The following is an 81,993-nucleotide window of genomic DNA, read 5'->3' on the forward strand; positions in this document are numbered from 1 at the left end:
GAAGCGCAACCGGTATTTGTCGAAGACCCGGTATGTGGTCGAACAGAGCTTTGGTACGCTGCGCCGTAAATTCCGCTGCGCCCGGGCAGCCTATTTCGGGCTGATTAAAGTGAGTGCGCAAAGCCATCTGAAGGCGATGTGTTTAAACCTGTTGAAAGCGGCCAACAGTCTAAGTGTACCTGTTGCCGCCTAAAAGGCGGCCCGGATACCTGATAATCAGGCATCCGGGGAGGATTAAGGGGGTATTTGGGTAAAATTAGGAGTGATTTGGGGCGGAAACAGCCGAAAACCTGTGTTTGGGTTTCAGCTGTCGAAGGAAAGGCTTTTTTGCAAAGGTCTCCTCCTGTGTGAGTTATTTGCCGGCGAGTTCGGGCAGTTTTTCAGAAATCAGCTTGGGCGCGAATTCGCGGATTTCGTATTTGGCAAAGTCGGGGTAATAACAATCTTCTGCCAAAATGGTTTGCAAGGCTTCGCGGCTTTCGGTGTGGGCGAAAATCATGCCTTGGTGCGCGTCGGTGTCGGTAAACGGCGCAGTAAGCAGGAATGTGCCGTTGGCGAAGTGTTTTTTGAACCATTCGGCGTGTTTGGGGAACATGGTTTCATGTTGCTCGGCGGATAGGTCGGGGTTGACGGTGATGGTGATTAGATACATTTTGTTTCCTTAATTCAAATTCAAAAATCAGGCAGCCTGAAAAGGCTTTCCCCCACCCTAACTCTCCCCCGCAAGCAGGCGGAGGGAATTCATTTCAGACGGCCTTTTCGGCTCACGGTAGGTCGGGCATTGATGCCCGACATCTTGCAAGCGGGGATTTGTCGGGCATGAATGCCCGACCTACGCACTGCGTTCAAATGTTTGCGGCAGCCTGAAACGGGTTTTCAGGCTGCCTTTTGTTTTCCCCTTTACCAAGCCCATCAATCCGTTTTCAAAAAATCCAACAAAGCCTGCGCGGCACGGGTTTTGTGGCGGTTTTTCGGGTAGTAGAGCGCCATCGGTGGGTAGGTGATGCGGCAGTCGGCGAGGATTTCTTTCAGACTGCCTTCTGAAAGTTCGCGCGACACGGCGTATTGCGGCAGCCAGACGATGCCCAGCGCGTCGAGAGTGGCTTGTTTGGCCATCAGCGTGCTGTTGGCGGTGAACACGGCGGGCACGCGGATGCGCACGGTTTGCCCGTTTTGCACAAATTCCCATTCGTCCAAGCGGTAAGACGCATCAAACGAGGGCACGATGCAGCGGCATTGCGGCAAGTCTTGCGGGCTGTGCGGTGCGCCGTGTCGACTGAGAAATTCGGGCGCGGCAACGAGCACCATCGCGCGTTCGGCGGACACGGGCAGCACCACCATGTCTTGTGCGACATCGTTTATTGGGCGCACGCCGAAATCGAAGCCGTCGGATACGGTGTCGGCGCGGCGGTTGTCAATCAGGATTTCAATGGAAACGTCGGGATAGCGGCGCAGGAAATCGCGGATTTTCGGATAGATGAAATAATGGGCGGGGTTTTCGGCGGCGTTGATGCGCAGCTTGCCGGTGAGACGGTTTTGAAAGTCGCCCAGTGCGTCGGTTTCGCGGCTGATGCCGTCAAACAGCGGCGCGGTACGCTCGAAAAGCTGCTGTCCCGCTTCGGTGGGCGACATGGCGCGGGTGGTACGGTGCAGCAGCTTCACGCCCAGCCGCGCTTCCAATGCGCCGATGCGGTGGCTCAATGCGGAGGGCTGTACGTCCAGCGTTTTCGCCGCGCGGCTGAAGTTGCCTGCCTGCACCACTTGGATAAAGGCGTATAAATCGTTGAAATTGCGCTTGTCGTTCATGGCGTTGGGATTCGGGTTTGCGAAGGTGGATGGTAACACGCCGTCTGAATCGGGTTTCAGACGGCGTTTTTGCGTTTCAGGCTGCCTGCGCGGGAATGACGTCGTTGGGGGGAAGTTTTCAGGCTGCCTGAAATCAATCCAGCCCTTGCCACACTTGGCGCACGTTATCCGCAGCGGCCTTGCCCAGCGCGGTTTCGATGCTTTGCGCGATTTGGGCGATGTGCCTGTCTGTTGCGCCGAGGTTTTGCAACACGCGCAGATGCGAGCGCAGCTGTCCGTTTACGCTTTCGCCCAAGGCGGCGAGGCTGGCGAGGGTAACGAGTTCGCGTTCGACTGCGCCCAAGTTGTCGCGGCTAAACTGGTAGCCGAAGAGCTGCGCTTTGATGGCGTAATCGACGGCGGGGGCGAAGCGGAAAATCGGGCGGTCGGTGGGGGCTTGGCTCAATCGGGCGAGGGTTTGCGTGCCCAGTTGGTAATAATCCGCCGCGCCGATGTCGGTGGCGGGTGTGCCTTCGGGGTCGCGGATGCCTTGGTTTTTGCGCGTTTCAAGCTGTTTTTGCAGGGCGGCGATGCCGTTGAGCGTTTTGGGCGCGCCGATGTAGGCAAACTGGTGCGACACGGCTTCGGTGAGTTCGGATACGGTCAAACCGTCCGCCAAGCCTTGCGCGACGGCGGCGTTGAGTTTTGCCGTGTCGCCCGTGGTAACGGCGGCGGCGACGGGCAGCAGGGCGAGCTGTTTGGCGTTCAGGCTGCCTAAAATATGGGCGGCGGCGCGTTCGGTGCGCGGCAGATTGACTTTTTCAAACCAAGTAACCGCGTTGTCTTTGGCGGGGCTTAATGCGATATGCGCCATAGCGGTAAATTCGCCCGCGCCGTGCCAGTGTTTGACATTCGGCGCAATCCACACCACGTCGCCTTTTTGTATGGTCTGCACGGGTTTGCCCCATTCTTGGAAACGCCCGATGCCTTCGGTAACGATGAGATATTGCCCTTGGGCGTGGCTGTGCCAGTCGGTGAACACATTCGGCGGAAAGTTGACGGAGGCGGCGGCAACATCGCCGTTGGACGGCATAACGGGCAGTCGGGCGTAACTGCCTTGACCGGTGAAATGGGCGGGGTCGGTGGTTTGCACGGTTTGGACGGATTGGGGGATAACTTGGGTCATGGTTTGGGCTTGGACAAAGGGTGCGGCAAGGGCAAAGCAAAGCGCGGTGGTTTTTTGGAAAAATTTTTTCATTGGGAAGACTCTTGCTGCGATGCCGTCTGAAAGCGGATTCAGACGGCATTTTGCTGTTTTCAGGCTGCCTGAAAGCGGATTGGCGGGTTCTATTTATCCAAGCCTTTGCGTTTCAGCCAACCTGCCAAATGGTCGGCAACTTCGGCGTTGTTCAAATCCTGCATCGGGAAGTGAGTGTTGCCTTTGATGCCGGCTTCGGGCAAATGCACCACCGTTACATCGCCGCCGTGTTTGTTCACCACTTGCGCCCATTGGCGGGCAAGGGCGAGACGGATGCGCCATTGGTCTTCGCCTTGGGTTTTGGCGGGTTTGTCGGCAATGTTGTCGCCGAAGTAAATCACAATCGGCAGCTTGGTGAGCTTGGCAAAATCGGCTTGGCTTACTTTGGCGGGTGCGATGTCGCCGAATGCGCTGGTGATGACGGGCGGTACTTCGTTTTCAGGGAAGGGGAAGTTGCCCGGTTCGATGGCAACAATGGCTTTGATTTTGTCGGGCGATTTGATGCCGGCATACCAACCGACTATGCCGCCTTGCGAATGTGTGACCAACACGCCGTTGCCGATGCGCTCAAACAGGGCTTTCAGGCTGCCTGAAATCAAATCCGCGTCAAACGCGCCGATGTTGGGGGTCATTTGGCGGAAGAATTGGTCAAGCGATTGTTCATCGCGCGGAAACGCGACATTTTTAAAGAAAGTCGGATACTCGCCCATACGGAATTGTGCGAACCAGAATTGGTCGTCAGGTGTGGCGGGCACAGTGGCATCTACGGTGCTGCGCCCTGATTGTCCGCGACGCGGTTGGTCGATTAAATAAACGCCGTAGCCTTTGCGCAGAAACAGCGTGTCCCAGCCTTCGCGTCCGTCGGGTGTGGTTTGCCACGAACGCATAGATTGTCCTGCACCGTGCAGGAACACCAGCGGCAGGCGTTTGGCGTTTACGGGGATTTGGTAGTGCACGGTGGCGTGGTCGCCATGCAGGGTTTGTCCGCCGCTTTGAATGGAAGCGTTGAATACATCCATAAAGTTGTTGGACGTTTTGCCTTGCGTGATGGCAGGGCGCGGGTTGTATGTGCCTGCGCTGGTTTTTACCGTGCCGCCTACGGCGAACGTGCCTTGTTTTTCAATGGACAAAGGCGCAGAAAATGCAGAGGTGGCAACGGTGGTGGCGGCAATGGCGGAGCAGAGTTGTTTTAACGTCATTTTATTTTCCTTATGTTGTTTAGGTGAATTGAAGACTGAGGCAGCCTGAAAACGTTTATTTGAGCTTTTGCAGCCAGCGGCGGATTTGGCTGCGTGTCTGCTGCGCTTTTTCACCCTGCATCACAAACAAAATCCCGTCACGCTCTTTGCCGCCTTCGGTGGCATAGCCTTCAGCGACGCGGCAGTTGCGGCACAAACGGCGCAGTTCGTCAAAGCTGCTGCCGATGCCGTAGCCCGCATTGGTGTTGAAGGGGATAACGGTTTTGCCACCGAAATCGTGGGCGGCGAGCAGGCTTTTTACGGGTGGCGGCAGGCGCATACCCCAAGTGGGGAAGCCGATAAAAATGCGGTCGTACTGCGCAGGGCTGATACGGGTTTTCAGCGGCGGCAGGTAGCCGCGTTCGTTTTCGCGCTGTACTTGTTCGACGGTGGCGCGATAATCGGCGGGATATGGGGTTTGCAGTTCGATGGCAACCAAATCGCCGCCCGTTTCCGATTGAATGATTTTGGCGACGGCTTCGGTGTTGTGACTGCGGCTTAGATAAACAATCAAATCCTTTCCCTGCGCGGGCATGGCGGCGAGCAGGGAAAGGGCAAGCAGGATGGATTTCATAACGGCTTTCTCGTTGGGCATTTCAGACAGCGTTTCAGGCTGCCTATTTCAAATTCTGCTTAAAAAACGCCCCCAGTTTATCGGCAATCTGCTTCACATATTCGGGCTTCCAATAGGTCTCGATATGCGTTGCGCCTTTGATTTTAAACAGCTCTTTGTTTTGCGTGCCCGTGGCGTTTTTGAACACTTCTTCGGTCATATACAGGGAATCCGCCTTGTCGCCCGCAATCATCAACAGCGGCTGGTTAATCAAATCCACATTGGTGTTCACATCAAATTCCATCAAATCGGCAAGGCTGGCAACGGTGGAATTAGTTTGCGAATTGGGGTGGAAGTGGCTTTGCGCGTAATACTCGTAGCCCTGGCGGTACAAATCCACTTTGATGGCGGCCACCTGCTCGGGGGTCATGCCCGCGCCAAAGGGCGGCGTGTAGGCGACTTCGCCCGTAGCTGCTTCTTTTTGACGCGCTTCGGCGGCTGCCTGCAAACGCTGTTGGATGGTGTCTTTTTGCGAGCGCATATAGCCGTTGCGCCGCGCGTCGCCCGTGTTAAACATGCTGATGGTTGCCACGGCTTTGAAGCGTTTGTCGGTCTGCGCGGCTTTGATGGAATAACCGCCGCCGCCGCAAATGCCGAGCAAGCCCAAATCATCGGCATCGGCGCCTTGATATTGGCTGATAAAGTCGGCGGCGGCGCGGATGTCTTCAATGCGGTTTTGCGGTTTATCGGTGTAGCGCGGACTGCCGCCGCTTGCGCCTTGGTAAGCGGCGTCAAAAGCGATGGTGATGTAGCCCTGCTCGGCAAGTTTTTGCGCATACAAACCTGCGACCTGCTCTTTCACGCCGCCATTCGGATGGGCAACGACGATGGCGGGATATTTTTTCGCGGGGTCGTAATTGGCGGGCGTGTACACATTGGCGGCGACTTCAATGCCGGTGTGCTTTTGCGTGTATTTCACGGGGTGGATATTGACTTTGCCTTTCACGTTTTGCGTGATGGCGTGGTCGTAAGTCAGCGTGAAGGGATTGCTGCGGTAGTCTGCGGCCATGGTGTTTGCTCCGAATATAAAGTGTGCTGATAACAGCGGTGGATAAAAGGGTTTTCACGGATTTCACTGGGTTTGTCCTGCGTGTTGAATGGGAATGGGCGGATGATACGGGGTTTGTTGTTTGAGAAAAACGGGGGATTTCTGGTAACGGTTGTGAGAAAAATTCATCAAAGGCAGCCTGAAAACGCTTTTCCCAAACCGTGCTACAATGCTTGCACGTTGCTACAACCATCAGGAGACCATCATGCAAACCATCAGCAGCCGCGAATTTAACCAAAACGTTGCCAAAGCCAAAAACATGAGCGACACCGCGCCCGTGTGCATTACCGACCGCGGCGAACCGGCTTATGTGTTGATGAATTATGCGGCGTATCAGTCGCTGCAAGCGGGCAAACCGAGTTTGGCACAAAAATTGAGCGACCCCGAATCCGACTGGATTGAAGTGGAGTTCCCCCGCTGCCCCATCGTTCAGCGCGAGGTGGATTTCTGATGTATCTGCTGGATACCAATGTATTATCGGAAATCCGCAAAATCAGCCAGGGCAAAGCCCATCCCGCCGTGGCTGCGTGGGCGGAGCGCGTGGATTTTGACCGCTGCTACCTCAGCGTCATCACCCTGCTGGAAATCGAGCAGGGCATTTTGCGCGTGCGCCATCGCAGCGACGAAGCGCAGTTTGCGCGTTTGGAAAACTGGCTGGAAGGCACGGTACTGCCCACTTTCGACACGCGCATCCTGCCCGTTGACCGCCACACCGCCCGCGTCTGCGCCCGCCTGCACATCCCCGACCGCCGCCCCTACAACGACGCGCTGATTGCCGCCAGTGCCATCCGCCACGGTTTGACTTTGGTAACGCGCAACACGCGGGATTTTGCCGATTTGCAGGTGCCGCTGTTTAATCCGTTCGGCGAAATCTGATGCGTTTGTCTGCTGATGCCAAAGGCCGTCTGAAAAGCGGAAACCGGTTTTCAGACGGCCTTATGTTTGCATTTGGTTTTGGAAACGCACAAGGCAGCCTGAAAGTCTTGGGTAAGGTTCGCAAAGTTTGCCCAAACGACGTCATTACCGCACAGGCAGGAATCTTGCTTGGTATTGTGGCGATGCCTGAGCAAACAAGCCGATGTTTAAGCAGAAACAAGACTCCCGCCGACGCGGGGGTAGCACAGCGGACTTGCGTAAACTAATGACGGTGTTAGAAATTTTATGGTACAAGTGTTGGAGATTTGATGGACAGAGAACGCCGAACCGCCAGTTGCCAACACACCTTGTTCCGAGCCACACCGGCAACTATACGAACCGCCCGTGCGGCGGTGCGGCTGCCGGACGGGCGGGAACGGTGCGTTGACGTTTGGCGGGTTTTTCAGGCTGCCTGTGCGGTTTCGGCGGGGGATACCAAATCCAGATAGGTTTCGGCGCATTTGAAGCCGAAGCCGACGTAGGCGCGGTTGAGGGCTTCGTATTTGACGTCGGCTTCGGTGCGGCCGCCGCGGCTGAGGGCGGTGTTGAGATGGCCGAGGTGGGCGGCGGCGTGACCGATTTCGGCGAGGGCGAGGATGTAGGCGGTTTGGCCTTCGTCGAGGTCGCCGACTTCTTCGACCAGGTGGGACATAACGCGGAACCAGCGTTTGGTGCCCAGGTCGATGTCCAATTCGCCGGTGCCGAATTTGCGGTAGTCGGCCAGGGCGTTTTCGACTTGGAAGCGGGTGCGCGGGTGGATGGCGGGCTTGAGACTTTCGGCGTGGTCGATCACGCGGTTGTAGTAGTCGTAGAGTTCGTCGAGGGTGTAATCGGGGATGTCGTAAAGGCGGGTCATGTTTTGGGTTCCTTTTTTGGTAATGGGGCGAAGGCAGCCTGAAAATGTCGGCGGCGTTTCGCGGGACAAGCGGCTGCCGTTTCTCCCACTCTTGCGCTTGCTTGGGGGCGGATTGGGGAGGGGGTGGCATTTCGCAGAAATGCGGTGGCAGATATGGCTGCAATGCCAAGCGCCCCACCCCGACCCTCCCCCGCAAGCGGGAGAGGGTGCAGACGGCCGCCGGTGTTTTGCCTGTGGCAGATGCTGTTTTAAGCCGTCAGGCAGCCTGAAAGCCTTTTCAGGCTGCCTTTGGCTTTTTCAGGCTGTCTTTTCAGACGGCCTTGCGGATATGGGCGACGGCTTCGAGTTCGACCAGCAGATCGTCGCGGCAGACGTCGCCGATGGTGTAAACCACGGGTACGCCGGGGAGTTGGCGTTCGCACACGGCGCGCACGGTTTCGTAGTCGGCGGCGTGTTTGACGTAGGCGCGCACGGAGGCGAGTTCGCCCAGGGTGGCGCCGTAGCCGGGGAAGCCGGAGGCGGCGAAGTTGTCGGCGCTGATCAGGGTGGCGATGTTGAGCAGGGTTTCTTCGGTCTGCTTGGCGGTGTTGCCGATGTGTTGGGTTTCGGAGGCGGTGATGGAGGCGGTGCCGGAGATGTAAACGTCGGCGGTGTCGTCGTAGATAACGGCCATGGCGCGGGCGAATTTGGGGCTTTCGGGGCTGTAGTGGCGGGCGTAGTCGAAAGCGGGGGTTTGGCGCGGGTTTTCCAGCGGCAGGGTGTAAACGTCGCGGCGCTCGGTCAGGATGGCGGTGGTGCCCAGGGCGATGTCTTCGCCGCCCATGCCGATGCCGGTGGAGGCGGGGTAAACGTCGAAGGCGGGTTGGGTTTTCAGGCTGCTTTCAAGGAAACGGGTGTCGCCGAAGACGTCGGTGCGGGCGCGGTTGAGTTCTTTATAGCGCTGCTCATGGTCGGCGGCGCGGCTGTCGGGGGCGACGATGCTGCCCATGTAAAACCAGGTGCGGAACACTTGGTCGAGGCGGGCACCGCCTTGTTTGAGCAGGGCAAGGTTTTCTTCGAGCACGGCGCGGGTGTCGGCATAAGAATTTTCGCGCGGGGCGCGGCCGTTTTGGAAGGCGTCGGCGTGGGTGTGGACGAAGGTGATGCCGTTGTGGGACACGGTAGTCAGCTGCGGGCTGATGCGGCGCACTTGGGCATCGGCCACGGAAACGGCGGCGATCTCGGCGGTGAGCAGGCTGCCGTCGGCGGGGGCTTGGGCAACGTAGGCGGTCAGCGGCAGACTGTCGCCAAAGTTTTGTGCAAACAGCGCGGCCACTTCGTCTAGGCGTTCGGCGTCGCGCAGAAAGACGGTTTGGCGCACGATTTTGCGGCCGCTGCCTTTGAATTGGCGGCGGATTTGTTCGGCGATGTCTGCGGCCTGCGCGGCGTAAGTTTCGCCCCGTTGCGGCACGATTGCGGCGTAGGAATAAGGGGTGAAGCGCTCGGTTTCGTCGGCTTCAAAGTAGGTTTCCAGCGGTAAGGCGCTCATGATTTTCTCCTTGTGCGGCGGCAGTTTTCAGGCTGCCACGGCTTCGTCGTTAAAAGCAAAATTCGGTTTCAGGCTGCTGTCGGCCAGCGCCAGAAATTCATCGACGCCTTTGAAGGCAAAATTAACGTAGGCGGTTTGCAGCTTCACATATTCGGCATCGGCGCGGGTGCGGCCGCCGCGGCTGAGCGCCATGTTCACATGCCCCATATGCGAGGCGGCGTGCGCCACTTCGGCGGCGGCGAGAATGTAGGCAGACTGCGCGGGCGTCATGTCGCCCACTTCTTCGGCGAGCTTGGTGAGTTTTTTAAACCACAGCTTCGCGCCTTCGTCGGTGCCCAATTCGCCGGCAACGAAACGGCGCAGATGGCTGATGGCCTGGCGCACCGTCGGCAGCGCGCGTTTGTGGGCGAAGGCGGTATGCGCTTCGATAATGTCGATGCCTTGCGACAGGCGGCGGTAGAGTTCCGCAAGCGGCGTGCTGTCGGATACGGTGAACAGGATGTTTTTGCGGTGGGACATGGCACTTCTTCCTTTTGGTATTAAGCAGGCGGGCATCATAGCCGCTTAAAACCGCACCGACCAAGACCGTTTAATCATATTCTTTATGTTTTTAAAGCAATTAACTCTTATAACAAAAAAGCATAAAGCAGCCTGAAAGCCTAAAAACGGCGCACCGCAGGGCTTTGCGATACGCCGTTTTTGCTTTTCAGGCTGCTTTTTTTCTGTGCCGCAGCCGCTTATTTGATAACCGTGCCGATGCGGCTGGGTTCGCTGAAGTTGAGCCAGATAAAGAAGGCTTTGCCGACAATCAGGCTGTCGTCGATAAAGCCCCAGTAGCGGGAATCGGCGCTGTGGTCGCGGTTGTCGCCCATGGCGAAGTATTTGCCGGCGGGCACGGTGCAGGTGAAGCCGCTGTCGTCGGCTTCGTAAACGCAGTTTTGGTTTTGCTCGTCGACCTGGCCTTCGATGCCGTTTTGTGCGGCCAGGTTTTGGTAATAGCCCACGCCGTCCACTTTCACCGCGGCTTCGCCTTCTTTTTTCAGCACGTCGAAACGGCGGCCGGCAAAATCGGCGTGGTAGCGCTGGGTGTCGATTTGCTGCTGCGGATCGTTGTCGTCGGGGTAGGCGTAGCTGCCGTCGGGGGTATCGGTTTCAACAATATTGCCGTTTACCTTCAATACCTTGTCTTTATATTCGACGGTATCGCCGGGCAAACCGACGATGCGCTTGATAAAGTTGGTTTTCGGCTCGACGGGGTAGTTGAACACCACCACATCGCCGTGTTCGATTTTGCCGGTGGGAATCAGCACATTATTCAGAATCGGCATGCGCACGCCGTAGCTGAATTTGCTCACCAGCACAAAATCGCCCTTAACCAAGCCCGGGCGCATCGAGCTCGATGGGATGTTAAACGGCTCGGCAACAAAGGTGCGCAGCAGAAACACCACCAGGATAATCGGGAAAAAACCGCCCATATAGTCGCGAAAATGGTTGGCATCGGGCAGCGCGGCTTTTTCAGGCTGCCCTTTGCCGCGCACCAGCTTCGCCCACAGCCAGACGGCGCCGGTAAACACGGTAAAGGCCAACAGCACCGCGGTCAGGCTCCACTCCACCCACAGCGCGAGTATGCCGAACACGCCGATCATCATCAGCAGATAAGCCCATTGCAGGCCGTTGCCCCACTCGCCTTTTTCATTGCGCTCTTTGCTGCTGGCAAAGAACATCACGATGCCCGCTGCCAAGGCGGCTACGGCCAGATACACCAGTTTGCTTAATTCCATTGTTTTCCTTTAATGATGGGTTTTCAGGCTGCCTGAACGAAGTGCCGTTTGTAGGCGATGTGGTTGCGGATGTTTTCGGCGGCATCTTTTTCGTCCCAGATTTGCAATTCCCACGGGTAGCAATCATTGGGTTCAAAATAAACGCACAAGCCGATGCAGCCGTTTCTGTCGCGCAGATACCAGTTTTTCAGGCTGTATTGTGCTTTCCAGTCGTCCAGCCGCTGCATGATTTCGGCGACGCTCTCCGACGGCAGAATCACGCGCGCGCCGAAGATGTCGTTCAGGATGTTGTTGACGGGATATTGGTTTTCGCGTTCGGTGTAGCGGCGGATTTTGTCGGCGATGCTTTCGGCGGTTTTAACGCGGTAGAAAAAGTCTATGCCGCGCGTATCGGCGAACGCCAAGTAATCGTTAATCGCTTCGTGCAGGTTGAGACGGTAGGACAAAATATGCTCGGTCGGCACATGGGCGAGCGTGCGGCTGAGATTAAGCTTGGCGACTTTGCCGGTTTCAAAATAATCCTGCGAATATTGGGCGTGGATGCGGTTGATTTCGCGGATTAGGCGTTCGGTTTTTTGAAGATTGGTTTCTTGCATGATTTTGCCTTTCAGGCCGTCTAAAAACGTTTTATGCCTCAAAAGGCTGCTGCGTTAATCCGGCACGCCCGGATAGCTTTGTTTCCAGCACAATTCTTCTTTGGCGGAGCGCAGGCAAGTCCAGCCGTCGGGGCTGGTTTGCTTGGCGGGCAAATTGTTGAGCGTGTGCTTGGACGGTTTCCATTCGCCGTTTTCTTCGCCAGCGCGAGATGGCATTCGGGCTTCGTAATCAGCGCTTATTTCGCGCCCGTTTGCCAGCTTGAAACGGAAGCCGCCCGCTGCCGAAAGCCCCTGACCCGGGGTGAAAACATGTACGCTTTCGTATGATTCAAATGTGCACGCGCCCGTTTGCGGGACGTGTTTGCGTGTACTCAGGTTTTGGTAGCGGCATTCGCCTTCTGTCGGTGGTTCAACACGGCTGGCGTGTGCGGTGGTGGACAGCAGCAAAAGGATAAACAGCTTGCTTTTCATGCGGAAAACTCCTGTGAATATGGGAAACAGCGGGATATTTCAGGCAGCCTGAAAACGGGTTGGCGAGTTTCGGCGAAGCCAAAACTCACTTATCCCCAATCTCCAAAATCGCCAAAAACGCGCTCTGCGGAATCTCCACATTCCCCACCTGTTTCATGCGTTTTTTACCGGCTTTTTGTTTTTCCAGCAGTTTTTTCTTGCGGGTAATGTCGCCGCCGTAGCATTTGGCGAGTACGTTTTTGCGCAGGGCTTTGACGTTTTCGCGGGCGATAATTTGCCCGCCGATGGCAGCCTGAACGGCGATGTCAAACATTTGGCGCGGGATCAGTTCGCGCATTTTGCTGGCGAGTTCGCGCCCGCGCTGCACGGCGGTTTGGCGGTGGACAATCAGGCTGAGCGCGTCTACTTTGTCGCCGTTTACCATAATGTCCAGCTTCACCAAGTCGGCGGGCTGGAATTCTTTAAACTCGTAATCCAGCGAGGCATAGCCGCGCGAGGTGGATTTGAGTTTGTCAAAAAAGTCCATCACCACTTCGTTCATCGGCAAGTCATAAGTGAGCATCACCTGCCGCCCCATATACTGCATATTGCGCTGCACGCCGCGTTTTTGGTTGCACAGGGTCATCACGTTGCCGACATAATCCTGCGGCACGAGAATGGTGGCGGTGATAATCGGCTCCATAATGGTTTCTATCGTGCCGATGTCGGGCAGTTTGGACGGGTTTTCCACGTCTATTTTTTCGCCGTTTTTCAGGATCACTTCATACACCACGGTGGGCGCGGTGGTAATCAGATCCATATCAAACTCGCGCTCCAAGCGCTCTTGCACGATTTCCAAATGCAGCAAGCCGAGAAAGCCGCAGCGGAAACCGAAGCCGAGTGCCTGCGACACTTCGGGCTCAAATTTTAACGACGCATCATTGAGTTGCAGCTTTTCCAGCGCGTCGCGTAGGGCTTCGTAGTCGTGGCTTTCCACGGGGTACAGCCCTGCGAACACTTGGCTTTGCACTTCTTTGAAGCCCGGCAGCGGCTCGGCGGCGGGATTGGTGGCAAGGGTAACGGTGTCGCCCACTTTCGCCTGCCCCAGCTCTTTCACGCCGGTAATCAGAAAGCCCACTTCGCCCGCTTTGAGCTCTTGTTTCTGCACCGATTTTGGCGTGAACACGCCGAGCTGCTCCACCTGCGATTCGGCTTTGGTGGACATAAAGCGCACTTTGTCTTTCAGTTTCAGGCTGCCGTTTTTCACGCGGATGAGCATCACCACGCCGACATAGTTGTCGAACCACGAATCGATAATCACGGCTTGCAGCGGCGCGTTTTCATCGCCTTCGGGGGCGGGGATTTTGGCCACGATTTCTTCCAGCACGTCTTCCACGCCCAAACCGGATTTGGCGGAGCAGGTGACCGCGCCCACCGCATCGATGCCGATGATATCTTCGATTTCCTGCGCCACGCGGTCGGGGTCGGCGGCGGGCAGGTCGATTTTGTTCAGCACGGGCACGACTTCCACGCCCAAATCAATCGCCGTGTAGCAGTTGGCCACGGTTTGCGCTTCCACGCCCTGCGACGCGTCCACCACCAAGAGTGCGCCTTCGCAGGCGGACAGGCTGCGCGAGACTTCGTAGGAAAAGTCCACGTGTCCGGGGGTGTCAATCAGGTTCAGCAGATAGGTTTCGCCGTTTTTGGCTTTGTAGTTCAGCGCGGCGGTTTGCGCCTTAATCGTGATGCCGCGCTCTTTTTCGATATCCATGCTGTCCAGCACCTGGGTGCTCATTTCGCGCTGTTCCAAGCCGCCGCAGTATTGGATAAAGCGGTCGGCAAGGGTGGATTTTCCGTGGTCGATGTGGGCGATGATGGAGAAGTTGCGGATGTTTTTCATAGCGAAAATCGGTTTTCAGGCAGCCTGAAAAGACATAAAAACCGCGCATTTTAGCCCAAAAGCGCGCATCGGGTAGGGCGATTTCGCAGGCGGGCGAACAAAAGCGCGCCGCCGCCTAGGCGCGCCACTTGCGAAAGCCGGCGGCGCAGGCATAAAATGCGTTCCGACAAGAACCTGTACCCATACCGACTAACCCCGTTTCAGGCAGCCTGAAAACCCTTTCAGGCTGCCTGAAACGATGCTTGCTTAGGAACACCCACACCATGCGCAACACGCCCATCTACAACTTCTCCGCCGGCCCCGCCACCCTGCCCGAGTCGGTACTGCGCACCGCGCAAAGCGAGATGTTCGACTACAACGGCACCGGCTTTTCGGTGATGACCATGAGCCACCGCTCCGATGCCTTTATGAGCATTCTCTACCATGCCGAACAAGACCTGCGCCAGCTGCTGGCCATTCCCGACAACTACAAAGTGCTGTTTTTGCAGGGCGGCGCCAGCGCCCAGTTCAATATGTCGGTGATGAACCTGGCCAACGGCTTCAAGCGCGTCGATTCGGTGGTAACCGGCCAATGGAGCCGCATCGCCCACGAGCAGATGGGCAAACTTTCCGACGTCGAAATCCATCTGGCCGCGCACGGCGGCGAACGCTACCAGTTCAACAACCTGCCGCCGGTTTCTTCATGGGACATCTCGCCCGATTCGGCCTTCGTCCATTTTGTAATCAACGAAACCGTGCACGGTCTGCAATACCGCGAAGTGCCCAAACTGGCCGACAATATGCCGCCGCTGGTGTGCGATATGTCCAGCGAAATCCTTTCCCGCCGCATCAACGTCTCCGACTTCGGCATGATTTACGCCGGCGCGCAGAAAAACATCGGCCCCTCCGGCGCCACCATCGTCATCATCCGCGAAGATTTGCTCGAGCGCTGCTCCGACCGCGTGCCCGACGTATGGAACTACAAATCCCACGTCCAGCGCCAGGGCATGTACAACACCCCGTCCACCTACCCCATCTACATTTCCGGCCTGGTGTTCCGCTGGCTGCAGTCGCAAGGCGGCGTTGCCCAGATGGAAACCATCAACACCCTCAAAGCCAAAACCCTGTACGACGCCATCGACTCCAGCGGCGGCTTCTACATCAACAACGTCGATCCCGCCGCCCGCTCGAAAATGAACGTAATCTTCACCACCGGCAATAAGGAATTGGACGAACTGTTCGCCCAAGAATCCACCACCCGCGGCCTGCAGCTGCTGCGCGGCTACAAATCGATGGGCGGCATGCGCGCCAGCATCTACAACGCCATGCCGCTGCAAGGCGTCGAAGCCCTGATCAACTTTATGCGCGAGTTCCAGCGCCGCTACGGCTAAGCCATTTGGCAGCGCAGCGGGCGCAGTTTTGCCCATCCGGCTTTTCAGGCTGCCTGAAGCCGGCAAACCGCCCAAGCAGCCTGAAAAACGCAACAGCAAAGTCCAAACGCCCGCCAAAGTTTTCAGGCTGCCTTAAACCTTCAGGCAGCCTGAAAAACATCTCCCACCATCCGACCAAACAAGGAGAGTGCCCGTGAACATCCGCCCCGCCGCCCTGCTGCTGGCCGCCCTGCTTGCCCACAGCGCCTACGCCGCGCCCGCCGCCCAAAGCCGGCAGTCCGCCCTTGATGCCGCCACCGCCGCCTACCAGAAAGAAGATTACAAAACCGCCATGCGCCTGCTCAAACCGCTGGCCGAACGCGGCGACGCGCTGGCGCAGGTCAATGTCGCCACCCTCTACCAAGACGGCCTCGGCGTACCGGTCAATCCCGCCGAAGCCTTCAAGTGGTACCAAAAAGCCGCCCGTCAGGGCCACCCCGAAGCCCAGTTTATGCTCGGCTTTGACTACAGCGAAGGCATCGGCACCGCGCAAAACTACGAACAGGCCGTGTACTGGTACGCCAAAGCCGCTGCCCAAGGCCACGCCGAAGCACAAAACAACCTTGCCGCCCGCTACGCCACCGGCACCGGCGTCAAACAAAACATCGCCACCGCCAAATACTGGTACGCCAAAGCCGCCGCCCAGGGCAACGACAGCGCCCGCCGCACTCTTGCCGGCCTGGAAGAGCGCTTTCGCAGCGCATCCGAACCGGCCGCAGCGCCGGCACCGGCCAAACCGTAATCCGTGCGGCAAAGCAGCCTGCGCAGCGTAGCGAAGTTGCGAAACTAAAACCAAACGATGGACTTTCAGGCTGCTTTTCCCCTTACCTGCGATATCTAAGGCAACGGCTGTAGGGTGCGCCCCGCGCACCAACAACAACCGGGCAACACAAACGGCACGCGCTGCCAAACCGTTTCAGGCTGCCCCATTCAACAAACAGGCAGCCTGAAAAACCGTCTGCCAAACCGTTTTCCAACAGATTTAATGCCCGTATGCCATGCTTTGCGTAGGGTGCGCCCCGCGCACCGAAACCAAGAAACCGCCGCGCTGCCGAGATACCGTGCGGCAAAACGGCAGAACGATATACGGTGAATGGTGCGCGGTACGCACCCTAGCCGTCAAAAAAGCAGCCTGAAAACCATAAATTTGGTTTTCAGGCTGCTTTTTGCCTTGGCGGCAATATTTAACGGCAGGGGCTGCGGCTTAAACTGCCGTAGCGGCCGACGATGCCCTGCAGGGCGGCGGCATCTTCGTCGCTTACCGACATAAACAGCACATTCATGCGGGCGGAGCTTTGGCTGTTACCCTCGCCGCCGCCTTCGACCACTTGGCGGGTGGCGGCGTGCGGGAAGCGGCCGAGCAGGCCTTTGATGCGGTGGTAGTCGTCTTCCGGCAGGCTGACGCGGGCGGAGCAGGGGCGGTGCTGGCTGCCCTGGCGGACTTCGCCCTCGGCCTGTTTCTGAGCACGCGGCTGCTGGGTTTTGCCCTCGCGCGGCAGCATCACTACCGGACGGCGCGGCTGGTTGGGCAGAATGTAGTTTTTGTTCTGGCCGCCGCCGTAGGCGCCCTGGTTGTTGTTTGCCTGCTGCTGGCTGCCGCTGCTGCCGGTGTTGATGATGATCTGCGGCTGTTGCTGCTGCGGTTGCGGCGGCGCCACAGGCGTGGAAACCGCCTGCTGGGCGGCGGTGTGGCGCTTGAGCATTTTGCCGCCGAGCATGCCGGCAAAAACAATCAGATTAAGGGCCACCAGGGTGGCAAACAGCCATTTCATGCGTTTTCTATCCAGTTGAGCAGTCCGAAAATCACGAGATTATCTACAATTTTGACTTGCTTGTCTAAAGTAAATGCCGCCGGCAGCGCCGCGGCGACCTTGGCCGCGCCGCCGCCGGTAATCAAAACGTCCACCGCGCCGCTGCTGCGTGATGCCAGCCGCGCGTGCATCAGCATCAGCGCGCCGCATACCGCGTCGATCATGCCGGTGGCGATGGCGTTGGCGGTGGTGGTGGGAAAGGGGTAGTGCTGGCCGTCGAGGCGGCCGAGCCGGTCGGTTTTGCGGCAGAGCGCTTCTTTCATCAGGTAAAAGCCGGGCATGATGCTGCCGCCCAGATAGTGGTTGTCGGCGGTGAGCGCGTCGATGGTAACGGCGGTGCCGCAGCTGACGATGACGCAGGCGCGGTCGGTGAAACGGCGGCTGCCCAGCGCATTGAACCAGCGGTCGGGGCCGTGTTCTTCGGGGCGGCGGTAGTGGTTGGTGATGCCCAGCGCGCGCGGCATCGACGCCAGCCATTCCACCGGCAGGCCGACGGCGCGGGCGGCGGCATCGCGCTTGTCTTCGCCGCACACCGCCGAGCCGACGATTTTTTCAATGTCTGCGCCGCGCTCCTGCCATTCGCGCTCCAGCTGCGAAAGGTCGCGGTAGGGCGCGTGGCCGCTGTGGACGATGCGGCCGTTGCGCACCCACGCCCATTTGAGCCGGCTGTTGCCGCCGTCCAGCAGCAGGCATTGCTGCGGCTTGGCCGGCGCGGCAGCCTGAACAAGCTGCTCCGGCCGGCGCAGGCTGATTTCGCCGCTGTGCACCAGCATCTCGCCGCCCTGCTCCGGCGCCAGCCGCAGCGCGCCGTCGGCGGCGATGCCCAGTACCCTGCCCTGCGCCACCGTTTCGCCCTCGCGCAGCAGGCAGACTTCGCGGTCTTGGTCGCGGTGGACGGTCTCGTAGGCAGCCTGAAACGGCGCGAAACCCTCGGCGGCAAAACCTTCCAGCGCCGCGGCCAATTCGTCGAGCAGGCGGTCGGCCAGCGCGGCGGCGGTAATTTTTTTGCCCGCCAGCGCCTGCACCGAAGCGGCGTTTGCCACTTCCTTGGGCAGCACGAAATTGATGCCGATGCCGATAACGGCGTGGGTCAGGCCGTCGCGGCGCACGCTTTCGATCAGGATGCCGCCGAGTTTGTCGGTGCCGGACACCAAATCGTTCGGCCATTTGATGGCGGCGGGGCAGCCCAGCGACGCCAGCGCGCGCGCGCAGGCGAGTGCCGCCAACGGTGCCAGCGCGCCCAGTTCCGCCTGCGTGCGCGCAAAAGTCCAGCCGATGCTGAAAGTCAGGCATTCGCCCATGCGGCTCTGCCACGCCCTGCCCTGGCGGCCGCGGCCGCTGCGCTGGTGGTGGGCAGCGACGAAACGGTGGTGGATGTCGCCGCCGGCGCGCACCGCCGCCAGTAGTTCGTCGTTGGTCGAAGCGGTTTCTTCGAGCACGGCAGCCTGAAAACGCGGATGGCGGTAGTTTTCCGGCAGCAGCGCCAGCGGCCGCACCAGATGCCAGAAGCCGTCTCGCTGGCGCAGCAGCCCGCGCAGGTGCGCCGGCGCCTGCTGCCACAGCGCGTTGAGCGAAGCGGGCGCATGGCCGGCGGCGCGCGCCAGCTCGGTAACGTGGCGCGGTTCGCCGTCGGCCAGCGCGGCAAGCAGTTGGGACAAAGACATCGCAAACCTTTCAGGCAGCCTGAAAAAACGGCGGATTTTACCCCATCCGGCCGCCGGCGGCGAAAGGGCGGGGCGATACGCGGCAAAAAAGCAGCCTGAAAAGCGGTCTGCGCCGGCGCAAACGGTTTTCAGGCTGCTTTTTTCAGATGCCTTCGACGACAAACTCGCGGCCGGCGCGCTGCCATTGTTCGCATTCCTGCGCCAGCGCGGCGGCGGTGAGCGGGTTGTGGGCGAGCCAGCTTTGGGGGATTTTCAGGCTGCCGCTGCCGTCGCTGCCGCAGCGCAGCGCGGTGGATTCGGGCAATTCCAGCGGCAGGCGGGCGCGGCAGAACAGCACCGCCAGCCGCAGGGCGAGCACGGCGTTCCACAGCATGGCGTCGCCGCTGCCGATGCTGTCGGTCATTTTTTTCAGATCGCCGCGCTGGCCGAGCACCAGCGTGGACAGCAATTCCTGCTCGGAGCGCGAAAAGCCGGGCATGTCGGCCTGGGCGAGAATGTAGGCGCCGTGCTTGTGGTAGGCGGTGTGGGCGATGTCGGTGCCGATTTCGTGCAGCATCGCCGCCCAGCGCAGGTATTCGCTCCAGCGGGCGACTTCGGCGGTGGCGGCGCGCTGGGCCAGGCTGTGCAGAAACAGGCCGGCGATTTTCGCCACGCGGGCGGCCTGGTTTTTGCTGACATGGTAGCGTTCTTGGAAGCGCACGGCGGTTTCTTCGCGCAAATCCTGCTCGAGACCGCGGCCGATAAAGTCGTAAAACACGCCGTCGCGCAGGGCGGCTTCGGTGAACTTCATCGAACGGACTTCCAGCTCTTCAAACACCGCCATCATTACCGCCAGCCCGCCGGCAAACACTTCGACGCGCTCGCTTTTGAGCCCTTTGAGCCGGGCTTTTTTCACGCTGCCGGCGTCGATGATTTTTTCGGCGGTTTTGCGCATTGCTTCCAGCGTGATTTCTTCGCCCCAGCCCTGTTCGGCAATCACGTTGCAGATGGATTTGGCGCTGCCGGAAGTGCCCAAGGCCACATCCCAGCCGCTGCGGCGGTAGTTTTTGCTGATGCGCTGGATTTCGCTGCGGGCAGCATTGATGGCAGCCTGAAAGTTTTTGGCGGCGGCTTTGCCGTCGAAAAAGCGCAGCGAATAGGTTACGCAGCCCAAAGGCAGGCTTTCGGTCTGCTCGGGAGACAGGCCGCGGCCGATGATGAATTCGGTGGAACCGCCGCCGATATCGACCACCAGCATTTTGTTGCCGCCGGCCGGATAGGTGTGCACCACGCCGGCGTAAATCAGCCGAGCTTCTTCGCGGCCGGCGATGACTTCGATGGGAAAGCCCAGCGCGCGTTCGGCCTCGGGCAGAAAGTCGGCGATGTTTTTGGCAACGCGGAAGGTGTTGGTGGCCACCGCCCGTACCTGCTCAGGCTCGAAGCCGCGCAGGCGCTCGCCAAACTGCGCCAGACATTCCAGCGCCCGCTGCCGCGAGCTTTGGTCCAGGTTTTTCTGGCTGTCCAGGCCGGCGGCCAGCCGCACCATCTGTTTGATGTTTTCGATGATTTGCAGCTGGCCGTTGTGGTTTTGGCAGATCTGCAGGCGGAAGCTGTTGGAACCCAAATCGACAACGGCAAGCGTGGGAAGCGTATTCATATCGGTCGCGGCGGTAAAAAAGCGGGCATCTTAGGGCATCGCGCCGATTCCGACAATCCGCCTGCCCCAGCGGCGCTTTCAGGCTGCCTGCACGGCTGGCGGCCAAGGCACAGACGGCGGCGCTGCGGCGGCGGCCGTTTGCGCGTTACAATGCCGCCGTTTTTTCAGGCAGCCTGAAAAGCCGACCCCGCCCCAAAACAAGGAAACCCCGCCATGAACACCTGCCCGCTGTGCCGCGCCGAAAACGAAAACGTGCTGTGGCAAAACGAAAACCTGCGCATCATCGCCGCCGAAGAAAGCAATATTCCCGCCGTCTGCCGCGTTATCTGGCACGGCCACACCGCCGAAATGAGCGATCTGCCGCCGGATGCGCGCGTCGAGCTGATGGACGCCGTGTGGCGCACCGAAGCGGCGATGCGCGCGGTGCTCAACCCCGACAAAATCAATCTCGCCAGCCTGGGCAATATGGTGCCGCACCTGCACTGGCACGTTATCGCCCGCTTTCGCGACGACGCCTGCTTCCCCGCGCCGGTATGGGCGCCGCCGGTGCGCCGTCCGTCTTTCAGGCTGCCTGAAAACTGGATCGAAGCGGTCAAAACCCGTCTGGCGGCAGCCTGAAAAGCAGCCTGAAAAACGTATCGGCTATAATGCCGCCGTTTTCCGACTACTCGCACAAGGAGCCGCGATGACTTCCCACCTTTCCCGCCGCCGCCTGCTGCAGGCTTCGCTGGCCGCTGCCGGCAGCAGCCTGCTGGCCGCCTGCGGCAGCAGCAACCCGCCGCAAACGCCCGCCCAACCTGCCAAGAAGCCCGACATGAACACCCAGCCGCAACCGCAACCCGCCGCCCCCGTCCGCGCCGGCGACAACACCCTGCGCATCTTTGCCTGCTCCGGCTTTGCCGAAGACGCGGTGCGCGTCGAAACCGGCATCACCCGCCTGAGCGCCGCCGGCTTCCAAGTCGAAAACCGCCAGGCCGGCTACCGCCGCTTCCAGCGCTTTGCCGGCAGCGACGCCGAGCGCATCGCCGACTTCCAAGACATCGCCGCCGGCAAAGCCGCCGCCCCCAAAGTGCTGATGGGGCTGCGCGGCGGCTACGGCGCCGTGCGCCTGCTGCCACACATCGACTGGGGACGGCTCGGCGCCAAAATGCAGGAGCGCCAAACCCTGCTCTTCGGCTTCAGCGACGTTACCGCCATCCAAATGGCGCTCTTGGCGCAAACCGGCCACCCCAGCTTCGCCGGCCCGATGCTCTACAGCGAATTCGGCAAAGCCCAGCCCAGCACCTACACCATGGACAGCTTTATCCGCGCCACCACCGCGCCGCAGTACGACATCACCGTTTCCGCCTTCCAAAGCAGCCGCGTGCGCCCCGCCGAAGGCATGGTATGGGGCGGCAACCTCAGCGTGCTCGCCTCGCTGGCCGGCAGCGCCTATATGCCCAAAGTCAAAGGCGGCATTCTCTTTATTGAAGACGTGGCCGAGCAGCCCTACCGCATCGAGCGCATGCTGCACACCCTCTATCTGGCCGGCATCCTCCAGCAGCAGCAGGCGCTGGTATTGGGCGACTTCCGCATGGGCAACATCCGCGACAGCTACGATGCGGGCTACAACCTGACCAGCGTTGCCCAAAGCGTTTCCCGTGCCGCCGGCATTCCCGTGCTGATGAACTTCCCCTTCGGCCACATCACCAACAAAGCCACCTTCCCGCTCGGCGCCCGCGGCCGTTTGAGCGAAGCCGACAACGGCGGCTACCGCATCACCTTCAGCGGCTACCCCACCCTCAACCCCGCCGCGCTCAACCTGTCCGCCCTGTTGCCGCCGCCGCCCGAATTGGAAAACGGCATCTTCGGCAGCGCCCCCGCCGGCAACGGCAACGGCAGCACCACCGGCAGCGAAAGCGACGGCGAACAGTAAGCCCGCCCCGCCCAAGCAGCCTGAAAAAAGGCAGCCTGAAAACCCGATTAAGGTTTCCAGGCTGCCTTTGTTTTAGGCTTTCGGCTTTTCAGGCTGCTTTTCCAACCCGCATGCCGCGCGGTCAAAATCAGCTTTCAGGCTGCCCGCAGGACAAATCCTTTTCGTCCAGCACCTGCCGCACGCGCCAGCCGCGGCGCTCCAGGCTCTGCAGCAGGCCGTCGCGGCCGAACAGATGGGCGGTGCCGACGGCAACGGTATGGCTCTCCCGCGGCAGCAGGATGTCGAGCCGCTCCAGCCAGATGCGGTTGCGGCCGGCGAGCATTTCCTCGGCGCCGTGATGGCGCCAAAACGCCCGATCGGCACGGCTCAGGCGGCGGCTGGTGCGGTTGCTGCGGTCGGGATCGAGCAAGGGCAGCAGCTGCCGCACGCGGCCGCCGTAATAGGCATCGAGCACGGCGCGGATTTCGCGGCGGCCTTCCGCGGCTTCGTCCATCTGCGCGTCAAGCAGGCGGCCGACCTTGTCGGCAGGCAGGCGGTGCAGCAGTTTCAGCACGTCGGCCTCGCTCTCTAGCGCCAAAAACTCCTTGTCCAGCCGCCGCGCTTCGCCCGCCATCAGCACATCGATACCGTTTCCATAACCATAGCCCTCGGGCAGCAGCAGCAAGGAAAAGAAAAAGCCGGCCACCCCGGGCGCGGTTTTGCTTTCGGGCTGCAGTACGGAAGCGGCGGCGGCATGGCTGCCCGGCTGCACGAAACTGCGCACCCGCGCCATGCGTTTGGCGCCGAGCGTGGCAGACAGCGGCTCGTCCGCATGCAGCATCGAAGCGATCAGCTGCTGCTCGGCGGGATAGCGCCTGCGGTATGAAGGCGGCAGTATGCCGGTGTTTTCCACCACCAGCACCCGGCTGCGCGCCAAAGCAGCCTGAAACAACGGCGGCAGCTTGTTCCCGTCTTTGCCGACATGAACGGTGCCCGCCAGATAGCTGACCGGCGCGCCGTCGCGGGTGGCGCACCACAAAAAACTGCCGTCGCGCACGCTGTCGGCGGCAGCGGCAAACGGCAGCAGCAGGCAGGCAAAAAAACAGGTAAAGCGGGAAAAAACAGCAGACATACCGTCTCCTTATGGGGTGTTGATATTCGGATTTCGCCGCGAGTTTTGCATCAGAAAACGCCAGCCCGCGCCGCAAACGGCGGACAGCAAAACAGACCATCGGGCAGCCTGAAAGCGTAAATACCACGCCTGCTGCCGCGCCACAAGCGCCGCCGGCTCCGCCCAAGCCGGCCGAACAGGCGTATTATCGCGTTTTTTGTTTGGCAAACGGGGCGCACATGCATTCTTACCGCGGCGAATGGCTGCTGCTTTCGGTGTCGCTGATGGCGGCGGCCGGCTGGTTCGTATCGAAAAACGTGATTGCCGGCCTGCCGCCGGCGGCGTTTCTCGGCATCCGTTTCAGCGCGGCGGCCTTATTGTTCCTGCCCTTCGCCCTACCGGCGCTGCGGACGATGGACGCCGGCCAATGGCGGCGCGCCGGCGCGGTGGGGCTGGCGTTTTTTCTCAATATTTTTTTGTGGCTGATGGGCGTGGCGCACAGCCGCTATTTCGGCAGCGGCGCCTTTGTGTTCAGCCTGTCGATGCTGGCGGCGCCCCTGCTCTCATGGCTGCTGTTCCGCCACCGTCCGCCGCGGGTGTTTTGGCTGTCGCTGCTGCCGGCGGCGGCGGGGCTGTATCTGCTCACCGGCGGCAAAGGCGGCAGTTTCGATACCGGCAGCCTGTTTTTCGCCATATCGGCGCTGGCGGCAGCGCTCTTTTTCGTGCTCAACAACCAGTTTGCCAAGCATATTCCGGTGCTGGCGCTGACCACCGTGCAGATGGCAGCGGCAGGTATTTTGTGCGGCGCCTACTCGCTGGCGTTCGAGCATTGGCCGCCGCAGGTGGCAAGCGTGGTGTGGGCGTGGCTGGCACTGTGCATCGTGGTGCTGACCAATCTGCGCTTTCTGGTGCAAACCTACGCGCAAAAGCTGTGCCAAATCGGCAGCGCCGCGCTGATTATGGTACTGGAACCGGTGTGGACGCTGCTGCTGAGCGTGTGGCTGCTGAACGAAACCGTCGGCGCCGCCAAAGCCGCCGGCTGCACGCTGATTCTGGCGGCGCTGGTAATTTACCGGCTGCCGCTGCTGTGGCAGCAGCGGAAAACGGCTAAAGCCGGCAAGGCAGCCTGAAAGTCCAAAGTATCCAAACTGCCAATTTTGCCGCGAACCTCACTCCCTCCCCTGCGAGCGGGAGAGGGAATGCGGTGGCTGATGCGTTTTAGCAGCCGGCTTGGCTTGTCAAAACCAATATTTTCGGCATGTAAAGATTTATCGGGTCGCAACCTAAGTTACCTTTTTTCAGGCTGCCTGAAAGTCCCAAAGGCTACCTGAAAACCTTTCCGCCGCCTGTATTCGTACTTGGCAAACGCAAAAGCAGCCTGAAAGCGAAAAAGCAGCCTGAAAACCGTGCAAACGGTTTTCAGGCTGCTTTGGTTTGGCTTTTCAGGCTGCCTGAAGCATCAGGCCTTTTGCTGTTTGGCTTCTTTGGCCAGATACAGCCAGGTTTCGATTACGGTATCGGGGTTCAGCGAGATGGTTTCGATGCCTTCTTCCACCAGCCATTGGGCGAAATCGGGGTGGTCGGACGGACCCTGGCCGCAGATGCCGATGTATTTGTTGAGACGGCGGCAGGCGGAGATGGCCAGATGCAGCATCACTTTGACGGCGGGGTTGCGCTCGTCGAAGGTGGTGGCGATGGGGCCGCCACTGTCGCGGTCAACGCCCAGAGTGAGCTGGGTCATGTCGTTGGAGCCGATGGAGAAGCCGTCGAAGTATTTGAGGAACTGCTCGGCCAGCAGGGCGTTGCTCGGCACTTCGCACATCATAATCAGGCGCAGGCCGTTTTTGCCGCGCTCGAGGCCGTTTTCTTTCAGGGCCTTGACCACGGCTTCGGCTTCGGCCAGCGTGCGCACGAAGGGAATCATGATTTCGACGTTGCTCAGCCCCATTTCGTCGCGCACGCGTTTGAGCGCGCGGCATTCGAGGGCGAAGCATTCTTTGAACTCTTCGGACACGTAGCGGGCGGCGCCACGGAAGCCGAGCATGGGGTTTTCTTCGTGCGGCTCGTACACGCTGCCGCCGATCAGGCCGGCGTATTCGTTGGATTTGAAGTCGGACATGCGCACGATGACTTTGCGCGGATACACCGATGCGGCCAGGGTGGCGACGCCTTCGGTGATTTTGTCCACGTAAAAATCAACGGGGCTGGGATAACCGGCGATGCGCTCGGCGATTTCGTTTTTCAGGCTGCCTTCGAGGCGGTCGAAATCGAGCAGTGCTTTGGGGTGGATGCCGATTTGGCGGTTGATGATGAACTCCATGCGCGCCAGGCCGATGCCTTCGCTGGGCAGGCCGGCGAAGGTGAAGGCCAGCTCGGGATTGCCGACGTTCATCATAATTTTGACCGGCGCGGGCGGCATATTGTTGAGCGCCACGTCGTCCACCTGCACATCGAGCAGGCCGTCGTAAATCAGGCCGGTGTCGCCTTCGGCGCAGGATACGGTTACTTCCTGACCCTGGCTGAGCACTTCGGATGCGTTGCCGCAGCCAACCACGGCGGGAATGCCCAGCTCGCGGGCGATGATGGCGGCGTGGCAGGTGCGGCCGCCGCGGTTGGTTACGATGGCGGCGGCGCGTTTCATCACCGGTTCCCAATCGGGGTCGGTCATATCGGTAACCAGAATGTCGCCGGCCTGAACCTGGTCCATTTCGGCGGCGCTCTGAATCAGGCGCACTTTGCCCTGGCCGACCTTCTGGCCGATGGCGCGGCCTTCGGCCAGCACTTTGCGCTCGCCGGAAAGGGTGTAGCGGCGCAGGCTGTTGCCTTGGCCGTGCTCTTTTTCCTGCGATTTCACGGTTTCCGGGCGCGCCTGCAGGATGTAAAGTTTGCCGTCGATGCCGTCGCGACCCCATTCGATGTCCATCGGGCGGCCGTAGTGCTCTTCGATAATCAGCGCGTATTGCGCCAGCTCGGTGATTTCTTCGTTGGAAATCGAAAACTGGCGGCGATCGGCTTCGGGTACGTCGATGGTCTGCACCGATTTGCCGGCTTCGGCCTGGTCGGCAAACACCATCTTAATCAGCTTGGAACCCATGGTTTTGCGCAGCACGGCGGGTCGGCCGGCGCGCAGCGTGGGTTTGTGCACATAAAATTCGTCGGGATTGACCGCGCCCTGCACCACCATTTCGCCCAAACCGTAGGACGAAGTCACGAATACCACGTCTTCAAAACCGCTCTCGGTGTCGATGGTGAACATCACGCCCGAAGCGCCGCTGTCGGAGCGCACCATGCGCTGCACGCCGGCGGACAGGGCGACGACATCGTGCGCGAAGCCCTTGTGCACGCGGTAGGAAATGGCGCGATCGTTGTAAAGCGAAGCGAAAACGTGCTTCATCGCTTCTTTCACATTGTCCAGGCCGTTGATGTTTAGGAAGGTTTCCTGCTGGCCGGCAAACGAAGCGTCCGGCAGGTCTTCAGCAGTGGCCGACGAGCGCACCGCCACCGAAATATCGGCGCTGCCGGCATCGGCAACCATTTTGTCCCACGCCGCCGCGATTTCGGCATCCAGCTGCTCGGGGAAAGGCGTTTCCAGAATCCACTGGCGGATTTCCTTACCCACACGCGCCAATTCGGCCACATCTTCGATGTCCAAACCGGCCAGCGCGGCGGAAATGCGCTCGTTCAGGCCGTTGTGCGCCAAAAAGGCGCGGTAGGCTTCGGCGGTGGTGGCAAAGCCGCCGGGCACGCGCACGCCTTTTTCGGCAAGTTGGCTGATCATTTCGCCCAAAGAGGCGTTCTTGCCGCCCACGCGCTCGACATCGTGCATACGCAGGTTTTCAAACCAGATAACGTAGTTTTCGGCCATTTGGTGTGTCCTTCAGATTGGCTGTGTAAATGTAAAGACTGAGTAAAAAGCAAAAGCGCGGCTATTCTATCTTTTGTCGGCAGCCGTGTCATGTTTTTTTGCCGCAAAGCGCGCCGGCAGCGGCTTTCAGGCTGCCTTGGGCACCGGAAAAGCAGCCTGAAAGCAGTCGGGCGCAGGCAGCCTGAAATGTAAACGCGGCGGCGGATTCGGTTAGAATGCCGCCTTTCTTTTGATATTAGGAAGACCATGTATTTTATCGACCGCACCGCCGTGGTGCTCAAACCCACCGAAGCGTTTTTGGAATGGCTCAAGGCCGCCGACAGCGACCTGCCCGATCTCACCCTTTCCCAGCTGCGCGCCAACTGCAGCGTATTTCTGATTCCCGAGTTTGACGAACCCGAGCAGGCCGTCGCCTATTTCGACGAGCGCCACCGCGAGATTTTTGCCGCCGAGCTTTCGGGCTGGATGATCGACCAGGCGCAATGGCCGCAGGATATGGGTTTGGAAACTTTCTGGCGCTTTTTCGAACTGGAAGTGCACGACACCGTGCTTGATTTGGAAGACGCCGAACTGAATCCCAGCCCGCTGCTGGACAGCACGGAATAGCATAGGAAACGGCGGTGGACGCGTTTCAGGCTGCTTTTGTCCCGTCCAAACTGCGCCGCGGCCTGTCGCTGCTGCTGCATCTGGCCGCGGCCGCCTGCGCGCTGGCCTATTTCGGCGGCCTGCTGCGGGTAGCGCTGCTGATTTGGCTGGCCGCCGCCGCGTATTGGTCGTGGCGCGAAAGTCCGCGGCGGGTGCGCACGCTGACCGTCGATCCGCAAGGCCGCGCCGCCATCGATACCGGCGCCGGCAGCCAAAACGCCCGCCTGCTCGGCGGCAGCCTGATCAGCCGCCACGCCTGTTTTTTGCATTGGGACTGCGGCAACCGCCGCTTCTGGCAGTGCGTGCTGCCCGACAGCACCGATGCCGACAGCCTGCGCCGGCTGATGGTTTGGGCGCGCTTCGGGCAGCCTGAAAACGACAACCCGCCGCCAGACAGGCAACTGCCGCGCTGAATACCTTTCAGGCTGCCTGATGGTACTGCAAGTCAAACCAAAGGCAGCCTGAAAAAACGAACCGCCGTTTCAGGCTGCCTTTTGGCGGCAAACCCGCCCTACTCGTCCGCACCAACCACAAACACGATAAGCACACGGCTCAAAGCAGCCTGAAAAACACACACAGCGGCCGCCCGCATCTTTCAGGCTGCCTGCCGTCCGATAAGGGAACCCGATGCGTATCACTTTTTTCATCCTGATGCTGCTGCTGATGCAGCTTTTTACTTTCGGACTCGGCCGCTCGCTGCAGTGGCTGTTTGCCAACCATATCGGCCGCCGCGGCCGGCGCGCGCTGATGCTCGCCGCCTTTGCGGTAACCGACGGCCTGATTGCCGGCCTGCTGCTCGAATTGGGCAGCGGCCTTTTCCGCTGGATGGCGGTGTGGATGGTGGTGATGCTATTTGTGATGTATGCCGCGCTTGCCACCTTCCTGCTCTATCTCGCCCTGCGCCGCCTGCTGCCCGCGCAGCGGCTGGGGCGGGCGCTGCGGCTGTTTGCGCCGCTGTTTTTTCTCGCGCTGAGCGCCTATTCGGTTTACAACGCCTACACGCCGCAGGTGCGCCGCCTGAGCATCACCGTCAATAAACCGATGCCGCGGCCGCTGCGCATCGCCATGGCCTCCGATCTGCATCTGGGAATGCTGATGGGCGCGCGCCAGCTCGACAAACTGGCGGCGATCATCCGCGACGAGCGTGCCGACATCGTGCTGCTGCCCGGCGACATCATGGACGACGACACCCGCGTTTACGACGCCGAAAACATGCGCCCGCACCTGGCCGCCGTGCGCGCGCCGCTGGGCGTGTACGCCACCCTCGGCAACCACGACATGTACGGCCACGCCGACGAAATCCGCCGCGCCCTGCGCGAAGCCGGCATCCGCGAGCTGGACAACGAAGTCATCAATCTGAACGGCATCCTGCTCGCCGGCCGCACCGACGACGTCGATGCCAACCGCCCGAGCACCGCCGAACTGCTGCGCGGCCAAAACACCGCGCTGCCGGTAATCCTGCTCGACCACCGCCCCAGCCAGATTGAAGAACACGCCGCACTGCCGGTGGACATCCAGCTCTCCGGCCACGTCCACAACGGCCAAATCGCCCCCGCCAACCTAATCGTGCGCTTTCTCTACCGCCTGCACTACGGCTACGAAGCCATCGGCAACGGCCATTACATCGTCAGCTCCGGCTACGGCTTCTGGGGCGTCCCCTTCCGCCTCGGCTCGCAGGCCGAAGTGTGGATTATCGACGTCAACGGCCGGTAAACACGGCAAAAGCAGCCTGCGTAGCGTAGCGGAGTTGCGAAGCTAAAACCGTTTGCGCGGCTTTAGCTTCGCAACTCCGCTACGCTACGCAGGCTGCTTTGGTTTGTCCGTCCTTTTTCAGGCTGCCTTCCGCCCACCCGCCCGCGCAAAAAACACCGCCAGATAAACCAACAGCAGCACGCCATTAAGCGCCCCGTGGCGGTCTTCCGTATTTTTGGCGGCGGCAAAAGCGGCGGATACCGCAACCGGCCGGGCAGACTGAAACGCCAACGCGGAGGCTTGGTGCGAAGCGGGCAGAATAAACAGCAGGCTGTTGGCGGCGACCGCCAGCGAAACCGTCAGCAGCAGCAGATGTTTTTTCCTGATTTCGGCAAGGCAGAGCAGCAGGCTGCCGCCGACCAGCAGCGCGATGCCGGGCAGGGTGGCGGTGGCGACAATGTTGTCCACAAAATACCGCTGCCAGTAAAAGAACGCGCCATCCTGCACGCGTGTGCCCTGATTGAGCGCGGCAAAGGCCAGCGCGCTGCCGGCCAGCAGGTTGCCGCCGATAAAAAGCAGCACGCGGGCGGCTGTGTGGGTGTAGGGTTTCATATTCGGTCTCCGTTTACATCATGCGCTGCAAAATTTGTTCGCCCTTGCGCTGGTGGACAAGCGCCATGCCGACGTGTCCGACAATCAGCAACAGCAGGGCAAACGCCAACGCGCCGTGCGCCACGCCGAGCGGCGCTTGAAACTGCCTCGCCATGCCGCTGGCGGGGACGGCAAACATCAGCGCATACAGGGCAAGATGCCCCAGCTTCACTTTCAGGCTGCCTGCGGGACGGCGGCGCAGGTTGCGCAACGCCCAAACAAAGCGCACCGCCGCAAGCAACAGCAGCAGCACGCCAACCGCCTTATGCGGCGCAATCAGGAATTTCAGGCTGCCGTTGAGATGCCAAGCTAGGGTGTGTTGGCATTTAACTTTTGCAGCGGATTTTTCGTCAGAAAATGGCAGATGCAAGGCAAAAATGCGAGCCTATGCCGCCCATAGGCGAGTATTTTTAACGCGGCAGATGCCGTTTTCTGGCGCAAAAGCCGCCAAAATGTTGAATGTCAACACGCCCTGATGCGCTGGTAAACATAAACGCATAGCAGGCAGCCATGCCCCAATGCAAAAAGCGGGTGAACGGGGCGTAACGTTGCGGGGTGTCGGGTTTCATGGTTTCCTTTGTGTAATAACTTGGAAACCAGTTTACAAATATGGAAATCAGTTGTCAAATTATTTTGCTTGAAAACCGCAACTATTTGACAACCGTTTTCCGCATTTTTTAAACTCACCGCCGAAAAATCATTTGGGAAACACAGTATGGACAATCAGTTAAACAGCGAAGCCCTCAGCCGCATCACCACCGAAATTTTCTACACCAATGGTTTACTGCTCGCGTGGGGCGACCGTTTTGCCGCCGATTTGGGATTAACCTCGGCGCGCTGGCAAATGCTCGGCGCGCTGGCACACGCCGCCGAAGCGCAAACCTCGCCGCAGCTGGGCGAGCGCATGGGCATGAGCCGCCAAGGCGCGCAAAAGCAGCTCAATCTGCTGCTGGCCGACGGTTTGGTCGCCGCCGCCGACAACCCCGCGCACAAACGCTCGCCACTCTATTCGCTCACTGAACGCGGCGCAGCGGTGTTCGCCCAAGTGCGCCAACGCTGGATGGCGCAGGCGGCAGAATGGGCGCAGGATTTGAGCGCGGAAGAATTGGCGGCGGCGGAGAAGGTGTTGCTGGCGCTGGGGCAGCGGGTGAAGGCGGCGGGGTAGCAAACGGCGCAGCGCACAAGCAGTTTCAGGCTGCTTTCAGATACCGCTTCGCACAATGGCGGGGCGGCTGAAGATGTGGACAACCAGGAGAACGAATATGTGGTCGATGATAGTTGCCGCCTTTATCTACGGCTGTTTGGCGGGCGCGGTTTGGCGGGCAACGGCGAAAGTATGGCTGCTGCCCGTGCCGCTGACGCTGCTTTTGCTTTTTATCGACGATATCGGCGCCGGCTCGGAGCAGATGGCGTGGTTCCCGATTTGGATGGCGATGGCCGGTCTGCCGACGCTGCTTGCCGGCTACTTGGGCATCTTGGCCGGCAGGCTGCCGTTTTTGCTGCGTCGTGATGCGAAGAAACCGCCGCAGAAAGGGAAAGAAACGGAATAGCCCGAGCGGCGGAGTTTGGTCAAAACGGCGGCGGTTTTTCGCTGCAATCAAAATTTCAGGCTGCCTGTTTTCCCAGAAACAGGCAGCCTGAAAGCCCAAGCGCGTTGCGTTAGCGGTAGGAATCGGCGCCGGCGTTGGGCATCATGATCCACAGGATGATGTAAATCAAAATCCCGGGCACGGCAACGCTGGCGCAGGAAAGAACCACAAACATCACGCGCGTAAGCGTGGGCGACCAGCCCAGGTATTCGGCTATGCCGCCCATCACGCCCGCAATCATGCGGTAGCGGCGGGAGCGGTGGAGTTTGACCAATCGTGTCATATGCAGTCTCCGTTGGTAAAAGTTAAATGTCAGCACGCCCCAGGGCGTGGCCGTCTTCTTGGCAGTACAAAGCATCGCCGTGGCGGTGGTCTTGGGCGTCGGTTTGCAGGGTAATGTGGCCGATGCCTTTTTGCCGCGCCAGCGCTTCCACCGCGCGGCTGACTTCTTGGGCTTCGCGCACGGTCAGACTGCCGTCGAGCACCAGATGGGCGGAGAGCAGGTGGCGGCTGCTGGTGAGCGTCCAGATGTGCAAATCGTGTACGCCCAGCACCTGCGGCACGGCGAGGATTTCGGCAACCAGCGCGGCCTGGTCGATATGCGCCGGCGCGCCCTGCATCAGGATGTGCAGGGTTTGGCGCAGCACCACCGCGCCGCTGTTGGCCACCAGCAGGGCAATCAGCACGCTGACCACGGGGTCGGCCCAGCGCCAGCCGAACACCATCATCATCAGTGCGGCGGCAATCGCGCCCAGTGAGCCGAGCAGATCGCCCAATACGTGCAGGTAGGCGCTTTTCATATTGATGCTGCCGTGCACGTCGCCGTGGCGGTGCATATAGCGGGCGACGACGATGTTCACCGCCAGCCCGAGTGCGCTGACCACCAGCATGCCGGCGCCGGCCACTTCGGGCGGATCGTTCAGCCGCTCCACCGCTTCGATCACCACCAGCACGGCAATCGCCAGCAGCGTCAGGCCGTTGAACAGGGCAAACAGGATTTCGGCGCGTTTGTAGCCGAAGGTTTGGCGGCTGTCCACCGCCTTTTCGCCGAGCTTGAACGCCAGCAGCGACAGGCCGACCGACAGCGCGTCTGAGAGCATATGGCCGGCGTCGGAAAGCAGCGCCAGCGAGCCGGTGAGCAGGCCGCCGGCGATTTCCACCAGCATATAGCCGGCGATAATGAAAAACGACACGGCCAGGGCTTTTTTGTTGCCCGCGTGCGCGTGATGGGAATGGTCGTGGCCGGCACCCATAGCCTGCTCCTTGCGTTGTCCGATAGGCGGAATGTACCCGAAAACGCCCCGGCGCAACAGGCAGCCTGAAAGCCGGCAGTATCGGTTTTGCCGCCCGATTGCGCGCGGCACACAAAAAGCAGCCTGCGTAGCGTAGCGGAGTTGCGAAGCTAAAACCGCCCACCCAGCTTTCAGGCTGCTTTTATCTGCCTGCCGCTTATTTCAGGCTGACGGGCACGGCGGTGTGTTTGCTTTCTTTTTCGCCGTAATACTGAAAACCGATGCTGTGCTCGCGCTCGTTCCACTGCAGCCGGCGCGACGGCGTGGAATAGCGGCGCAGCGCCTCCTCAACCAGCGCCGGCCGCTCGGCGGCGGGGCGGCTGTGCAGAAACAGGGCAGCCTGAAAAGCGCGCTGCAGCATGGCGGTATCCTGCAGGCGGCGGGCGTAGTCGGAAAAATCGGGCAGCACATCGGGCAGCACATCGGCCATCAGGCAGCCTTGGACATTGTTCGCGCACGACCATACCGCCAGCGCATTTTTGTCGTCCGCCGGCTTCCAGTCTAAAGCACGGTCCTGCTGCAGCGCGCTTTGGGCAGCCGGAGTGCAGGGATAGACGTAGTGCGCGGCGATAAGGGCTTGGGTGTGTTCGGCGTTCAACAGCCGCCGCAGCAGGGGATTGGCCGATTGGCCGTCTTCAAACGGCATGCCGCTTTCGGCATCGGTATCCAAATAGTCCGCCGGATTTTGCTCCATCTTGCGCGCCAGATTGGCGATGAAACGAAATTCGTCGCGCATGGCGGTACAGATGCTTTGCTCCTGCGCCGACAGCGGCTCGAATGCGGCCGCGCATTCCTCAGGCAGCCGCTGCGCCTGCGCCGGCTGCTCGGCAATCATCGCCGCGGCCAGCTCGGTGTTTTTGCGGATCAGGGCGTTGCCGATCATCGGCGGCATCAGCGAAGGACGGCTTTTAAGCAGGGTGCGGCCGGTTTTGATATTGCGGCAGACACCGGCCAGCGCCGCCTGATGGCGGTCGTCCGCCCAATCGAGCGCGGCGGCGGTGGTTGCGGCCATCAGCAGATGGAAAGGCGGTAGCACAAATTTCGACAAATCATCGTTATCGTTCGGCCAGCCGCGCTGGGCGAACACTTCATAAGCGCCAAGTTGCGCCACATTGTCCAGCAGTGGCCGGTAACGCTGCGCGGCGGCGCGAAAACGCGGCAGATCGGCGCGCACCTCGGCCAGGCAGGCCGCACCGTTTTTGGCGGTACAGTTCAACTCGCCCGACTGCGGCTGCGGCAGCGCCTTGTCCGCCAGCTGCGGCACATCCTGCCGCGCCATAATCTGCCGCCCGTGGTCCCGCATGATTTGACGGCGCTCCTGATCGTCGGCGGTGCGGTAGCCCAGCAGCCACAGCGCGTCGATGCCGTTGCCCTCCTGCGGCTCGGGCTCAGCAGCCAGCAGCGCCACATCCGGCCGCGCGGCCGCAATGTCGCGCTTCATCAGCCATTGCGGCACCAGATACAGCGTAAACACCGCCAGCACGGCCAGCGCCAGCAGGGCAAGCAGGATTTTCTTCATGGGACGTCTTCTTTTACTAAGGCAGCCTGAAAACCGGATCAGCGGTTTTAGCTTCGCAACTCCGCTACGCTACGCAGGCTGCTTTTTGTGTAGGCGGTATCAGCGTTTGGTTTGGCCGGCGCGCCATTTCTGCCAGCCGTAGTAAACATAGCCCGACAGGCTGTAGCTCAGGAAAAAGCCAAACAGTACCAGCGCCGGCTCGATGGCCAGCAGCATCAGCGCCAGCACCAGGATAATCATGCCGAAAAAGGGGATTTTGCGGCGGACGTTGATTTCCTTAAAGCTCCAAAAACGGATCTGCGCCACCATCGACAGGCCGGCAAACAGGGTAATCAGCAGAGCGACGATGCCGATATTGCCCAGCCCGTCCATGCTGCGGTCGAGCCACACCAGACCGGCCACCAGCGCGGCGGCGGTGGGGCTGGGGATGCCGATAAACCATTTTTTATCGACTTTGCCGATCAGGGTGTTAAACAGCGCCAGCCGCAGCGCGGCGCAGGCGCAATAAACAAAAGCGACGCCGTAGCCGAGCTTGCCGAACTGGGCGAGCTGCCAGTTGTAAACAATCAGCGCGGGGGCGACGCCGAAGCTGACCATATCGGCCAGGCTGTCGAGCTGTTCGCCGAAGGCGCTCTGGCTGTTGGTCCAGCGGGCGACACGGCCGTCCATGCCGTCCAGCAGCATCGACACAAACACGGCGATGGCGGCCTGCTCGAAGCGGTCGTGCATGGATGCGGTGATGGCGTAAAACGCGGAAAACAGCGCGGCGATGGTGAAGGAATTGGGCAGCAGGTAGATGCTGTTTTGCCGCCACAGGCGGCGGGCTTCAACGGGGCGTTCGGAAAAATTGGGATCGGTCATGGCGTCGGCCTTTCTGTGCGGCGGATGCGGCGGCTGGGCAAACCTGCGATGCAGTTTTCAGGCTGCCTGAAACGCGGCGGCGCATCCGAAAAACAAAAAACGGCTTTTCAGGCTGCCTGAAAAGCCGTTTCGGATTTAAGCGGCCGTTTTCAGGCCGAGCACGTCCTGCATGTCGAACAGACCGTGCGGGTGCTGGGCAAGCCAGACGGCGGCGCGGACGGCGCCGGCGGCGAAAGTCATGCGGCTTGATGCTTTGTGGCTGATTTCCACGCGCTCGCCTTCGCCGGCAAACAAAACGGTGTGGTCGCCGACAATATCGCCGCCGCGCACGGTGGCAAAGCCGATGGTCTGCGCATCGCGCGCGCCGGTCTGGCCTTCGCGGCCGTACACCGCGCAGTCTTTCAGGCTGCGTCCGAGCGCGTGGGCGACGACTTCGCCCATGCGCAGGGCGGTGCCGCTGGGGGCATCGATTTTGTGGCGGTGGTGGGCTTCGATGATTTCGACGTCGTAGCCTTCGTTCAGCACGCGGGCAACGGTGTCAAGAATATGGAAGCTGAGATTGACGCCGACGCTGAAGTTGGCGGCAAACACAATGCCGGTTTTCTCTGCCGCCCGGGCGATGGCGGCCTTGCCGGCATCGTCAAAACCGGTGGTGCCGATGACGGCTTTGATGCCGTTTGCCGCGCAGTAGTCGAGCAGCGGCAGGGTGGCGTCGGGGCGGCTGAAGTCGATGAGCACGTCGCAGCCGGCCAAGGCGGTGGCGATGTCGTCGCTGATGCACACGCCGGTGTCGATGCCGCTGGCGTAGCCGGCATCCAGGCCGATTTCTTTGGTGCCGCTGCGGGTGAGCGCGCCGGAAAGTTCGGTGGCGGGGTTGGCGGCAACGGCTTCAACCAGCACCCGCCCCATGCGGCCGGCCACGCCGGCCAGCGCGATTTTCAGGCTGCTCATTGCGCTTTTCCTTCCTGTTTTTCCTGCAGCACGCGGCGGGCGTGCTCCAGCGCGTCGCCTTCCACGCGCGAAACGGTGCCGTTTTCAAAGAAAACGGTCAGCGTGCGCTGCTCTTTGATTTTGCCGCCGCGGCTCAGTTCGTAGGTGTAGTCCCAGCGGTCTTGGCGGAAAGACGGATTGAGCACCGGCGCGCCGATTTCCAGCTGTACCTGCTCGCGGCTCATGCCGGGTTTGACCGCCAGCACCGATTCGGGATTCAGCGGCACGCCCTGCACCACCGGCATTTTGTAATAGGGCAGTTTGTTGACCAGCGAAGGGGTACAGGCCGCCAGGCCACAGAGTGCGGACGCAACAGTCATCCATCGCAACAGGGGTTTCACGTTGTCTGCCTTTCTATAAGGATTAAAAACGGTTTTTCGCGCGTTTGCCTGCGGTTTTCGCCGCCGGCGGCGCAAAGAAAAGCGGGCAAGATACCACGCGCCGCGCCCGCAGATAAAGTGCCAATTAAAAACTTTTATTGTTTGGCTGTCGGCAGGCGCGAAAAGTTTGCTATTATACGCGCCATCTTTATCCGAGTGTATTGAGAAAGCGAAACCATGAACAACATCGCCCAATTGAAAGACAACGGTCTGAAAGTTACCGGCCCGCGCCTGAAAATCCTCGACCTGTTCGAAACCCACGCCGATCTGCACCTGAGTGCGGAAGACGTTTACCGCATCCTGCTGGAAAACGGCATCGAAATCGGCGTCGCCACCATCTACCGCGTGCTCACCCAGTTCGAGCAGGCCGGCATCCTGCTGCGCCACCACTTCGAAACCGGCAAAGCGGTGTACGAATTGAACAAGGGCGACCATCACGACCATATCGTCTGCGTCAAATGCGGCAACGTCAGCGAATTCCACAACCCCGAAATCGAAAAGCTGCAGGAGCAGATTGCTTCCGAACACGGTTTCCGCGTAGTCGACCACGCCCTTTATATGTACGGCGTCTGCGGCGACTGCCAGAAAAAGGAAAAACGCTAAACCCGCACCCACAGGCAGCCTGAAAGCCTTTCAGGCTGCCTTATCCTTGTCCGAAAACATCACAAAACGGAAGTACCATGAAAACCCTGATTCCCGCCCTGGCGCTGGCCGCCGCGCTCAGTGCCTGCGCCGCCCCCGCCGCCGATTCCGCCCACCCGCATAAGGCCGCCGCCATGTCTTCACAGCCCACCGCCACCTTTGCCAGCCGCTACGGCTTCGATCAGACCGTCGATGCCCTGACTTCCGCCATCCGCAGCAAAGGCATGACCGTTTTTGCCGTTATCGACCACCAAGACGCCGCCAAGCAGGCCGGCCTGCAGATGCAGCCGGCCAAAGTGATTATTTTCGGCTCGCCCAAAGCCGGCACCCCGCTGATGGTCAAAGACCCGCTGCTGGCGCTGCAGCTGCCGCTCAAAGTGCTGGTAACCGAGCAGGACGGCCGGGTAACCGTTGCCTACACCCCCGCCGCCGAGCTGGTCAAACACAGCGCCGTCAGCGAAGCCGAAGTGGCCGGCACGCTGGCCAAAGCCGAAATCCTGATTCGCGCTACTGTCGGACAGCAGCAGTAAGGTCTGTTCGTTTCAGGCTGCCTTTGAGTTTTCAGGCTGCTTTTACTTTCAGGCAGCCTGAAAAACCGTTATCCCCCCACCCTACCCGTTTAGGAAACCGCCATGACCCTAGCCTACTGGTGCGTACTGATTGCCGCCCTGCTGCCTTTGGGCTGCGCCGCTTACGCCAAAAAAACCGCCCGCTTCAACTTCGCCCGCGACAACGGCAGCCCGCGCGAATTTCTCGCCCGCCTTGAAGGCCGCGCCGCCCGCGCCCATGCCGCCCAGCAAAACGGCCACGAAGCCTTCGCCCCGTTTGCCGCCGCCGTGGTTATCGCCCACGCCACCGGCAATGCCGCTCAAGGCACCATCAACTGCCTAGCCGTGCTGTTTGTGCTGCTGCGGCTGGCCTTTATCTACTGCTATCTCAACGACCGCCCCAGCCTGCGCTCCGCCGCCTGGTCGGGCGCGATGCTCTGCACCGTATTGCTGTTTGTCGCCGCCGTTTGAGTTTCCCCCGTCAGGCAGCCTGAAAAACTTTCAGGCTGCTTTTGATTCGCCACTTTCGCCATGCACATTCCCTTTCTCGAACCCGGCAACCACCGCTTTCCCGACCCGCGCCCCGCGCTGGCGGAGAACGACGGCCTAGTCTGCGTCAGCGCCGATCTCGCGCCCGCACGCCTGCTGGCCGCCTATCCGCGCGGCATTTTCCCGTGGTTCAGCCAAGACAATCTGCACTACTGGTTTGCCACCGCCCCGCGCGCCGTTATCGAGCCGGACGCGCTGCACATCGGCCGCTCGCTGCACAAACACCTGCGCAATAAACCCTACCGCGTTACCGCCAACCGCTGCTTTGCCCAAGTGATTGCCGCCTGCGCCGCCGCGCCGCGCCCGGGGCAGGACGGTACTTGGATCGAACCCGAGTTTCAGGCTGCCTATACCGCGCTGCACCGCCTGGGGCACGCCCATTCCTTCGAATGCTGGTATCCCGCCGCCGACGGCACACCCGAGCTGGCCGGCGGCTGCTACGGCGTGCAGATCGGACGGGTGTTTTTCGGCGAATCGATGTTCGCCCGCCGCAGCGACGCTTCCAAAACCGCCTTTGTCCACGCCGCCGCCCACCTGCAGCGCTGCGGCATCGCCCTGATCGACTGCCAGCAAAACACTGGACACATGGCGCGCTTCGGCTCGCGGCTGCTGCCGTTTGACGACTTTCAGGCTGCCTTGGATACCCTGTGCGGCCAAGAGCTGCGGCAAGATATCGGCAGCGGCACGCTGGCGGAAAACCGGCTGGCGTAAGCTTTCTGCCTAAAAAAAAGCAGTTGCCGCCATTTTGACAACAACCGTACTATTTCATAAAGCCCTTCATTCGAGAATAGATATATAGGTTAATAACCTTTAAAAGCTGTTATTTGACTAAACCCGTAAGTGGAAATAACCAAAAAAGAGCCCCTATAGCCAATCCAAACAATAAGGATTCAACCCTAAACATATTTAAAATCCAAGGATGAAATTCTAAATTGGCATCATCTATGATTTCTCTATGATGAATTTTTTTACAATATCGTTTTACAATGGATGTTGAAAAAGAAACAATCAAAGCAAAAGATATTATAATATATTTATTAATATGAAATAATTTATCTATAACTAATTCATTTTTAAAATTTAAAAATATGGCGATTCCCATTATAAAAATATAAGCTATGGCGCTTAAAGCCATAATGGCGTTATTTTCCAAATAATTTATCTTTCTCATTACCTATCTCATTTAACTGAAGTTATTGTAAAAAATGTACTCATCATGCCCATTTGTTTGCCGTTTGGTTAATACCTGCGTTGCATACCAGTTTTTCTAAAGTTGGGAATTTCATTTTCCAACAAATCAATACGCCAACGCAAATAGACCTTAATCAAACTATCTAAAATGTTTACATAACAGACAGCCTGAAACTCCGTTTATTCGACTTTCAGGCTGCTTTTGCCGACAACGGCCAAGGCAGCCTGAAAACCGCCCGCCGCGTTTACAGGCTGCGCCGCTGTTTGGCGGCAGGCTGCACGGCCAGCGGCGGGTGGCAGCGGAAGATGCGCCAGTAAACAGGCAGGTAGAGCCAGAAGGCGGCGGCCAGCAGCAGCGCAGGCAGCCTGAAAACGGCCAGCGCGTAGTCTAGGCCGGCATATACGCCCAGGCTGCGGCTAAGGGCGGCAGCAAGAATCAGCGCCAGCGACAGGCGGCTGGTGGCGGGATAGTGCAGTTTCAGGCTGCTGTGGACGGCGCCGGCGATTGAAAACACCTGCATCAGCATCATCAGGTAGCCGCCGAGCATAATCAGGTGGAAGGGCAGCAGCGGGCTGCCGCGCCCGAGTATGCCGGCGGCGCCGAGCCAGACGTAGCCGGCGCCGGTGGCGAGCATGGTCAGGTAGTACCAGCGGATGTAGTAGCGGCGCAGCAGCACGAAGTAATGCCATTCGCGCAGGCGGCCGAGTACCGCCAGACCGGCCGCGAGCGCCAGCCAGGCGGAAACTTCGGGGCGGCGCAGCAAGAGTTCGGCAGTGGCATAGGCGTACACCAGCCATACCGACAGGTTGCGGTAAAACGGGTTGGGCATAAAGCTGCAGTCGCTGCGGCCGGCTTCTTCCAGCGCTTTTTGGCCGATGGCGCGGCCGATGCGGAAATTAATCAGCAAAATGCCGGCGGCAAACAAATGGGCAAGGGTTTTCAGCCACAGAGTCCCACCGCCGGCGGCATAGCCGGCATCGGCGGCATAGCCGGCATCGGCGGCGGCGATGGCGAGCATCAGCACGGTTACGCTGATTTGGCGGCTGTCGCGCGCGCGCCAGGCCAGATGGGCGGCAAACAGCGCCAGATACAGCCAAAACGGCAGCATCAGCCAGGCGGAAACCGCAATGGCAAACGGCGCGGCGGCCAGCGCGGCCAGCCACAGGGCGCAGGTGGCGTAAAAATGGCGCTGCAGCGGGCGGGCGTCGTGCGTCCATTCTGGCAGCGCGGTAAACAGAAAGCCGGCGAATGAAGCGCCGCCGATAATGTTGAGAAAGGCGTAGGCATGAAATTCAAGCGGCGTGGCAGCCAACGGCCACCAACCGGCGGCAGCGAGCGCCCACACCGCGCCGGCAAGGGGCACCAGCGCGGCGGCCAGCAGAAAATAGGGGCGGAAGGGATAGGCGGGAAAGGTGGCGAGTGCCTGGCGCAGGGGCGTGGCGGTTTTCAGGCTGCTTTTATTCATGGTAGGCGCGCCAGAAGGGTTGTTGCAGATAGTGGTTGGTGAAGTCTTCGCCGCGCTCGGCAAAGGGGGCGGCAAGTTCGACCACCCGCCGGCAATGGGCGGGCTTGTGGTCGAGCAGATAAATGCGCTGTGCCAGTTTCAGCGCTTCATAGCGGTCGTGCGACACCATAATGACCGCCATGCCGCTATCCACCAGCTCGTTCATCCAGCGGTACAGGCCGAGTTTGAGCTCGTAATCAAGCGCGGAAAAGGGTTCGTCCAGCAGCAAAAGGTCGGGCTCGCCGGCCAGCGCGCGGGCCAGCGCGGCACGCTGGCGCATGCCGCCGGAGAGCTCGTGCGGGTATTTGCGCCAGTCGGCTTCGGCCAGATGCAGGCGCTGCAAAATGGCGCGGACGCGCTCGCGCACGGCGCCGCTTTCAGGCTGCGGCGTAGTCAGCAGCACGTTTTCCCACAGCGTGCGCCACGGCAGCAGGCGCGGCTCTTGAAACAGATAGCTGATGCGGCGAAAGCCCTGCTCGATCAGGCCACTGTCAAAATCAATCAGGCCGGCAATAATCCGCAGCACGGTGGTTTTGCCGCAGCCTGAAGGGCCGTACAGGCATACCGCTTCGCCGGCTTGAATCGTGAGATCGAGATCGCGCACGATGTCGTCGCCCATCAGGCTGCAACGCAGTTTTTCCACCTTCAGCATGTCAATGCTCCCACGGCATCAGCAGGATGCGCAAAGGTTCGACCAGCAGATATTCGACGACAAAAATCACCGCCAGCACCACCAGCACATAGGCCAGCACTTCCTGGGTGTCGAGCATCGAGCGGGCGGCGGCGATGCGGGCGCCGATGCCGTTGTCAGTAGCAAGCAGTTCGGCCATCACCGCGATTTTCACTCCCATACCCACCGCCACGCCGACCGCGGGCAGCAGGTGGTTGGCCAGATGCGGCAGATACAGGTGGCGCACCCGCCCCGGCCACGGCACGCGGTAGGCTTCGAGCATTTCTTTCAGGCTGCCATCCACCGTCATCATGCCGCGCATGGCGGCGGCAAAGGTGAGCGGCAGCACGGTAATCACAATGGTAAACACCGCCCCCACCGTGCCCATTTCAAACCAAAACAGCGCCAGCACCACCCACACAATCGGCGGCATGCCCAGCAAAATGCTGATCAGCGGCCGGCAGAAAATCCCCAGCGTTTTAAACGAACCGGCCAGCAGCCCCAGCCCGATGCCCAGCGCCAGCGCCAGCGCAATGCCGCTGCCGGCGCGGTACAGCGTGGGCACAATCTCGGCGGCATCAAAATCCGACAGCAAATCCAGCGCTTTGGCAAACACCGGCAGCGGCGCCGGCAGCACCAAATCGCCCAAGCTGCCGGCAGCCAGCTGCCACAGCGCGCAAAACACCGCCACCGCGGCGGCGGAAGCAAATCCGCCCCACAGATAATGCAGGGTCTGGGCAAAACGGCCGCGCCGCAGCGGACCGCCGGAATCGGTAATCATCTCGGTAAAACAGTCGGCAAAACAAAAAAACGGCAAACAAAAACGCGGCAGCAGCGCCACCGGCGCCAGTATAAAGCAATGCGCCGCCCGCCAAAACGGCAGGCAGCCTGAAAAGCCGGAATGCGGTTTTCAGGCTGCCTTTGTTATCGGCCGCCGCGCAGGCGTTCAGACAAACAGGCTGTCCGCCGGCAGCTTGCCGCCGACAATCGCCGGATTGAGCTGGTAGAGCTCGCGGAAAAACAGCTTGATGCCGGCGGCGGCTTCTTTGGCCGGCGTTGCCGCCAGACGGGCATGCGGCAGACCCGCCGCCAGCGCCTGCTCGGGCAGGCCGAGATGCTTGGCGCCGATGGCCGCGGCCTGCGCCGCATTGGCCTTGCTCCAAGCCGCCGCCTGCAGCAGATCGGCCTGCAGCCGGCGCACCGCGTCGCCGTTTTGCTTCAGAAAAGCGCCGCTGACCATCAGCCCCGCCTGCGGAATGCCGCCGGAAACCTTCATCGTTTTTTCCCATTCCTGCTGCATATCCAGCGCACGCACCACGTTCTGCCCCATTTGGCGGCCGCGGATAATGCCCATGCTCACCATCGGCTCGGGCAGCAGCGCGAAGTCGGCGCGTTTTTGCATAAACATCATCATCGCTTCCGGCGGCGTGGCGGCGTATTGGACGCGGATGCGCGAAAAATCGATTTTCAGCCGCCGGCACAGCGCCTGCAGCACCAAATCCGGCATATCGTTTTTAAACGGCAGCGCCAGCGTTTTGCCCGCCAAATCGCCGATGCCCGACAGCGCACGGTCGCGCCCCAGCACATACAGCAGGCCGAAGCTCATAATATTGACCAGCTTCACATCCTGCCCGCGCGCCGCCAGATTGGCCGCCACATAGCTCGGCACCACGCTGGCCTGCATCGTGCCGTTGGCCAGGCCGGCACGCAGCGCATCAACATTGCGCCACACCTTCACATCAAACGGCCGGCTGTTTTTCAGCTCGCCCCGCTGCGCCGCCACACCCAGCAGCACAGTAGGCATCACCGGCGGGCCGTACACCGTAAACTTGGTTTTGCTGTCGGCCGCCAACAGCCCCGGACTGCACACCGCCGCAGCGGATGCGCCCATCAGTTGGAGAAAATGTCTGCGTTTCATGGAAAACTCCTGTTCTCGTCGGTGCAAAAAGCCGCCCTGCTGCTTTCAGGCTGCCTGCGCAACACGGCAGCAGCCTGAAAGCACCTGTGCCGGCGCCAATGGGAATATACCGCATTAGCGTCTGCGGCGCTAAGGGGCGGCGGGAATAGCGGGAAACAACGCCCGCTTTTACCGCCGCCGCACCGCGTTCTACAGCAGAATCCGTGCCGCCGATTTACGCTGCCCTTAGCGATCGCGCAAACTCCCGTCCACTTTGGTTCGCAGTGGATTGAGCAGATAGCATATTGATTAATAAGTGAAAATATTACCTTCTTGCAAAAAATAAATATACCGCTCTAATCAAACCGGCTAAAACCAAAGGAATGAACCAACTTCCCCCTATAAAATATAAAGAAAATTCAATTATGTTTCCTAAATTTATTTCCATATCATCTAAAGACATAAATATAGGAAAGGCAAGAATATTGGTTAATATATAAGCAAATACAAGCTTTCCGTTTATACGATTCCCGTTCAAAAAAACATGATCGCTAACAACAAATATCTTACTCCCCAAAGCCAAAAAATAAAAAACACCAAAAATAAAAACTAAAACATACAGAAAATGCTCAAACAAAGGGAAATAAGTTATATTTAACTTACCTAATATCATATAAAATATGATACAAAACAACACCTACAAAAAGAAAATTATTTTTACCATTTGAAATTATATGAAGCGCCGTTTAATAAGCTCTTCCCTATTTTGATGAACATAACAAGCTATAACACAAACAAACTCAGAAAACAAACTTCGCAGCTATACGTTTAGCTATACTGCAGCAATCCAAACGTCCTTTCCTACGTTTACCAGCCCTACACCTTCGGCAGCTACACCGACACTACCGCCTTTACCCTCCCCGCCAACAAGCTCAAAGGTATCGTCAAACCCGAAATCCTGCACGAGATGGAAGCCTACCGCGAGTGGAAAAACCGTATCTGCGGCTTTCAGACTGCCTTTTGCCGTCTGCTTGGATTAAAATCCCGGCTCCCGCAACCACTTTTTCCAAACGAAAGACCCCAGCCATGAACAAACACCTTCCCGCCCTGCTTGCCGCCGCCCTCGTCCTACCCGCCCTTGCCGCGCCGCCGCAGGTCAAAATCCAATCGTTCACCGCAAAATACTGCCCCAAACCCTCGCCCGACACCGGGTGCAGCGAATTCATCGTCTCCCACCCCGTCTTCCCCGATGCCGCGCAAAACGCCTTTATTGACAAACTGCTGCGCCCGATGTCCGCCGCCGACGGTCTCAAAACCCTCACCAAAGCCGCCGCCCTGCGCGAACTGAAAAAACGCGTCAATGAAAACCGCGACGACGAAGGCTACCCGCGCCACCAATACATCGTCGAAGCAGACCTCGAAGGCTACACCCCCAACTACTACGTTCTCTCCACTACCGACTACGAATTCTCCGGCGGCGCACACGGCGCGGGCGACGGCAGCGACTACGTCATCCCCCGCAGCGGCAAACCCGTCCCCCTCAAACTCGCCGACATCCTGCTGCCCGGCAAAAAAGCCGCCTTCGCCGCCCTGCACCGCCAAGGCATGCTCGACTATTACTTAAAAGAAGGCGGCAAAACCCGGCAGGAAATCGAAGCAGACTTCGACGACAAAAACAGTTCCCACCACCTCACCGACGAACATCTGGAAAACTGGACCTTCTACAAAAACGCCCTTTCCTACACCTACAACCACTACAGCTTCGGCAGCTACGTGGACACCCCCTCCTTCACCATCCCCGCCGACAAGCTCAGGGGCATCGTCAAACCCGAAATCCTGCGCGAAATAAAAGCCTACCGCGAGTGGAAAAACTGATTTTAGATTCGCAACTCCGCTTCGCTACGCAGGCTGCCTTCTACCCCGCCGCCTAAATGTTTTGCACAAACAAAAGCAGCCTGAAAGCCGTAAATCCGGTCTTCAGGCTGCTTTTTGCCAATGGCACCAACGGCAACATCAGGCTTTCAGGCTGCCGTAAGCCTTGCTTTGGGCAGCGCGGATTATTAAGAAACGTAAACCCCTTTCCTATCGGCATCACGGATTGGTTATTAGGGATGAACTGCCTTTCAGGCAGCCTGAAAGCTGGGTTTGGCCGCCCATCTTATTCAAACGGACATATCCTTTTGGCGGATAGCCAGCCACGCCCGCCGCGACTAGATTTTGCGTTTTTTAACCCAAGCATACAAAACTCCCATGAAACTCCGTCCCAATACCATTTTGCTCGGCCTACTGGCCGCTTCGTTTGTGTTACCCGTCTATGCCGATGACGACGCACAAAGCGACGGCGACGCCGCCTTCGAGCTTGGCCAGATTACTGTGCAGGGGCGCCGCAGCAATGTGGCGGCCGACGAGCGCACCATCAGCACCAAGCGCCGCCGCTCTTTCAGCGTTACGTCCGCCGCGCGCGTGAGCAGGTTGTCGCTTATGGCATGGGCGATTGCCGAGAGCGTGCGCATGGAGCAAGGCGCAACCAGCATCCCTGCGCTGTGAAACGAGCTGCTGGCAATGCTCGCCGCCAAATTGCCAATCGGATGCACCACATCCGCCAGCGCGTAAACCGCTTCTTTGCTGTATGCCGTTTCCGCGGCGCGGGTGAGTTCCGCCCCTTTGGAAACCACCAAATGCGTTTCAATCTGCGCCAGCGGTTGCAGCAATTGCAATGCCTTGTAGCCATACGCAAAGCCACTTGCGCCGCTGATGCCAATAATCAAACGTTGAACCATTTTGCTCACTCGTAAACTCAAAAAACGCGCGATTATAGCCGTTTCGCGCCCAAGGCAGCCTGAAAACCTTGCACAACGCCTTGTTTTCATGCAGTATCCGCCGCTTTCAAACCCAAGGAACGCAACTCATGGAATTGAGCGATTATTTTGTTAATCTCGTGTTAAGCAGCATCTTAATTGTGGGCGCTTATCAATTTTATTTTTTCACGCAACGCCATCCGCTGCGCAAGCCGATTGTTTGGCGCTCGCCCATTGATGAATCCATCCCGTTCAAACCGCAATGGTCTTGGGTGTACAGCTTTTTGTATTACCCCGCCATTTTGTATCTGAACCTGCTTGCCGAAGACAGCGCCCATTTCAACAAAATGGCGTTCAGCTTTTTGGTATTGCTGTTTATGCAGATGATTTTTTTCTGGCTGTTTCCCGTCTCCACGCCCGAGCATTGGCGCAGCATCAACACGGGCAAAACCTATTCCGAAAAATTTCTATTGTTTGTGCAAAAATTTGACCAATCCACCAACTGTTTTCCCAGCATGCACGTTTCCGTTGCCATGCTCACCACCTTGCACGCATGGAGCAGCTTGGGCGCGTGGGGCTTGCTGTTCCCCCTGTTTATCGCCCTATCGTGCATCTACACCAAGCAGCATTATCTGATAGACCTGCCCGCAGGCGCGCTGCTCGGTTGCTTGGCTTATGGGGTCTATGGCTGGGTGGCATAGCGCAAAAGGCAGCCTGAAATGGGGTTATTGTTTCAGGCTGTCTTTGGTTTATCTTGTTCAACTGTTTTAACCCCATTGCAGTTTGCGCTTTTCACTTCGCAACAGCCCGCAAACGCGTTTTCAGGCTGCCCCAAACATCCCAAGGCAGCCTGAAACACCGTTAAACAAACCCAACCAAAAGAGAACCCTATGCCCACCACGCTCAATCTCTATCTCATCCGCCACGGGCAAACCGAATACAACACCGCAGGCATCGTGCAAGGCTGGTGCGATTCCCCGCTCACCGCCGAAGGCAAAGCAGGCGCCGCGCAAACGGGCAACGCCATCGCCCAAGCCCAAATCCGCTTTACTGCCGCCTATTGCAGCACCAGCCCGCGCACCGCTGCCACCGCGCAAATCATCCTGCAACACACGCAGCAGCCGCACATCGCACCTGCGCCCTTGGACGATTTGCGCGAATACCACTTCGGCTCGTTTGAAGGACAGCCTTCCGCCCGCATCCACCAAACCATCGCGCAAGAACTCGGCTACGGCAACGTGGAAGACTGGCTTGCCGACTACCGCAGCGGCAAACACAGCAACAACAAACTGATGCACACGCTCCACCGCATAGACCCACGCGCCGAGCAAGAAAGCCAGTTTATCCAGCGCCTACATCGCGGCATTCAGCACATTATTGCCAACAGCCTTGCGCGTTCAGCCCAAGGCAGCCTGAAAACCGAAAGCAGCGGCGAAATCCCAACGCCCAACGTGTTAATCGTCTCCCACGGCATGGCGATTACCGCGCTGCTGCGCAGCATCAACCCGCAAGCCATCCCCTACCGCAGCGTGCCCAACGCCAGCGCAACGCTGCTGCGCTACAACCTAATCGGCGGCTTGCAGATTATCAGCGAAGCAGGCAAGGCGTTGCCGCTGCCCTAATCGCGTGCAAACAAAAAGGGCAGCGAGAATCTGCCCTTGTGTGATTGAGTTGAACAGCATTTTCAGGCTGCCTTTGGGTTAGGGAAACAAAGGCAGCCTGAAAACCAAAGGCTGCACCGAAGTTAAAATAAATGAAGCCAGCTTCGGCAAAACCATTTTCAGGCTGCCTACGGATAATCGCCCCGCATCTCGCGTTGTTGTCGCCGATGCGTCCACGCCGCATCCGCCGCCGCGCCTGCCGCATCCGAACCGGCCGGCCGCCGGCTGGTGTACAGCTTCGGCATGCCGCAAAACCCTCCCGCCTTCCGCCGCATCTACGCCGCCGGCCCGCCGGTCGAAGTGCTGCTGCACGCGCTGGCACCCGAGCGCATGCTCGGCTGGACGGCGCAAAAACCCGAAGCGGCGCTGGCGCTGCTGGGCGCATCCGAGCGCAAACTGCCGGTGCTCGGCGGCATCAACGGCCGCGGCCGGCCGGTGTCGCTGGAAGAGCTGCTCGCGGCCAAAGTCGATCTGGTGATCGATGCCGGCACCGTAAACGACGGCATGCTCAGCACCGGCGAACACACCGCCAAACAGTTGGGCGTACCCTATCTGCTGATTGACGGCCGCCTGGATCAGGCTGCTGAACAAGTCCGCCTGCTCGGCAAACTGCTTGATTCGCCGCACACCGACAAACTGGCCGCCCTGGCCGCACAGGTGCTCGATTTTGCCGCCCAACGCGCCGCCGAGCGCCGCAGCGCCCCGCCCACCGTGTATCTCGCCCGCGGCGAAGACGGATTGGAAACCGGCCGCAGCGGCTCCATACACACCGAAGTCATCAGCATGATCGGCGCCAAGAGCGTCGGCGACGATCTCGAAGGCAGCGGCGGGCTGGCCAAAGTGTCGCTCGAGCGTGTGTTGCAATGGCAGCCTGAATGGATTGTGACCCAAGACGCCAAATTCGCCCGCCAAGTGGCCGCCAATCCGCTGTGGCGCGGCGTGGAAGCGGTAAAAAACTGACGTGTGGTACTGCTGCCGCGCCTGCCCTACGGCTGGATCGACAGCCCGCCCGGCATCAACCGCCTGATCAGCATCTACGCGCTCGACGCCGCGCTTTCCGGCCAGCCGCTCAAGCAGCAGCGCGAACACATCCTGCCGGCAGGCGCTCTACCACCGCCTGCCCGATACCGCGCAACTGCGTATGCTTGGCTTGGCCTGAACGCCGTCTGTTTGCCCAATAAGGCAGCCTGAAAGCCGATAGTGCGCTTTCAAGCTGCTTTTGGTCTGTTTGCCTTGTCTGTTTATCGTTTCAGGCTGCCTGAAACCAAAGCAGCAGGTAGGTTGGGTTGTTAAACCCAACATTCTCCGATGCCAAAAGATATATATTGGGTCGCGACCCAAGCTACAACCCAAAGCAGCCTGAAAACGGAAAAACCGTTTTCAGGCTGCTTTTGTCGGGATAGACGGCATATTTAGGCGAAGCCGTAGAGTTTGTCGAGTACGCTTTCGATTTCGGCGCGGACGGCGGCGCGTTCGCGGCTGCTGTCGATTACGGCATAGCGCTCGGGCGCGGCGGCGGCGCGCTGCAGGTAAACGGCGCGGGTGCGCTCGAAAAAGGCGGCGTCTTCCAATTCAAAGCGGTCTTTGTCGCGGCCGGATTCGATGCGCTCGCGCGCCACTTCCAAAGGCACGTCGAGTATCAGTGTCAGATCGGGTTTCAGGCTGCCTTGCACCCAGCGCTCGAGTTCGGCAATTTTACCGGCGTCCAAACCGCGGCCGCCGCCCTGATAGGCAAAGGTAGCGTCGGTAAAGCGGTCGCAAACGATGCTGCTGCCCTGCTCGAGCGCGGGGCGCACCACTTCTTCCAAATGCTGGCTGCGCGCGGCAAACATCAGCAGGGTTTCGCTGTGCAGCGAAGCGCGGGTGGCGGGATCGAGTAGGATGCGGCGCAGCTCTTCCCCGAGCGCGGTGCCGCCGGGTTCGCGGGTGAAGCGCACCGGCAGGCCGCGGCCTTCAAACCATTGGCGCACCACTTCGAGCTGGGTGGTTTTGCCGGCACCGTCGATGCCGTCGAGCGTGATGAAGCGGGGGGGCATGGTGTTTCCTTTGCTGTGCCGAAAAGCCGGCATTTTAGCCGAAAGCGGCGCGCCGGCGCTGACAAAAAGGGGCGCAGCCCGTATAATGTAACTGCCGTAACGGCATTCCCACAACACCCGTACAGAAAAGGATGCAGCATGTTTCCCGAATACCGCGACCTGATTTCAAAACTGAAACAAGAAGACCAGCATTTTGCCCGTCTGTTTAACGAACACAACGAACTGGACGATAAAATCACCGGCTTGGAAAACGATCCCGTAACCAGCAGTTCTGCGGAAGACGAAATCCAGGCGCTGAAACAGAAAAAACTGGCGCTCAAAGACGAGCTGTATGTGCTGCTGAAAAAGGCAGACGCCGCGGGCAAATAGTTTCAGGCTGCCTTGAATCACAAAACGGACGCATTAAGCGTCCGTTTTTTGCGCGTGTTGCCGCAACGATTCTTTCAGGCTGCCTGCCTATCCGCGCCCGCTCGGGGCAGGCGCGGCAGCTATTCTTCGGTCGGCAGCGGGGTGATTTTCACGCGGCCGATGCGGTGGCCGTCTTTTTCCACCACTTGGAAATGCCAGCCGTGGTAGTCGATACCGTCACCCTCTTCGGGCAGTGCCTGCAGTTTTTCGATAATCAGGCCGGCCACGGTATGGAACTCGGCATCCTCGCTTTGCGGCGGCAGGTTGAGCTGGGGGGCGAGTTCGACGTATTCGAGTGCGCCGTCCACGGTCAGGCTGTCGTCGGCATGGGTTTGCACGGCGGCCTCTTCTTCGCGCTCAAACTCTTCGGGAAACTCGCCGGCAATGGTTTCAAGCAGGTCTTTCATGGTAACCATGCCGAGCACGGCGCCCAATTCGTCCACCACCAGCGCGTAATCGGCGCTGTGCTGGCGAAACAGCTCGATCGCCGCCAGCGCGGTGGCGCTTTCAGGCAGCATCAGCGGCTGGCGCAGCGCGCTTTGGATATTAACGTCGCCCTCTTCGAGCAGCTGCACCAGCAGCTCTTTTTTGTTGATGTAGCCCAAAGGCTCGTCCACGCCGGCTTTGCCGACTACCAGCATCCGCGAATAGGGGCATTCGATCAGGCGTTTTTTCTGCTCGTCGCGGCTTTGCGAGATATCGAGCCGCTCGATGTCGCTGCGCGGAATCATCACGCCGAAAATCGGCCGCTCGGCCAGGGTGAGCACGCTGCGGATCATGGATTTTTCGTTTTCTTCAAAATGCTCGTCGTCTTCGTCGCCGCTACCCGAAGCGGCCAGCAGGCTTTCGCGGATGCCCATCATGCCGAGCACGTTTTCGGCGGTGCGTTGGCGCCACGAGCTGCCGGCGTAGTCGTGGCGCTTGGCGTTGCGCTGGGCGACTTGGTTAAAGGCTTCAATCAGTATCGAAAAACCGATGGCGGCGTAGAGATAGCCTTTGGGAATGTGGAAATGGAAGGCTTCGGCAATCAGGCTGAAGCCGATCATCAGCAAAAAGCCCAGGCACAGCATCACCACCGTGGGATGGCGCTCGACAAAGGCGGTGAGCGGTTTGCTCGCCCAAATCATGGTGGCCATCGCCACCACCACCGCCGCCATCGCCACCGTGATGTGTTCGACCATCGCCACCGCGGTAATCACGCTGTCGATGGAAAACACCGCATCCAGAATCAGAATCTGGGCGACCACGCTGAAAAACGGGCTGTGTTTTTTGTGCTGGTCGGCCACGGCGTAGTGGTTGCTGCCTTCCAGCCGCTCGTGCAGCTCGGTAGTCGCCTTGTATAAGAGAAACAGCCCGCCGCCGAGCATAATCAGATCCTTGCCCGACACCGCATGGCCGCCGATGCTAAACAGCGGCGCGGTCAGCGTGATGATGTGCGCCATAAACGCCAACATCAGTATGCGCATGCCCACCGCCAGCGTCAGGCCGCTGATGCGGGCTTTGTCGCGCAGCGCGGGTTTGACTTTGTTGGCGATGATGGCGACAAACACCAGATTGTCGATGCCCAGCACCACTTCAAGCACAAACAGCGTCAGAAAACCGATCCAGGTTTGGGGTTCGGCCAGCCAGCTCAAATCCATCGCGCGCTCCTTGTCCGCCGCGGGCGGCGCGCAGGCGGCAAAAGGCAGCCTGAAAGGTTTTCAGGCTGCCTGAATCGGGCGGCAAAACAAGGTAAAGGGCTTGTCTGCTCGGAGTCTTTCATTGCGTTCTTTGAAAAATGAAAACGCGGCAAGTGTAGCAGCTTGGCGCGCAAATGCAAGCGAGCGCGCCGCGCCTGCCCGCCGCGCCGCCGCCCTGCGCCGGCGTTTTTCAGGCTGCTTTTGCGCCGGCTTGTCTGTTTTGAAAGCAGCCTGAAAACGTCAAGTTCAAACGGTTTTCAGGCTGCCTAGTCGCGGGGACAAGGCAGCCTGAAAGCCGGTACCCAAGCGCTTTACAGCACTTTCACAATGCTCTCGCACAGATAGCGGATGTTGTCGGCGGTGATGCCGGCCACGTTGATGCGGCCGCTGCGTACGGCGTAGATGGCAAACTCGTTTTTCAGGCGGTCCACCTGCTCGGGAGTCAGGCCGCTGAACGAGAACATGCCGTTTTGCTTAACGATAAAGTCGAAATCCTGTTTGGCGCCGCATTCTTTGAGCAGGGCGACAAACTGGCCGCGCATTTCTTTGATGCGCGCGCGCATTTCGTCGAGTTCGGCAATCCATTGCGCTTTGAGCGCGGGGTCTTGCAGCACCATCGCCACGGTGTGGCCGCCGTGGGAAGCGGGGTTGGAGTACAGGGTGCGGATAATCGCTTTGACCTGGCTGAAGGCGCGGTTGGCAGTTTCTTCGTCGGCGGCGACCACGGTGAAAGCGCCGACGCGCTCGTTGTACATGCCGAAGTTTTTGGAATAGGAGCTGGCCACCAGCAGCTCGGGATTGCGTTTGGCAAAGGCGCGCAGACCGTAGGCGTCTTCTTCGATGCCGTTGGCAAAGCCCTGGTAGGCGAAGTCAAACAGCGGCAGCCAGCCTTTTTGCGCGGAAAGTTCGGCCAGTTTTTCCCATTGCTCGGGCGTGGGGTCGATGCCGGTGGGGTTGTGGCAGCAGCCATGAAAGAGCACCACGTCGCCGGCTTCGGCTTCGGACAGATCGGCGATCATGCCGTCCCAATCCAGGCTGTGGGTGGCTTTGTCGTAATAGCGGTAGTCGCGGATATTGATGCCGACGGCGTTGAAGATGGCGTTGTGGTTCGGCCAGGTGGGCACGGAAATCCACACGTTCTGCGCGCCGGTTTGGCGTTTGATAAATTCGGCGGCCACGCGCAGGGCGCCGGTGCCGCCAAGGCTTTGCGCGGTTTTGGCGCGGCGCGAAGCAATCACTTCGCTGCCTTCGCCGAACAACAGTTTTTGGGTTTCGGCATTGTAGGCGGCCACGCCGTCGATGGTCAGGTAGTTTTTGCTCTGCTCTTCGGCCAAAAGGCGGGTTTCGGCGGCCTTAACGGCTTTGAGCACCGGCGTTTTACCGGCGGCGTCTTTATACACGCCGATGCCCAGATTGACTTTCTCGGGGCGGGTTTCGGCTTTGAAGGCTTCGCCCAGGCCGAGAATCGGGTCGGCGGGGGCGGCGGTGATTTTATCGAACAACATAATCGCATCCTTGCTGGAACAAACGGGTGAAAAAGGCGCGCCGCCGCCAAACCGCCGACGGCGCAGACAGGCAGCGCATATATACTGCGAAGCGGCGGCGCTGGCAAGGAAAACCGTTTTCAGGCTGCCTGAAAACTATATAATCGCCGCCTTAATCCACACCCGAAGGAAACGCCATGAAAAAAGCCCTTGCCCTGCTGCCGCTGGCCGCCGCGCTCGCCCTGCCCGCCGCCGCCGAAGAGCTGCACTACAATCTGGTCGAATTTCACGAAAACGCTTCGGTGCGCGTGCCGCACGACACCATGCACATCGTGCTGGAAGTGAGCGAAACCGCGCCCAGCCGCGAAGCCGCCGCCAATAAAGTTACCGCCCGCGTCAATGCCGTGCTTGCCCGCGCCCGCGCCAAAAGCAGCCTGAAAGCCGAAAGCGGCCGCCGCTACGCCGAAGCCAACCGCGACGACAAAAACAGAATCCGCAACTGGACCGACAGCGCAACCATTTTCGTCGAAAGCCGCGATTTCGCCGCGCTGTCCAAGTTTGCTGCCGACAGCCAGAAAGAAGCGTCGGTGCAGAACCTGTATTTCAGCGTGTCGCCGGAAAAACGCGCCAAAGCGGTGGAAGAAGCCGGCGACATCGCGCTCAAATCGTTTGCCCAACGCGCGCAGGCCTTAAGCCGCAGCCTGGGCTTTAGCGGCTACAAAATCGTGCGCCTGAACCTGCGCCATTCTTTTAATACCGTTGAAGCCACCGATGCGGGCATGCGCTCACGCGCCTATGCCGCCCCCGCCGCCATGAACTTGAAAGCCAAAGCGGCCGCCGATATGCAGGTGCAAAGCGGCGAAGAAGAAGTCAACCAAACCGTTTCGGCTACGGTGCAGATGCAGTAAGCCCGCCCCTTGCAGTTTTCAGGCTGCCTTGCTGTGAAACAATTAAACAGCCAAGGCAGCCTGAAAACGCAAAAAGCAGCCTGAAAAACCGGAACCGGCTTTTCAGGCTGCTTGGTTTGTTCTTCTACTTCGCTTTTTTACACACGAAGTCCGTCATCTTTTTCACGTGCGCCGGCTCGCTGTTGTCTTCCGCCTGAATCTGCCGGATCGTGGCGGCGTCCAGGTCTTTGGGCGACGCGGCCGGATGCGTGTCTGCCATTTGCACCGCCTGCCCCTGCGGGCTGAGCAGCACCAGTGCGCTCATTACGCTGGTGGGCTGGGCGCTGCAATGCACCCAGTCCAAAATCAGCATAGCAGGCGCGTTATTGCGCTTGGATTTGTGCTCCGTTACCACCGCAAACCAGTTATCGCCCAAAGGTTTGATACTTTTGGGGAAGACTTTGGCGGAATATTTGCCGTCTTCGTGTACGTCGTAATCGTAAAGCCAGGTCGGATTTTTGTATTGCGCGCGCAGCAGGGTAGCGGCTTTGGGGTTTTGGGCAGCATTCAGCGCATCGTTTGGGCTGTCGGCGGCTTGGACGGATGCGGCACAAATACCGAACAGAGCGGCAATTATCAAACGTTTCATGGGCGTTTCCTTGTAAAGAGAGCGGATAAATCAAACGGGCAAAACGGTTTTCAGGCTGCCTTAAACAATCAAGGCTGCCTGAAAACTTAAGCGGCGGGGCGGCAGGCCATCAGGTAGTTGACCGACAAATCGTCGTTCAGATGATACTGGCGCCACAGCGGGTGGTAGCCCATGCCGGCGGTATCGGCCACGTCCAAGCCGCCCTGGCGGCACATCCGCGCCAGCTCGGCCGGGGCGATGAATTTTTGCCAGTCGTGCGTGCCTTTGGGCACCATGCGCAACAGGTATTCGGCGCCGACAATGGCGTGGACGTAGGATTTGGGATTGCGGTTGATGGTGGAGAAAAATACCATGCCGTCGGGCTTGGCGAGCTTGGCGCAGGCACGCACCACCGAAGCGGGATCGGGCACATGCTCGAGCATTTCCATGCAGCTGACCACGTCGAAAGTGTGCGGCATTTCGGCGGCTAGGTCTTCCACGCTCACGCAACGGTAGGCGAGATTGTCCACACCATTGTTTTGCGCGTGGGCGGCGGCAGCCTGCAGCGATTTTTCGGCCATGTCGATGCCCAGCACCGAAGCCGCGCCGCGCCGCGCCATGCTCTCGGCGAGAATGCCGCCGCCGCAGCCGACATCAAGCACGGCTTTGCCGGCAAGATGCGCGTGGCGGTCGATATAGTCTAGGCGCAGCGGGTTGATATCGTGCAGGGATTTGAAGTCGCCGTTTTCGTCCCACCATTGGTCGGCCAGGCGGCTGAATTTGTCGATTTCGGACTGATCGACATTGATATGCTGTTGTTGCTGGTTCATGGCAAAAGCCCGAAGTCTGTTGGAAAGCGGCTATTGTATAGCAAAGCGGCGGCGGCGGCATAACGCAGTAGGATTGTTCGGTTTCTTTGGCTATAATGCGCCACTTGTCCGCGATTGGTGCAGATGTTCTACACGTTTTGCCGCGCGGCCGACGGTTTTTTCAGGCTGCCTGAACGCGGTTTCAGGCAGCTTTCCCGATTGTGAAGGAGTCAGTATGAGTTGGTTGGACAAAATCCTGCCGCCGAAAATCAAAAAGGCCGACAGCAGAAGTTCCGGCGTGCCCGAAGGCCTGTGGCGCAAATGCCCGTCCTGCGGCAGCACCCAGTATGCCACCGACGTGGCGCAAAACTTCCACGTCTGCCCCAAATGCAACCACCACGAAAGCATCGGCGCGCGCACGCGGCTGAACCTGATTCTGGATGAAGACGGGCGCGAAGAAATCGGCGGCGAAATCAAACCCACCGATATTTTGAAATTCAAAGACAGCAAAAAATATCCCGACCGCCTTTCCGCCGCGCGCAAAGCCACCGGCGAAGACGACGCGCTGGTGGTGATGAAAGGCAGCATCAACGGCGTGCCGGCGGTGGTAGCGGCGTTTGAGTTCCGCTTTATCGGCGGCTCGATGGGTTCGGTAGTGGGCGAGCGCTTTGTCGAAGGCGTGCGCCGCGCGGCAGCTTCAGGCTGCGCCTTTGTCTGCGTGGCCGCTTCGGGCGGGGCGCGGATGCAGGAAGGCCTGAACTCGCTGATGCAGATGACCAAAACCAGCGCCGCGCTGCATCTGCTGAGCGAAAAACGGCTGCCGTTTATTTCGGTGCTGACCGATCCGACCATGGGTGGCGTTTCCGCCAGCTTCGCCTTTTTGGGCGACGTGGTGCTGGCCGAGCCCAACGCGCTGATCGGTTTTGCCGGCCCGCGCGTGATCGAGCAGACCGTGCGCGAAAAACTGCCCGAAGGCTTCCAGCGCGCCGAGTTCCTGCTGGAAAAAGGCGCCATCGACCAAATCGTTGACCGCCGCGAAATGAAGCAGCGCCTGGCCGATCTGATTACGCTGCTGAGCCGCCAAGACAAAGCAGCCTGAAACATCTGCCCTTTCAGGCTGCCTGAAAACCGCCGGCAGCGACGCCCAATATCCGCCGGCGGCAGATTTTCCCAAGCGGCAAAGCGCCGCCCAAAGGCAGCCTGAAAGCGGTCGCACGGCCGCATCCTTATTTTTCAGGCTGCCTTACGTTATCCGGCTGTCTTTCCCTATCTCTTCCCAAGCCCGCCATGATTTATCAGAAACAGTTTGTTAAGGAAACCACGCTCACCGCCGTCGGCATATTTTTCGTGCTGCTGGCGATTTTGGTTTCTACTCAGTCAGTTACCCTGCTCGGCCGCGCGGCCGACGGACGGGTGGCGGTGGATGCGGTGGCGGCGCTGATCGGCTTTTGGACGCTGAATATGACGCCGCTGCTGCTGGTACTCACCGCCTACATCAGCATTCTCACGGTGCTGACCCGCTATTGGCACGGCAGCGAGATGGCGGTGTGGCTCTCCTGCGGGCTGGGGCTGAAAAACTGGCTGCGGCCGGTGTTTTCGTTTGCGCTGCCGCTGGCGGTGCTGCTGGCGGTGCTGCAGCTGGGCGTGCTGCCGTGGGCGGACATGCGCAGCCGCGAATACGCCGAAATCCTGAAGCAAAAGCAGAATCTGTCGCTGGTGGAAGAAGGCGTGTTCCGCGAATTGGGCAAGAAAAACGGGCGGGTGTATTTTGTCGAACAGTTTGACGCGGAAAAAGGCGAGATGAAAAACCTGTTTATCCGCGAAGTGGACGACAAAAACCGCGACAGCGTGGTTTTTGCCAAGTCCGGCAACTTCCGGCTCGATAACAACCGCCGCACGCTGGTGCTCGATCAGGGCTACCGCTACAGCGGCACCGCCGGCAAAGGCGATTTCGACCGCGTGTCTTTCGAGCATATGGAACTGGTGATCAGCACCGTGCCGAAACTCAACAACAGCGAACGCCACCGCCATGCCGTTCCCACCCTTGAGCTGATCAGCAGCGACAAGCACGAGCTTCAGGCCGAACTGATGTGGCGCATCTCGCTGCCGCTCACGGTGCTGGTGCTCTCGCTCTTGGCCGTGCCGCTGTCCTACAGCAACATCCGCTCCGGCAATTCCTATCATGTGCTGCTGGCGGTGGTGTTCTTCCTGATCTACCAAAACGGCCTGACCCTGCTGCGCGACGCGGTGGAAGACGGCAAAATCCCCTTCTGGCTCGGCCTGCTGCCGATGCACATCCTGATGACCGCCTGCGCCCTGCTGCTGCTGCGTATCCGCAGCATGCCTGCCCGCCCGTTTTGGGCAGCCTTAAAAGCCGCATTGCCGGGGAGCCGCCGATGAAACTGCTGACCCGCTACCTGATCCGCCGCCTGAGCGTTTCCACCCTGCTTGCGCTCTTTGCCCTACTCGCGCTCTACAGCTTTCTTGATTTGATTAACGAAGTCGGCAGCATCGGCACCAACAACTACACCGGCGCCACCGCCTTTTTCTACGTGCTGATGAAAACCCCCGCCCATGCCTACCAGCTGATGCCGCTGGCGGTACTGATCGGCGGCCTGTTTGCCTTCAGCCAGCTTGCCGGCAGCAGCGAAATGGCCGTTATCAAAACCAGCGGCATGAGCAGCGGCCAGATTATCCGTATCGCACTCGGCTTCAGCCTGATTTTCGCCACCGCCACCGCCTGCCTGGGCGAATGGCTGGCACCCGAACTCAGCCGCCGCGCCGACACCATGAAAAGCACCGCCAAAACCGGCCGCGTCAGCAGCGCCGCCAACGGCCTGTGGATCAAACAGTCCGACAGCATGGTCTATATCGCCGAAATGCTGCCCGACCACAGCCTGCAGGGCATCAAAATCTGGCGCTACGGCAGCGATTTCAAACTCACCGAAGCCGTTGCCGCCCAAAGCGCCGTCGTCCATACCGACTACTGGCTGCTGCAGGATGCCCAAAGCAGCCGGCTGGACGACAATGCCGTGCACACCAGCCGTGAAGCCCAGCGCCGCTGGCCAAACAATATCGGCGGCAAACTGCTCGACATCCTGCTGGTCAAACCCGAGCAAATGCCGCTCAGCGCGCTCACCGGCTACATTCGCTATCTGGAAGACAACGGCCAGCAGACCCAAGAATACCGCGTCGCCTGGTGGAACAAACTGGTGTACCCAATCGCCACCATCGTAATGGCGCTGGTGGCGCTGGCCTTCACCCCCCAATCCGGCCGCCACACCAATATGGGCCTGCGCCTTTTCGCCGGCATTTGCTTGGGGCTGCTGTTTTTCTTTGCCGGACAGTTTTTCGGCTTCACCACCCGTCTCTACGGCGTCCCCGCCTTTGTCTCCGCCACCCTGCCCACCTTAGCCTTTGCCCTGTGGGCGGTGTATCTGATCCGCAAACAAGAGCGCCGCTAGGACTCAGGTTTTAAGCCATCAAATACCGCAAAAAGGCAGCCTGAAAAACTTTCAGGCTGCCTTTTTTTCACTGGGATTTAAAACATACAGAACAAAATGTCAGAAAGCCGGTACTGCTTCGTCTAAACCAAAAAAGCCGATGCACTGCCGGCAAAATGCGGCACAAAAAAACCGCCCCGCGTTTCGCAACGGGGGCGCAAAAGGAACACAAACCACTACCAAAATGGACTGCACTGCCGGAGACTTTGCTAGGCAGAATTTCCTGCCGTGCAGTTGGTAGAGCGGATACTACAGACTTTTTCTAAAGATTGCAAACAATAATTGTTATTATTGAGTGTATTTTATGCATGATTATGATTTAAATGTGTAAAAAGTTTTTTATTTTTGTGTTTTTCTCGGAAATTATCCGTTTTCTCGCGAAAGGAGAGCTTGTGAGCACCGTTAATCTCAAAACCGCCGCTTGGTTGGGCGTGGCTGCTGCCGCCGCGCTTGCCGCCGTCAGATTTTATCCGGACAGCATGGCTGCCCATGCTGCGGATACGCCGTATCAGGCGCTGGCCAAACTCAAGGTGCAGACGCCGCCGGTGGGAGGCAGCCTGAAAGCCGGCAAACCGACGCTGGTGAAATTCTGGGCGAGCTGGTGCCCCTTGTGCCTGTCGGAACTTGAGCCGACGCAGGAATGGGCGCGCGACAGCCGTTTTCAGGCTGCCAATCTGGTTACCGTTGCTTCGCCGTCTTATCTCAACGAAAAACCGCAGGCCGGCTTTGAGGCGTGGTATAAAGGCCTGGATTATCCGCAGCTGCCGGTGCTGACCGACGATGGCGGCCGGCTGGCCAAATCGCTCGGCGTGAACGTCTATCCTTCGTGGGTGGTGCTGGACGCCAAGGGCGAAGTGGCGCGGATCGTGCGCGGCCGTATCAGCAAAGAGCAGGCGCTGGCGCTGATTGCCGACCCGCAGGCCAAGCTGCAGGCGGCGCAAAACGTGTTTTACAAAAAATCCGACAACAACAAAGGAAGTCAAGCCATGAATACCCGCACCATCTATCTGGCCGGCGGCTGTTTCTGGGGATTGGAAGCCTATTTCCAACGCATAGACGGCGTGGTGGACGCAGTGTCCGGCTATGCCAACGGCCGCACCGCCAATCCCAGCTATGAAGACGTTTCCCACCGCCACAGCGGCCATGCCGAAACCGTCAAAGTAACCTACGATGCCGACAAACTCAGCCTGGACGACATCCTGCAGTATTATTTCCGCGTCGTCGATCCCACCAGCCTGAACAAACAGGGCAACGACATCGGCGAGCAGTACCGCAGCGGCATCTATTACACCGACGAAGCCGACCGCACCGTGATTGCCGCCGCCATCGAGCGCGAGCAGAAAAAATTCAGCCTGCCCGTGGTGGTGGAAAACAAAGCGCTCGAGCACTTTTACGAAGCCGAGGAATACCATCAGGACTATCTGGCGAAAAACCCCAACGGCTACTGCCACATCGACATCAAAAAAGCCGACGAGCCCCTGCCCGGCAAAGCCGCTTCCGGCTACCGCAAACCGAGCGCGGACGAGCTTAAAAGCAAACTCACCGCCGAGCAGTACCGCGTAACCCAGGAAGCCGGCACCGAATACGCCTTCAGCCACGAATATGACCGCCTGTTCGAGCCGGGAATCTACGTCGATGTCGTCAGCGGACAGCCCCTGTTTGCATCGGGCGACAAATTCCAATCTGGCTGCGGCTGGCCCAGCTTCACCCGCCCGATCCGTCCCGACGCCGTAACCGAGCGCGACGACAACAGCTACAATATGCACCGCACCGAAGTGCGCAGCAGCGGCGCCGATTCCCATCTCGGCCACGTCTTTAACGACGGCCCCGCCGACAAAGGCGGCCTGCGCTACTGCATCAACGGCGCCGCCCTGCGCTTCGTCCCCGCCGCCAAACTCGACGCCGAAGGCTACGGTGAATGGAAAGACCGCGCCAAATAGGCAGCCTGAACGAGAAGCAGCCTGAAAACGCAAACACCCGTTTGCCGCATGCGGCCGACGAGTGTTTTCGTACCGACAATCACAAGGAGCATTTATGGATGCGCAACAAATGTGGCACGAATGCCGGAAAATCTACCCCGCACTCGGCGAACAGGCAAACGCCTGGTCTTTCGGCGTCGAAGCCGACCACCTGGCCGATTTGGTTCTGCGCGGCGAAAAAACCGCCACCTCGTCCGCCTACGACCTTTACGCCGTCGATCAAGAAGCCCTGCCGCAGGCCGGCAGCTTCCATCTGATTTTGGACAGCCGCCACCAGGCAGTCTGCATTATCGAAATCCGCAAAGTCAGCATCCTGCCCTTTTGCCAAGTTCCCGCCGAACACGCCTACAAAGAAGGCGAAGGCGACAAAAGCCTTGATTACTGGCGCCGCACCCACCGCGAAGTGTTTTCCCAATGGCTGCATGAAGCCGGACTGGCATTTGGTGAAAAAAGCAAAATCGTACTCGAAGAATTTTGCAGGATTTATCCGCTTGAAAGCTAAAGGCAGCCTGAAAAGTGGGAAAACGGCATTTCAGGCTGCCTGAAACAATAAAGGCAGCCTGAAAATATCCGCCCGCCATGCTTCAGCGGGCTTTTTATTCAAGCACGGCAGCCGTTTTGCCATTCGCAGAAGCAGCTGCCCCGCAGGCAGCCTGAAACGTCTTTCAGGCTGCCTTTTCCGCTATAATGCCGCCGCCTTAAGCCACCTGAAAGACTGCCATGACCGCCATTCTGATCGACGGCAAAAAAACTGCCGCCCAATGTCTCGAAACCGTCCGCGCCAAAACTGCCGAGCGTGCCGCCGCCGGCCTGCGTCCGCCCGGGCTGGCCGTGGTGCTGGTGGGCGACGATCCCGCCAGCGCCGTTTATGTGCGCAACAAAAACACCGCCTGCGAAAAAGCCGGTTTCCAATCCTTTTCCTACCATCTGGCCGCCGACACCGCCGAAGCCGAACTGCTCACGCTGGTTGATGAATTGAACGCCAATCCCGCAGTAGACGGCATTTTGGTGCAACTGCCGCTGCCGTCGCAGATCGACAGCCAGAAAGTGCTCGAACGCATCCGCCCCGACAAAGACGTAGACGGCTTTCATCCCTACAACGTCGGCCGCCTTGCCGTGCGCATGCCGCTGATGCGCCCGTGCACCCCCAAAGGCGTGATGACGCTGCTGGCCGCCTACGGCATCAGCCCCAAAGGCAAGAAAGTGACCATCGTTGGCGCGTCCAATATCGTCGGCCGGCCGCTGATGCTGGAAATGATGCTGGCCGGCGCCACCCCCACCATCTGCCACCGCTTCACCCTGAATCTTGCCGACGAAGTGGCCGCCGCCGATATCGTTGTCGTTGCCGTGGGCAAACCCGGGCTGGTGAAAGGCGAATGGATCAAACCCGGCGCAGTGGTGGTCGATGTCGGCATCAACCGCCTGCCCGACGGCAGCCTGTGCGGCGACGTCGAATTTGACAGCGCCAAAGAGCGCGCCGGCTACATTACCCCCGTGCCCGGCGGCGTCGGTCCGATGACCATCGCCAGCCTGCTGGAAAACACGCTCGAAGCCGCCGAACAGCGCGGATGATTTTTCAGGCTGCCTTGGCCACAAGGCAGCCTGAAACCCTTTTCCCTTTATTTTGCGAAACCCGCCATGCACCCCCGCCAGATAACCGCTGCCGCCCTGCGTACCGCCGCCCTGCTGATACTGCTCAGAACCTTGTCCGCCGCCGTTGCCATTTATGCGGGCAACCGCGAAATCGGCGCCGATTTGGAAATGACTTACTGGATGCAGGCCGCCAATGCCGCCTGCTGCGTGGTTTTGTGGCTGTTTTCCCTGCCGCTGGCCAAACTGCTGCTGCCCGCCGCCGAAGCCGCGCCGCAGGAGCCGCCCAAACATCCCGCGCCGTGGCTGACTACCGGCATTGCCCTTATCGGCCTGTTTACGCTGATCGGCGCCCTAAGCGACGCGCTGTATCTGGCAACGCGGATCAGCTACATCCGCAGCCTGGATGCCGGCGTTTCCGTTTGGCAGACGCTCGATACCGACGGCAAAGCCGCCCTGCTGATCAACGTGTTCGAACTGCTGGCCGGCGCTTTGCTGCTGTTTCGCGCCGGCGCATTCAGCCGCTGGCTGATACGCCGGATTTAGCTTCAGGCAGCCTGAAAACTTTTCCCCTCCACTCAAACAAACACCCAAATAAGGATAAATTATGAGTCTTGACGAACGTTACCGCGCCCCACAAAGCAACGATGCCGCTTTGAACGACTCCGATGCGCCTGCGCTGTGGAATCCCAATGCCGCCGCCTTGTGGTCGCTGCTGTTTTTGCCCGTTTTCGGTGCCACACTGCATATGCTCAATGCCCGTGCGATGGGCGATAAAGATCAGATACGCCAAAGCAAATGGGCGCTGATTGTCTTATTAGTTATTTTTCTGCTGCTTCCGCTGGTGACACTGTTTTTTAACCCCAAGAACAATACATTCGGCCTGATTTTGCTGCTGGGCTGGTATTTCGCAATCGGCCGCAAGCAGGTGGAAGCAGTCAAACAGCAATACGGTGGCGACTATCCGCGCAAATCCTGGCTTAAACCATTGGCACTAGCGGTGCTGGGCGTGGCGGTCTATCTGGCCTATGCTGTTGTAGTCGCCTTTTTGATTGCCTCCATCTTCCCCGAAGTAATCGTTGAATAAGCGCACAAGCAGCCTGAAAACTTTTCAGGCTGCTTGTTTTGTCCCGATATAGGAAACCGCATGGACTTTTGGCACGGATTTTGGGTAATCACCGGCATTCATCTGCTGGCGGCGGCTTCGCCCGGCCCCGATTTTGTATTTGTTTCGCAGCAGACGCTCTCGCGCGGGCGGCGGGCGGGGCTGGTGTGCTCGCTCGGTATCGCGCTCGGCTTGGGCGTGCACATCGCATACTCGGTGCTGGGGCTGGCGGCGGTAATCGCCTCGGCGGCCTGGCTGCTGAGTGCCATAAAAATTAGTGGCGGCGCCTATCTGCTGTATCTCGGCATTAAAGGGCTGCGCGCCAAAGCCCAAGGCAAAACGGTAGAACTGCACGCCCGAACGCTGCCTGCGCAGTCGGTCGCGGCGGGCTTGTGGAAAGGTTTTCTGTGCAACCTGCTCAATCCCAAAGCGCCGGTTTATCTGGTGTCGGTCTTTACCGTGGTACTGTCGCCAGCGATGCCGCTGTGGCAGCTGGCGGTTTACGGCGTATGGATGATTGTGCTGCAGTTGGTATGGTTTGCCGCGGTGGCGCTGCTTCTGTCCGTGCCGCGCGTAAACCGCCGTTTCCGCCAGGCCGGCCACTGGCTCGACCGCTTGCTCGGCTCGGTGATGGCGCTCTTGGGCATCAAAGTGATGATGAGCTAAACCGCCTTTCAGGCTGCCTAAACGGAAACCTACCGATGAAACTTAGTCAAACCCTTACCCTAAACCAGCAAAGCATCCGCGTGTACGCTGGGGAAAACCCGTCTGCCAATGCGCCGCTGGTGCTGACCTTTCTGCAGCCGCACGAAGCCGACGCGCTGGCAGCGCTGTTGGAGCAAGATTTGGTGCTGCTGACCATCGACGAAGCAGACTGGGAGCAGTCGTTCACGCCGTGGCCGGCGCCGAAAGTGTTTAAAAAAGGCGCCGATTTTGGTGGCGGTGCCGGCACTTATTTCGCCCGCCTGTGCGCCATGCTGCCCGCAATCGAAAGCAGCCTGAATCTGCAGCCCGAATGGCGCGGCATTGCCGGCTACTCGCTGGCCGGGTTGTTTGCCGCCTGGAGCGCCTATCAAAGCGGCCAGCCCTTTAGCCGCACCGCCTGCGTGTCCGGCTCGATGTGGTACGACGGCTGGCTTGAGTTTGCCGCCCACGCCATGCCCAGCTCGCCGCAATACGCCTATTTCTCGCTGGGCGACGAAGAGAAAAACAGCAAAAACCCGCGCATGGCGGCGGTGGAAGACAATATGCGCGCCACCGAAGCGCTGTGGCGCGAGCGCGGCATCCGCAGCACGTTTGCAAGCAACAGCGGCGGCCATTTCCACCAGGTGCCCGAGCGCATTGCCGCCGCAATCGCCCGGCTGGCGCAGGCAGCCTGAAAGCCCGTTTGCGCCGGCCAAACCGCATCTACCGCCGATTCGGTATAATCACCGCTTTCAGGCAGCCTGAAACGCCGGCCGGCCTGTTTCGCCGCTTTTGGCGGCACCCCGAAACCATTAGGAGAACATTGATGAACACACTATTGAAATACACTTTGGCCGCCGCTTTCGGCCTGACTCTGGCCGCCTGCGGCAACCAGGGCGCGGACAATGCCGCCGCATCCGGTGCCGGTGCCGGTGCCGCCCCCGCTTCCGGCAGCAGCGCCGGCGCCGAGAAAACCGAAATCCGCTTCGGTTCCACCCCCGGCGACTTTGCCGACATGGTTAAAGAGCAGATCCAGCCCGCGCTGGAAAAACAGGGCTACACCGTAACCCTGACCGAGTTTCCCGACTACGTTACCCCCAATCAGGCGCTGGATCAGAACGCCATCGACATCAACATCTTCCAGCACAAACCCTATCTCGACGCTTTCAAAGCCGAGCACAAGCTGGATTTGGTCGAAGTATTCCAAGTGCCGACCGCGCCGCTGGGCATCTACCCGGGCAAACTCTCGAAGCTGGAAGACGTGAAAAACGGCAGCACCGTTTCCATTCCCAACGACCCCTCCAACCTTGCCCGCGCGCTGGTGATGATGAACGAACTGGGCTGGATCAAGCTCAAAGACGGCGTCGATCCGCTTAAAGCCTCGCGCGCCGACATCGCCGAAAACACCAAAAACATCGAGTTTGTCGAAATGGAAGCGGCCAACCTGCCGCGCAGCCGCCAAGACGTCGATTTCGCCATCGTCAACGGCAACTATGCCATAAGCAGCGGCATGAAGCTCACCGAAGCGCTGTTCCAAGAACCGAGCTTCGCCTATGTGAACTGGTCGGCCGTGCGCAGCGCCGATAAAGACGCCAAATGGGTTAAAGACGTTGAAGCCGCCTACAATTCCGACGAATTCAAAGCCTACGCGCACAAACGCTTTGCCGGCTACAAATATCCGGCATCCTGGGGCGAAGGCGCGGCCGCCGGCGCCAAAGCCGAAGCGTCCGCCGCCGCATCCGCAGCCAAATAAAGCCGCCCGAACGGCAAATCCAAGCAGCCTGAAAACCCGATTGGCGGTTTTCAGGCTGCTTTTGGTTCGCGCTGCTGTGTGGCGTTAAAGTGCGAAAACGGCGCATGCAAAGACATTTGATCCGGCCGCCGTCGCGCCGCATCCAAGGCATAAGGCAGCCTGAAAGCCGATTCAGGCTGCCTTGGCCGTTTTCCGCTATAATCCGCCGCTTTCCCGTACGGCATTCAGGCAGCCTGAAGCCTTTGCACAATCCAAACCCCTTTAACACCCCTTATAACCGACGGCATTTACTGTTTTCAGGCTGCCTGAAACACACAAAACACGAAAGGTATGACTACTGTGGCCAGCAAACTCAAAATCACGGGCAACGGCCCGCTCAATGGCGAAATCACCATCTCCGGCGCCAAAAACGCCGCCCTGCCGCTGATGTGCGCCGGGCTTTTGACCGCTGGCACCCTGCGCCTGAAAAACGTGCCGATGCTGGCCGACGTCAAAACCACCCAAAAACTGCTGCAAGGCATGGGCGCCCGCGTGCTCACCGACAACATCCATGAATTTGAAATCAACGGCGGCACCGTTTCCAACACCTGCGCCCCCTATGATCTGGTGCGCACCATGCGCGCCTCGATCCTGGTGCTCGGCCCCACCCTCGCCCGCTTCGGCGAAGCCCAGGTCAGCCTGCCCGGCGGCTGCGCCATCGGCTCGCGTCCGGTTGACCAGCACCTGAAAGGGCTCGAAGCCATGGGCGCCGAAATTGTTATCGAACACGGCTATGTCAAAGCGCGCGGCAAGCTCAAAGGCGCGCGCGTGCTGATGGACATGGTTACCGTCGGCGGCACCGAAAACCTGCTGATGGCCGCCACGCTGGCCGAAGGCACCACCGTGCTGGAAAACTGCGCCGTCGAGCCCGAAGTGGTCGATCTGGCCGAATGCCTGGTCAAAATGGGCGCGAAAATCAGCGGCATCGGCACGCCGGTCATGACCGTCGAAGGCGTCAAAGAGCTGCACGGCGCCGAACACAGCGTCGTCCCCGACCGCATCGAAGCCGGCACCTTCCTGTGCGCGGTGGCGATGGCCGGCGGCAAAGTCCGCCTGAACCATGCCGCGCCGCACACCATGGGCGCGGTGCTCGACAAACTGCGCGAAGCCGGCGCCCAAATCAGCACCGGCGACGACTGGATCGGCATCGACATGCCCGGCCGTCCCAAAGCCGTCGTCATCAAAACCGCGCCGCACCCGGGCTTTCCCACCGACATGCAGGCGCAGTTTATGGCGATGAACGCCGTCGCCGAAGGCAGCGCCACCGTAACCGAAAACATCTTTGAAAACCGCTTTATGCACGTGCCCGAACTCAACCGCATGGGCGCCGACATCGAAGCCGAAGGCAACACCGCCATCGTGCGCGGCGTCGCCAAACTCTCCGGCGCATCAGTAATGGCCACCGACCTGCGCGCCTCCGCCAGCCTGGTCATCGCCGGACTGGTGGCCGACGGCGAAACCATTGTTGACCGCATCTACCATCTCGACCGCGGCTACGAGCATATCGAAACCAAGCTGCGCGGCGTCGGCGCCAATATCGAGCGCGTCAGCGCGTAAACGGCCGCCGCTGCGCCGCCACAAGCAGCCTGAAAGCCCGTAAAGCGGTTTTCAGGCTGCCCGAACATTCACATCTTCCCATGAACATCCTGATCACCTGCCCGCGCGCGCCTGCGGTTTTGGACTGGATTGCCGTTTTTTCAGGCAGCCTGAAAAACGCCGGCCAGATTGTGCTGTGCGACAGCCTGCGCTTTCCGCTGGCGGCCTTTGCCGCGCGGCGCGGTGCGCGGTTGCGTTATTGCCGCATTCCCGCGCCGCGCACCGATTTTGCCGCTTATGCGGCGGCGATGGCGGATTTGGTGGCGCAGGCCGACCTGGTGGTGCCGACCTGCGAAGACATTTTCCATCTGGCGCATGTGCCGTTGCCCGAAGCGCAGCGGGAAAAACTGTTTATGCCGCTGCGCGATCTGCTGCTGGGGCTGCACCACAAGGCGCGGTTTTTTGATTATCTGCCGCGCGGCGCAGGGGTGTGTTTTCCCGAAACGCGGCTGCTGGAATCGGCGGCAGAGATTGATTTTTCGCGTTTGGCCGATTCGGTGTTCAAGCCGGTGTACAGCCGCTTCGGGCGACAGGTGAAAATCGCGCCCGTGCCGTCTGAAATTGCGGCGCTGCCGGTTTCGCCGGCGCGGCCGTGGGTGCAGCAGCAGCGCATTTTCGGCCGACCGCTGTGCAGCTATGCAGTGTGCGGACACGGGCAGGTGGCGGCGCAGGTGGTGTACGATCCGATGTATCCGCTCAACGGCTCGGCTTCCACTTATTTCCGCCGTGTTGCCGAGCCGCGCATTCTGGATTTTGTTGCACGCTTTGCCGCGCAAAACGCTTATCACGGCCAAGTGGCCTTTGATTTTATCGACGACGGCCGCGAGATTTACGTTATCGAATGCAATCCGCGTGCCACCAGCGGCATCCATCTGCTTGCCGGTGCGCTGTCCTTTGCCGACGACCGTTGGCATTTTGACGAAAGCCGCGTCGGCACGGCAGCCACGGTGTCCAAAAAACTGTGGCCGCTGTTTGCGCGGCAGGTGCGCGGTAAGAAAACCCTGCGCCAAGTGCGTGCCGACTACGCGGCGGCGCGCGACGTATTGGCCGGTATCCCTGCCCGCGGCTTGCTGCTTGCCGCCAGCGAAACCGCATGGCAGGCGTGGCGGCAGGGCATTGCCTTTACCGACGCATCTACCGCCGACATCGAATGGAACGGTGATACGCCATGAATCTGAACGACGGACTGTGCCGCCTGCTTACCGAGTTCCCCGCCACCGGTTTGATTGCCAACGACCACAGCGAAAAGCGGATGGCAGACGGCCTGCTGCTTTCATACAGCAAAGGCACGGGCGATCAGGCGTGGACGGTGTCTCTCTATGCTGCGTTAGTGCAGGCGGGGCGGGACGAACTGGTAAAGCTGCCGCACTTTCAGGCTGCCGCAACGGGAGGGCTGATTACGGTGTTGGCACGGCTGTTGCGCCTAGGGCAAATCGACCGTACCGTAGCGGTGCAGAATTTCGGCCTTTCCACCAATCTTTACAGCCACGATTTCCTTAACCGCCCGCCTGCCGCCCTGCGTGCGGCCGCTCAAGCCGCCTATCCGCACACGGCAGTTATCATCCGCTCACTCAATGCAGCGCACCACCGGGATTTGATGGACGCGCTGCAACAGGACGGTTGGCGGTTTCTGCTTACGCGGCAAATTTACCTTACCGACACCATCAAACAAATCACCTGCCGCAGCGACAGCAAACGCGACGCAAAATTACTGGACGATGGCCGCTACCGCTTCCGCCGCCTGAGTGCCGCCAGCGCCGACGCCGATTTTCAGGCTGCCTTGGATTTTTACAACGGGCTGTATCTGGGAAAATACTCGATAGGAAATGTTCGGTTTACCCATTTGTGGCTGCGCGAAACCGTAGCGCGGGACCTGCTGGCGCTGTATCTGATGGAGTGCACGGCCAACGGCGCGGCGGCAGGCTGCGCGGGCATGATCTGCGAAGAAGGCAGGCTGACCACCCCCGTGCTGGGTTACGATTTGAGCCTGCCGCAGAATGAAGCGCTATACCGGCGGCTGTCGGCGTTTATCGTGCGCTACTGTGCCGAGCGCAACCTGAGCCAGCACTGGAGCGGCGGTGCAGCCGGTTTCAAAAAATCGCGCGGCGCCGTGCCCGAATTGGAATACACGGCGGTATACGTCCGCCATCTGCCGCTGCAGCGGCGTGCGGTATGGCGGCTGCTGGAAAAACTGAGTAACGGGCCGTACCGGCGGCTATTGGAGAAAAACGGGCTTTAAGGCCCGGGAATAACGGGCATTGCCAAGCGCCCAAAAGCAGCCTGAAAGCAAAAGGCAGCCTGAAACCCCGTTTCAGGCTGCCTGCAGGCAACCACAGTCGAAAGAAAATCCATGGCAACAGTTCTTATCACCGGCGCAACCGGTTTTCTCGGCGGCTATGCCGTGCGCGAGCTGCTGGCGGCGGGCTATACGGTGCACGGTTTCGGGCGCGATGCGGCCAAGGCGGCGCAACTGGAGCTCGAATGCGGCATCAAAGTGCATCTGGGCGATTTGTCCGATGCCGATGCCGTTTCCGACGCACTGGCGGGCGCGGATTACTGCATCCACTCGGGCGCGTTGTCGAGCGTGTGGGGACGCTGGGACGATTTTTACCGCGCCAATGTGCTGGGCACGCAAAACGTACTTTCAGGCTGCCTCAAACACGGCATCCGGCGGCTGGTGTTTGTTTCCTCGCCCAGCATTTACGCCGCGCCGCGCGAGCAGCTCGATATCCGCGAAGAAGACGCGCCGGCCGACAACCGGCTCAACCACTACATCCGCAGCAAAATCCTGGCTGAGCGCTCAGTACGCTCGGGCGGCGTACCGAGCGTGATTATCCGCCCGCGCGGGCTGTTCGGCGTCGGCGACACCAGCATCATTCCGCGCCTGCTGGCACGCAACCGCAGCACCGGCATTCCGCTGGTCAACGGCGGCCGCCACCTGACCGACCTGACCTGCGTGGAAAACGCCGCCTACGCGCTGCGGCTGGCGCTGGAAAGCGAAGCGGCCGCCGGCCAAACCTACAACATTACCAACGGCGAGCCGCAGCCTTTTGCCGATTTGCTGGCGCAGTTTTTTCAGGCTGCCGGCCAAAATATGCGCACCCGTGCCGTATCGCGGCGCGGCCTGTGGCTGGCGGCCAATGTGCTTGAAAGCGCGTTCAGGCTGCTTAATATCGGCAAAGAGCCGCCGCTTACCCGCTACACCGCCTGCCTGCTCACCTACGGCCAAACCCTAAACATCAATAAAGCACGCCGCGAGCTGGGCTACAAGACGCGCATCAGCATCGCACAAGGAATCGAACACTATGTCCGCCACTGCCCCCTTGATTGAATCCGTCCGCTATTTCGCCTGCGGCCACTGCGTCAACCACTTACAACGCATTTTCCGCCACCACCCCAAGCAAAAACGCGTGTTCCAGGCAGGCGTGTTTTTAATCAAACACCGCGTTCACGGCCATATCCTGTACGACACCGGCTACGGCACTGCGCTCAACCGCTTTTATTGGAAATACCTGATTTACCGCGCCATCAACCCCACTTATGTCCGCGCCGAAGACACCATTGCCGCCCGGCTTGAAGCCGCCGGTATCGCGCCCGAGAGCATCGGCACCGTCATCGTTTCCCACCTGCATCCCGACCACATCGGCGGTCTCAAATCCTTTCCCCATGCCCACTTGCTGCTCACGCAAGGCTGCTGGGACACCTACCGCGAAAACCGTTTCCGCTCGCTGATTTTTCCCGAATTTCTGCCCGACGATTTCGAGCAGCGCGCGCAAATCGTGCCGATAAACGGTATTCAGACGGCCTTTCCCTATGCCGAAACCGCCGATTTGTTCGGCGACGGTTCGCTGTTTCTGGCCGCGCTCGACGGCCACGCCAAAGGGCAGGGCTGCCTGTATATTCCCGAGCGCAATCTCTTTATTGCCGCCGACGTCTGTTGGGGGCAGGACGTACTCGCCTTTACCGAACAAATGCGCCGCCTGCCGCGCCTGATTCAAGACGATTTCGCCGCCTACCGCCGCAGCAGTGCGCTGCTGCAAACCCTGCAGCAAAACGGCATCCGCGTGCTGGTGAGCCACGACAAACCCGAATACATCGGCGGCATCTTATGAGCATCAACCGGCTGTGGCTGTTTCTAGCCACCTTTATCCGCACCCGCTGGTTTCCACGCAAAACCCGCGCCGCGTTGCTCGCCTGGCAGCAGCGCACACTTGCAGGGCAGCTGGCATTTTTCAGACAGCATGCGCCCTATTTTCGCGACGGCATCGACTTTGCCGCCTTCCAAATGGACAAGGCGCTGATGATGGAAAACTTCGACGCGCTCAACACCGTCGGCATCGGCAAAGAGCAGGCGCTGGCCGTTGCCCTGGAAGCCGAGCGCAGCCGCGATTTCTCGCCGACGGTCGGCCGCGTGTCCGTCGGCCTGTCTTCCGGCACTTCCGGCCACCGCGGCCTGTTTCTCACCACGCCCGAAGAGCAGGCGATGTGGGCGGCGGCGGTGCTGGCGAAAATGCTGCCGCCGCGCCGGCTGTTCGGCCAGCGCATCGCTTTCTTTTTACGCGCCGACAACAATCTGTACCAAACGCTCGACTCGCCCCTGCTGTCTTTCCGTTTTTTCGACATGCAGACACCGCTTGAAGCGCATCTGTCCGCCCTGCAAAACGCCCGGCCGACCATACTCGTCGCTCCCGCTTCGGTGCTCGCGCGTCTGGCGCAATACCAAAACCAGGGCCGTCTGAACATTGCCCCGCAGCAGGTCATCTCGGTGGCCGAAGTTTTGGAAACGCGCGATGCCGACTACATCGCCGCCGCTTTCAGGCTGCCGTTTACCGGCCAGATTTACCAGGCCACCGAAGGCTTTCTCGCCGCCACCTGCCGCTGCGGCACCCTGCACCTGAACGAAGACATCGTGATGGTCGAACCGCAATGGCTGGACGACACCCGCTTTATTCCCGTTATCACCGATCTCAAGCGCCGCTCGCAGGCCTTTGTACGCTACCGGCTCAACGACATCCTGCACATCCGCCGCACGCCCTGCCCATGCGGCTCGCCCCATCTGGCGCTGGAAAAAATCGAAGGCCGCACCGACGATATTTTTGTTTTCACCGACCGCGCGGGCAAAGCCGTCGAAATCTATCCCGACTTTATCCGCCGCTGCATCCTGTTTATCGACGGCATCCGCGAATACCGCGTCTGCCAAACCGACAGCCATACCGTCGAAATCGCCCTTTCAGACGGCAGCAGGCAGCAGCAAAACGCCATCGTCCGCCAGTTTGAAAACCTGATGGCGCAATACGGCATCGACGGCGTGCGCTACCGCTTTGTCCCCTACTCGCAGCCTGAATACCGCAAACTCAAACGCATCGAGAGAAAAACATGAATAAACTGGAAATCATCGGCTGGGGCAGCAGCCTGCCGTCGCAGCGCGTACAGACAGGCGGCCAAACCCGCTACCGCGCCGCAGAGGGCGAAACCCAGCTCGGCATGATGTGCGCCGCCGCCCGCAAAGCGCTGGCCAAAGCCGGCATCGCCACCGCCGATTTGGACTGCATCGTTGCCGCCGCAGCCGTCGGCGTACAGCCCATTCCCTGCACCGCCGCCTTAGTTCACGAACAAATCGCCCAAGGCAGCGACATTCCCGCCTTCGACATCAATTCCACCTGCACCGGCTTCATCACAGCGCTCGACACCGTTTCCTACCTGATTGCCGCCAAACGCTACCGCACCGTGCTGATTGTGGCCGGCGATCTCGCTTCCTGCGCGCTCAACCCTGCCCAGCGCGAGAGTTTCGAGCTGTTTGGCGACGGCGCGGCCGCCGTCGTTATCCGCCATACCGATGCCGAAAAAGGCGTTATCGGCGCCATGCAGCAAACCTGGTCGCAAGGCGCACACAGCACCGAAATCCGCGGCGGCCTGACCGCCCTGCCGCCGCAGCGCTACGCACAGAGCGACCCCACCGACTTTCTTTTCGACATGAAAGGGCGCGACGTGCTCAAACTCTCGCTGCAGAAAATCCCCGCCCTGTTCGCCGAATTTTGGACGCAAACACGGTTAAGCCCGGCCGACATCGACCTCGTCATCCCCCATCAGGCCAGCAAAGCCCTACCATTGATGATGAAAACGCTGGGTTTCAAAACAGGGCAATACATCGACACCGTAGCGCAATACGGCAATATGGTCTCCGCCTCCGTTCCCTTCGCCCTGTGCCAGGCGCTCGACGAAGGCCGTCTGAAAACAGGAAACAAAATCCTGCTCACCGGCACCGCCGCCGGGCTGACATGCAATATTTTGTGTTTGCAGATTTAAGGGCAGCCTGAAAGCCGCAAAACGGTTTTCAAGCTGCTTTTATTTTTCAGGCTGCCTTTGCCAACAGCCATTCCACCAGCGGCGGTACGCCGGCGCAGGCGGTTTGGGGGATGATTTCGACGCGGCGGCTGCTCAGGTTGGGCTTGGGGTCGATCAGGTAGATGTCGGCGTCGGCGCGGGCGTAGGCGAGCAGGCCGGCGGCGGGATAGACTTTGAGCGACGTGCCGACCACGATGACGGTGTCGGCCGCTTCCACCCATTGCGCGGCCTGCCCGATCAGCGGCACTTCTTCGCCGAACCAAACGATATGCGGGCGCAGCGGCCGGCCTTTGCTGTCGCAGTCTTCCAGCCGCTGGTCGCCCTGCCAGCCGATGATTTCGTCTTCGTCGGCGCTGCTGCGCAGCTTGTTCAGCTCGCCGTGCAGATGCAGTACGCTGCGGCTGCCGGCGCGCTCGTGCAGGTCGTCCACGTTTTGGGTAACGATGCGGGTGTCGTAGCCCTGTTGCAGGCGCGCGAGGGCAAGATGGGCGGCGTTGGGCGCGGCGGCCGCGGCTTTGCGGCGGCGCTCGTTGTAAAAGTCGATAACGGTTTGCGGGCTGCGCTCAAAGGCTGAGGGGGTGCAGACGTCTTCGATGCGGTGCCCTTCCCACAGGCCGTCGCTGTCGCGGAAAGTCTGCAGCCCGCTCTCGGCGCTGATGCCGGCGCCGCTCAGTATCACGCATTTTTTCATGTGTTTTCCCTTGGGATAATCGGATTAAAAGGCAGCCTGAAAACCATGAAACCGGTTTTCAGGCTGCCTTATTCTGCATTTAAGCACTCAAGCGCTTATTTTTTCTTTTTCTGCGGCGGCAAGTCGGTGCATACGCCCAATGCCACTTCCGCGCTCATGCCGATGGATTCGCCGAGCGTGGGGTGCGGGTGGATGGTTTTGCCGATGTCTTCGGCGTCGCAGCCCATTTCGATGGCCAGGCAGATTTCGCCGATCATGTCGCCCGCATGGGTGCCGACGATGGCGCCGCCGATAATCAGGCCGGTTTCGGCGTCGAAAATCAGCTTGGTGAAGCCTTCGTCGCGGCCGTTGGCGATGGCGCGGCCGGAAGCTGCCCACGGGAACACGGATTTGGTGATTTTGATGCCGTCGCGTTTGGCAATCTCTTCGGTTACGCCCACCCAGGCCACTTCGGGGTCGGTGTAGGCCACGCCGGGAATCACGCGGGCGTCGAAGTAGGCTTTGTGTCCCGCGCAGTTTTCGGCGGCAACGTGGCCTTCGTGCACGGCTTTGTGCGCCAGCATCGGCTGGCCGACTACGTCGCCGATGGCGTAGATGTGCGGCACGTTGGTACGCATTTGTTTGTCCACTTCGATAAAGCCGCGTTCGGTAACGGCCACGCCGGCTTTTTCCGCGCCGCACAGTTTGCCGTTGGGTGCGCGGCCTGCGGCCACCAGCACCAAATCGTAGCGCTGCGGCTCTTTGGGCGCTTTTTCGCCTTCAAAGCTCACATAGATGCCGTCTGCTTTGGCTTCCACAGCCACGGTTTTGGTGTTGGTCATGATGTTGTCGAAGCGGTGGGCGTTCATTTTTTCCCATACTTTCACCAAGTCGCGGTCTGCGCCCTGCATCAGGCCGTCCATCATTTCCACCACATCCAAACGTGCGCCCAGCGTGCTGTAAACCGTGCCCATTTCCAGGCCGATGATGCCGCCGCCGATAATCAGCATTTTTTTCGGCACTTGGCGCAATTCGAGTGCGCCGGTGCTATCGACGATGCGCGGATCTTGCGGGATAAACGGCAGGTTTACCACGCGGCTGCCCACGGCGATGATAGCGTTTTTGAAAGCGATGGTTTTCTTCGCGCCAGTTTCGGTGAGCGCTCCGTCGTATTGCGCACCTTCGGTCAGCTTCACTTCCAGATGGTTCGCGCCGACAAATTCGCCTTTGCCCTGAATCAGATCGACTTTACGGGCTTTGGCCATACCGGCCAGACCGCCGGTAAGTTTGCCGATGACTTTTTCTTTGTAGCCGCGCAGCATGTCGATGTCGATTTCCGGCGCGGGGTATTTGATGCCGTTGGCGGCTAGGTGCTTCACTTCGTCAATTACTGCCGCATTGTGCAGCAGGGCTTTAGACGGGATACAGCCCACGTTCAGGCACACGCCGCCGAGGGTTTTGTACTGATCGACGATGGCGACTTTCAAGCCTTCGTCGGCTGCAGCAAACGCGGCGGAATAGCCGCCCGGGCCGCCGCCCAGTACCACTACGTCGTATTCGGCATCGGCATTGCCGCTGAACGATGCGGCTTGCGGCGCAGGCGTTGCGGCTTTCGGGGCTTCAGGCTGCGCGGCGGGCGCAGGAGCGGCTGCAGCTTTGGGTGCTTCGGCGGCAGCGCCTTCGGCTTCGATCACGGCAATCAGGCCGCCTTCGGAGATTTTGTCGCCCACTTTGACTTTGACTTCTTTCACCACACCGGCGGCTTCGGCCGGTACGTCCATGGTGGCTTTGTCGGTTTCCAAAGTAATCAGGGTGTCGTCGATGGCAACCGTATCGCCGGCTTTGATTTCCACGGCGATGATGTCCACGTTTTCATGTCCGCCGATGTCGGGGACTTTCAATTCGATTAAGCTCATTTTCGGCCTTTCTGTCGGGGGTTCGGTAAGGTTGCAGCGCCCTTTCAGGCTGCCAGGCTGCCTGAAAGGGCGCTGCCATTATAGCCCAAGCCGGGCGCATTCACACGGCTGTGCCGGCGGCAATCTGCTCGAGCGCCTGGCGCAGCAGCCGCACCGTGCGGCCGGTATCGGCCAGCTTGTCGAGACCGAACAGACCGATGCGGAAGGTTCGGAAGTCGGCGCCTTCGCCGCATTGCAGCGGCACGCCGGCGGCAATCTGCACGCCGGCTGCGGCAAAGGCTTGGCCGCTGCGGATGTCGTCGCGCCCGGTGTAGCAGACCACCACGCCGGGCGCTTCGAAGCCGGGCGCGGCGGCGCTGGCAAAGCCATTTTCCGCCAGCAGGGCGCGCACTTCGCGTCCCAAATCTTCCTGGGCGGTTTTCAGGTTGCCCCAACCGATCCGGCGCGCTTCGAGCATGGTGTCGCGCAGGCGCAGCAGCGAATCGGTGGGCAGGGTGGCGTGGTAGGCGTGGCCGCCCTGTTCATAGGCGCGCATGATGTCGAGCCATTTTTTCAAATCGAGCGCGAAGCTGTCGGACTCGCTGTCTTGCACCGCCTGCACCGCGCGTTCGGACAGCATCACCAGTCCGGCGCAGGGCGTGCCGCTCCAGCCTTTTTGCGGCGCGCTCAGCAGGATGTCGATGCCCAAACCGCGCATATCCAGCCAGATGCAGCCTGAAGCGATGCAGTCGATTACCGTGAGCGCGCCAACCGCATGGGCGGCGGCGGACAGGCGGCGGATGTAGTCCGGCGGCAGCATCATGCCCGAAGCGGTTTCCACATGCGGGGCGAAAACGATGTCGGGACGGAATTCGGCGATTGCGGCTTCCACTTCTTCAATCGGCGCCGGCGCAAAGGGCTGCTGCGCGCCTTCGGCAATGCGGCGGGCGCTCAGCACCCGCGTGTCGGCCGCCAAACCGCCGCGCTCGAGTATCTGCGACCAGCGGAAACTGAAAAAGCCGTTGCGCACAATCAGGCAGCGCTTGCCGCGCGCCAGCTGGCGCGCCACCGCTTCCATGCCGGCGGAGCCGCTGCCGGGCACAATGGCGGCAGCATCGGCGGCATACACTTCGCGCAGCATCGCCGACAAATCGCGCATAGCGGTTTGGAACTGCTGCGACATATGGTTGAGCGCACGATCGGTATAGACCACGGAATACTCGAGCAGGCCGTCGGGATCGGGGTGTTTGAGCAGGGCAGGCATAACAGACTCCTTATTTCGTTATTGTAGAGGGCAGCCGAAGCTGCCGGCCTATTGTGGCCGATAGCGGCAGCAGCGGCAAGAAACGCGCCCGATGAAAACGGCACAAAAACAATAATCCCCAACAATCAGGCAGCCTGAAAAAAGATAAATGCGCGTTTTTTGCCGTTTCAGGCTGCCTGTTGCCGCCGAACGGCAAAAATCTTGCATTCGGGCATGCGGTATGCTGGCAGAATCCGGCTGCCTGAAAACGCGCAGCATCCAAGCACAAAACACCAATCCCGACCCGCCGGCCGCCACATCGGAACCATCCCGCCTGCAAGGAAAGCCAGCACCATGAAACTGAAGAAAAACCTGATTGCCGTATCCATTTCCGCCGCCCTGCTGGCCGCCTGCGGCGGCGGAGGCGGCGGCAGCGGGGACGACAACAGCCGTCCCGACACCAACGCCACTCCCACGCCCAACCGGCCGAAACAGCCGCAGCCGGGCAATTTCAGCCAGCAAAAAGACTACCAAAAATCGTCCGATCAGGATCGTGCGCAGGCCGACGGCCGCGACACCACCATCCTGCTTACCGACAGCGGCGTCGATCTGACCATCGCCCGCAAGACCGGCGCCAAAGTCGATGCCAAGATGACCACCACCGATGCCCAAGGCAATGTGAAGGAAGTCGACACCAAACCGACGGCCGATTTGAAAAACGGCGGCCTGAACAGCCACGGCACCAATATGGTGGAAGTGATGATGCAGCATGGTGCCAAAGGCGCCCAAATAGCCGTTGGCGGGGTGAATTTCTCGCAAAGCACCGATGCCGACATCATCAAAATCGAAGCTTCGATTCTGAGCAAGCGCGACAATGTCGCCGTTATCAACCATTCCTTCTCCACCGGCGAGCAGGATTACAGCAAGCTCAACGACTATAGTGCGGTTGCTAGCCTTTTCGGTGCGATGGCGCAGCAGTCAGGCGCGCTGTTTGTTTCTGCCGCCGGCAACGACGGCAAAGCCAATCCCGATATCGACGCCGCCATCTACCGCATCAATACACCGCTGGCGCGCGAGCTGGAGAAAAATTGGCTGGTTGCCACCGGCGTTTATCTGGACGGTTCGGTGATTGAAAACCGCTGCGGCATCACCAAAGACCACTGCATCGCCGCCAAAGAGTTCCACAATGTAACCGACGTCAATACCAAAAAAACCGGCGGCACCATTGGCTCGTCCAACGCCACCGCCGTGGTTTCCGCCACCGCCGCGCGCATCCGTTCGCGCTTTGACTGGATGCGCGGCGCCGAATTGAAAAAAACGCTGATCAGCACCACCGATGACGCCGGCGCCAAAGGCAACGACAGCACCTACGGCGTCGGTATTCTCAACGAAGCGCGCGCGCTGGGCGGCTACGGCAAAGTCAATGGCCAGGAAATCCTCAATGTGGCCGGCAAAAAACGCGAATACTATTTCGACAACGACATCAGCGGCAGCGGCGGCATCGTGAAAAACGGCGCCGCATCGCTGGTATTAACCGGCAACAACAGCTACACCGGCACCAACCAAATCCAGCAGGGCTCGCTGGTTTTGGCCGGCAACAACCGCGCCGGCAACGTCGTTACCGCGGGCGGGCGGCTGACCGTCGGCGCCAACCAGAACGCCCGCATCAGCAGCGGCGACGTTTTAGTCAACGGCGGCACGCTCTCGGCCGAAACCGCCAACGATTTTTACATCGACGGCAGCCTGAAATTCAACGGCGGCACGCTCGACAAAGCCATCGGCTCGGCGGTGAAAGTCAGCGGCAACGCCGACATTTCCGGCAACAGCGTGCTGAACATTACCGGCGCCTACAGCGGCTACGCCACCAAAGTCGGCCAAACCGAAACCCTGCTCACCGCCAAAAACATCAATGGCAGCTTTAAAGTAAACGACAAAACCAACGGCCTGATTGAAAACCAGGTAAACCAAAACAGCAGCGCCATCACCGTCAGCAGCAAGCGCAACGAAGTCGGCAAAGTGGTACCGGCATCCGCCTACGAAGGCGCCGGCCGCGATGCCCGCAAACTGGAGCAGGTATTCGCCGCCTTCGACCAGGCCGCCGAGCAAGGCAGCCTGAACGACGGGCAACTGGCCGCCGCCCGCATCTACACCCAAAGCCGCCAGCTGACCGAAACCCTGTTTGCCCAAGGCACCGACACCCATCTGCACAGCCAGCACAACCAAATCGACACCGATATGATGCAGAACGAGCGGTTTGCCGAAAAACTGGGCGAAGCGGCCGGCCAAAACGGCGCGGTATGGCTGGATTACACCGGCTCCGCTTCCCGCCTGAAAATGGACGGCATTTCCGGCAAAAGCCGCGACTACGGCATCGGCGTCGGCGCATCACACGCCTTCGGCCGCCACCTTATCGCCGCCGGCGCCAACCGCCTGGACAACCGCTGGGAAGAGCGTTTCGGCAGCGTTGAGAAAACCGTCAAAACCGAAGGCTACGGCCTGGATCTCGGCTACGGCTATGCCGCGCCGCACGGCATCGGCATCTATGGCACGCTGGGCTGGAACAAGCTCAAAGATGCGGGCAAGCTCTACAGTTTCGGCGTGGGCGTGAACAAAACCTTTATGCTCTCGTCGCTGGCGCTGAAACCCGAGTTCTCGCTGCAATACGCCAAGGCGGACGCCAAAAACATCGATGTTTCCGCCACCCAGTATCTTGATGGCATGAACACCAAAGCCACCGCCGCCAAACTCGGCATCAGCGCGCTGTATTCGTTCAACGACCAGCTGACCGTGTTCGGCAAAGCCGGCCTTGCCCGCGATCTGCAGCGCAAAACCGCCGAGCACACCACGGTGAAAAACACCGGCATCAGCGTCGCGCTCGACAGCAGCGACAAGAAAACGCGCTTCAACCTTGCCGCCGGCGCCGCCTACAGCGTCAGCGAAAACTGGAAGCTCGGCCTTGCCCTGCAGCACATCCGCGCTTCGCACTGGCACAACAGCTCGGTGAATGCCCAAGTGAAATACCGTTTCTAAAACGGCATCCGCCCCAATCAGGCAGCCTGAAAGCCGATATTGCGCTTTCAGGCTGCTTTTTGTCTGTTTGCTTTGCCTGTTTACCGTTTCAGGCTGCCTGCGGGCAGCAAACCACGCAACCCAAAAGCAGCCTTATATATTCCGCCCCGTCTAAGGGGTACTTGACAACTTGAGAAATTTCCAAACCCCTTA

The 81,993-nt window shown here is 59.8% G+C and carries 84 protein-coding genes and 1 pseudogene; 43 read left to right on the forward strand and 42 right to left on the reverse strand.

The window, feature by feature from the left end; translation table 11 throughout:
• The coding region (locus MB824_RS03480) for a transposase (RefSeq protein ID WP_238746005.1) at nt 1-193 on the forward strand (193 nt) is incomplete at its 5' end.
• A gap of 159 nt (nt 194-352) precedes the next feature.
• Here MB824_RS03480 and MB824_RS03485 read toward each other — a convergent pair.
• The 6 genes from MB824_RS03485 to MB824_RS03510 form a co-directional block, all read right to left on the reverse strand.
• Nucleotides 353-652 carry a YciI family protein gene (locus MB824_RS03485; protein ID WP_238746006.1) on the reverse strand — a complete coding sequence of 100 codons (300 nt, stop codon included), beginning with the start codon at nt 650-652 and terminating at the stop codon, nt 353-355.
• A 260-nt stretch (nt 653-912) separates the two neighbouring features.
• Nucleotides 913-1,845 carry a LysR family transcriptional regulator gene (locus MB824_RS03490; RefSeq protein ID WP_238746008.1) on the reverse strand — a complete coding sequence of 311 codons (933 nt, stop codon included), beginning with the start codon at nt 1,843-1,845 and terminating at the stop codon, nt 913-915.
• Nucleotides 1,846-1,939: 94 nt separating this feature from the next.
• Nucleotides 1,940-3,043, reverse strand: coding sequence for a cupin domain-containing carboxymuconolactone decarboxylase family protein (locus tag MB824_RS03495; protein WP_238746010.1), 1,104 nt, complete (start codon nt 3,041-3,043; stop codon nt 1,940-1,942).
• 89 nt (nt 3,044-3,132) lie between these two features.
• A complete protein-coding gene (locus MB824_RS03500) occupies nt 3,133-4,242 on the reverse strand; it encodes an alpha/beta hydrolase (protein ID WP_238746012.1) in 1,110 nt (369 codons plus the stop codon).
• Between the two features lie 55 nt (nt 4,243-4,297).
• A complete protein-coding gene (locus MB824_RS03505) occupies nt 4,298-4,855 on the reverse strand; it encodes a flavodoxin family protein (RefSeq protein WP_238746014.1) in 558 nt (185 codons plus the stop codon).
• A 43-nt stretch (nt 4,856-4,898) separates the two neighbouring features.
• Nucleotides 4,899-5,903, reverse strand: coding sequence for an alpha/beta hydrolase (locus MB824_RS03510; RefSeq protein ID WP_238746016.1), 1,005 nt, complete (start codon nt 5,901-5,903; stop codon nt 4,899-4,901).
• 244 nt (nt 5,904-6,147) lie between these two features.
• Here MB824_RS03510 and MB824_RS03515 point away from each other — a divergent pair, with 244 nt between their 5' ends.
• The gene (locus tag MB824_RS03515) at nt 6,148-6,393 is read left to right on the forward strand and encodes a type II toxin-antitoxin system Phd/YefM family antitoxin (protein WP_238746018.1); all 246 of its coding nucleotides are present in this window, start codon (nt 6,148-6,150) and stop codon (nt 6,391-6,393) included.
• On the forward strand, nt 6,393-6,818 hold the full coding sequence (locus MB824_RS03520) for a type II toxin-antitoxin system VapC family toxin (RefSeq protein WP_238746020.1): 426 nt from the start codon (nt 6,393-6,395) through the stop codon (nt 6,816-6,818). The genes MB824_RS03515 and MB824_RS03520 overlap by 1 nt, the downstream gene beginning before the upstream one ends.
• A gap of 442 nt (nt 6,819-7,260) precedes the next feature.
• Here the strand turns inward: MB824_RS03520 and MB824_RS03525 are convergent, their stop codons facing one another.
• From MB824_RS03525 to lepA, 7 genes are all read right to left on the reverse strand, one after another.
• Nucleotides 7,261-7,713 carry a hypothetical protein gene (locus tag MB824_RS03525; protein WP_238746022.1) on the reverse strand — a complete coding sequence of 151 codons (453 nt, stop codon included), beginning with the start codon at nt 7,711-7,713 and terminating at the stop codon, nt 7,261-7,263.
• Between the two features lie 310 nt (nt 7,714-8,023).
• The gene (locus MB824_RS03530; RefSeq protein WP_238746024.1) at nt 8,024-9,241 is read right to left on the reverse strand and encodes a RidA family protein; all 1,218 of its coding nucleotides are present in this window, start codon (nt 9,239-9,241) and stop codon (nt 8,024-8,026) included.
• A 27-nt stretch (nt 9,242-9,268) separates the two neighbouring features.
• A complete protein-coding gene (locus MB824_RS03535; protein ID WP_238746025.1) occupies nt 9,269-9,760 on the reverse strand; it encodes a CoA biosynthesis protein CoaBC in 492 nt (163 codons plus the stop codon).
• A gap of 218 nt (nt 9,761-9,978) precedes the next feature.
• The gene (gene lepB, locus MB824_RS03540; RefSeq protein ID WP_238746027.1) at nt 9,979-11,022 is read right to left on the reverse strand and encodes a signal peptidase I; all 1,044 of its coding nucleotides are present in this window, start codon (nt 11,020-11,022) and stop codon (nt 9,979-9,981) included.
• A gap of 23 nt (nt 11,023-11,045) precedes the next feature.
• A complete protein-coding gene (locus MB824_RS03545) occupies nt 11,046-11,618 on the reverse strand; it encodes a nucleotidyltransferase family protein (protein ID WP_238746029.1) in 573 nt (190 codons plus the stop codon).
• 54 nt (nt 11,619-11,672) lie between these two features.
• Entirely contained in the window at nt 11,673-11,834 is a 162-nt protein-coding gene (locus tag MB824_RS03550; protein ID WP_238746031.1) for a hypothetical protein, read from the reverse strand.
• 340 nt (nt 11,835-12,174) lie between these two features.
• Entirely contained in the window at nt 12,175-13,968 is a 1,794-nt protein-coding gene (gene lepA, locus MB824_RS03555) for a translation elongation factor 4 (RefSeq protein WP_238746033.1), read from the reverse strand.
• A 263-nt stretch (nt 13,969-14,231) separates the two neighbouring features.
• On the opposite strand from lepA, the gene serC reads away from it, so the two are divergent.
• Together serC and MB824_RS03565 are read left to right on the forward strand one after the other, a co-directional pair.
• Nucleotides 14,232-15,338 carry a phosphoserine transaminase gene (gene serC, locus MB824_RS03560; RefSeq protein ID WP_238746035.1) on the forward strand — a complete coding sequence of 369 codons (1,107 nt, stop codon included), beginning with the start codon at nt 14,232-14,234 and terminating at the stop codon, nt 15,336-15,338.
• Between the two features lie 193 nt (nt 15,339-15,531).
• Nucleotides 15,532-16,119 carry a tetratricopeptide repeat protein gene (locus tag MB824_RS03565; RefSeq protein WP_238746037.1) on the forward strand — a complete coding sequence of 196 codons (588 nt, stop codon included), beginning with the start codon at nt 15,532-15,534 and terminating at the stop codon, nt 16,117-16,119.
• 442 nt (nt 16,120-16,561) lie between these two features.
• On the opposite strand, the gene MB824_RS03570 is transcribed toward MB824_RS03565, so the two are convergent.
• The 3 genes from MB824_RS03570 to ppx form a co-directional block, all read right to left on the reverse strand.
• Nucleotides 16,562-17,149, reverse strand: coding sequence for a cell division protein (locus tag MB824_RS03570; protein WP_238746039.1), 588 nt, complete (start codon nt 17,147-17,149; stop codon nt 16,562-16,564).
• Nucleotides 17,146-18,852 carry a biotin--[acetyl-CoA-carboxylase] ligase gene (locus tag MB824_RS03575; RefSeq protein WP_238746041.1) on the reverse strand — a complete coding sequence of 569 codons (1,707 nt, stop codon included), beginning with the start codon at nt 18,850-18,852 and terminating at the stop codon, nt 17,146-17,148. The genes MB824_RS03570 and MB824_RS03575 overlap by 4 nt, the downstream gene beginning before the upstream one ends.
• A 142-nt stretch (nt 18,853-18,994) precedes the next feature.
• The gene (gene ppx / locus MB824_RS03580; RefSeq protein WP_238746042.1) at nt 18,995-20,488 is read right to left on the reverse strand and encodes an exopolyphosphatase; all 1,494 of its coding nucleotides are present in this window, start codon (nt 20,486-20,488) and stop codon (nt 18,995-18,997) included.
• A 213-nt stretch (nt 20,489-20,701) separates the two neighbouring features.
• Here ppx and MB824_RS03585 point away from each other — a divergent pair, with 213 nt between their 5' ends.
• Together MB824_RS03585 and MB824_RS03590 are read left to right on the forward strand one after the other, a co-directional pair.
• The gene (locus MB824_RS03585; RefSeq protein ID WP_238746043.1) at nt 20,702-21,106 is read left to right on the forward strand and encodes an HIT family protein; all 405 of its coding nucleotides are present in this window, start codon (nt 20,702-20,704) and stop codon (nt 21,104-21,106) included.
• 67 nt (nt 21,107-21,173) lie between these two features.
• Nucleotides 21,174-22,403: an LD-carboxypeptidase gene (locus MB824_RS03590; protein WP_238746044.1), complete on the forward strand. Its 1,230-nt coding sequence runs from the start codon at nt 21,174-21,176 to the stop codon at nt 22,401-22,403.
• A gap of 127 nt (nt 22,404-22,530) precedes the next feature.
• On the opposite strand, the gene MB824_RS03595 is transcribed toward MB824_RS03590, so the two are convergent.
• The gene (locus MB824_RS03595) at nt 22,531-23,514 is read right to left on the reverse strand and encodes a TraB/GumN family protein (RefSeq protein WP_238746046.1); all 984 of its coding nucleotides are present in this window, start codon (nt 23,512-23,514) and stop codon (nt 22,531-22,533) included.
• Between the two features lie 218 nt (nt 23,515-23,732).
• Between MB824_RS03595 and MB824_RS03600 the strand changes: the two genes are divergently transcribed.
• Entirely contained in the window at nt 23,733-24,623 is an 891-nt protein-coding gene (locus tag MB824_RS03600; protein ID WP_238746047.1) for a DMT family transporter, read from the forward strand.
• Nucleotides 24,624-24,952: 329 nt separating this feature from the next.
• Here the strand turns inward: MB824_RS03600 and ppsA are convergent, their stop codons facing one another.
• Nucleotides 24,953-27,358: a phosphoenolpyruvate synthase gene (ppsA, locus tag MB824_RS03605; protein WP_238746048.1), complete on the reverse strand. Its 2,406-nt coding sequence runs from the start codon at nt 27,356-27,358 to the stop codon at nt 24,953-24,955.
• 246 nt (nt 27,359-27,604) lie between these two features.
• Here ppsA and MB824_RS03610 point away from each other — a divergent pair, with 246 nt between their 5' ends.
• The 3 genes from MB824_RS03610 (at nt 27,605) to MB824_RS03620 (ending at nt 29,716) form a co-directional block, all read left to right on the forward strand.
• On the forward strand, nt 27,605-27,964 hold the full coding sequence (locus MB824_RS03610) for a hypothetical protein (protein WP_238746049.1): 360 nt from the start codon (nt 27,605-27,607) through the stop codon (nt 27,962-27,964).
• Between the two features lie 14 nt (nt 27,965-27,978).
• Entirely contained in the window at nt 27,979-28,416 is a 438-nt protein-coding gene (locus tag MB824_RS03615; RefSeq protein ID WP_238746050.1) for a protein YgfX, read from the forward strand.
• 214 nt (nt 28,417-28,630) lie between these two features.
• Nucleotides 28,631-29,716, forward strand: a complete 1,086-nt coding sequence (locus MB824_RS03620; RefSeq protein WP_238746052.1) for a metallophosphoesterase — start codon at nt 28,631-28,633, stop codon at nt 29,714-29,716.
• A 117-nt stretch (nt 29,717-29,833) separates the two neighbouring features.
• On the opposite strand, the gene MB824_RS03625 is transcribed toward MB824_RS03620, so the two are convergent.
• The 3 genes from MB824_RS03625 to MB824_RS03635 are packed head-to-tail and all read right to left on the reverse strand — an operon-like array spanning nt 29,834 to nt 30,915.
• On the reverse strand, nt 29,834-30,307 hold the full coding sequence (locus MB824_RS03625; protein WP_238746054.1) for a hypothetical protein: 474 nt from the start codon (nt 30,305-30,307) through the stop codon (nt 29,834-29,836).
• Nucleotides 30,308-30,320: 13 nt separating this feature from the next.
• Nucleotides 30,321-30,716 (reverse strand): cytochrome b/b6 domain-containing protein, encoded by a 396-nt coding sequence (locus MB824_RS03630; RefSeq protein WP_238746056.1) that lies wholly within the window; start codon nt 30,714-30,716, stop codon nt 30,321-30,323.
• 40 nt (nt 30,717-30,756) lie between these two features.
• Entirely contained in the window at nt 30,757-30,915 is a 159-nt protein-coding gene (locus MB824_RS03635; RefSeq protein ID WP_238746058.1) for a hypothetical protein, read from the reverse strand.
• 146 nt (nt 30,916-31,061) lie between these two features.
• On the opposite strand from MB824_RS03635, the gene MB824_RS03640 reads away from it, so the two are divergent.
• Entirely contained in the window at nt 31,062-31,511 is a 450-nt protein-coding gene (locus MB824_RS03640; protein ID WP_238746059.1) for a MarR family winged helix-turn-helix transcriptional regulator, read from the forward strand.
• 97 nt (nt 31,512-31,608) lie between these two features.
• Nucleotides 31,609-31,896: a hypothetical protein gene (locus MB824_RS03645; RefSeq protein WP_238746061.1), complete on the forward strand. Its 288-nt coding sequence runs from the start codon at nt 31,609-31,611 to the stop codon at nt 31,894-31,896.
• Between the two features lie 109 nt (nt 31,897-32,005).
• Here MB824_RS03645 and MB824_RS03650 read toward each other — a convergent pair whose 3' ends face one another.
• The 6 genes from MB824_RS03650 to MB824_RS03675 all read right to left on the reverse strand — a co-directional run bounded on the left by MB824_RS03650 (nt 32,006) and on the right by MB824_RS03675 (nt 36,938).
• Complete coding sequence (locus tag MB824_RS03650; RefSeq protein WP_238746063.1) at nt 32,006-32,218, reverse strand: PspC domain-containing protein; 213 nt, start codon at nt 32,216-32,218, stop codon at nt 32,006-32,008.
• A 22-nt stretch (nt 32,219-32,240) separates the two neighbouring features.
• Nucleotides 32,241-33,188, reverse strand: a complete 948-nt coding sequence (locus MB824_RS03655) for a cation diffusion facilitator family transporter (RefSeq protein WP_238746065.1) — start codon at nt 33,186-33,188, stop codon at nt 32,241-32,243.
• Nucleotides 33,189-33,384: 196 nt separating this feature from the next.
• The gene (locus tag MB824_RS03660; protein WP_238746067.1) at nt 33,385-34,746 is read right to left on the reverse strand and encodes a hypothetical protein; all 1,362 of its coding nucleotides are present in this window, start codon (nt 34,744-34,746) and stop codon (nt 33,385-33,387) included.
• 99 nt (nt 34,747-34,845) lie between these two features.
• A complete protein-coding gene (pssA, locus tag MB824_RS03665; RefSeq protein WP_238746069.1) occupies nt 34,846-35,607 on the reverse strand; it encodes a CDP-diacylglycerol--serine O-phosphatidyltransferase in 762 nt (253 codons plus the stop codon).
• 135 nt (nt 35,608-35,742) lie between these two features.
• Nucleotides 35,743-36,558 (reverse strand): 4-hydroxy-tetrahydrodipicolinate reductase, encoded by an 816-nt coding sequence (gene dapB / locus MB824_RS03670; RefSeq protein ID WP_238746071.1) that lies wholly within the window; start codon nt 36,556-36,558, stop codon nt 35,743-35,745.
• On the reverse strand, nt 36,555-36,938 hold the full coding sequence (locus tag MB824_RS03675) for an outer membrane protein assembly factor BamE (RefSeq protein ID WP_238746073.1): 384 nt from the start codon (nt 36,936-36,938) through the stop codon (nt 36,555-36,557). The genes dapB and MB824_RS03675 overlap by 4 nt, the downstream gene beginning before the upstream one ends.
• A gap of 216 nt (nt 36,939-37,154) precedes the next feature.
• Between MB824_RS03675 and fur the strand changes: the two genes are divergently transcribed.
• The 4 genes from fur (at nt 37,155) to aat (ending at nt 39,427) form a co-directional block, all read left to right on the forward strand.
• A complete protein-coding gene (fur, locus tag MB824_RS03680) occupies nt 37,155-37,580 on the forward strand; it encodes a ferric iron uptake transcriptional regulator (protein ID WP_238746075.1) in 426 nt (141 codons plus the stop codon).
• 77 nt (nt 37,581-37,657) lie between these two features.
• Complete coding sequence (locus MB824_RS03685; protein ID WP_238746077.1) at nt 37,658-38,149, forward strand: DUF302 domain-containing protein; 492 nt, start codon at nt 37,658-37,660, stop codon at nt 38,147-38,149.
• Nucleotides 38,150-38,251: 102 nt separating this feature from the next.
• Nucleotides 38,252-38,638, forward strand: a complete 387-nt coding sequence (locus MB824_RS03690) for an MAPEG family protein (RefSeq protein ID WP_238746079.1) — start codon at nt 38,252-38,254, stop codon at nt 38,636-38,638.
• Between the two features lie 60 nt (nt 38,639-38,698).
• Complete coding sequence (gene aat, locus MB824_RS03695; RefSeq protein WP_238746081.1) at nt 38,699-39,427, forward strand: leucyl/phenylalanyl-tRNA--protein transferase; 729 nt, start codon at nt 38,699-38,701, stop codon at nt 39,425-39,427.
• A gap of 109 nt (nt 39,428-39,536) precedes the next feature.
• Here aat and MB824_RS03700 read toward each other — a convergent pair whose 3' ends face one another.
• The 6 genes from MB824_RS03700 to MB824_RS03725 all read right to left on the reverse strand — a co-directional run bounded on the left by MB824_RS03700 (nt 39,537) and on the right by MB824_RS03725 (nt 44,652).
• The gene (locus MB824_RS03700) at nt 39,537-39,869 is read right to left on the reverse strand and encodes a hypothetical protein (RefSeq protein ID WP_238746083.1); all 333 of its coding nucleotides are present in this window, start codon (nt 39,867-39,869) and stop codon (nt 39,537-39,539) included.
• Between the two features lie 283 nt (nt 39,870-40,152).
• Nucleotides 40,153-41,373 carry an NnrS family protein gene (locus tag MB824_RS03705; protein ID WP_238746085.1) on the reverse strand — a complete coding sequence of 407 codons (1,221 nt, stop codon included), beginning with the start codon at nt 41,371-41,373 and terminating at the stop codon, nt 40,153-40,155.
• Nucleotides 41,366-42,064 (reverse strand): ABC transporter ATP-binding protein, encoded by a 699-nt coding sequence (locus MB824_RS03710; RefSeq protein WP_238746087.1) that lies wholly within the window; start codon nt 42,062-42,064, stop codon nt 41,366-41,368. Before MB824_RS03710 ends, MB824_RS03705 begins: the two co-directional genes overlap by 8 nt.
• Nucleotide 42,065: 1 nt before the next feature.
• The gene (locus MB824_RS03715) at nt 42,066-42,863 is read right to left on the reverse strand and encodes an ABC transporter permease (protein ID WP_238746089.1); all 798 of its coding nucleotides are present in this window, start codon (nt 42,861-42,863) and stop codon (nt 42,066-42,068) included.
• 165 nt (nt 42,864-43,028) lie between these two features.
• The gene (locus tag MB824_RS03720; protein ID WP_238746091.1) at nt 43,029-44,000 is read right to left on the reverse strand and encodes an ABC transporter substrate-binding protein; all 972 of its coding nucleotides are present in this window, start codon (nt 43,998-44,000) and stop codon (nt 43,029-43,031) included.
• A 304-nt stretch (nt 44,001-44,304) separates the two neighbouring features.
• The gene (locus MB824_RS03725; RefSeq protein ID WP_238746093.1) at nt 44,305-44,652 is read right to left on the reverse strand and encodes a hypothetical protein; all 348 of its coding nucleotides are present in this window, start codon (nt 44,650-44,652) and stop codon (nt 44,305-44,307) included.
• A gap of 413 nt (nt 44,653-45,065) precedes the next feature.
• On the opposite strand from MB824_RS03725, the gene MB824_RS03730 reads away from it, so the two are divergent.
• Nucleotides 45,066-45,854: a DUF4163 domain-containing protein gene (locus tag MB824_RS03730; protein ID WP_238746095.1), complete on the forward strand. Its 789-nt coding sequence runs from the start codon at nt 45,066-45,068 to the stop codon at nt 45,852-45,854.
• A 515-nt stretch (nt 45,855-46,369) separates the two neighbouring features.
• Here the strand turns inward: MB824_RS03730 and MB824_RS03735 are convergent.
• A pseudogene (locus tag MB824_RS03735) lies at nt 46,370-46,759 on the reverse strand (UbiX family flavin prenyltransferase); the annotation flags it as partial.
• A gap of 128 nt (nt 46,760-46,887) precedes the next feature.
• Here MB824_RS03735 and MB824_RS03740 point away from each other — a divergent pair.
• From MB824_RS03740 to MB824_RS03755, 4 genes are all read left to right on the forward strand, one after another.
• Entirely contained in the window at nt 46,888-47,478 is a 591-nt protein-coding gene (locus MB824_RS03740) for a phosphatase PAP2 family protein (RefSeq protein WP_238746097.1), read from the forward strand.
• 189 nt (nt 47,479-47,667) lie between these two features.
• Nucleotides 47,668-48,399, forward strand: coding sequence for a histidine phosphatase family protein (locus MB824_RS03745; protein ID WP_238746099.1), 732 nt, complete (start codon nt 47,668-47,670; stop codon nt 48,397-48,399).
• A gap of 282 nt (nt 48,400-48,681) precedes the next feature.
• Nucleotides 48,682-49,398 carry an ABC transporter substrate-binding protein gene (locus MB824_RS03750; protein WP_238746101.1) on the forward strand — a complete coding sequence of 239 codons (717 nt, stop codon included), beginning with the start codon at nt 48,682-48,684 and terminating at the stop codon, nt 49,396-49,398.
• A 3-nt stretch (nt 49,399-49,401) separates the two neighbouring features.
• Nucleotides 49,402-49,629 (forward strand): hypothetical protein, encoded by a 228-nt coding sequence (locus MB824_RS03755; protein ID WP_238746103.1) that lies wholly within the window; start codon nt 49,402-49,404, stop codon nt 49,627-49,629.
• Nucleotides 49,630-49,850: 221 nt separating this feature from the next.
• On the opposite strand, the gene tmk is transcribed toward MB824_RS03755, so the two are convergent.
• On the reverse strand, nt 49,851-50,474 hold the full coding sequence (gene tmk / locus MB824_RS03760; protein ID WP_238746105.1) for a dTMP kinase: 624 nt from the start codon (nt 50,472-50,474) through the stop codon (nt 49,851-49,853).
• A gap of 138 nt (nt 50,475-50,612) precedes the next feature.
• Here tmk and MB824_RS03765 point away from each other — a divergent pair, with 138 nt between their 5' ends.
• Nucleotides 50,613-50,843, forward strand: a complete 231-nt coding sequence (locus MB824_RS03765; RefSeq protein ID WP_238746107.1) for a YdcH family protein — start codon at nt 50,613-50,615, stop codon at nt 50,841-50,843.
• Nucleotides 50,844-50,962: 119 nt separating this feature from the next.
• Here MB824_RS03765 and MB824_RS03770 read toward each other — a convergent pair whose 3' ends face one another.
• Nucleotides 50,963-52,522 carry a TerC family protein gene (locus MB824_RS03770; protein ID WP_238746109.1) on the reverse strand — a complete coding sequence of 520 codons (1,560 nt, stop codon included), beginning with the start codon at nt 52,520-52,522 and terminating at the stop codon, nt 50,963-50,965.
• A 350-nt stretch (nt 52,523-52,872) separates the two neighbouring features.
• On the reverse strand, nt 52,873-54,066 hold the full coding sequence (locus MB824_RS03775) for an amino acid aminotransferase (protein ID WP_305067905.1): 1,194 nt from the start codon (nt 54,064-54,066) through the stop codon (nt 52,873-52,875).
• Between the two features lie 176 nt (nt 54,067-54,242).
• Between MB824_RS03775 and MB824_RS03780 the strand changes: the two genes are divergently transcribed.
• Nucleotides 54,243-54,953 (forward strand): SIMPL domain-containing protein, encoded by a 711-nt coding sequence (locus MB824_RS03780; RefSeq protein WP_238746111.1) that lies wholly within the window; start codon nt 54,243-54,245, stop codon nt 54,951-54,953.
• Nucleotides 54,954-55,077: 124 nt separating this feature from the next.
• On the opposite strand, the gene MB824_RS03785 is transcribed toward MB824_RS03780, so the two are convergent.
• A complete protein-coding gene (locus MB824_RS03785; RefSeq protein WP_238746113.1) occupies nt 55,078-55,581 on the reverse strand; it encodes a hypothetical protein in 504 nt (167 codons plus the stop codon).
• Between the two features lie 86 nt (nt 55,582-55,667).
• Nucleotides 55,668-56,390, reverse strand: coding sequence for a bifunctional 2-polyprenyl-6-hydroxyphenol methylase/3-demethylubiquinol 3-O-methyltransferase UbiG (gene ubiG / locus MB824_RS03790; RefSeq protein ID WP_238746114.1), 723 nt, complete (start codon nt 56,388-56,390; stop codon nt 55,668-55,670).
• Nucleotides 56,391-56,604: 214 nt separating this feature from the next.
• On the opposite strand from ubiG, the gene accD reads away from it, so the two are divergent.
• From accD to MB824_RS03880, 18 genes are all read left to right on the forward strand, one after another.
• Nucleotides 56,605-57,468: an acetyl-CoA carboxylase, carboxyltransferase subunit beta gene (accD, locus tag MB824_RS03795; RefSeq protein ID WP_238746116.1), complete on the forward strand. Its 864-nt coding sequence runs from the start codon at nt 56,605-56,607 to the stop codon at nt 57,466-57,468.
• Between the two features lie 188 nt (nt 57,469-57,656).
• Nucleotides 57,657-58,769: an LPS export ABC transporter permease LptF gene (lptF, locus tag MB824_RS03800; protein ID WP_238746118.1), complete on the forward strand. Its 1,113-nt coding sequence runs from the start codon at nt 57,657-57,659 to the stop codon at nt 58,767-58,769.
• Entirely contained in the window at nt 58,766-59,833 is a 1,068-nt protein-coding gene (gene lptG, locus MB824_RS03805; RefSeq protein WP_238746120.1) for an LPS export ABC transporter permease LptG, read from the forward strand. Before lptF ends, lptG begins: the two co-directional genes overlap by 4 nt.
• Before the next feature lie 464 nt (nt 59,834-60,297).
• Complete coding sequence (gene msrAB, locus MB824_RS03810; RefSeq protein WP_255778260.1) at nt 60,298-61,812, forward strand: bifunctional peptide-methionine (S)-S-oxide reductase MsrA/peptide-methionine (R)-S-oxide reductase MsrB; 1,515 nt, start codon at nt 60,298-60,300, stop codon at nt 61,810-61,812.
• A 94-nt stretch (nt 61,813-61,906) separates the two neighbouring features.
• A complete protein-coding gene (locus MB824_RS03815; RefSeq protein WP_238746124.1) occupies nt 61,907-62,353 on the forward strand; it encodes an ASCH domain-containing protein in 447 nt (148 codons plus the stop codon).
• 218 nt (nt 62,354-62,571) lie between these two features.
• Nucleotides 62,572-63,423: a bifunctional methylenetetrahydrofolate dehydrogenase/methenyltetrahydrofolate cyclohydrolase FolD gene (gene folD / locus MB824_RS03820; protein WP_238746126.1), complete on the forward strand. Its 852-nt coding sequence runs from the start codon at nt 62,572-62,574 to the stop codon at nt 63,421-63,423.
• Nucleotides 63,424-63,489: 66 nt separating this feature from the next.
• The gene (locus MB824_RS03825) at nt 63,490-63,987 is read left to right on the forward strand and encodes a hypothetical protein (protein ID WP_238746128.1); all 498 of its coding nucleotides are present in this window, start codon (nt 63,490-63,492) and stop codon (nt 63,985-63,987) included.
• 61 nt (nt 63,988-64,048) lie between these two features.
• Nucleotides 64,049-64,528 carry a hypothetical protein gene (locus MB824_RS03830; RefSeq protein ID WP_238746130.1) on the forward strand — a complete coding sequence of 160 codons (480 nt, stop codon included), beginning with the start codon at nt 64,049-64,051 and terminating at the stop codon, nt 64,526-64,528.
• A 60-nt stretch (nt 64,529-64,588) separates the two neighbouring features.
• Nucleotides 64,589-65,212 carry a LysE family transporter gene (locus MB824_RS03835; protein WP_238746131.1) on the forward strand — a complete coding sequence of 208 codons (624 nt, stop codon included), beginning with the start codon at nt 64,589-64,591 and terminating at the stop codon, nt 65,210-65,212.
• A gap of 35 nt (nt 65,213-65,247) precedes the next feature.
• Nucleotides 65,248-65,925 carry an alpha/beta hydrolase-fold protein gene (locus MB824_RS03840; RefSeq protein ID WP_238746132.1) on the forward strand — a complete coding sequence of 226 codons (678 nt, stop codon included), beginning with the start codon at nt 65,248-65,250 and terminating at the stop codon, nt 65,923-65,925.
• A 131-nt stretch (nt 65,926-66,056) separates the two neighbouring features.
• Entirely contained in the window at nt 66,057-66,983 is a 927-nt protein-coding gene (locus tag MB824_RS03845) for a MetQ/NlpA family ABC transporter substrate-binding protein (RefSeq protein ID WP_238746133.1), read from the forward strand.
• 330 nt (nt 66,984-67,313) lie between these two features.
• Complete coding sequence (gene murA, locus MB824_RS03850) at nt 67,314-68,579, forward strand: UDP-N-acetylglucosamine 1-carboxyvinyltransferase (RefSeq protein WP_238746135.1); 1,266 nt, start codon at nt 67,314-67,316, stop codon at nt 68,577-68,579.
• Nucleotides 68,580-68,659: 80 nt separating this feature from the next.
• Entirely contained in the window at nt 68,660-69,790 is a 1,131-nt protein-coding gene (locus MB824_RS03855; RefSeq protein ID WP_238746137.1) for an ATP-grasp domain-containing protein, read from the forward strand.
• Nucleotides 69,787-70,857 carry a GNAT family N-acetyltransferase gene (locus tag MB824_RS03860; protein ID WP_238746139.1) on the forward strand — a complete coding sequence of 357 codons (1,071 nt, stop codon included), beginning with the start codon at nt 69,787-69,789 and terminating at the stop codon, nt 70,855-70,857. The genes MB824_RS03855 and MB824_RS03860 overlap by 4 nt, the downstream gene beginning before the upstream one ends.
• 111 nt (nt 70,858-70,968) lie before the next feature.
• Nucleotides 70,969-71,949, forward strand: a complete 981-nt coding sequence (locus MB824_RS03865; RefSeq protein WP_238746141.1) for an NAD-dependent epimerase/dehydratase family protein — start codon at nt 70,969-70,971, stop codon at nt 71,947-71,949.
• Nucleotides 71,924-72,730 carry an MBL fold metallo-hydrolase gene (locus MB824_RS03870; RefSeq protein WP_238746143.1) on the forward strand — a complete coding sequence of 269 codons (807 nt, stop codon included), beginning with the start codon at nt 71,924-71,926 and terminating at the stop codon, nt 72,728-72,730. The genes MB824_RS03865 and MB824_RS03870 overlap by 26 nt, the downstream gene beginning before the upstream one ends.
• Nucleotides 72,727-73,998 carry a F390 synthetase-related protein gene (locus MB824_RS03875; RefSeq protein ID WP_238746145.1) on the forward strand — a complete coding sequence of 424 codons (1,272 nt, stop codon included), beginning with the start codon at nt 72,727-72,729 and terminating at the stop codon, nt 73,996-73,998. The genes MB824_RS03870 and MB824_RS03875 overlap by 4 nt, the downstream gene beginning before the upstream one ends.
• Entirely contained in the window at nt 73,995-74,924 is a 930-nt protein-coding gene (locus MB824_RS03880; protein WP_238746147.1) for a 3-oxoacyl-[acyl-carrier-protein] synthase III C-terminal domain-containing protein, read from the forward strand. Before MB824_RS03875 ends, MB824_RS03880 begins: the two co-directional genes overlap by 4 nt.
• Before the next feature lie 46 nt (nt 74,925-74,970).
• On the opposite strand, the gene MB824_RS03885 is transcribed toward MB824_RS03880, so the two are convergent.
• The 3 genes from MB824_RS03885 to MB824_RS03895 form a co-directional block, all read right to left on the reverse strand.
• Complete coding sequence (locus MB824_RS03885) at nt 74,971-75,654, reverse strand: SIR2 family NAD-dependent protein deacylase (protein WP_238746149.1); 684 nt, start codon at nt 75,652-75,654, stop codon at nt 74,971-74,973.
• 95 nt (nt 75,655-75,749) lie between these two features.
• A complete protein-coding gene (gene lpdA, locus MB824_RS03890) occupies nt 75,750-77,549 on the reverse strand; it encodes a dihydrolipoyl dehydrogenase (RefSeq protein WP_238746151.1) in 1,800 nt (599 codons plus the stop codon).
• Nucleotides 77,550-77,649: 100 nt separating this feature from the next.
• Nucleotides 77,650-78,792, reverse strand: coding sequence for an aminotransferase class V-fold PLP-dependent enzyme (locus MB824_RS03895; protein WP_238746153.1), 1,143 nt, complete (start codon nt 78,790-78,792; stop codon nt 77,650-77,652).
• A 333-nt stretch (nt 78,793-79,125) separates the two neighbouring features.
• Between MB824_RS03895 and MB824_RS03900 the strand changes: the two genes are divergently transcribed.
• Entirely contained in the window at nt 79,126-81,801 is a 2,676-nt protein-coding gene (locus MB824_RS03900) for a S8 family serine peptidase (protein ID WP_238746155.1), read from the forward strand.
• Nucleotides 81,802-81,993: the final 192 nt, after the last annotated feature.

Origin of the sequence: Kingella pumchi (assembly GCF_022288825.1) — a bacterium.
GTDB lineage: Bacteria > Pseudomonadota > Gammaproteobacteria > Burkholderiales > Neisseriaceae > Kingella_D > Kingella_D pumchi.

What these genes read in the sequence shown, in the direction of transcription:
- MB824_RS03485 (WP_238746006.1), bottom strand. Translation starts at nt 652, where the DNA reads ATGTATCTAATCACCATCACCGTCAACCCCGACCTATCCGCCGAGCAA.
- MB824_RS03550 (WP_238746031.1), bottom strand. Translation starts at nt 11,834, where the DNA reads ATGCCATCTCGCGCTGGCGAAGAAAACGGCGAATGGAAACCGTCCAAG.
- MB824_RS03620 (WP_238746052.1), top strand. Translation starts at nt 28,631, where the DNA reads ATGCGTATCACTTTTTTCATCCTGATGCTGCTGCTGATGCAGCTTTTT.
- MB824_RS03585 (WP_238746043.1), top strand. Translation starts at nt 20,702, where the DNA reads ATGAACACCTGCCCGCTGTGCCGCGCCGAAAACGAAAACGTGCTGTGG.
- MB824_RS03750 (WP_238746101.1), top strand. Translation starts at nt 48,682, where the DNA reads ATGCCGCAAAACCCTCCCGCCTTCCGCCGCATCTACGCCGCCGGCCCG.
- MB824_RS03770 (WP_238746109.1), bottom strand. Translation starts at nt 52,522, where the DNA reads ATGGATTTGAGCTGGCTGGCCGAACCCCAAACCTGGATCGGTTTTCTG.
- MB824_RS03510 (WP_238746016.1), bottom strand. Translation starts at nt 5,903, where the DNA reads ATGGCCGCAGACTACCGCAGCAATCCCTTCACGCTGACTTACGACCAC.
- MB824_RS03625 (WP_238746054.1), bottom strand. Translation starts at nt 30,307, where the DNA reads ATGAAACCCTACACCCACACAGCCGCCCGCGTGCTGCTTTTTATCGGC.
- MB824_RS03900 (WP_238746155.1), top strand. Translation starts at nt 79,126, where the DNA reads ATGAAACTGAAGAAAAACCTGATTGCCGTATCCATTTCCGCCGCCCTG.
- MB824_RS03705 (WP_238746085.1), bottom strand. Translation starts at nt 41,373, where the DNA reads ATGAATAAAAGCAGCCTGAAAACCGCCACGCCCCTGCGCCAGGCACTC.
- MB824_RS03720 (WP_238746091.1), bottom strand. Translation starts at nt 44,000, where the DNA reads ATGAAACGCAGACATTTTCTCCAACTGATGGGCGCATCCGCTGCGGCG.
- MB824_RS03640 (WP_238746059.1), top strand. Translation starts at nt 31,062, where the DNA reads ATGGACAATCAGTTAAACAGCGAAGCCCTCAGCCGCATCACCACCGAA.
- MB824_RS03535 (WP_238746025.1), bottom strand. Translation starts at nt 9,760, where the DNA reads ATGTCCCACCGCAAAAACATCCTGTTCACCGTATCCGACAGCACGCCG.
- MB824_RS03645 (WP_238746061.1), top strand. Translation starts at nt 31,609, where the DNA reads ATGTGGTCGATGATAGTTGCCGCCTTTATCTACGGCTGTTTGGCGGGC.
- MB824_RS03885 (WP_238746149.1), bottom strand. Translation starts at nt 75,654, where the DNA reads ATGAAAAAATGCGTGATACTGAGCGGCGCCGGCATCAGCGCCGAGAGC.
- MB824_RS03740 (WP_238746097.1), top strand. Translation starts at nt 46,888, where the DNA reads ATGGAATTGAGCGATTATTTTGTTAATCTCGTGTTAAGCAGCATCTTA.
- MB824_RS03765 (WP_238746107.1), top strand. Translation starts at nt 50,613, where the DNA reads ATGTTTCCCGAATACCGCGACCTGATTTCAAAACTGAAACAAGAAGAC.
- MB824_RS03690 (WP_238746079.1), top strand. Translation starts at nt 38,252, where the DNA reads ATGACCCTAGCCTACTGGTGCGTACTGATTGCCGCCCTGCTGCCTTTG.
- MB824_RS03830 (WP_238746130.1), top strand. Translation starts at nt 64,049, where the DNA reads ATGAGTCTTGACGAACGTTACCGCGCCCCACAAAGCAACGATGCCGCT.
- MB824_RS03875 (WP_238746145.1), top strand. Translation starts at nt 72,727, where the DNA reads ATGAGCATCAACCGGCTGTGGCTGTTTCTAGCCACCTTTATCCGCACC.
- MB824_RS03895 (WP_238746153.1), bottom strand. Translation starts at nt 78,792, where the DNA reads ATGCCTGCCCTGCTCAAACACCCCGATCCCGACGGCCTGCTCGAGTAT.
- MB824_RS03515 (WP_238746018.1), top strand. Translation starts at nt 6,148, where the DNA reads ATGCAAACCATCAGCAGCCGCGAATTTAACCAAAACGTTGCCAAAGCC.
- MB824_RS03710 (WP_238746087.1), bottom strand. Translation starts at nt 42,064, where the DNA reads ATGCTGAAGGTGGAAAAACTGCGTTGCAGCCTGATGGGCGACGACATC.
- MB824_RS03635 (WP_238746058.1), bottom strand. Translation starts at nt 30,915, where the DNA reads ATGAAACCCGACACCCCGCAACGTTACGCCCCGTTCACCCGCTTTTTG.
- MB824_RS03530 (WP_238746024.1), bottom strand. Translation starts at nt 9,241, where the DNA reads ATGAGCGCCTTACCGCTGGAAACCTACTTTGAAGCCGACGAAACCGAG.
- ubiG (WP_238746114.1), bottom strand. Translation starts at nt 56,390, where the DNA reads ATGAACCAGCAACAACAGCATATCAATGTCGATCAGTCCGAAATCGAC.
- fur (WP_238746075.1), top strand. Translation starts at nt 37,155, where the DNA reads ATGAACAACATCGCCCAATTGAAAGACAACGGTCTGAAAGTTACCGGC.
- MB824_RS03685 (WP_238746077.1), top strand. Translation starts at nt 37,658, where the DNA reads ATGAAAACCCTGATTCCCGCCCTGGCGCTGGCCGCCGCGCTCAGTGCC.
- ppsA (WP_238746048.1), bottom strand. Translation starts at nt 27,358, where the DNA reads ATGGCCGAAAACTACGTTATCTGGTTTGAAAACCTGCGTATGCACGAT.
- lpdA (WP_238746151.1), bottom strand. Translation starts at nt 77,549, where the DNA reads ATGAGCTTAATCGAATTGAAAGTCCCCGACATCGGCGGACATGAAAAC.
- MB824_RS03520 (WP_238746020.1), top strand. Translation starts at nt 6,393, where the DNA reads ATGTATCTGCTGGATACCAATGTATTATCGGAAATCCGCAAAATCAGC.
- MB824_RS03595 (WP_238746046.1), bottom strand. Translation starts at nt 23,514, where the DNA reads ATGTCTGCTGTTTTTTCCCGCTTTACCTGTTTTTTTGCCTGCCTGCTG.
- MB824_RS03570 (WP_238746039.1), bottom strand. Translation starts at nt 17,149, where the DNA reads ATGAAATGGCTGTTTGCCACCCTGGTGGCCCTTAATCTGATTGTTTTT.
- MB824_RS03845 (WP_238746133.1), top strand. Translation starts at nt 66,057, where the DNA reads ATGAACACACTATTGAAATACACTTTGGCCGCCGCTTTCGGCCTGACT.
- aat (WP_238746081.1), top strand. Translation starts at nt 38,699, where the DNA reads ATGCACATTCCCTTTCTCGAACCCGGCAACCACCGCTTTCCCGACCCG.
- MB824_RS03725 (WP_238746093.1), bottom strand. Translation starts at nt 44,652, where the DNA reads ATGATATTAGGTAAGTTAAATATAACTTATTTCCCTTTGTTTGAGCAT.
- MB824_RS03575 (WP_238746041.1), bottom strand. Translation starts at nt 18,852, where the DNA reads ATGTCTTTGTCCCAACTGCTTGCCGCGCTGGCCGACGGCGAACCGCGC.
- ppx (WP_238746042.1), bottom strand. Translation starts at nt 20,488, where the DNA reads ATGAATACGCTTCCCACGCTTGCCGTTGTCGATTTGGGTTCCAACAGC.
- MB824_RS03785 (WP_238746113.1), bottom strand. Translation starts at nt 55,581, where the DNA reads ATGAAACGTTTGATAATTGCCGCTCTGTTCGGTATTTGTGCCGCATCC.
- MB824_RS03600 (WP_238746047.1), top strand. Translation starts at nt 23,733, where the DNA reads ATGCATTCTTACCGCGGCGAATGGCTGCTGCTTTCGGTGTCGCTGATG.
- MB824_RS03815 (WP_238746124.1), top strand. Translation starts at nt 61,907, where the DNA reads ATGGATGCGCAACAAATGTGGCACGAATGCCGGAAAATCTACCCCGCA.
- dapB (WP_238746071.1), bottom strand. Translation starts at nt 36,558, where the DNA reads ATGAGCAGCCTGAAAATCGCGCTGGCCGGCGTGGCCGGCCGCATGGGG.
- MB824_RS03715 (WP_238746089.1), bottom strand. Translation starts at nt 42,863, where the DNA reads ATGATTACCGATTCCGGCGGTCCGCTGCGGCGCGGCCGTTTTGCCCAG.
- pssA (WP_238746069.1), bottom strand. Translation starts at nt 35,607, where the DNA reads ATGACCGATCCCAATTTTTCCGAACGCCCCGTTGAAGCCCGCCGCCTG.
- MB824_RS03870 (WP_238746143.1), top strand. Translation starts at nt 71,924, where the DNA reads ATGTCCGCCACTGCCCCCTTGATTGAATCCGTCCGCTATTTCGCCTGC.
- serC (WP_238746035.1), top strand. Translation starts at nt 14,232, where the DNA reads ATGCGCAACACGCCCATCTACAACTTCTCCGCCGGCCCCGCCACCCTG.
- MB824_RS03495 (WP_238746010.1), bottom strand. Translation starts at nt 3,043, where the DNA reads ATGAAAAAATTTTTCCAAAAAACCACCGCGCTTTGCTTTGCCCTTGCC.
- MB824_RS03730 (WP_238746095.1), top strand. Translation starts at nt 45,066, where the DNA reads ATGAACAAACACCTTCCCGCCCTGCTTGCCGCCGCCCTCGTCCTACCC.
- lepB (WP_238746027.1), bottom strand. Translation starts at nt 11,022, where the DNA reads ATGGAATTAAGCAAACTGGTGTATCTGGCCGTAGCCGCCTTGGCAGCG.
- lptF (WP_238746118.1), top strand. Translation starts at nt 57,657, where the DNA reads ATGATTTATCAGAAACAGTTTGTTAAGGAAACCACGCTCACCGCCGTC.
- MB824_RS03525 (WP_238746022.1), bottom strand. Translation starts at nt 7,713, where the DNA reads ATGACCCGCCTTTACGACATCCCCGATTACACCCTCGACGAACTCTAC.
- MB824_RS03855 (WP_238746137.1), top strand. Translation starts at nt 68,660, where the DNA reads ATGAACATCCTGATCACCTGCCCGCGCGCGCCTGCGGTTTTGGACTGG.
- MB824_RS03835 (WP_238746131.1), top strand. Translation starts at nt 64,589, where the DNA reads ATGGACTTTTGGCACGGATTTTGGGTAATCACCGGCATTCATCTGCTG.
- MB824_RS03660 (WP_238746067.1), bottom strand. Translation starts at nt 34,746, where the DNA reads ATGAAGAAAATCCTGCTTGCCCTGCTGGCGCTGGCCGTGCTGGCGGTG.
- accD (WP_238746116.1), top strand. Translation starts at nt 56,605, where the DNA reads ATGAGTTGGTTGGACAAAATCCTGCCGCCGAAAATCAAAAAGGCCGAC.
- MB824_RS03745 (WP_238746099.1), top strand. Translation starts at nt 47,668, where the DNA reads ATGCCCACCACGCTCAATCTCTATCTCATCCGCCACGGGCAAACCGAA.
- lptG (WP_238746120.1), top strand. Translation starts at nt 58,766, where the DNA reads ATGAAACTGCTGACCCGCTACCTGATCCGCCGCCTGAGCGTTTCCACC.
- MB824_RS03865 (WP_238746141.1), top strand. Translation starts at nt 70,969, where the DNA reads ATGGCAACAGTTCTTATCACCGGCGCAACCGGTTTTCTCGGCGGCTAT.
- MB824_RS03500 (WP_238746012.1), bottom strand. Translation starts at nt 4,242, where the DNA reads ATGACGTTAAAACAACTCTGCTCCGCCATTGCCGCCACCACCGTTGCC.
- tmk (WP_238746105.1), bottom strand. Translation starts at nt 50,474, where the DNA reads ATGCCCCCCCGCTTCATCACGCTCGACGGCATCGACGGTGCCGGCAAA.
- folD (WP_238746126.1), top strand. Translation starts at nt 62,572, where the DNA reads ATGACCGCCATTCTGATCGACGGCAAAAAAACTGCCGCCCAATGTCTC.
- MB824_RS03780 (WP_238746111.1), top strand. Translation starts at nt 54,243, where the DNA reads ATGAAAAAAGCCCTTGCCCTGCTGCCGCTGGCCGCCGCGCTCGCCCTG.
- MB824_RS03650 (WP_238746063.1), bottom strand. Translation starts at nt 32,218, where the DNA reads ATGACACGATTGGTCAAACTCCACCGCTCCCGCCGCTACCGCATGATT.
- MB824_RS03505 (WP_238746014.1), bottom strand. Translation starts at nt 4,855, where the DNA reads ATGAAATCCATCCTGCTTGCCCTTTCCCTGCTCGCCGCCATGCCCGCG.
- lepA (WP_238746033.1), bottom strand. Translation starts at nt 13,968, where the DNA reads ATGAAAAACATCCGCAACTTCTCCATCATCGCCCACATCGACCACGGA.
- MB824_RS03825 (WP_238746128.1), top strand. Translation starts at nt 63,490, where the DNA reads ATGCACCCCCGCCAGATAACCGCTGCCGCCCTGCGTACCGCCGCCCTG.
- MB824_RS03880 (WP_238746147.1), top strand. Translation starts at nt 73,995, where the DNA reads ATGAATAAACTGGAAATCATCGGCTGGGGCAGCAGCCTGCCGTCGCAG.
- MB824_RS03840 (WP_238746132.1), top strand. Translation starts at nt 65,248, where the DNA reads ATGAAACTTAGTCAAACCCTTACCCTAAACCAGCAAAGCATCCGCGTG.
- MB824_RS03860 (WP_238746139.1), top strand. Translation starts at nt 69,787, where the DNA reads ATGAATCTGAACGACGGACTGTGCCGCCTGCTTACCGAGTTCCCCGCC.
- MB824_RS03655 (WP_238746065.1), bottom strand. Translation starts at nt 33,188, where the DNA reads ATGGGTGCCGGCCACGACCATTCCCATCACGCGCACGCGGGCAACAAA.
- MB824_RS03610 (WP_238746049.1), top strand. Translation starts at nt 27,605, where the DNA reads ATGTATTTTATCGACCGCACCGCCGTGGTGCTCAAACCCACCGAAGCG.
- MB824_RS03545 (WP_238746029.1), bottom strand. Translation starts at nt 11,618, where the DNA reads ATGCAAGAAACCAATCTTCAAAAAACCGAACGCCTAATCCGCGAAATC.
- MB824_RS03775 (WP_305067905.1), bottom strand. Translation starts at nt 54,066, where the DNA reads ATGTTGTTCGATAAAATCACCGCCGCCCCCGCCGACCCGATTCTCGGC.
- MB824_RS03590 (WP_238746044.1), top strand. Translation starts at nt 21,174, where the DNA reads ATGACTTCCCACCTTTCCCGCCGCCGCCTGCTGCAGGCTTCGCTGGCC.
- murA (WP_238746135.1), top strand. Translation starts at nt 67,314, where the DNA reads ATGACTACTGTGGCCAGCAAACTCAAAATCACGGGCAACGGCCCGCTC.